The sequence below is a fragment of the Halorubrum sp. JWXQ-INN 858 genome, from assembly GCF_009806985.1.
GTDB lineage: Archaea > Halobacteriota > Halobacteria > Halobacteriales > Haloferacaceae > Halorubrum.
This window is the reverse complement of the sequence record NZ_WUAX01000011.1, coordinates 1-109981: the sequence shown is the minus strand read 5'-3', so window position 1 is coordinate 109981 and position 109981 is coordinate 1. Positions and strand designations below refer to the sequence as shown.

General features: G+C 69.1%; 111 protein-coding genes, 2 tRNA genes and 2 pseudogenes. 54 read left to right on the top strand and 61 right to left on the bottom strand.

Annotated elements, in window-relative coordinates; all coding sequences use genetic code 11:
* Nucleotides 1-351: 351 nt before the first annotated feature.
* The 3 genes from GRS48_RS09355 to GRS48_RS09345 all read right to left on the bottom strand — a co-directional run bounded on the left by GRS48_RS09355 (nucleotide 352) and on the right by GRS48_RS09345 (nucleotide 3768).
* Nucleotides 352-2820, bottom strand: a complete 2469-nt coding sequence (locus GRS48_RS09355; protein ID WP_159485814.1) for an N-6 DNA methylase — start codon at nucleotides 2818-2820, stop codon at nucleotides 352-354.
* Nucleotides 2817-3089 (bottom strand): hypothetical protein, encoded by a 273-nt coding sequence (locus GRS48_RS09350; RefSeq protein ID WP_159485812.1) that lies wholly within the window; start codon nucleotides 3087-3089, stop codon nucleotides 2817-2819. The genes GRS48_RS09355 and GRS48_RS09350 overlap by 4 nt, the downstream gene beginning before the upstream one ends.
* A 136-nt stretch (nucleotides 3090-3225) precedes the next feature.
* Nucleotides 3226-3768 (bottom strand): carboxymuconolactone decarboxylase family protein, encoded by a 543-nt coding sequence (locus GRS48_RS09345; RefSeq protein WP_159485810.1) that lies wholly within the window; start codon nucleotides 3766-3768, stop codon nucleotides 3226-3228.
* 144 nt (nucleotides 3769-3912) lie between these two features.
* On the opposite strand from GRS48_RS09345, the gene GRS48_RS09340 reads away from it, so the two are divergent.
* Both GRS48_RS09340 and GRS48_RS09335 read left to right on the top strand, forming a co-directional pair.
* Nucleotides 3913-4842: a 1,4-dihydroxy-2-naphthoate polyprenyltransferase gene (locus GRS48_RS09340; RefSeq protein ID WP_159485808.1), complete on the top strand. Its 930-nt coding sequence runs from the start codon at nucleotides 3913-3915 to the stop codon at nucleotides 4840-4842.
* On the top strand, nucleotides 4842-5993 hold the full coding sequence (locus GRS48_RS09335; RefSeq protein ID WP_159485806.1) for a mandelate racemase/muconate lactonizing enzyme family protein: 1152 nt from the start codon (nucleotides 4842-4844) through the stop codon (nucleotides 5991-5993). The genes GRS48_RS09340 and GRS48_RS09335 overlap by 1 nt, the downstream gene beginning before the upstream one ends.
* Nucleotides 5994-6140: 147 nt before the next feature.
* On the opposite strand, the gene GRS48_RS09330 is transcribed toward GRS48_RS09335, so the two are convergent.
* Complete coding sequence (locus tag GRS48_RS09330; protein ID WP_159485804.1) at nucleotides 6141-6533, bottom strand: halocyanin domain-containing protein; 393 nt, start codon at nucleotides 6531-6533, stop codon at nucleotides 6141-6143.
* Between the two features lie 179 nt (nucleotides 6534-6712).
* On the opposite strand from GRS48_RS09330, the gene trkA reads away from it, so the two are divergent.
* From trkA to GRS48_RS09285, 9 genes are all read left to right on the top strand, one after another.
* A complete protein-coding gene (trkA, locus tag GRS48_RS09325; RefSeq protein ID WP_159485802.1) occupies nucleotides 6713-8050 on the top strand; it encodes a Trk system potassium transporter TrkA in 1338 nt (445 codons plus the stop codon).
* Nucleotide 8051: 1 nt separating this feature from the next.
* On the top strand, nucleotides 8052-9560 hold the full coding sequence (locus GRS48_RS09320; protein WP_159485800.1) for a TrkH family potassium uptake protein: 1509 nt from the start codon (nucleotides 8052-8054) through the stop codon (nucleotides 9558-9560).
* A 120-nt stretch (nucleotides 9561-9680) separates the two neighbouring features.
* Nucleotides 9681-10463, top strand: a complete 783-nt coding sequence (locus GRS48_RS09315) for a CBS domain-containing protein (protein WP_159485798.1) — start codon at nucleotides 9681-9683, stop codon at nucleotides 10461-10463.
* 157 nt (nucleotides 10464-10620) lie between these two features.
* The gene (locus GRS48_RS09310; protein ID WP_159485796.1) at nucleotides 10621-11529 is read left to right on the top strand and encodes an NOP5/NOP56 family protein; all 909 of its coding nucleotides are present in this window, start codon (nucleotides 10621-10623) and stop codon (nucleotides 11527-11529) included.
* Nucleotides 11522-12160 (top strand): fibrillarin-like rRNA/tRNA 2'-O-methyltransferase, encoded by a 639-nt coding sequence (locus GRS48_RS09305; RefSeq protein ID WP_159485794.1) that lies wholly within the window; start codon nucleotides 11522-11524, stop codon nucleotides 12158-12160. Before GRS48_RS09310 ends, GRS48_RS09305 begins: the two co-directional genes overlap by 8 nt.
* Before the next feature lie 170 nt (nucleotides 12161-12330).
* The gene (locus tag GRS48_RS09300; protein WP_159485792.1) at nucleotides 12331-13410 is read left to right on the top strand and encodes a glutamate--cysteine ligase; all 1080 of its coding nucleotides are present in this window, start codon (nucleotides 12331-12333) and stop codon (nucleotides 13408-13410) included.
* Between the two features lie 84 nt (nucleotides 13411-13494).
* The gene (locus tag GRS48_RS09295) at nucleotides 13495-14112 is read left to right on the top strand and encodes a winged helix-turn-helix transcriptional regulator (RefSeq protein ID WP_159485790.1); all 618 of its coding nucleotides are present in this window, start codon (nucleotides 13495-13497) and stop codon (nucleotides 14110-14112) included.
* Between the two features lie 63 nt (nucleotides 14113-14175).
* Nucleotides 14176-14670, top strand: coding sequence for a phosphopantetheine adenylyltransferase (locus GRS48_RS09290; RefSeq protein WP_159485788.1), 495 nt, complete (start codon nucleotides 14176-14178; stop codon nucleotides 14668-14670).
* Nucleotides 14667-15128 (top strand): hypothetical protein, encoded by a 462-nt coding sequence (locus GRS48_RS09285; RefSeq protein ID WP_159485786.1) that lies wholly within the window; start codon nucleotides 14667-14669, stop codon nucleotides 15126-15128. The genes GRS48_RS09290 and GRS48_RS09285 overlap by 4 nt, the downstream gene beginning before the upstream one ends.
* A gap of 32 nt (nucleotides 15129-15160) precedes the next feature.
* Here GRS48_RS09285 and mce read toward each other — a convergent pair whose 3' ends face one another.
* Nucleotides 15161-15547, bottom strand: a complete 387-nt coding sequence (gene mce / locus GRS48_RS09280; RefSeq protein WP_159485784.1) for a methylmalonyl-CoA epimerase — start codon at nucleotides 15545-15547, stop codon at nucleotides 15161-15163.
* A gap of 143 nt (nucleotides 15548-15690) precedes the next feature.
* On the opposite strand from mce, the gene GRS48_RS09275 reads away from it, so the two are divergent.
* Entirely contained in the window at nucleotides 15691-16005 is a 315-nt protein-coding gene (locus tag GRS48_RS09275; RefSeq protein ID WP_159485782.1) for a YbjQ family protein, read from the top strand.
* Between the two features lie 99 nt (nucleotides 16006-16104).
* Here the strand turns inward: GRS48_RS09275 and GRS48_RS09270 are convergent, their stop codons facing one another.
* The 8 genes from GRS48_RS09270 to ribH form a co-directional block, all read right to left on the bottom strand.
* Nucleotides 16105-16554, bottom strand: a complete 450-nt coding sequence (locus tag GRS48_RS09270; protein ID WP_159485780.1) for an SHOCT domain-containing protein — start codon at nucleotides 16552-16554, stop codon at nucleotides 16105-16107.
* A gap of 45 nt (nucleotides 16555-16599) precedes the next feature.
* Nucleotides 16600-17106, bottom strand: coding sequence for a DUF5797 family protein (locus GRS48_RS09265; RefSeq protein WP_159485778.1), 507 nt, complete (start codon nucleotides 17104-17106; stop codon nucleotides 16600-16602).
* 91 nt (nucleotides 17107-17197) lie between these two features.
* Complete coding sequence (locus tag GRS48_RS09260) at nucleotides 17198-17692, bottom strand: hypothetical protein (RefSeq protein ID WP_321168377.1); 495 nt, start codon at nucleotides 17690-17692, stop codon at nucleotides 17198-17200.
* A gap of 277 nt (nucleotides 17693-17969) precedes the next feature.
* Complete coding sequence (gene gatA / locus GRS48_RS09255) at nucleotides 17970-19268, bottom strand: Asp-tRNA(Asn)/Glu-tRNA(Gln) amidotransferase subunit GatA (protein WP_159485776.1); 1299 nt, start codon at nucleotides 19266-19268, stop codon at nucleotides 17970-17972.
* Nucleotides 19269-19619, bottom strand: coding sequence for an Asp-tRNA(Asn)/Glu-tRNA(Gln) amidotransferase subunit GatC (gatC, locus tag GRS48_RS09250; RefSeq protein WP_159485775.1), 351 nt, complete (start codon nucleotides 19617-19619; stop codon nucleotides 19269-19271).
* A gap of 88 nt (nucleotides 19620-19707) precedes the next feature.
* Complete coding sequence (locus GRS48_RS09245) at nucleotides 19708-20220, bottom strand: universal stress protein (RefSeq protein WP_159485774.1); 513 nt, start codon at nucleotides 20218-20220, stop codon at nucleotides 19708-19710.
* 119 nt (nucleotides 20221-20339) lie between these two features.
* Nucleotides 20340-21494: a pyridoxal phosphate-dependent aminotransferase gene (locus tag GRS48_RS09240; protein ID WP_159485773.1), complete on the bottom strand. Its 1155-nt coding sequence runs from the start codon at nucleotides 21492-21494 to the stop codon at nucleotides 20340-20342.
* Complete coding sequence (ribH, locus tag GRS48_RS09235) at nucleotides 21491-21895, bottom strand: 6,7-dimethyl-8-ribityllumazine synthase (RefSeq protein ID WP_159485772.1); 405 nt, start codon at nucleotides 21893-21895, stop codon at nucleotides 21491-21493. Before ribH ends, GRS48_RS09240 begins: the two co-directional genes overlap by 4 nt.
* 233 nt (nucleotides 21896-22128) lie before the next feature.
* On the opposite strand from ribH, the gene msrA reads away from it, so the two are divergent.
* On the top strand, nucleotides 22129-22665 hold the full coding sequence (gene msrA / locus GRS48_RS09230) for a peptide-methionine (S)-S-oxide reductase MsrA (protein ID WP_159485771.1): 537 nt from the start codon (nucleotides 22129-22131) through the stop codon (nucleotides 22663-22665).
* A 648-nt stretch (nucleotides 22666-23313) separates the two neighbouring features.
* Here the strand turns inward: msrA and GRS48_RS09225 are convergent.
* The 5 genes from GRS48_RS09225 to GRS48_RS09205 form a co-directional block, all read right to left on the bottom strand.
* Complete coding sequence (locus GRS48_RS09225; RefSeq protein WP_159485770.1) at nucleotides 23314-24120, bottom strand: carbon-nitrogen family hydrolase; 807 nt, start codon at nucleotides 24118-24120, stop codon at nucleotides 23314-23316.
* Nucleotides 24117-24545 carry a CoxG family protein gene (locus GRS48_RS09220; RefSeq protein WP_159485769.1) on the bottom strand — a complete coding sequence of 143 codons (429 nt, stop codon included), beginning with the start codon at nucleotides 24543-24545 and terminating at the stop codon, nucleotides 24117-24119. The genes GRS48_RS09225 and GRS48_RS09220 overlap by 4 nt, the downstream gene beginning before the upstream one ends.
* 53 nt (nucleotides 24546-24598) lie before the next feature.
* Nucleotides 24599-24823: a FaeA/PapI family transcriptional regulator gene (locus GRS48_RS09215; protein WP_159485768.1), complete on the bottom strand. Its 225-nt coding sequence runs from the start codon at nucleotides 24821-24823 to the stop codon at nucleotides 24599-24601.
* Nucleotides 24824-24863: 40 nt separating this feature from the next.
* Nucleotides 24864-25046, bottom strand: a complete 183-nt coding sequence (locus tag GRS48_RS09210) for a hypothetical protein (protein WP_159485767.1) — start codon at nucleotides 25044-25046, stop codon at nucleotides 24864-24866.
* Nucleotides 25047-25166: 120 nt separating this feature from the next.
* Nucleotides 25167-26198, bottom strand: coding sequence for a phosphate uptake regulator PhoU (locus GRS48_RS09205; RefSeq protein WP_159485766.1), 1032 nt, complete (start codon nucleotides 26196-26198; stop codon nucleotides 25167-25169).
* A gap of 271 nt (nucleotides 26199-26469) precedes the next feature.
* Between GRS48_RS09205 and GRS48_RS09200 the strand changes: the two genes are divergently transcribed.
* The 4 genes from GRS48_RS09200 (at nucleotide 26470) to GRS48_RS09185 (ending at nucleotide 30157) form a co-directional block, all read left to right on the top strand.
* Complete coding sequence (locus GRS48_RS09200; protein WP_159485765.1) at nucleotides 26470-27243, top strand: NAD(P)-binding domain-containing protein; 774 nt, start codon at nucleotides 26470-26472, stop codon at nucleotides 27241-27243.
* Nucleotides 27240-27605 carry a hypothetical protein gene (locus GRS48_RS09195; RefSeq protein WP_159485764.1) on the top strand — a complete coding sequence of 122 codons (366 nt, stop codon included), beginning with the start codon at nucleotides 27240-27242 and terminating at the stop codon, nucleotides 27603-27605. Before GRS48_RS09200 ends, GRS48_RS09195 begins: the two co-directional genes overlap by 4 nt.
* Nucleotides 27595-29055, top strand: coding sequence for a small ribosomal subunit Rsm22 family protein (locus GRS48_RS09190; protein WP_159485763.1), 1461 nt, complete (start codon nucleotides 27595-27597; stop codon nucleotides 29053-29055). Before GRS48_RS09195 ends, GRS48_RS09190 begins: the two co-directional genes overlap by 11 nt.
* 160 nt (nucleotides 29056-29215) lie before the next feature.
* Nucleotides 29216-30157, top strand: a complete 942-nt coding sequence (locus GRS48_RS09185) for a DMT family transporter (RefSeq protein WP_159485762.1) — start codon at nucleotides 29216-29218, stop codon at nucleotides 30155-30157.
* A gap of 60 nt (nucleotides 30158-30217) precedes the next feature.
* Here GRS48_RS09185 and GRS48_RS09180 read toward each other — a convergent pair whose 3' ends face one another.
* Entirely contained in the window at nucleotides 30218-31144 is a 927-nt protein-coding gene (locus tag GRS48_RS09180; RefSeq protein ID WP_159485761.1) for a DUF4349 domain-containing protein, read from the bottom strand.
* A 106-nt stretch (nucleotides 31145-31250) separates the two neighbouring features.
* Between GRS48_RS09180 and GRS48_RS09175 the strand changes: the two genes are divergently transcribed.
* Nucleotides 31251-31982, top strand: coding sequence for a YqjF family protein (locus GRS48_RS09175; protein ID WP_159485759.1), 732 nt, complete (start codon nucleotides 31251-31253; stop codon nucleotides 31980-31982).
* Nucleotides 31983-32069: 87 nt separating this feature from the next.
* Here GRS48_RS09175 and GRS48_RS09170 read toward each other — a convergent pair whose 3' ends face one another.
* Both GRS48_RS09170 and GRS48_RS09165 read right to left on the bottom strand, forming a co-directional pair.
* Complete coding sequence (locus GRS48_RS09170; RefSeq protein ID WP_159485757.1) at nucleotides 32070-33362, bottom strand: Glu/Leu/Phe/Val dehydrogenase; 1293 nt, start codon at nucleotides 33360-33362, stop codon at nucleotides 32070-32072.
* 104 nt (nucleotides 33363-33466) lie between these two features.
* Nucleotides 33467-35446 carry a DEAD/DEAH box helicase gene (locus GRS48_RS09165; protein WP_159485755.1) on the bottom strand — a complete coding sequence of 660 codons (1980 nt, stop codon included), beginning with the start codon at nucleotides 35444-35446 and terminating at the stop codon, nucleotides 33467-33469.
* A gap of 77 nt (nucleotides 35447-35523) precedes the next feature.
* Between GRS48_RS09165 and aglM the strand changes: the two genes are divergently transcribed.
* Complete coding sequence (aglM, locus tag GRS48_RS09160) at nucleotides 35524-36828, top strand: UDP-glucose 6-dehydrogenase AglM (protein ID WP_235028042.1); 1305 nt, start codon at nucleotides 35524-35526, stop codon at nucleotides 36826-36828.
* A 103-nt stretch (nucleotides 36829-36931) separates the two neighbouring features.
* Here the strand turns inward: aglM and GRS48_RS09155 are convergent, their stop codons facing one another.
* Together GRS48_RS09155 and GRS48_RS09150 are read right to left on the bottom strand one after the other, a co-directional pair.
* A complete protein-coding gene (locus GRS48_RS09155; protein ID WP_159485751.1) occupies nucleotides 36932-38389 on the bottom strand; it encodes an oligosaccharide flippase family protein in 1458 nt (485 codons plus the stop codon).
* 531 nt (nucleotides 38390-38920) lie between these two features.
* Nucleotides 38921-39109, bottom strand: coding sequence for a hypothetical protein (locus tag GRS48_RS09150; RefSeq protein ID WP_159485749.1), 189 nt, complete (start codon nucleotides 39107-39109; stop codon nucleotides 38921-38923).
* Between the two features lie 209 nt (nucleotides 39110-39318).
* On the opposite strand from GRS48_RS09150, the gene GRS48_RS09145 reads away from it, so the two are divergent.
* Complete coding sequence (locus tag GRS48_RS09145; RefSeq protein ID WP_159485747.1) at nucleotides 39319-40455, top strand: glycosyltransferase; 1137 nt, start codon at nucleotides 39319-39321, stop codon at nucleotides 40453-40455.
* Nucleotides 40452-41510 (top strand): glycosyltransferase family 4 protein, encoded by a 1059-nt coding sequence (locus tag GRS48_RS09140; protein WP_159485745.1) that lies wholly within the window; start codon nucleotides 40452-40454, stop codon nucleotides 41508-41510. Before GRS48_RS09145 ends, GRS48_RS09140 begins: the two co-directional genes overlap by 4 nt.
* On the opposite strand, the gene GRS48_RS09135 is transcribed toward GRS48_RS09140, so the two are convergent.
* On the bottom strand, nucleotides 41484-42545 hold the full coding sequence (locus GRS48_RS09135; protein WP_159485743.1) for a phosphotransferase: 1062 nt from the start codon (nucleotides 42543-42545) through the stop codon (nucleotides 41484-41486). The genes GRS48_RS09140 and GRS48_RS09135 overlap by 27 nt on opposite strands.
* A gap of 64 nt (nucleotides 42546-42609) precedes the next feature.
* On the opposite strand from GRS48_RS09135, the gene GRS48_RS09130 reads away from it, so the two are divergent.
* Genes GRS48_RS09130 through GRS48_RS09120 form a run of 3 tightly spaced genes read left to right on the top strand, consistent with a single transcriptional unit; the run spans nucleotide 42610 to nucleotide 47582 of the window.
* Nucleotides 42610-43431 (top strand): class I SAM-dependent methyltransferase, encoded by an 822-nt coding sequence (locus tag GRS48_RS09130; RefSeq protein ID WP_159485741.1) that lies wholly within the window; start codon nucleotides 42610-42612, stop codon nucleotides 43429-43431.
* A gap of 43 nt (nucleotides 43432-43474) precedes the next feature.
* Nucleotides 43475-46633 (top strand): oligosaccharyl transferase, archaeosortase A system-associated, encoded by a 3159-nt coding sequence (locus GRS48_RS09125; protein ID WP_159485739.1) that lies wholly within the window; start codon nucleotides 43475-43477, stop codon nucleotides 46631-46633.
* 4 nt (nucleotides 46634-46637) lie between these two features.
* The gene (locus GRS48_RS09120; protein ID WP_159485737.1) at nucleotides 46638-47582 is read left to right on the top strand and encodes a DUF368 domain-containing protein; all 945 of its coding nucleotides are present in this window, start codon (nucleotides 46638-46640) and stop codon (nucleotides 47580-47582) included.
* A gap of 95 nt (nucleotides 47583-47677) precedes the next feature.
* Here GRS48_RS09120 and GRS48_RS09115 read toward each other — a convergent pair whose 3' ends face one another.
* The gene (locus tag GRS48_RS09115) at nucleotides 47678-47833 is read right to left on the bottom strand and encodes a rubrerythrin-like domain-containing protein (protein WP_200840243.1); all 156 of its coding nucleotides are present in this window, start codon (nucleotides 47831-47833) and stop codon (nucleotides 47678-47680) included.
* 275 nt (nucleotides 47834-48108) lie between these two features.
* Between GRS48_RS09115 and GRS48_RS15070 the strand changes: the two genes are divergently transcribed.
* Nucleotides 48109-48276, top strand: coding sequence for an HEWD family protein (locus GRS48_RS15070; RefSeq protein WP_200840242.1), 168 nt, complete (start codon nucleotides 48109-48111; stop codon nucleotides 48274-48276).
* 519 nt (nucleotides 48277-48795) lie between these two features.
* On the opposite strand, the gene GRS48_RS09110 is transcribed toward GRS48_RS15070, so the two are convergent.
* The 3 genes from GRS48_RS09110 to GRS48_RS09100 form a co-directional block, all read right to left on the bottom strand.
* A tRNA-Trp gene (locus GRS48_RS09110) sits at nucleotides 48796-48970 on the bottom strand.
* Between the two features lie 123 nt (nucleotides 48971-49093).
* Complete coding sequence (locus GRS48_RS09105; protein WP_159485735.1) at nucleotides 49094-49318, bottom strand: DUF5795 family protein; 225 nt, start codon at nucleotides 49316-49318, stop codon at nucleotides 49094-49096.
* Between the two features lie 93 nt (nucleotides 49319-49411).
* Nucleotides 49412-50494 carry a DUF5794 domain-containing protein gene (locus GRS48_RS09100; protein ID WP_159485733.1) on the bottom strand — a complete coding sequence of 361 codons (1083 nt, stop codon included), beginning with the start codon at nucleotides 50492-50494 and terminating at the stop codon, nucleotides 49412-49414.
* A 583-nt stretch (nucleotides 50495-51077) separates the two neighbouring features.
* Here GRS48_RS09100 and GRS48_RS09095 point away from each other — a divergent pair.
* Both GRS48_RS09095 and GRS48_RS09090 read left to right on the top strand, forming a co-directional pair.
* Complete coding sequence (locus tag GRS48_RS09095) at nucleotides 51078-51323, top strand: YhbY family RNA-binding protein (protein WP_159485731.1); 246 nt, start codon at nucleotides 51078-51080, stop codon at nucleotides 51321-51323.
* Between the two features lie 56 nt (nucleotides 51324-51379).
* Nucleotides 51380-52273 (top strand): mechanosensitive ion channel family protein, encoded by an 894-nt coding sequence (locus GRS48_RS09090; protein WP_159486415.1) that lies wholly within the window; start codon nucleotides 51380-51382, stop codon nucleotides 52271-52273.
* Between the two features lie 82 nt (nucleotides 52274-52355).
* Here the strand turns inward: GRS48_RS09090 and GRS48_RS09085 are convergent, their stop codons facing one another.
* The 3 genes and pseudogenes from GRS48_RS09085 to GRS48_RS09075 form a co-directional block, all read right to left on the bottom strand.
* Nucleotides 52356-54032, bottom strand: a complete 1677-nt coding sequence (locus GRS48_RS09085) for a methylmalonyl-CoA mutase (RefSeq protein ID WP_159485728.1) — start codon at nucleotides 54030-54032, stop codon at nucleotides 52356-52358.
* Nucleotides 54033-54180: 148 nt separating this feature from the next.
* Nucleotides 54181-54663: a hypothetical protein gene (locus GRS48_RS09080; protein ID WP_159485726.1), complete on the bottom strand. Its 483-nt coding sequence runs from the start codon at nucleotides 54661-54663 to the stop codon at nucleotides 54181-54183.
* A gap of 180 nt (nucleotides 54664-54843) precedes the next feature.
* Nucleotides 54844-55635: pseudogene (locus GRS48_RS09075) on the bottom strand (creatininase family protein); the annotation flags it as partial.
* A gap of 122 nt (nucleotides 55636-55757) precedes the next feature.
* Here GRS48_RS09075 and GRS48_RS09070 point away from each other — a divergent pair.
* The 3 genes from GRS48_RS09070 (at nucleotide 55758) to GRS48_RS09060 (ending at nucleotide 57935) form a co-directional block, all read left to right on the top strand.
* Nucleotides 55758-56150: a nascent polypeptide-associated complex protein gene (locus GRS48_RS09070; RefSeq protein ID WP_159485722.1), complete on the top strand. Its 393-nt coding sequence runs from the start codon at nucleotides 55758-55760 to the stop codon at nucleotides 56148-56150.
* On the top strand, nucleotides 56147-56887 hold the full coding sequence (locus GRS48_RS09065; RefSeq protein ID WP_321168376.1) for a tRNA (adenine-N1)-methyltransferase: 741 nt from the start codon (nucleotides 56147-56149) through the stop codon (nucleotides 56885-56887). The genes GRS48_RS09070 and GRS48_RS09065 overlap by 4 nt, the downstream gene beginning before the upstream one ends.
* A 97-nt stretch (nucleotides 56888-56984) precedes the next feature.
* Nucleotides 56985-57935, top strand: coding sequence for a DUF5821 family protein (locus GRS48_RS09060; RefSeq protein WP_159485720.1), 951 nt, complete (start codon nucleotides 56985-56987; stop codon nucleotides 57933-57935).
* A gap of 67 nt (nucleotides 57936-58002) precedes the next feature.
* Here GRS48_RS09060 and GRS48_RS09055 read toward each other — a convergent pair whose 3' ends face one another.
* Together GRS48_RS09055 and GRS48_RS09050 are read right to left on the bottom strand one after the other, a co-directional pair.
* On the bottom strand, nucleotides 58003-58272 hold the full coding sequence (locus GRS48_RS09055) for a hypothetical protein (RefSeq protein WP_159485718.1): 270 nt from the start codon (nucleotides 58270-58272) through the stop codon (nucleotides 58003-58005).
* A 183-nt stretch (nucleotides 58273-58455) separates the two neighbouring features.
* The gene (locus GRS48_RS09050) at nucleotides 58456-59943 is read right to left on the bottom strand and encodes an amidohydrolase family protein (RefSeq protein ID WP_159485716.1); all 1488 of its coding nucleotides are present in this window, start codon (nucleotides 59941-59943) and stop codon (nucleotides 58456-58458) included.
* A 183-nt stretch (nucleotides 59944-60126) separates the two neighbouring features.
* Between GRS48_RS09050 and GRS48_RS09045 the strand changes: the two genes are divergently transcribed.
* From GRS48_RS09045 to GRS48_RS09035, 3 genes are all read left to right on the top strand, one after another.
* A complete protein-coding gene (locus GRS48_RS09045) occupies nucleotides 60127-61248 on the top strand; it encodes a pyridoxal phosphate-dependent aminotransferase (RefSeq protein ID WP_159485714.1) in 1122 nt (373 codons plus the stop codon).
* 65 nt (nucleotides 61249-61313) lie between these two features.
* A complete protein-coding gene (locus GRS48_RS09040; protein WP_159485712.1) occupies nucleotides 61314-61739 on the top strand; it encodes a hypothetical protein in 426 nt (141 codons plus the stop codon).
* A gap of 175 nt (nucleotides 61740-61914) precedes the next feature.
* Entirely contained in the window at nucleotides 61915-63117 is a 1203-nt protein-coding gene (locus GRS48_RS09035; protein WP_159485710.1) for a methionine adenosyltransferase, read from the top strand.
* Nucleotides 63118-63298: 181 nt separating this feature from the next.
* Here GRS48_RS09035 and GRS48_RS15425 read toward each other — a convergent pair whose 3' ends face one another.
* Together GRS48_RS15425 and GRS48_RS09030 are read right to left on the bottom strand one after the other, a co-directional pair.
* Entirely contained in the window at nucleotides 63299-63484 is a 186-nt protein-coding gene (locus GRS48_RS15425; protein ID WP_394351197.1) for a homing endonuclease associated repeat-containing protein, read from the bottom strand.
* A 383-nt stretch (nucleotides 63485-63867) separates the two neighbouring features.
* Nucleotides 63868-64971: a C45 family peptidase gene (locus tag GRS48_RS09030; protein ID WP_159485708.1), complete on the bottom strand. Its 1104-nt coding sequence runs from the start codon at nucleotides 64969-64971 to the stop codon at nucleotides 63868-63870.
* Nucleotides 64972-65077: 106 nt separating this feature from the next.
* Here GRS48_RS09030 and GRS48_RS09025 point away from each other — a divergent pair, with 106 nt between their 5' ends.
* Both GRS48_RS09025 and GRS48_RS09020 read left to right on the top strand, forming a co-directional pair.
* Nucleotides 65078-65914 carry a polysaccharide deacetylase gene (locus GRS48_RS09025; RefSeq protein WP_159485706.1) on the top strand — a complete coding sequence of 279 codons (837 nt, stop codon included), beginning with the start codon at nucleotides 65078-65080 and terminating at the stop codon, nucleotides 65912-65914.
* Between the two features lie 512 nt (nucleotides 65915-66426).
* Complete coding sequence (locus GRS48_RS09020; protein WP_159485704.1) at nucleotides 66427-66879, top strand: DUF5804 family protein; 453 nt, start codon at nucleotides 66427-66429, stop codon at nucleotides 66877-66879.
* 52 nt (nucleotides 66880-66931) lie between these two features.
* Here the strand turns inward: GRS48_RS09020 and GRS48_RS09015 are convergent, their stop codons facing one another.
* The gene (locus tag GRS48_RS09015) at nucleotides 66932-67846 is read right to left on the bottom strand and encodes a PLP-dependent cysteine synthase family protein (protein WP_159485702.1); all 915 of its coding nucleotides are present in this window, start codon (nucleotides 67844-67846) and stop codon (nucleotides 66932-66934) included.
* A gap of 139 nt (nucleotides 67847-67985) precedes the next feature.
* Between GRS48_RS09015 and GRS48_RS09010 the strand changes: the two genes are divergently transcribed.
* On the top strand, nucleotides 67986-68372 hold the full coding sequence (locus tag GRS48_RS09010) for a thioredoxin (RefSeq protein ID WP_159485700.1): 387 nt from the start codon (nucleotides 67986-67988) through the stop codon (nucleotides 68370-68372).
* 128 nt (nucleotides 68373-68500) lie between these two features.
* On the opposite strand, the gene GRS48_RS09005 is transcribed toward GRS48_RS09010, so the two are convergent.
* On the bottom strand, nucleotides 68501-69754 hold the full coding sequence (locus GRS48_RS09005) for a Glu/Leu/Phe/Val dehydrogenase (RefSeq protein WP_159485698.1): 1254 nt from the start codon (nucleotides 69752-69754) through the stop codon (nucleotides 68501-68503).
* A gap of 96 nt (nucleotides 69755-69850) precedes the next feature.
* Nucleotides 69851-70699, bottom strand: a complete 849-nt coding sequence (locus GRS48_RS09000) for a CoA ester lyase (RefSeq protein ID WP_159485696.1) — start codon at nucleotides 70697-70699, stop codon at nucleotides 69851-69853.
* A gap of 143 nt (nucleotides 70700-70842) precedes the next feature.
* On the opposite strand from GRS48_RS09000, the gene GRS48_RS08995 reads away from it, so the two are divergent.
* Nucleotides 70843-71310, top strand: coding sequence for a MaoC family dehydratase (locus GRS48_RS08995; RefSeq protein WP_321168375.1), 468 nt, complete (start codon nucleotides 70843-70845; stop codon nucleotides 71308-71310).
* 10 nt (nucleotides 71311-71320) lie between these two features.
* Here GRS48_RS08995 and GRS48_RS08990 read toward each other — a convergent pair whose 3' ends face one another.
* Nucleotides 71321-72097, bottom strand: coding sequence for a metallophosphoesterase (locus tag GRS48_RS08990; RefSeq protein WP_159485694.1), 777 nt, complete (start codon nucleotides 72095-72097; stop codon nucleotides 71321-71323).
* Nucleotides 72098-72182: 85 nt separating this feature from the next.
* On the opposite strand from GRS48_RS08990, the gene GRS48_RS08985 reads away from it, so the two are divergent.
* Both GRS48_RS08985 and GRS48_RS08980 read left to right on the top strand, forming a co-directional pair.
* Nucleotides 72183-72902 (top strand): hypothetical protein, encoded by a 720-nt coding sequence (locus tag GRS48_RS08985; RefSeq protein WP_159485692.1) that lies wholly within the window; start codon nucleotides 72183-72185, stop codon nucleotides 72900-72902.
* Nucleotides 72902-73585 (top strand): metal-dependent hydrolase, encoded by a 684-nt coding sequence (locus GRS48_RS08980; protein ID WP_159485690.1) that lies wholly within the window; start codon nucleotides 72902-72904, stop codon nucleotides 73583-73585. The genes GRS48_RS08985 and GRS48_RS08980 overlap by 1 nt, the downstream gene beginning before the upstream one ends.
* Nucleotides 73586-73593: 8 nt before the next feature.
* Here the strand turns inward: GRS48_RS08980 and GRS48_RS08975 are convergent, their stop codons facing one another.
* The 5 genes and pseudogenes from GRS48_RS08975 to GRS48_RS08955 form a co-directional block, all read right to left on the bottom strand.
* A complete protein-coding gene (locus GRS48_RS08975) occupies nucleotides 73594-75603 on the bottom strand; it encodes a prolyl oligopeptidase family serine peptidase (protein WP_159485688.1) in 2010 nt (669 codons plus the stop codon).
* Between the two features lie 107 nt (nucleotides 75604-75710).
* Nucleotides 75711-76040, bottom strand: a complete 330-nt coding sequence (locus tag GRS48_RS08970) for a hypothetical protein (protein WP_159485686.1) — start codon at nucleotides 76038-76040, stop codon at nucleotides 75711-75713.
* A gap of 108 nt (nucleotides 76041-76148) precedes the next feature.
* On the bottom strand, nucleotides 76149-76565 hold the full coding sequence (locus GRS48_RS08965) for a hypothetical protein (RefSeq protein ID WP_321168374.1): 417 nt from the start codon (nucleotides 76563-76565) through the stop codon (nucleotides 76149-76151).
* Between the two features lie 112 nt (nucleotides 76566-76677).
* Nucleotides 76678-77376, bottom strand: coding sequence for a hypothetical protein (locus tag GRS48_RS08960; protein ID WP_200840241.1), 699 nt, complete (start codon nucleotides 77374-77376; stop codon nucleotides 76678-76680).
* Between the two features lie 122 nt (nucleotides 77377-77498).
* A pseudogene (locus GRS48_RS08955) lies at nucleotides 77499-77789 on the bottom strand (DUF5779 family protein); the annotation flags it as partial.
* A gap of 82 nt (nucleotides 77790-77871) precedes the next feature.
* Here GRS48_RS08955 and GRS48_RS08950 point away from each other — a divergent pair.
* Entirely contained in the window at nucleotides 77872-78522 is a 651-nt protein-coding gene (locus GRS48_RS08950) for a thioredoxin domain-containing protein (protein ID WP_159485680.1), read from the top strand.
* An 82-nt stretch (nucleotides 78523-78604) separates the two neighbouring features.
* Nucleotides 78605-79939, top strand: coding sequence for an MFS transporter (locus GRS48_RS08945; RefSeq protein ID WP_159485678.1), 1335 nt, complete (start codon nucleotides 78605-78607; stop codon nucleotides 79937-79939).
* A gap of 135 nt (nucleotides 79940-80074) precedes the next feature.
* Here the strand turns inward: GRS48_RS08945 and GRS48_RS08940 are convergent, their stop codons facing one another.
* Genes GRS48_RS08940 through GRS48_RS08930 form a run of 3 tightly spaced genes read right to left on the bottom strand, consistent with a single transcriptional unit; the run spans nucleotide 80075 to nucleotide 84259 of the window.
* Nucleotides 80075-81127 carry an ABC transporter permease gene (locus GRS48_RS08940; RefSeq protein ID WP_159485676.1) on the bottom strand — a complete coding sequence of 351 codons (1053 nt, stop codon included), beginning with the start codon at nucleotides 81125-81127 and terminating at the stop codon, nucleotides 80075-80077.
* Nucleotides 81120-83204 carry a PrsW family intramembrane metalloprotease gene (locus tag GRS48_RS08935; protein ID WP_321168373.1) on the bottom strand — a complete coding sequence of 695 codons (2085 nt, stop codon included), beginning with the start codon at nucleotides 83202-83204 and terminating at the stop codon, nucleotides 81120-81122. The genes GRS48_RS08940 and GRS48_RS08935 overlap by 8 nt, the downstream gene beginning before the upstream one ends.
* Nucleotides 83201-84259 (bottom strand): ABC transporter ATP-binding protein, encoded by a 1059-nt coding sequence (locus tag GRS48_RS08930; RefSeq protein ID WP_159485674.1) that lies wholly within the window; start codon nucleotides 84257-84259, stop codon nucleotides 83201-83203. The genes GRS48_RS08935 and GRS48_RS08930 overlap by 4 nt, the downstream gene beginning before the upstream one ends.
* A gap of 500 nt (nucleotides 84260-84759) precedes the next feature.
* Here GRS48_RS08930 and GRS48_RS08925 point away from each other — a divergent pair, with 500 nt between their 5' ends.
* Complete coding sequence (locus GRS48_RS08925; protein ID WP_321168372.1) at nucleotides 84760-85173, top strand: SRPBCC family protein; 414 nt, start codon at nucleotides 84760-84762, stop codon at nucleotides 85171-85173.
* Between the two features lie 50 nt (nucleotides 85174-85223).
* Here the strand turns inward: GRS48_RS08925 and GRS48_RS08920 are convergent, their stop codons facing one another.
* Nucleotides 85224-85706 carry a VOC family protein gene (locus GRS48_RS08920; protein WP_159485670.1) on the bottom strand — a complete coding sequence of 161 codons (483 nt, stop codon included), beginning with the start codon at nucleotides 85704-85706 and terminating at the stop codon, nucleotides 85224-85226.
* A 74-nt stretch (nucleotides 85707-85780) separates the two neighbouring features.
* The gene (locus GRS48_RS08915) at nucleotides 85781-86230 is read right to left on the bottom strand and encodes a DoxX family membrane protein (protein ID WP_159485668.1); all 450 of its coding nucleotides are present in this window, start codon (nucleotides 86228-86230) and stop codon (nucleotides 85781-85783) included.
* A 69-nt stretch (nucleotides 86231-86299) separates the two neighbouring features.
* Between GRS48_RS08915 and GRS48_RS08910 the strand changes: the two genes are divergently transcribed.
* Nucleotides 86300-86704, top strand: coding sequence for a helix-turn-helix domain-containing protein (locus tag GRS48_RS08910; RefSeq protein WP_159485666.1), 405 nt, complete (start codon nucleotides 86300-86302; stop codon nucleotides 86702-86704).
* A gap of 22 nt (nucleotides 86705-86726) precedes the next feature.
* Here GRS48_RS08910 and GRS48_RS08905 read toward each other — a convergent pair whose 3' ends face one another.
* The 3 genes from GRS48_RS08905 to GRS48_RS08895 form a co-directional block, all read right to left on the bottom strand.
* Nucleotides 86727-87977, bottom strand: a complete 1251-nt coding sequence (locus tag GRS48_RS08905) for an NlpC/P60 family protein (protein ID WP_159485664.1) — start codon at nucleotides 87975-87977, stop codon at nucleotides 86727-86729.
* A 65-nt stretch (nucleotides 87978-88042) separates the two neighbouring features.
* On the bottom strand, nucleotides 88043-88888 hold the full coding sequence (locus GRS48_RS08900) for a M55 family metallopeptidase (RefSeq protein WP_159485662.1): 846 nt from the start codon (nucleotides 88886-88888) through the stop codon (nucleotides 88043-88045).
* A gap of 896 nt (nucleotides 88889-89784) precedes the next feature.
* Complete coding sequence (locus tag GRS48_RS08895) at nucleotides 89785-91038, bottom strand: AGE family epimerase/isomerase (RefSeq protein WP_159485660.1); 1254 nt, start codon at nucleotides 91036-91038, stop codon at nucleotides 89785-89787.
* Nucleotides 91039-91400: 362 nt separating this feature from the next.
* Here GRS48_RS08895 and GRS48_RS08890 point away from each other — a divergent pair, with 362 nt between their 5' ends.
* Nucleotides 91401-93332, top strand: coding sequence for an archaea-specific SMC-related protein (locus tag GRS48_RS08890; protein ID WP_159485658.1), 1932 nt, complete (start codon nucleotides 91401-91403; stop codon nucleotides 93330-93332).
* Between the two features lie 266 nt (nucleotides 93333-93598).
* On the opposite strand, the gene GRS48_RS08885 is transcribed toward GRS48_RS08890, so the two are convergent.
* Nucleotides 93599-94702, bottom strand: coding sequence for an AI-2E family transporter (locus tag GRS48_RS08885; RefSeq protein WP_159485656.1), 1104 nt, complete (start codon nucleotides 94700-94702; stop codon nucleotides 93599-93601).
* A 111-nt stretch (nucleotides 94703-94813) separates the two neighbouring features.
* Complete coding sequence (gene aglJ, locus GRS48_RS08880; RefSeq protein WP_159485654.1) at nucleotides 94814-95737, bottom strand: S-layer glycoprotein N-glycosyltransferase AglJ; 924 nt, start codon at nucleotides 95735-95737, stop codon at nucleotides 94814-94816.
* A 154-nt stretch (nucleotides 95738-95891) separates the two neighbouring features.
* Here aglJ and GRS48_RS08875 point away from each other — a divergent pair, with 154 nt between their 5' ends.
* Both GRS48_RS08875 and GRS48_RS08870 read left to right on the top strand, forming a co-directional pair.
* On the top strand, nucleotides 95892-96272 hold the full coding sequence (locus GRS48_RS08875) for a hypothetical protein (protein ID WP_159485652.1): 381 nt from the start codon (nucleotides 95892-95894) through the stop codon (nucleotides 96270-96272).
* A gap of 194 nt (nucleotides 96273-96466) precedes the next feature.
* Complete coding sequence (locus tag GRS48_RS08870; protein WP_159485650.1) at nucleotides 96467-96763, top strand: PadR family transcriptional regulator; 297 nt, start codon at nucleotides 96467-96469, stop codon at nucleotides 96761-96763.
* Between the two features lie 9 nt (nucleotides 96764-96772).
* On the opposite strand, the gene GRS48_RS08865 is transcribed toward GRS48_RS08870, so the two are convergent.
* On the bottom strand, nucleotides 96773-97090 hold the full coding sequence (locus tag GRS48_RS08865) for a hypothetical protein (RefSeq protein ID WP_321168371.1): 318 nt from the start codon (nucleotides 97088-97090) through the stop codon (nucleotides 96773-96775).
* Nucleotides 97091-97233: 143 nt separating this feature from the next.
* On the opposite strand from GRS48_RS08865, the gene GRS48_RS08860 reads away from it, so the two are divergent.
* The 6 genes from GRS48_RS08860 to GRS48_RS08835 all read left to right on the top strand — a co-directional run bounded on the left by GRS48_RS08860 (nucleotide 97234) and on the right by GRS48_RS08835 (nucleotide 102209).
* Nucleotides 97234-97992, top strand: a complete 759-nt coding sequence (locus GRS48_RS08860) for an SDR family oxidoreductase (RefSeq protein ID WP_159485649.1) — start codon at nucleotides 97234-97236, stop codon at nucleotides 97990-97992.
* A 187-nt stretch (nucleotides 97993-98179) separates the two neighbouring features.
* Complete coding sequence (locus tag GRS48_RS08855) at nucleotides 98180-99088, top strand: substrate-binding domain-containing protein (RefSeq protein ID WP_159485647.1); 909 nt, start codon at nucleotides 98180-98182, stop codon at nucleotides 99086-99088.
* Between the two features lie 9 nt (nucleotides 99089-99097).
* Nucleotides 99098-99826 carry an ABC transporter permease gene (locus GRS48_RS08850; protein ID WP_159485645.1) on the top strand — a complete coding sequence of 243 codons (729 nt, stop codon included), beginning with the start codon at nucleotides 99098-99100 and terminating at the stop codon, nucleotides 99824-99826.
* Nucleotides 99826-100629 (top strand): amino acid ABC transporter ATP-binding protein, encoded by an 804-nt coding sequence (locus tag GRS48_RS08845; protein WP_159485643.1) that lies wholly within the window; start codon nucleotides 99826-99828, stop codon nucleotides 100627-100629. The genes GRS48_RS08850 and GRS48_RS08845 overlap by 1 nt, the downstream gene beginning before the upstream one ends.
* Before the next feature lie 136 nt (nucleotides 100630-100765).
* On the top strand, nucleotides 100766-101470 hold the full coding sequence (locus tag GRS48_RS08840) for a TOBE domain-containing protein (protein ID WP_159485641.1): 705 nt from the start codon (nucleotides 100766-100768) through the stop codon (nucleotides 101468-101470).
* Between the two features lie 202 nt (nucleotides 101471-101672).
* Entirely contained in the window at nucleotides 101673-102209 is a 537-nt protein-coding gene (locus GRS48_RS08835) for an SPW repeat protein (protein ID WP_200840240.1), read from the top strand.
* A gap of 36 nt (nucleotides 102210-102245) precedes the next feature.
* Here GRS48_RS08835 and GRS48_RS08830 read toward each other — a convergent pair whose 3' ends face one another.
* From GRS48_RS08830 to GRS48_RS08805, 6 genes are all read right to left on the bottom strand, one after another.
* Nucleotides 102246-102497 (bottom strand): hypothetical protein, encoded by a 252-nt coding sequence (locus GRS48_RS08830; protein WP_159485639.1) that lies wholly within the window; start codon nucleotides 102495-102497, stop codon nucleotides 102246-102248.
* A gap of 441 nt (nucleotides 102498-102938) precedes the next feature.
* A tRNA-Gly gene (locus tag GRS48_RS08825) sits at nucleotides 102939-103009 on the bottom strand.
* Nucleotides 103010-103157: 148 nt separating this feature from the next.
* Entirely contained in the window at nucleotides 103158-103826 is a 669-nt protein-coding gene (locus tag GRS48_RS08820) for a class I SAM-dependent methyltransferase (protein ID WP_159485637.1), read from the bottom strand.
* An 82-nt stretch (nucleotides 103827-103908) separates the two neighbouring features.
* On the bottom strand, nucleotides 103909-106047 hold the full coding sequence (locus GRS48_RS08815; protein ID WP_159486405.1) for a type II secretion system F family protein: 2139 nt from the start codon (nucleotides 106045-106047) through the stop codon (nucleotides 103909-103911).
* Between the two features lie 14 nt (nucleotides 106048-106061).
* On the bottom strand, nucleotides 106062-107705 hold the full coding sequence (locus GRS48_RS08810) for a type II/IV secretion system ATPase subunit (RefSeq protein ID WP_159485635.1): 1644 nt from the start codon (nucleotides 107703-107705) through the stop codon (nucleotides 106062-106064).
* 152 nt (nucleotides 107706-107857) lie between these two features.
* A complete protein-coding gene (locus GRS48_RS08805; protein WP_159485633.1) occupies nucleotides 107858-108370 on the bottom strand; it encodes a hypothetical protein in 513 nt (170 codons plus the stop codon).
* Between the two features lie 292 nt (nucleotides 108371-108662).
* On the opposite strand from GRS48_RS08805, the gene GRS48_RS08800 reads away from it, so the two are divergent.
* Nucleotides 108663-109130, top strand: coding sequence for a DUF5793 family protein (locus tag GRS48_RS08800; protein WP_159485631.1), 468 nt, complete (start codon nucleotides 108663-108665; stop codon nucleotides 109128-109130).
* 55 nt (nucleotides 109131-109185) lie between these two features.
* Nucleotides 109186-109635 (top strand): DUF5799 family protein, encoded by a 450-nt coding sequence (locus tag GRS48_RS08795; RefSeq protein ID WP_159485629.1) that lies wholly within the window; start codon nucleotides 109186-109188, stop codon nucleotides 109633-109635.
* Nucleotides 109636-109981: the final 346 nt, after the last annotated feature.

Below are 109981 nucleotides of genomic sequence, written 5' to 3'. Positions count from 1 at the left end.
CGCCGGGGTGTCCGACGAAGCCTCCGTGATGTCTGTCATCGACTGCCACCAATACGTTCGTGAACTTAAAGGTGTCGTCAATCGCGACGATCCCCGCGACCGCGACGGCGACGATCGCCGGCCGGAACGGAAAATCGCCACCACTCAACGCCACTTAAGTCCCTTATATTGATTATATATTCGAGCCGTTCCGACGCCGATCACGGTTTCGACCCCGCTTGATATACCGGTTGGACGTTCGTTCCCCGATCGCCTCGGCTCGCGCGCGGTTCTTTCGGATCGTCAATTTCGGGGTGGTGGCGACCCGACCGCTTGCCGCCGACCGCTTGCCGCCGACCGGGGAGGCTCGTGTCAGTCGTCGGTTGGAGAGTCGTCGATCGAGGGGTCGTCGGTTGGAGAGTCGTCGATCGAGGGGTCGTCGGTTGGAGAGTCGTCGATCGAGGAACTATCAGTCGGGAGACAGCCGGCCGCGAGCAGCCCCTCGACGAGCCGATCGATGGCCGCCTGGATCGGCTCCAGCTCCGCGATCGTCGTCCGGTTGTACTCGCGCTTGCTCACGTCGACGTGCTCGGGGACGATCCGGTGGGCCCGCATCGACAGCTCGGCGAGCCGCCGCGCCTCGTCGGTGTCGGGGTACCGCGGGAGCGCGAGCTCCGAGACGACCGCCTTCGAGAGCCCGGACTTGCCGCCGCCGGTGACGCCCTCGATCGCCCGCCGATAGCTCGCGGAGTTGAGCAGCGCACAGAGGAAGTGCGCCTCCTCGCGGTCGTCGGTCGGAACGAACATGCAGTGGTCGCCGGGGACGACCGGCTTCTCGCCGAGCGCCTCGTCCGTGACGGTCGAGACGACGACGAAGTGGGGCTTGAACGCGAGCCGACACCAGACCACCTTGTACGGCGACCACGTGTACTCCCCGAGCCCGAACACGTTGTAGAAGGGGCCGTGGTCGAGCCACGACGACGACCGCGCCGCCAGTTCCTCGCGGCGCTCCCGGAGGTAGTCGTACGTCGCCGGACACGACGCCGCGAGCGCCGCCTCGTTGTCCGCGTGTGCCTCGTCCATCGGCACGAGCCGCCGGTCGTGACCGAACAGCCCGTACTTCACGACGTGTCGAGACTTGAGGTAGGGGAACACCCGATCCGCTTCGATCGCGTCGAGCGTCGCCTCGTCGACGTCGAACACGGCCGCCGCGTCGTCCTTCACGCCGTGTCTGATCGGCACGGCACACTCCCCGAGGGCCCGCCGGTCGGCGTCCGCGCGGATCCACGAGCCCGCCGGGTCGTCCCCGTCGATCGGGCGGTACGCCGTCCCCTCACGGGTTAACGTCCGGGACATCGCCCGGGCGCTGGCGAACGAGGGGCCCTGATCCGAGCCCCCCCGCGACCACGACGTCGCGTCCACCGGAAACGTCGTGTCCCGGTCGGCCCGCAGCGTGTAGACGGACGCGTCCGGGGTCACGTCCCCGCCGAACGGGTCGAGGCGGGTCAGGTCCTGAACCCGTTCGACGGCCACGGGCCGATCGCCCACGTCGCCCGCGCGGAAGAGCCGCCCGGAGGGCCCCTTCGTCAGTCCGCGTTTGAGGACGACGCTCGCGGAGCCCCCCGCGGCGAGGTAGCGATCGATACAGACCCAGACGAACGGGACGGAGACGTCGTCGTTGGCGTGGCCGAGCAGCGACGCCGCGCCCTCGTGTGCGAGCAGTCCGAGCCGGTCGACGTGCGCGTCGCGCCACGCTTCCCGGGTCGACTCGGGGAGGTTCGCCCACGTGATCCACGGCGGGTTGCCGACGAGGTGGTCCGCGGTCGGGTCCAGCCGCCCGTCCCCGAACCGGATCCCGGACCCCGCCTCCGCGTCGATCCCGCCCGCGAGCCCGACCGAATCGGTGAGGAAGACCGGGAGTTCGACGGCCTCGACGCCGTCCGCCGCGAGGAGGTCGGCGATCGAGAGCGCGTAGCGGAGCTTCGCGCTCCGCACCGCGACCGGATTGATGTCGAACCCGACCACGGTGTCGGTGAGGGTGGCGACGAGCGCCGCGGGGTCGCCGGATCCCGGAGGGGACGGCGGCTCCTCGATCGCGGCCCGCTTCGCGCGGAGGCTCGCGTCGAGGAACACCCCCGACCCGCAGCCGGGGTCCAACACCCGGTCCGAGGCGTGGTCGGCGACCGGGAGGGCGTCGACGGCGACGCTCGCGAGCCCCCGCGGCGTGTAGTACTGCCCGAGCGCCAGCCGGACGGACCGGTCCACCGTGCGCTCGTACAGCGCCCGGAGGAACCCTCCGTCGACCGCGGTACGGAGCGATCCGACCGGTTCGAGCGCGTCCGTCGATCCGAACGCTTCGCGCGAACCGAGCGCCCCGCCCGACGCGACGTGCTCGTGAAGCGGATCGAACTCGAGGGGGAACACGTCCGTGTTGGCCGTCGCCTCCCGGTTGCGTATCCGTACCCGGAGGGCGGTCTCGACCCGGTCGAGGAGGCGGGCGACGGCGAAGTCGTACGCGAGGGCGTGGACGAACGCCTCGTCGGGGGCGGCGTCGATCCGGCTGAACACGTCGCCGTGCGCCTCGCGGACGAACGCGGCCCAGTCGTCGGCCGCGGCGCGGAGTTTCGGGTCCGGACCCGCCCCCGTGTTCTCGACCCCGCGTCTCGCCGCGCCGTGCTCCCCGGCCCCGTCACCGCCCCTTCTTTCGTCACTCCCGTCGGCGAGCATCGCGGTCACTCGCTCGGCGTACGGGCGCACGAGGCCCTCGTGGATGCGGTCTGCGAGGGTCGCGGCCAGGCGCACCGCGTCGTCCGCGGTCGCGTCGGTTCGGGCGTCCGTCACATCCCCATGTCGGCGGCGGCGTCCGGGACGGGGAGGTCGCCGACGGCGACCCCGAGCACCTCAGCGGCGTGGTCGAGGGCCATGTCGAAGCCGTAGTAGCGCTCCAGCTCGTCGCCGTCGGGGCCGGCCCTGACCTTCAACATCGCGTAGCCGTCGACGTTCTGGGCGACGGTCGCGACGCGCCCGCCCGCCGAGAAGGTGAGGACTCGCTCAGCGTCGGTCTCCTCGTAGTCGGCGACGACGCCGTCCGCCTCCGTCGTGTCGGTCATACCCACGGTACGGCACCGCCCGTGTCGTATCTGTCGGTTCACCCCGGGAATTCATCCGGGGGTTCATCGCGGGTCGCGACCGCGAGCCCCGGATCGGCTCGGATCGACCCGGAGCGGCCCGGGTCGGCCCGGAACGCTACCGCGGGTCCCAGCCGTGGAACGACGCGCCCGACTCTAACTCGAGGTCGAACGCGCGGATGAGGGCCCCGAGGGCGGCGTACCCGCCCGCGGTGGCGGCGATGCCGACGATCTCCTCGTCGTCGTACAGCTCGGCGATCGCCGCGTGGGTGACGGCGTCGACCGCCTCGTCGACGACGGCGGTCGCGTACTCGACGAGGGTCCGCTCGTCGGCGTCGAGCCGGGCGAGGTCGCGGTCGCCGACCGCGGCGATACGGTCGTCGTCGATGCCGACGTCGCGCGCGATGTTGACGTGCTGGTGCCACTCGTAGCGGCTGTCGATCGCGCGCGCCGTCGCGAGGATGACGAACTCGCGCTCGCGGTCGGTGAGGCCGCTCTCGTTCCACAGCGACCGCAGGTACGCCCGCATCCCCGCGAGCACGGCGGGGTTGTTGCCGATCGACCGGTAGACGTGAAGGGGTTCCCCCTGGAGGGCGGAGTCGAGGAGGTGTTCGTGTTCGTCCGGGACGTCCGCCGCGTCGACGTAGGGTACGCGAGCCATGCGTGGGCGTGGACCCCCGGCGGGTTAGCTCCGCGTGACTCGGTAGGGTTCGCCGGGACCGGTGGTCGTGACGAACCGAGCGTGGCGACGGGCCCGCCGTCCGCGATGGCAACCTTAAGGGGCGTCACCCGCCAAGCGGTGACAATGGCTATCGAGGTGTCCCGGCGGCGGGCGTGGCTGATGGCGGCGCGCCCGCAGACGCTGCCGGCGGCGGCGGCCCCCGTGATCGTCGGCGTCGGACTCGCGGTCGAGGCGGGCGTCTTCGCCCCGCTGCCCGCGCTCGCGGCGTTCGTCGGCGCGGCGCTCATCCAGGTCGGGACGAACTTCGCGAACGACTACTACGACGCGGTCCAGGGGGCCGACACCGACGACCGCGAGGGGTTCACCCGGGTCGTCGCCAGCGGGCTCATCGAGCCGGCCGAGGTGAAACGCGCGATGTGGCTCACGTTCGCGGCCGCGATCCTCGTCGGCACGTACCTCGTCGCCGTCGGCGGGGTCCCCATCCTCGTGATCGGGCTCGCCTCCGTCGCCGCGGGGATCGCCTACACGGGCGGGCCGTACCCGCTCGGCTACCACGGGCTCGGCGACGTCTTCGTCTTCGTCTTCTTCGGCGTGATCGCCGTCGTGGGGACGTACTACGTACAGGCGGCCGCGCTCGTCGGCGGGACGTTCCCGCTGTGGGTCCCCCCGGGAACGGTGACGCTCGCCGCGGTCGTCGCGAGCCTGCCGGTCGCGGCGCTGTCGACGAACATCCTCGTCGTCAACAACGTGCGCGACCGCGAGGAGGACGCCGAGACCGGCAAGCGGACCCTCGCGGTCCGGTTCGGCTACCGGTTCTCCCGCGCCCAGTTCTTCGCGCTGCTCGCGCTCGCGTACGCGACCCCGGTCTGGTTCCTCGCGGCGGGGTACGGCGTCGCCGTCCTCCTCCCGCTCCTCACGCTCCCGCTCGCGGTCGGGGTGGCTCGGACCGTCGGCTCGGAGACCGCCGGTGACGCGCTCAACCCCGCGCTCGAAGCGACCGGGAAACTGCTCGCGGCCTACGCGGTCGCGTTCGCCGTCGGCCTCGCGCTCTGATGCGGCTGCGACGCTTCTCGCTCCCGCTCGTGACCCCCTTGCGGACGGCCCGCGCGGAGCTGCGACGGCGTGAGGGGGTCGCGATCGCGCTGGGCGGGACGGACTGGACGCCACCGGACGCCGCGGGAGCGGAGCCGCCGCCGGCAGCGACGGACGACGCGGCGTCGCCCGCCACCGTCGGCGTCGGCGAGGCGACGCCGCTGCCGGGCTGGACCGAGTCGTTTCCGGCGTGTGTGGCGGCGCTCCGGGACGCCCGGGACGCCCGGGACGCCCGCCACGCTCGGGGCGATCGGGGGGCTCGTGACGCCCGCGATGCCCTCGCCGCGCTCGACCCGTCGGAGACGCCCGCGGCCCGACACGGCCTCGCGCTCGCGATCGCGGACGCCCGCTCGCGTGCCGTCGGGGAGCCGTTGGCGGCGACGCTCGCGGACGAGGTCGGCCTCCCTGCGCCGTCGGCGAGCGTCCCCGTCAACGCCACGATCGGCGACGGCTCGCCCGAGGAGACCGCTCGGGCCGCCGCGCGCGCCGTCGACGAGGGGTATCGGTGTCTCAAGTTGAAGGTGGGCGCACGCGGGGTCGACGCCGACGTCGACCGGCTCCGGGCGGTCCGTCGTCGGATCGGGTCCGACGTGACGCTGCGTGCGGACGCCAACGGCGGCTGGGACCGGTCGACCGCTCGGCGGGCGCTCCGCGGGCTGGAGGCGCTCGACGTCGCCGTCGTCGAGCAGCCGCTCCCGGCGGCCGACCTCGCGGGGCTCGCGGCGCTGTGCGGAACGGCGGCGGTCGACGTCGCGGTCGACGAGTCCCTCGTCGAACACGGGCTTCGGGCGGTCCTCGACGCGGGCGCGGCCGACGTGGCCGTCTTGAAACCGATGGCGCTCGGCGGTCCGGACCTGGCGGCCGAGGCGGCCCGGCGCGCCCGCGCGGCGGGCGTCGAACCGATCGTGACGACGACGATCGACGCCGCGATCGCCCGGACCGCCGCCGTCCACGTCGCCGCGACGATCCCCGACGTCGGGGCGTGCGGGCTCGCCACCGGCCAGCTGCTCGCGGACGACCTGGCGACCGACCCCTGCCCGATCGACGACGGGCGGATCGCCGTCCCCGCGGGCCCGGGGCTCGCCGGCAATGCGTTCGACGACGTCGTTTGAGGACGGTGTTTGAGGGCGGCTGCTCACTTTAAAAAGCGTTCGGACGGTTCGAGCCTCGCTTAAAAGGGCTCCCGGACGGTCCTCCCGCGGTTTATAAACCCGTTCGTCGCGGCGTCGCGCGTCTTCGGGAGTGGGCCTCGGTCCGGGCTACTCGACCACGTCGACCGTGCCGGTCATCCCGCTGGTCTGGTGGGGCGTGCAGACGTACTCGTACAGGCCCGGCTCGTCGAACGTGTGCTCGAAGGTGTACCCCGCCTCGTCGACGAGGTCGGACTCGAACGCGCCGTCGACCTCGACGACGTCGTGGCCGCCGCCGTTGCCGGTCCACTCCCAGACGACGGTCGTTCCGGGCTCGACGACCACGTCCGCGGGCGCGAACTCCAGCCCGTTGCCCGCCCCGACGACGACGTCGACCGCGTCCTCCCCCGTGAGGTCCTCGGGGTCGCCGTCGGCTCCGTCGTCGTCGGCACACCCGGCCAGCGCGACGACGGCGAGGGTCCCCGTTGACGAAACGAACTCCCGACGCGTTGGTTCGGCCATACCCCCGATAGGGGACCACCCTTTTAAAGAGCCGCGGACGGTCCCGACCGGCGGGAAGGCGCGGTCCCGCGATCGGTGCCCGGAAACGGGCGATCGGCCGGTCGACAGCGTCGCTCCTCACGTTCGCGTCGCCCCTTCGCTCCGTAACCCACTTTAGGGTCCCCCGAGTCGGGGGCATCATGCACGTGGTCATCATCGGGGCCGGAGAGGTCGGAACGGCCATCGCCGCCAACCTGGCCCGCGACCACGAGGTCGTCGTCGTCGACCGCGACCCCGACCGCGCCGAGCGGCTGAAGTACGAACTCGACGTGTTGACGATCGCGGGCGACGGGACCTCGCTGTCGACGCTCGAAACCGCGAGGGTCGCGAGCACGGACATGGTCATCGCCTGCACCGACGACGACCGGACGAACCTCGTCGCGTGCGGGACGGCCAAGGTCCTCGGCGACGCGTTCACGATCGCGCGGAGCAAAAGCACCGAGTACCTCCGGACGTGGGAGCGCGACGACTCGGCGTTCGGCGTCGACTTCCTCGTCTGTACGGACCTCCTGACCGCCGAGAACATCGTCCGCGTCATCGGGCTCCCGGCCGCGATCGACGTCGACCCCTTCGCGGGCGGGCTCGTCCAGATGGCCGAGTTCGACGTCCCGGAGGGGAGCCCCGTCGCCGGACAGACCGTCGCGGAGGCCGACCGCTTCGAGTCGCTGACGTTCGTGGGGCTGTTCCGGGACAGCGAGATGATCCTCCCGCGCGGCGACACCGTCATCGAGCCCAACGACCGCGCGGTCGTCATCGGAAGCCCTGAGAGCGTCCAGGCGTTCGCGACCGACATCGCGCCCGATTCGACGCCGGACGACGCCGACGAGATCGTGATCGTCGGCGGGAGCGAGATCGGCCACCAGTCCGCCAGGCTGTTGGAGGGGCTGGACCTGCGGCCGCGACTCATCGAACGGGACCCGGACCGCGCGCGATGGCTGGCGGAGCACCTCCCGAACACGCTCGTGATGGAGCACGACGCGACCGACACGGAGTTCCTCGCGCGCGAGCACGTCGACGAGGCGGACATCGTCGTCGCCACGCTCGAGTCCGACGAGAAGAACCTCCTCGTCTCCGTGCTCGCCAAGCGGCTCGGCGTCGACCGGGTCATCGCCGTCGTCGACAGCGGCGACTACGTCACCGTCTTCGAGGAGCTCGGGATCGACGTCGCGATCAACCCGCGAACCGTGACCGCCGAGGAGATCACGCGGTTCACCTACGAGAGCGTCGCGGAGAACATCGCCGTGTTGGAGAACGACCAGGCGGAGGTGCTCGAGCTCGAACTCACCGACAACTGCGCGCTGGTGGGGCGGCCGATCAGCGAGCTGGTACAGGACATCGACGCCAAGTTCGTTATCGGCGCGATCACCCGGAACCGGTCGCTCGTTACCCCGCGGGGTGACACCGTGTTGCGCCCGGGCGACCACATCATCGTCTTCGTCGAATCCTCGTTCGTGAGCGAACTGGCGGCGATGGCCTGAGATGTTCGAGACCCCCCGCCTCCGCGTCGGATGGCGCGCGAGCACCGAGCTCATGGGGACGGTCCTCACGTACCTCGCGATCCCGCTCGCGTTCCCCCTCCTGATCGCGGTGTACTACGGCGAGTCCGTGGTTCCGTTCGTCGTCGCGATCGCCGTGACCCTCGCGTTGGGAGCCTGGTTCGGACGCCTCGGCGATCCCGAGGCGGATCTCGGCCCCCGCGAGGCGTTTCTCGCCGTCTCGGCGATCTGGTTGCTCGTCGCCGTCGTCGGCGCGATCCCGTTCGTCGTCGCGGGCGTCGGGACGATCGCCCACCCGGTGAACGCGCTGTTCGAGTCGATGAGCGGCCTCACGACGACCGGCGCGACCGTGCTCGAGGACTTCTCGATCCACTCGCAGTCGGTCATGATGTGGCGGCAACTGATCCAGTGGCTCGGCGGGCTCGGGATCCTCGTCCTCGTGACGGCGGTGCTCTCCGAGCTCGGGGTCGGTGGCGCACAGCTGATGGAGTCGGAGACGCAGACCCGCGACGTCAACAAACTCACGCCGCGGATAACCCAGACCGCACGACTCATCTGGGGGCTGTACGTCGGGATCACGCTCCTCGCCGTCACGGTCTACTACGCCCTCGGGCTCACGCTGGATCCCCGAATGGACATGTACAACGCGGTCGCTCACGCGTTCACGTCGGTGGCGACCGCGGGGTTCTCGCCGGAGCCGCTGAGCGTCGGGGCGTTCCACCCCGTCATCCAGTGGGCCGTCGTGCCGTTCATGGTCATCGGATCGACGAGCTTCGTCCTGCTGTACTTCTTTTTTAACGGCGATCCGATGCGCCTGCTCCGGAACGAGGAGTTCCACTTCTACCTCGGGGCGTTGGGATTCTTCTCCGGGGTCGTCGCGCTCGCGCTGTACTTCGACCCCACGACCCGGTTCGGCGTCGAGGGGACGGTCAGACACGCCACTTTCAACGTGGTCTCCATCGTGACCACGACCGGGTACGCGAGCGTCGATTTCGACCTGTGGGCCCCCGCGGCGAAACACATGCTGTTCCTCTGTATGTTCATCGGCGGGATGGTCGGGTCGACGACGTGTTCGATCAAGTCGCTCCGGTGGCTCGTCGTCCTGAAGGCGTTTCGCCGTGACCTCTTCACGAGCGTGCACCCGGACGCGATCCGCCCGGTCCGGGTGTCCGGCTCGCCCGTCGACGAGGACGTGATCCGCGACATCTACGCGTACGTGCTGTTGAGCGTCGTCATCTTCTTCCTGCTCACCGTCTTCGTCGTCGTCGACGCCGAACGGGCCGGGCTGCGCGTGAGCGAGTTCGAGGCGATGGGTGCGGCCGCCTCGACGTTCCTGAACATCGGCCCGGCGTTCGGCGACGCGGGGCCCTACGGGACGTACGCGACCTTCCCGATGAGCACGCGGGGGGTCATGATCGTCCTCATGTGGATCGGCCGGATCGAGATCATTCCCGTGCTCGTGCTGTTCACCAAGGCGTTCTGGACGTCGTGAACGGGGATCGGACCGTCGTCCGAGGGCCGGTCGGCCGCCCCGGTCGTCGCAGTCGTCGCGATCGTCGCGGCCGCTCCGGTTGTCGCGGCCCTTTTTAAACCGGCCACGCATACGGGCGGTATGAGCGGGAAACCGACCGTCAGCGAGTACATGACCCGTGACGTCGAGACCGTCTCGCCGGACGACACGGTTTCTGCGGTCTCGAAGCGGATGGTCGAGAGCGCCGGCCACAACGGGTTTCCCGTCACCGACGGGCGAAAGGTCGAGGGGTTCGTCTCCGCGCGCGATCTCCTGTTGGTGGACCCGGAGGCCCCGATCTTCACCGTGATGTCCGCGGACCTCATCGTCGCGCATCCGGAGATGAAGGTGACTGACGCCGCCCGCGTGATCCTCCGATCGGGGATCCAGAAGCTCCCGGTCGTCGACGACGCGGGCAACCTCGTCGGGATCATCTCGAACACCGACGTCGTCCGCTCACAGATCGAGCGGGCGACCCCCGGAAAGGTCGGGAAACTGATGCGGACGCTCGAACAGATCCACGACGTCAGGCTCGACGAGGAGCGACGCACGGTCCGGCTCGACGACCTCACCCCGACGCAGGCGCGGGTGTACGCCGACGAGCTCGAGGGCCGCCAGTACGAGCTGGAGCGCGGGCTCGCCGAGCCGCTCGTCGTCATCGACAACGACGGTCGGCTCTTCCTCGCCGACGGCCACCACCGGGTGATGGCCGCCCACGAGATGGGGCTCAAGGAGATGGAGGCGTACGTCATCGTCCTCGACCGCCCCGTCGAGCTCGGGATGGCGAAGACGGCCGAGAAGGAGGGGCTCCGTGCGATCACGGACATCGAGGTCGTCGATTACGCCCGCCACCCGCTGGTGGAGACGACGAAACGGTTCCAGTAGCCACCCCGGCAGCAGCTACCCTAGCAGCAGCCATCCCGCTAGCAGCCACCCCGGCAGTAACTACCCTGCCATCCCGCCAGCAGCTACCCCAGCAGTAACCACCCCGCCACCCCGCCAGTCGGGAACGTCTTTAGGCGGCGGGAGAGAACCCCCAGTAATGACCGACGACACCCACGGCGAGGGGGCCGGCTGGTTCGCGGCCCTCGACCCGGACGACCCGGATGATCCGGGCGACCAAGGCGGCCCTGACGCCGCGGCGACGGCGATCACGGCGGGCAGCGCCGAGACGCCGCGGGACTGGCCGACGCTCGCCGTCGAGGCCGGCTTCGCGGCGTCGACGGACGACTACTACGACCGCCTCCACGACGCGACGACCGCGGCGACGCGCCGGACGGTTCGCGAGCGCGAGCGCGCCGACGACCAGCAGCTCATCCACGCGATCCGCGCCGTGGACGACTGCGAGCGCGTCGCCAACGAGCTGGCCGAGCGCGCGACGGAGTGGGCCGGCGGGCTCTTCGAGGAGGCCCCTGCCGGGGTCGCGGGGGCCCGCGAGGTCGCCGCGCGCGACCCGAGCACCGACGCGGAACGGCGAGCCGTCTCGCTGGCGACCCGCGCGGTCGACCTCGCCGACGAACGCGACGCGCTCGCGGCGTACATCGAGCGCGTCGCTCCGGCGGTCGCGCCGAACCTCGCGGCGATGGCCGGGGCAGAGCTCGCGGCCCGACTGATCGCGCTCGCGGGCGGGCTGGAGCCGCTCGCGAAGAAGCCCTCCGGAACGGTGCAGGTGCTCGGCGCGGAGGACGCGCTGTTCGCACACCTCGCCGGGCGGGCCCCCTCGCCGAAACACGGGATCATCTACACGCACGACTTCGTGCGGAACACGCGCCCGGAGGACCGCGGGTCGGCGTCGCGCGCGCTCGCGGGCAAGCTGACGCTCGCGGCCCGGGTCGACCACTACTCCGGCGAGCGCCGCGAGGCGATCCACGAGGACCTCCGCGAGCGGATCGCGACGATCCGCGCCCGGGCGGACGACGCCGCGTCGGACGGGGGGTCCGCCGATGAGTGAGGACCTGCCGGCCGGCGTCGAGCGCCGCGAGTTCGACGGGCGCTCCCGACTCGCGACCCGAGGCGAGCCCGTCTACGGTGAGCCGACGGACGGCGCGTGGCGTGCGTGGGACCCGACGCGGTCGAAGCTCGGCGGCATGATCGAACTCGGGATGGACACCGGGCTCGTCGGCGGCGAGACGGTCCTCTACCTCGGTGCGGCGGCGGGGACGACCGTAGGACACGTCGCGGACTTCGCGGGCCCGACGTACGCCGTGGAGTTCGCCCCGCGACCCGCGCGCGACTTACTCGACGTCGCGGCGTCGCGTGACCGGCTGTTCCCCCTCTTAAAGGACGCCCGGAAGCCGGCGACGTACGCGCACGTCGTCGAGGCCGACGTCGACGTCGTCGTCCAGGACGTCGCCACGCGTGGTCAGGCCGACGTCGCCGTCAGGAACGCGCGGTTCCTCGCGGACGACGGCCGCCTGCTGTTGGCCGTGAAGGCGCGCAGCGAGGACGTCACCGCCGATCCGGCGGAGACGTTCGATGGCGTCCTCGACCGGCTCGGCGACGCCTACGACGTCCTCGAGACCTGTCGGCTCGACCGGTTCCACGAGGACCACCTCGGCGTGGTCGCGACGCCCACGCGATGACGCGGAGGTGCTGAGGCGCGGAGAATCGCGGCGATGAAGGGTTGAGGCGCGGAGAAGCGGAGAGCCGGTGGACGGGGCGGAGCCGTTCCTCCCGCGACACGATTGTCGGAATACCGACACTCACGGCCGCGTTCACACCTTATAAGAGTAACCGGGGTGAATGGGGGGTAATGGAACTCGGGTCACGGGACGCGTTCGAACGGATGGGAACGCTCGGCGTCGAGGAGGAGTTCTTCATCGTCGACGCCGAGGGCCGTCCGACCTCCGGGACCGACGACCTCGTGTACGGAAGCGAGCCCCCGTCGGCGGTTCCCGAGGGGTTCGACCACGAGCTGTTCAAGTGTACGATCGAGGCGCAGACGCCGCGTATCGATGACCCGGACGGGGCCGCAGACGCGCTGGCGACCGTCCGCGAGGCGCTCGTCTCGCACGCCGCCGAACACGGCTACCGGATCGCCGCCGCGGGGCTCCATCCGGAGGCCCGATGGCGGGAGCTCGACCACGCACAGAAGCCTCGCTACCGGTCCCAGCTCGACCGGATCCAGTACCCACAACACCGGAACACGACCGCCGGGCTCCACGTCCACGTCGGCGTCGACGACGCCGACAAGGCGGTGTGGATCGCCAACGAGCTCCGCTGGTACGGTCCGGTGTTGCTCGCGCTGTCGGCGAACTCCCCGTTCTGGAACGGCTTCGACACCGGGCTGGCCTCGGCGCGCGCGAAGGTGTTCGAGAACCTCCCGAACACGGGCGTCCCCTCCGCGTTCGAGGACTTCGAGGCGTTCCAACGGTACGAGCGCCGGATGGTCGAACACGGCTCGATCGAGGACCGGGGCGAGCTCTGGTTCGACGTCCGTCCGCACACGGTCCACGGCACCGTCGAGGTGCGTGCGCCCGACGCGCAGGCCGACCCCGAGGCGACGCTCGCGTTCGTGGAGTACGTCCACGCGCTCGTCGTCGACCTCGCGGAGCGCTACGACGACGGCGAGTCGACGCCGACGCTCCGTCGCGAGCTGCTCGACGAGAACAAGTGGCGGGCGATCCGTCACGGCCACGACGCCGGCTTCGTGGCGCGCGACGGCGAGGGGACGATCGCCCTTCCCGAGCTGGTCGACGCGGAGTGCGACCGGCTGGGCGTCTCCGGGATCCGCGACGTCCTCGACGGCGAGAGCGGCAGCGACCGACAGCGCCGGATCCGCGAGGAGGACGGGATCGACGCGCTGTGTGCGGACCTGGTCCTCTCCGGCTGACCGGAACGTCTCCCCTCGACGCGGCTTTCGTCGGAACGAAAGCGACGAGAAACGCTTTTCCGCGAGCGGAGCCGACGCTCGAGTATGACTACGGACGACGCCGACGAGGAGAGCTCCCCCACGGAGCGAACCCGAGAGGAGCTTCGCAAGACCAAAGAGCGGCTCGGCGAGGGCGCCGACAAGGCCGTCAAGGGGTTCGACGACAACGTCGTCGACCTCCTGTCGTGGCTGCTCGACACGGAGACCCGCGCGCGGATCTACGTCTACCTCCGCGAACACCCGGAGAGCACCAGCGACGAGGTCGCCGACGGGACGGGGCTGTACCCGAGCACCGTCCGGGAGGCGCTCGCCGAGCTCCACGACGAGGAGAAGGTCCACCGAGGCAAACGGGAGTCCAGCGGGGCGGGGAACAACCCCTACGAGTACGAAGCGATCGCGCCGAGCGAGCTCGTCCAGGGGGTCGTCGGCGACGTCCAACGCGAGCTCAACACCGTTTTCAACCTCGACCGACGCCTCGGCGGGGAGTCCCCCGACGGCGACACGGAGCCGGTGCGGATCTCAGTCGAGGGGGCTGACGACGTCGCCGACGGGGACGACACCGTCGCCGAGGGTGTCGAGAGCGATGATCACGCCGAAGGCGACGACCACGCCGGGGTTGAAGAGGGCGACGAGGGCGACGAGGACGGCCACCGGTCGGCGTAGCTCAGGGGACGTCCCCGCTCGCGGTTCGGGACGTTTTAAGGTCCGGCCACGCGACTGGCAGGTATGAACGTCGCGCTGGGTGGCACGTTCGACCCGATCCACGACGGCCACCGGAGGCTGTTCGAACGCGCCTTCGAGCTCGGCGACGTAACCGTCGGGCTCACGTCCGACGATCTCGCGCCGAGGACCCGCCACGTCGAACGATACGTTCGCCCGTACGACCGGCGGAAGCGCGACCTCGAGGCCGAGCTGGCCCCCGTCGCCGAGGCGCACGGGCGCGAGTTCGAGGTACGGGAGCTGACCGAGCCGACCGGAATCGCCGTCGAGCCGCAGTTCGACGCGCTCATCGTCTCTCCGGAGACGCGCGACGGCGGCGAGCGCATCAACGAGCTTCGCGCCGAGCGGGGCCGCGACCCGCTTCGGATCGTCGTCGTCGAGCACGTCCCCGCGGCCGACGGCGAGCGGATCTCCTCGACGCGGATCGTGAAAGGTGAGATCGACGAACACGGAGCCCTCACGCCCGACCGGGACGGGCGGGGGACGACGCGCCCGGAATGACGACGATCCGGACCGTCCTCGTCGGCGCACACGGCTTCGAGCGGGCGGCGGTCTGGAGCGCCGTCGGCTTCGCGCTGTCGTACCTCGCGTTCGACGCCGCGGCGCTCGCGGGCTGGCCCACCGCCGAATGGGTCGCCGCCGGCTGTGCGCTCATCGCCGGGATCGGCGCGGTCGGCTTCGCGCGGGGCGGCGGTGGGGCGCTCCCGTCGACGCTGCTCGTTTACGGGCCGCTCGCCGGAGTGATCCTCCGAACGGTCGAGCCGGTGCTCCTCCCCGTCCCGGCCGCGGAGCCGTTCGTCGCCGCGCTGGCGGCCGCGTTCGCCATCGGGCCGGCCGGCTATCTCGTGGGGCGACTGATCGCGCCCGCCGAGCCGGACGCGTCCGAATCGACGACCCCGGAGGACGACGCGACCGAAACGACCGCCGCCGACGCGTCCGGGTCGGAAGCGACCGACTAGGGACGGCAGTTCGAGGAGGAAGACCTCGCCTGCTACCGCTCCACGAACTCGACGAGCACGCCGCCCGTCGACCGGGGGTGCAGGAAGGCGACGTCGTGGCCCCACGCACCGGGCCGGGGCGTTTCGTCGACGAGGTCGACGCCGAGGTCGCGGGCGCGGTCGAGCGCCCCTTCGAGGTCGTCGGTCGCGAACGCGACGTGGTGTATCCCCGGCCCGTGGTTGTCGAGGTACCGCGCGATCGTCCCGTCGTCGGCCGGCTCGAGGAGTTCGAGATAGCCGCCGTCGTCGAGTTCGAGGAAGACGACTCGGAGGTCGCCGAACCGCTCCTCGTGGGCGACCGGCGCGTCGAGCAGGTCGTCGAACAGGTCGGCCAGCGCGGCGGCGTCGCGCGCGGCGACGCCGACGTGATCGAAGCGCATAGTCGACAGTCCGGCGGGCGTCGGTATAAGGGCTCGTCGGACGGGACGGGACGGGATGGGACGGGACGGGACGGGACGGGACGGGACGGGACGCGGGAGCGCACCGTCATCGCCTTTAAGTCGGTTCGCTCGGAGTGGCGGGCATGGAGCTCTCCAACACCGACACGATAGCCGGCCGGGAGGTCGTCGAGACGCTCGGCGTCGTCCGTGGCAACACCGTCCGCGCCCGCAACGTCGGCCGGGACATCACGCAGGGCCTCCGCAACCTCGCCGGCGGTGAGTTAAAAGGGTACACCGAGCTGATGACCGACGCCCGCGATCAGGCGCAGGAACGGATGGTCGAGGAGGCGGTGGCGCTCGACGCCGACGCCGTGGTCAACGTCCGCTTCACCACCTCCTCGATCGCCGACAGCGGCGCGGAGATCCTCGCGTACGGAACCGCCGTGCGGCTCCGCTGACCGCGGACCCGTCGGGGGATTCGTCGGGGGAGTTCAGCGAACGCCGACAGCCCCGGCTTCGTGACGACCGGCGGACGCTCCCGGCCCCTGTGGACGCAGTCACGCGGCGTCGCGCTCCCGCTCCTCGTCGATGTCGTCGACTTCGTCGACCTCGCCGACTTCGCCGTCCGCTCGCGCCCGTTCGCGTCGGGTCCAGTCGGCCGCGTCCGCGACGGTCTCCGTCTCCAGCAGCCGGTCGAGCTTCCGTTCGAACTCCTCGTCGGTGAGCTCCCCGTCCGCGTATCGGGTTCGGAGGCGGTCGAGCGCGTCGGCGGCGTTCCCGTCCGCGGCGTTCCGGTCGGGCTCGGTCGCTCGTTCCTCCGTTTCATCCTCGTCCTCGTCGAACACCATCGCGACGACCGGGACGATCACGATGTAGCCGAACAGCAGCGCGGCGAGCCACCAGCCGTACCCGAGCATCAGCGCCGCGAGCCAGACCCCCGTGACGGTCGTCGCGGCGATCCCGGTCGCGTTCCGTTTCGCTCGGTCGAGGGGAGTTACCTCGGACATACGAACCCCTTCGCGCCCCCGGACCGGAAAGCTATCGCCGACCGGCTACTCGTTGACTTCGACGTCGACGTCGTCGCGGGCGACGGCCAGCTTGAACGTCGGAACGGTCCGGTAGACGACCTCCACGACGTTCTTCCGGCGGAGGCTCTGGAGGGCCCGCCGGACGTCGCCCGCCTCGGGGTCGACGTCGTACGCCTCCCGGAGCTTGTTCAGGACGCTGACGACCGACTCCGAGCGCTCGTCGGGTCCGGCGACGACCGCGAACACGCGCGCCTCGAGCTCGGGGACGCGGATCACGCTCGGAACCCCGCCCTTCGCGACCTCGTCGGGCTCGATCCCGGGTTCGACGTCGACGAGATCGTTCGCCTCCGCGGTCGTCCGTATCAGGCTGTCGTCGTCGCGGTAGTAGTACTCCTTCAGGTGATTCTCGAGGTATTGGTGGACCTCGCTGCCGCTCTCGACGCCCCACGCCTCGACGAGCTCGCTGTTCTTCGTCGGTTGGAGTCGCACGACGTCGGCGAGCCGTTCCAGTTCTGCTTCGGTCAGCCCCATACGTGGCCGTCCCGGCGGCGGCGTATTGACGTTCCGGATCGCGGGTCCGAGCGGGCCGCCCGATCGACCTGTTCGGGTCGTTCCTGCGATGTTAGCGCCCGTCGGGGCTCCCGGGGGCTCGACCGACGACGCGGTCTGCGATCGCCGTCGACAGGGGACCGACGGCCGCCGCGACGCGAGCCGTCACGAACACGAGCGGGACGAGCGCCGCGATCAGGAAGACGGCGTCGTACGCCCAGACGAAGTCACCGAGGAACGGGGCCGAGACGCCTTCGAGACCCCGGTTGGCGATGATAACCGCGGTGAACAGGGTGAGCCAGTACACCACCGCGGCCGCGTGCTCTACGAGCGGTTTCGGGTTCGCTTCGACTCCCGCCCCCGTACCGCTTTCGACGACGACCTTCTCGAAACGCGTTCGTGTCAGTGCTGCGAACCGCGGCGCGGCGTACGCGAGAAGGACCACGACCGCCACGGTGACGACTGCCGTCGCGAGGGCCACAAACGTGACGGGCGTGTACGGAACCAGCCGATCGACGCCCGGAAGTAGCCTGAAAAACGAGAGCAGCGCCACCGAAGCCAGCGCCACGATAACGACGCGAGCGGCAGAGCGAACGGTCCCGTGATCGAGCGCCTTTGATCGTGATCTGACGGGTCGGTCCTCACCCGAACTGACGGATCGGTCTTCGGTCATGCGTGGTGACGCCCACGGGTCGGCGTCCCTTATGAACCCCCGACGTCGAAACCGGTTGTGCGCCGATCAACTCGGATTTACGGTCGGGGTCCAGACGACCCCGCACTTCGGCTTCACCCCGCACTTCGGCTTTACCCCGCATTTCAGCTTTACCCCGCGCCCGGCGACGACCTCACTCCTCGACCGCGCTCGCGGCTCGGATGACGGTCGCCTCGTCGAACTTCGGGCCGACGAACTGGAGCCCGACGGGGAGCCCGTCCGCCTCGCCCGCGGGCACCGAGATCGCGGGGAGGTTCGCGAGGTTCGCCGGCGTCGTGTTCGCGTCCGCGAGGTACATCCGCAGCGGGTCGTCGAGGCTCTCGCCGAGCTCGAACGGGAGCACCGGCATGGTCGGCGAGGCGATCGCGTCGACGTCCTCGAACGCCGCGTCGAACTCCTGACGCACCCACGCCCGGGCGTCCTGTGCCTTCTTGTAGTACTTGTCGTGGTAGCCGGCCGACAGCGCGTACGTTCCGAGCAGGATCCGGCGCTTGACCTCCGCGCCGAACGCCTCGCGGGTCTCCGCGAACGACTCGTTCCAGTTCCCGTCGCTCTCGGCGCGGTGGCCGTAGCGGACGCCGTCGAACCGCGCGAGGTTCGAGGACGCCTCCGACGTCGCGATGACGTAGTAGGCCTGTACCGCGTGTTCGACCGCGGGCAGCGAGATCTCCGTCGTCTCCGCGCCCTGCGCTTCGAGGTCCGCGATGGCGGCCTCGACGGTGTCGACGACGCGCTCGTCGGCCCCCTCGAACAGCTCCGTCGGGACGCCGACGGTGAGCCCGTCGACGTCGCCGTCGGCGGCCGCGGCGTAGCTCGCCGCGGGGTCCGCGTCCGCGACCGTCTCGAGATCTCGGGTGGTGCCGTCGTGCGGGTCCGAACCGGCGATGACGTCGAGGACGGCCGCCGCCTCCTCGACGGTGCCGGCGATCGGACCGATCTGTTCGAGGGAGTTCGCGTAGGCGACGAGCCCGTATCGCGACACGAGCCCGTAGGTGGGTTTGATGCCGACGACGCCACAGAACGCGGCGGGACACCGCACCGAACCGCCCGTGTCAGAGCCGAGGGCGACGTCGGCGTCGCCGGCGGCGACCGCCGCCGCCGACCCGCCGGAGGAGCCGCCCGGGACGCGGTCGGGGTCGACCGGGTTCCGCGTCGGCCCGAACGCCGACGTCTCCGTCGTCGTTCCCATCCCGAACTCGTCCATGTTCGTTTTGCCGACGATCGTCGCGCCGGCGTCGGTCAGCCGCTCGACGACGGTCGCGGAGTACGGCGGCACGTAGTCGGCGAGCATCTCGGAGCCGCAGGTCGTCTCGATCCCCTTCGTCGAGATGTTGTCCTTGACCGCGACGGTCGCCCCCGCGAGCGGTCCCTCGGCGTCGGCGTCGCCCTCGATCGTCGCCTCCGTGATGAAGGCGTTGTGGTCGGCCGCCATCTACGACACCTTCGGGCCCTTGAAGAACCCGTCCTCGGTCTCCGCGGCGTTCGCCAGCGCGTCCTCCTGTGAGAGCCCCTCGCGGACCTCGTCGGCGCGCATCACGTTGACGAGCTCCTCCTCGCGCTCCGTCTCCGGCACGTCGTCGAGGGCCTCGAAGTACTCCAGGATCTCCGCGAACTGGTCGGCGAACGCGTCGACCTCGTCGTCGTCGAGACGCACCCGGGCCAGGTCGGCGACGTGACGGACTTCGTCGGCGTCGACCGCGGCCGCGTCGGCGTCGGCGGACGCATCGGGGTCGTCCGCCGCGTCCGTTCCCGCGGCATCGGTCGACTCGGACGTATCGCTCATACGTCGAGGTGTCCCGGACCGGGAGTAAGGGTTTCGGAACGCCGTATCGGTGCGTCGCCGAAAGCGGGCCGCGGATCGCCGCCGGGAGTCACCCGTCCGCGTCGGCACGCACCGTCATCACGGGCGGATCGGCCAGCCGCACGACCTTCTCCGTGACGCTCCCGAGCAGGTATCGATCGACCCCGGTCCGCCCGTGTGTCCCCATCACGATCAGGTCGACGTCGTTCGCATCGGCGTAGTCCACGATGACCGAGTGCGGGTTCCCCGATTCGACGGCGGTGACGGTCTCGACGTCGCCGAACGCGGCGGCGGCCTCCTCGACCAGCTCCGCTCCGCGCCCCGCCTGCGCGTCGTCCTCCTCGTCGAAGTCGCGCCGCTCCCCGACCGTCCCGGAGCCGTCGCCCTCGTCGGTCTTCCCGCTCAGCCCGGAGCCGTCGTCGGAGAGGAACGCGCCGCTCACCCCGATGCCCGTGTGTCGCGTGTCGACGACGTGTAACACGTGAACCGTCGCGCCGAACGTCGACGCGAGTAATCGGGCGTGTTCGGCCGCCGCGTCCGAGCCGGTGCTTCCGTCCGTCGGGTACAGGATATTGTCGTACATGCCACCACCAATATACAGCTTCGGTGACAGGACTGATAAACGCGTCGCCGGTTCTCGGCCCCGAACAGCCGGTTCTGAGCCGATCCGCATGTCGCTACGTCTCGAAGCGATCCGCCGACCTACAGGAGGTCGTTCGAGACGAGCCGGTCGACGGCCTCCCGGAGGCGTTCCTCGCTCGCGGCGTACGAGATCCGCGCGAACCCGGGCGCGTTGAAGGCGCTCCCCGGCACGCAGGCGACGGCGGCCCGTTCGATCGCCGCCGTACACCACGCCTGGTCGTCGTCGTCGACGGGGATCATCATGTAGAACGCGCCGTCGCCGACGTCGACGTCGACGCCGTGTTCGTCGAACAGGTCGACGAGGAGGTCACGCCGCTCCGCGAACGCCGACCGCATCTCCTCGACCGCGTCGTCGGTGTTCTCCAGCGCCTCAACGCCGGCCTGCTGGACGAAGTTGGTCGCACAGGAGACGGAGTGAGAGTGGAACTTCCCGGCCTCGGCGACGAAGCCGTCGGTTGCGTGGAGGTAGCCGAGCCGCCAGCCCGTCATCGCGTACGCCTTCGAGAACCCGTTGACGGTGATCGTGCGGTCCGTCATCCCGTCGAGGCTCGCGAGCGAGGTCTGCTCGACGCCGTAGGTGATCCGCTCGTAGATCTCGTCGGAGATGACGGCGACGTCGTGTTCGACCGCGAGGTCGCGGACGCCCTCGAGGGCCGTTTCGGAGAACACCGCGCCCGTCGGGTTCGACGGGGAGTTGACGACCAACAGCGCCGTCTCGTCTGAGACGGCCTCGGCGAGGTCGTCGAGCGCGGGCTCGAGCTGGAAGCCGTGGGGCGCGAGGTCGACGCGCGAGAGCTCGCCGCCCGCGAGCTTCACCATCGCCTCGTAGGAGACCCACGCGGGGTCGAGCAGGACGACCTCGTCCCCGTCGTCGATCAGCGTCTGGAACGTCTCGAAGAGCGCCTGCTTGCCGCCGGGGGTGACGATCACCTCGTCGGCGTCGGCGTCGATGCCGTCGCCGCGGAGCTTGGCCGCGATCGCCTCCTTCAGCGCCGGGATCCCGTTCGAGGAGGTGTACCCGGTGTGGCCGGCGTCGATGGCGTCCTTGCCGGCCTCGACGACGTTCTCGGGGGTGCCGAAGTCGGGCTCGCCGACCGAGAGGTTGACGACGTCGACGCCCTCGGCCTCCTTCTCGGCTGCCAGGTTCGATATCGCCAGCGTCGCGCTGGGCTCTACACGTCCGATCCGGTCTGAAAAGTCGTATGTGTCGGTCATTCGAGTTCCTCGACGAGGTCGATCGCGGCGTGTGCGGCGTCCGCTCCCTTGTCCACCCGCTCGCGGGCCTCCGCGCCGGACATCCCCGGGCCGCTCACGCCGAACGTGACGGGGGTGTCGCGGTCGAGGCTGACGTCGGTCAGCTTCGTGGCGGTGGCGTCGGCGATCACGCGGTCGTGGTCGGTGTCGCCCGTGACGATCGCGCCGACGACGGCGACGGCGTCGATGCCGTCGCGCCGCGCGAGCCGGTCCGCCGCGAGCGGGCTGTCGTACGCCCCGGGAACCGCGAGCTCGTCGGCGACCACCGCGTCGCGTTCGGCGGCGGCCTCGCGGGCCGCCTCAGCCATCGGCCCGGTGACGGACTCGTTGAACCGCGCGACGACCAGTCCCAACGTAACCATACGGATCGCTCACACGGGCGACGGCAAATGTCTACCGTTCGCGGACGGTGTCGGGGGCGGGCCGTACCCCACCGGGACGGACCACACCGACCGGAACAGTGCGGACCTCCCGCCCGAGACGAGGGCGGAGGAAGCCACGCCCCGCTCCCAGACGGAAACGGCGACCCCCGCCCCGCCGTGACGGGGTTACCGTCGACGACGTGCCTTTACCGGTTCGACGCGTATGGCGGGGTATGACGAACACCGAAACCGCGACGCTCGGCGGCGGCTGCTTCTGGTGTGTCGAAGCGGCGTTCGAGGCGCTCCCGGGCGTCGTCGACGTCACTTCCGGCTACGCCGGCGGCCACACGACGGAGCCGACGTATCAGGAGGTCTGCAGCGGCGAGACGGGACACGCTGAGGTCGTTCGGGTCGAGTACGACTCCGACGAGCTCGCCTTCGCCGACGTGTTGAAGGTCTTCTTCACCGTTCACGACCCGACCCAGCTGAACCGGCAGGGTCCCGACGTCGGGAGCCAGTACCGGTCGATCGTGCTCGCGCACGACGACGACCAGCGGGAGCTGGCCGAGGCGTACATCGAGGAGCTGGCCGCCGAAGGGGTGTACGACGAGGAGATCGTCACCGAGGTCGAGCCGTTGGGGACGTTCTACCGTGCCGAGGAACACCACCAGGACTACTACGAGAAGAACCCCGGGGACGCGTACTGTACGTTCCACGCGGATCCGAAGATCGAGAAGGTACGGAAGCTGTTCGTCGAGGCGGGCGAGTGAGATCCGCCCCGTCGTGAACGGCGGATTCTCTCCTTCGTTCGGATAGCGGGTGCTCACCGGGTTCGACAGCGGTTACTGACGGATTCGATAGCGAACTCACCGGATCCTGCGGCGTTCGATGACCGATCCTGTGGCGTTCGATGACCGGGTTCGGGGACGGTGTGGGAGTGAGTGCCCGAACCCGACCGTCCGCGGACGGTGGAAGACGAGACGCCGGCCCGCCGCCCGCGATCAGGGCGACGCGCCGGGTTCGTCCGCGGTGTCCTCGACGACGGTGAACCCTTTTAAGAAGCCATCGCCCCCGCTATCGGTGTTGATAACCGGTGCTGAGACGGGAAGCGGCCATGTAGAGCGAGCGACGAAGCGGGACGGGAGGCGGGTGGACGGGCGATCAGGGCCGACAGCGGACCCCGATGGCTGTCGGCGCGATCGCCCGAGCGGTCGGGACGGGTGCGGGCTTGATTGCCGAATCCCAACGAGAAAAGCGTCGGATTCCGGCGATGTCGGCTAGGGTCCTCATCCGTATAAAGGTTCGAGGTTCGTGGCCGCCGGGATCCGCCATCGCGGCGGTCGACCGCTCGGTGGCTGCCTCGCTGACCCATCTGAGTTTCACACCGCATCCGCCGCCGACGAGGGTTTCGACGCTCGTTATCGTCGATCCCGAAGCGCCGGGAACTCCGCGCGGACGTCGGCGACGCGGTCGGGGTCGACGTCGGCGGCGACCGTCGTCGGCCCCTCGTCCGAGGAGGCGAGCGTCGTCCCCCACGGGTCGTAGACGGTCGTACGGCCACAGAGCGTGCCCGAATCGAACTGACCGCTCCCGTTGACCGTCGCCACGTAAGCGAGGTTCTCGATGGCGCGCGCACGACCGAGCGTCCGCCAGTGTTCGACGCGCGGGTACGGCCACGCGCTCGGGACCAACACGCACTCGACGCCGTCCGCCACCATCCCGCGGTACAGCTCCGGGAACCGCAGGTCGTAGCAGGTCGTGACGCCGACGCGAACCCCCGCGATTTCGACGACCGGCACGCGCTCGCCCGGGACCATTCGGTCGGTCTCCTCCGAGCCGTACCCGAACAGGTGGTGTTTGCGGTAGACGAGCCGCCGCGTCCCGTCGGCGTCGAAGAGGACGGCCGTGTTCGCGAGCCCCTCCGTCGCCGGCACCTCGACCCCCGTCGCGGCCGACGCTCCGAGATCCTCGACGATCGTCCCCGCGAGCACGGCGACGCCGGCCTCCTCGGCGACGTCCGCGAACCGTGCCAGGCGGTCGCCGTCGAGCCCCTCCGCGGCCCGCGCGTACGTGTCGAACGCGAAGTAGCCGACGTCGAACAGCTCGGGGAGCACGACGAGGTCCGCGCCGTCGGCGGCCGCCTCTCGAACGCGGTCGACCGCGCGGTCGACGTTGTCGGCGACCGCACCCGCCGCGACGTCGAGCTGGACGCAGGCGAGCCTCATCGATCAGCCCTCACGGTGCGCCGGAGGGCGTCCTCCAAGTTGTCCAACTCGGCGTCGAAGTTCCGCTTGAAGAAGGTCTCGACGCCCGGAAGCCGGCCGTCGACGACGAACTCGTTCGCGAGCCGACAGCCGGCTTCCGTCTCGGTGATCGTGTGTTCGCCGGTGACGCGGAACGCGCTCGATTTTCCGACAAACTTCACGCGGCGTGGCGGGTCGCGCTCGACCTCCTCGGTCTCGACGAGGATCGTCGAGCGCACCATCGGGATCGGGAGCCCGACGTGCCACGTCGCACGCCCGCCGCCGTGCACCTCGAAGCTCTCGACCACGCTGATCGCTGCGGCACGCTTCTCCGCGTCCGAGATGAACGCCCACACGTCCTCGGCGGGCGCGTTGAACTCGAACGTCCGGGAGACTCGGACGGTCATGCCCCGAGGTTGGGGCGGGGGAGAATAAAAGGGCCGGAGTCGGCGACCCGCCGCTACCCTTGCGAGACGCGCCAGGTCGTCGACCGCGCGCGGCCCCACTTCTCGATCTCGACGTCGTCGGATTTCTCGGCGAGCCGCGGGAGCCGAGAGCCGACCTGCTTGGCAGTGAGACCGATGGCGTCGGCGATCGTCTTCGAGCGGACGTACCGCTCGCCGCGCGAGACGCTGTCCGTGAGGTACGCGAGGATCCGCTGTTCCTCCTCGGTGTACTCGGTCATCCCTTCGAAGTAGGCGTCGATCGGGTTTAACCGTTTCTCGTCAGTCGAACAGTTGGACGGCGACGACCGCCAGCAGGGCGAACACGATCGCGGCCCCGAAGCCCCACGCGCGGCCCAGCTGCGTCGGCGCGCCGTACATGACGACCGCGCCCACGAGCGTGACCGCCACGAACGCGAGCATCACGCCTAACCCCTTGTCCGATTCGATGGATCCCTCGCTCATACGCGGAGGTTCGCGGGCGGGCACTTAGTTCATACGAACGTGGCGAGCCGACGGGGTTCTTCCCTCCACCGCATCCCGATCGCACTCCCACCGAACCCTCGCCGCACCCCTATCGCATCCTCACCGGATCTCGACGTGATCCGACTCCTCGTTGAGCGCGAGGTTCGCGGCGATCTCGGCGTTCCGCATCGCGTACTCCGCGGTGTGTTGGAGACTCACGAGCACCTCGCGGGTCATGAGGAGGGTCTCGTTGTCGAGGTCGTCGGGGAGCTCCGAGAGGATCTCCCGCTCGCGGTCCTCAAGCTTGCCGAACCGCGCGCGACAGTCGACGGTGAGGTCGTAGTCGCGCTCGACGACGGACCGGACCGCGAGCGCGGTCAGCTCGTCGACCTGGTCGGTGAACTCGCGGATCTGACGCATCGTGGCGCTGTCGACGTCGAGCGTGTGACCCTCCGCGTCCATCACGATGTCGGCGATGTCCTCGGCGTTGTCGGCGGTGAGCTCGAGGTTCTTCGCGACCGAGCGGTAGCCGATCAGCGGGAACCCCTCCTCCAGGCCGACCGCACGGGCGAGGTTGGGGTTCTGATACGCCGTGAAGATCAGCCGGAGCAGGAGCACGAAGATCTTGTTCGCCTGCCGTTCGCGGTTGAGCGCGCGCTGTGCGAGGTCCGGGTTGCCGTGCGCCAGCGCCTTCACCGCCTCGCCGCGCATCGTCGATCCCGTGTTCTCCAGCCGTTCGAGCAGGTTGTCGAGCGTGAAGTCCTCGGGGTCGACGGAACATCGGATCGCGATGTCCTCCGGGGTCTCCTCGATGACGCCGAGCCCCATCAGCTGCGTCTCCGCTTTATAAACCGCGTTGATGTGGTCGCTGCCGAGCGCGCCGTCGCTCGCGACGTGAATGACGCGTCGGCCGAGCACGTACTGGGCGACGATCGCCCGTTCGAGCGCGCCGGCGTCGAGGTTGTCCGCGCTGATGATCGCCTCGGACTCCTCCGTGTTCACCGACTCGGGGAGGACCGTCAGCGTCCCCTTCCCGCCCATCCGCAGCGACACCTCGTCGCCCTTGTTCACCCCGTGTTCTTTCGCCCACTCCGCCGGCAGCGTCATCGCCAGCGTCGACGGGCCGAGCCGCTGGACCTTCCGCGTTTCCATGACACTGACTATCCTGGGATCGACCTTAACCTTATCCCTATGTCCATTATACAGAACGACGAATATACAAGGTGTTCCACCGGGACACCCGTGACCGCCCCCGGACGATTCGGCACGTGGAGGACGATTCGACACGTGGAGAACGACCCGCCAGCGCCGCGCGCGAGGAGGGAGCCGTTCGGACGACCCACCGGAAATGGCCCTTCCGTCGGCGTTTATAAGCACGCATCGAACGCTTTTAAACGCTCGACGCCGTCCGTTTCGACAACCGATGGATCTACTGGTCGTGGGCGCGGGAGAGATGGGCCGCTGGGTCGCCGACACGATGACGGCGGCGGCCGCCCCCGTTGACGCGGCCGTGACGTTCACCGATCGCGACCCGGCGGTTGCGGCGGACGCGGCCCGCTCCCGGGACGCGGAGGTGGTGTCGGCGGACACCGAGGCGACGTTCGACGCGGTGTGTCTCGCCGTGCCGATGTCCGCCGTCCCCGACGCCGCCGCGGGGTACGCGGGGCGGGCCGAACACGCCCTCTTCGACGTCTCCGGCGAGATGACGGCGGCGGTCGACGCGCTCCGCGAGCACGGGCCCGACCTCGAGCGAGCGAGCTACCACCCGCTCTTCGCGCCGCCGCGAGTACCGGGTAACGTCGCCGCCGTCATCGACAACGACGGCCCGCACGTCGCGGCGATCGCCGACGCGATCGAGGCCGGCGGGAACGACGTCTTCGAGACGACCGCGGACGAACACGACCGGGCGATGGAGACGGTGCAGGCTGGCGCGCACGCGGCCGTGCTGGCGTGGCGGCTCGCCGGCGACGACGTCCGCGAGGAGTTTCACACCCCCGTCTCGCGCGCCCTCGACGGCGTCGCCGACACGGTGACCGAGGGGTCGCCGGCGGTGTACGCCGAGATCCAGCGCGCCTTCGACGGCGCGGCGGGCGTCGCGGACGCCGCCGGCGAGATCGCCGCGGCGGACGCCGAGCGGTTCGCCGAGCTGTACGAGGCGGCCCGCGGCGACGGAAGCACCCGCGAACGCCACGAGTGAGGGTACGCCCCCGCCTGCCGCTCCCGACGCTCTCGGCGCTCCCGACGCTCCCGACGCTCTCGGCGCTCCCGACGCTCCCGACGCTCCCGACGCTCCCGCCACCCCACCACCTCACCATCCACCGCCCCGCCGATCCCGTCACCCCATCGACTACCGACCGCGCTCGCCGACTGTCGACCGCGCTCGCCGACTACCGATCGACTACAGACCGCATCCACCGACTATCGACCGACTACCGACCGACACCGAAATCGACGATGACCACGACAGCACCACGCCCCACGACCGCGTCGCGGGACCACGACGACTCGTCCGTCCCGCCGAACAGCCCGCCGGACCCGATCCACTCCGATGATCGATAGGGACGCGGTCCGCGACAACGCGAACTACCTCCGGAACGTCAGGCCGGTCGACCCCGAGGAGATCTCCGAGTACATCGAGGGCGTCCCGCATCCGGGCATCGTCCGCGAGACGCTCCGCGAGGAGGCGTTCGACCTCCGGCTCCGCGAGCTCGACGACGGCACCTTCGTCCCGGTCGCGGACGCGCCCGTCGAGCCGCCGGGGTGGGGGCCGGAGGCGTTCCCCGACGCGTACGCGTTCGCCGTCGAGGACCTCCTCGTCGGCGAGTTCGGCGCGAACTGGCACCGCGGCGACTCCGGCGACCGGCTGCGCGAGGCGATCCGTCGGCTGAAGACCGACTACTTCTTCGAGAACGACGTCGCCTACGACCGGATCGCCGCGCTCGGCTACGCGATCTACCACCTCCCGGACTACTACGCGGCCATCGGCTACGTCCTCGACGAGCTCGTCGAGAACCGGCTGCTCGACCGGACGCTCCGCGTCCTCGACGTGGGGGCGGGGACGGGCGGGCCGGCGCTCGGCCTCCACGACTACCTCCCCGACGACGCCGTCGTCGACTACCACGCGGTCGAGCCGAGCGCCGCGGCCGACGTGCTCGAGTCCCTCCTCGACGTGACGGGACGGAACTTCCGGCCGACGATCCACCGGGAGACGGCGGAGTCGTTCCTCGGGATCGACGGGGACGGGTCAGCCGACTCCTCCGACACCTCCGACACCTCCGACGCCGACTTCGACCTCGTCGTGTTCGGGAACGTGCTCTCCGAGCTCGACGACCCGGCGGCGGTGGTCGAGGCGGCGCTCGGCGCGCTCGCCACCGACGGCAGCGTCGTCGCGCTCGCGCCGGCGGACCTCAACACGGCGACGGGCCTCCGCGAGGTCGAGCGCGCGGTGACCGGGCCGGGGACGGGGGTCGACGTGTACGCCCCCACCCTCCGACTGTGGGCCGACGCGGTGCCCACGGACCGCGGCTGGTCGTTCGACGTCGCCCCCGACCTGGCAGTCCCGCCGTTCCAGCGCCGGCTCGACGAGGCGGCGACCCGCGCGGGCGACGACGAGCCCGGGGAGTTCATCAACGTCGACGTCCAGTTCGCCTACTCGATCCTCCGCATCGACGGCACTCGTCGGGTGGACGTGCGCGCACACGACGGGCGCTGTGCCCGGATGGCCGACTCCGAGGACCACGTCACCGACCGCATCAACCTCATGGGCGTGAAGCTCAGCCACGACCTCAGCGGCGGCGACAACGCCGTCTACAAGGTCGGCGACGGCTCACAACGGCTCGAACACTACGCGGTCTGTACGCGCGAGACGGGGCTCAACCGGTCGCTCCGGGAGGCCGACTACGGCGCGGTGGTGTTCATCGAGAACGGGCTCGTGCTGTGGAACGACGACGAGGGCGCGTACAACGTCGTCGTCGACGCCGAGACCGTCGTCGACCTCGTCGCCCCCTGATCCCGGCACCGGGGCCTCCTTGTCCCCTGAAACCGTCGTCGGCTCCTTCGTCCCCTGCCGCACCGATCTCTTCGTCCCCCGGCCGCATCGACCGACCGGCTCGCGCCGGTACGCCTCCCGATCGAACCCCTCTTGAGGCGAACGGTCGTCGGCTCGATCGATGGACATCGCGCCCGCCCCGGTCGCCGATCCCGTTCTCCCCGCGCTCGCGGCGGGCTCGGGGCTCCCGACGGACCCCGGGATCGGTTTCGCGCTCACGGCGGCGGTCGTCTGGGGCGTCTACATCTACCTGCTCAAGCGGCTGTTCGAGGGGTATCCGCCGGCCGCGCTCACCGTCCTGATAAACGTCTTCGCGATCGCGTGGTACCTCCCGGTGACGGTCGCCGGCGGCGACCTCTCGCCCGCGTTCGTCGACGCGTTCGGGCTCGCCGAGGCGGCCGTCGTCGCGGTGACGGTCCTCGCGACCGCGGCGGCGTTCGTCCTCTTCCTCACGGCGATCGCCGACGGCGACGTCTCCTACGTCACCCCGATCAACAAGGTGGTCCCGATGTTCGTGTTGCCGATGGAGATCCTCCTGCTCGGGCAGGTGCTCACGCCGCTGCAGGTGGCAGGGGTCGTCGTCGCGACGCTCGCGGTGTACGTCGCGAACTACGACCCCGGCGGCTTCTTCGAGCCGTTCGTGAAGGCCGCCCGCTCGCGGCCGGCACAGCTCGCGCTGGTGAGCGCGATGTGTTACGCCGTGAGCGACGTGGGGAAACGGGTCGCGCTCCAGGAGCTCGCGATCCCCGGGACGCTCTGGGTGCCCCTGCTGCTCGCGGGCGTCGCCGCGGTCCTACTCCCGAGCGCGGTTCGCAACCCCCCGACGGGGATCCGTGCCGACCTCCCCAAGTTCGCGGCGGCGGGCGCGCTCGTCGCGCTCGGCGAACACGTGACGACGCTCGCGTTCGCGCTCCTCCCGGCGAGCATCGCCTCGCCGATCATCAACACGCAGGCGATCGTGGCGGTCGTCCTCGGCGGGATCCTCCTCGGCGAGCGACACTTCCGACTCCGGCTCCTCGCCGCCGTCCTCGCCGTGGTCGGCGTGACGCTGATCGCGATCTGAGCCCGGCGGCGGGTTCAACGTCGCGAGCGCGTCCTCGGTGGGCTCGTCGGCCGCCCCCGCCTACTCGTCGGTCCCGAACGGCAGTCGCCCGCCGAACCGGCGTGCTGCGAACCCGATCGCGACCAGCGGGAGGCCGAACACGACGGCGTACGGCGCGGCGTACGCCGCGCCGACGACGCTCGCCCGGAGCACCGTGCCGACGCCGCTCACCGACTCGAGGAACGCGGCGGCGACCCCGGTGTCGTACCACGCCTCGGGCTCCTCGGGCTCGGGCGGCTCCTCGCTCAGCCGGACGCGGATCGTCGACAGCGCGACCCGGTCTCGCAGGGTCGTCTGTCTGGCCTCCAGTCGCTCTATCTCCTCCTGTGTGGCCGTCAGCTCCGACTGCACCGCCAGCACGTCCTCCGTCCGCTCCGCGTCCTCGTAGAGCTCGCGGAGCCGGTCGCGCTCCGCGCGCCGGTTCTCGAGTCGCGCGTCGAGGTCCGCCAGCTGCTCGGAGACGTCCTTACTCTCGGTCGCCGACCGCTCGACCGCCCCGACAGCCTCCACGTCGGCCATGACCGCGTCGAAGTCGTCGCTCGGGACCCGGAGGGTCAGCTCCCCGACGGTGAACGAGTCGTCGCCCCGGTCGCGGGTCTCCCGGTCGGCGTCGCTGACGAACCCGCCGTGGGCGTCGGCGACCCGTCGAACCTCGGCATCGGCGTCCGAGAACGTCTCGACGGTGAGCCGAACCTCTCCGGTCCGTATCAGCTGCCGGTCCCTGTCCGCGGCGTCGACCGCGAAGCCGTCGCCGGTCGCTGCTGTCGTCCCATCGTCTGCGCTCCCGCCCCCGGCCGTGTCGTCACGGTCGACCGCCTCTTCCGGGGCGTCGCCGGCGTCGATCGCCGTCCCGTCGCCGGCGTCGCCGGCGTCGTCACCTCCGGTACAGCCGGCCAGCACGAGCATGGCGGCCACGACCGCGACGAGAACCGCGCGCTTCGCGTTCATGTCTCGGGGCGACGGCGCCCGAGGTGGTAAAACGTCTCAAGGGACAAACCGATGTTTGTTCCTTCGAAGCCGGTGGAAGTATGCACGCTCGGGCCCGCGATCCGACATGCTCGGTCATCGCTGGCTGGAGATGACGTGGCGCGACGGCCTGTTCGTCCACTGGCCCGTCGACCCGGACGTCGTCGCCGACCGGCTCCCGGACCGGCTGTCCGTCGCGACGTACGGGGGCGACGCGTACCTCGGGGTCGTCCCGTTCGTGATGTCGGACATCCGACCGCGGGGGGTCCCCGTCGGCCTCTCGTTCCCGGAGCTCAACTTGCGGACGTACGTTGACGGCCCAGCGGGTCCCGGCGTGTACTTCTTCAGCCTCGACGCCACGGACCCGATCGGCGTCGGCGTCGCCCGTCGCCTCTTCGCGCTGCCGTACTATCGGGCCCGGATCGACGTCTACCGAAACCAAGAGGGCGACGCCTGCCGAAACGACGATGACGGCGGCGACGCCCACGCCGAACCCCTCCGGTTCGTCGCGGAGCGGACCCATCGCGGCGCGCCGGCGGCCGCCTTCGACGCGACGTACGCGCCGGTTGGTGAAGCGGCCCCGGCGGAGCCCGGCTCCGTGGAAGCGTTCTTCGTCGAGAACTACCGGTTCTACGCGTACGGTCGTCGCCTCTACCGAGGCGAGATCGAACACGAGCCGTGGTCGTTACGGGACGCGAGGCTCACGGTTCGAACGAACACGCTGTTCGAGGCGAACGGCTTCGACCGTCCCGGCGGCGACCCGATCGTCCACTACGCTGACCCGATCGACGTGAGCGCGGACCGGATCCGACGGATCTGAACCGATCTCCGTCCGTTCGGTGACGGTCTCTCGTCCGAGGACCGAACGCCCGACCGCGGTGCGGTGTCGATGCTTCGGTTGGCCCGCTTAGGGGAACAGCCCGCGGTACTCGTGCGCGCTCGCGGTGCGTTCGAGCGCGAGCGTGTACGCCGCGGTCCGGAGGTCGGGGACGTCGCCGTCATCGTAGCGGGCGATCGTCTCGTCGAACGCCGTGCCGATGCGGCGTTCGAGCTCCGCGTTGACCGTCTCCAGCGGCCACGAGAACTCCTGGGAGTTCTGGACCCACTCCAGGTACGAGACGATGACGCCGCCCGCGTTCGCGAGGATGTCGGGCACGACCGGCACGTCGCGCTCGGTGAGGACCTCGTCGGCGGCGACGGTGGTCGGGCCGTTCGCGGCCTCCACGATCGCCGACGCGCGGAGGTCGTCGACGTTGCCGGCGGTGATGACGCCCTCGACCGCCGCGGGAATGAGGACGTCGACGTCGAGCGACAACAGCTCCGCGTTGGAGATCATGTCCGCTTCGTCCCACCGGTTGCGCTCCGCGCTCGCTCCGCGGAGGTCGCCCTCGGTGTACTCCTCGATGAGGCCGCCGGCGTCGACGTGGGCCGCGAGGGTCCCGACGTCGAGCCCTTCGGGGTCGTAGGCGGCCCCGGTCACGTCGGAGGTGGCGACGATCCGCGCGCCCGCCTCGTCGAGCAGCTGGGCGGCGTTCGACCCGACGTTACCGAACCCTTGGACCGCGACGGTCGCCTGCGAGAGGTCACGTTCGAGGTAGTCGAAGAGCCGCTCGGTGATGATGGAGACGCCGCGACCCGTCGCCTCGACGCGGCCGGGCGTGCCGCCGATCTCCAGCGGCTTCCCGGTAACGACCTTCGGGACGGTGTACCCCTCGTACATCGAGTACGTGTCCATCATCCACGCCATCGTCTGCGGGTTCGTGTTCATGTCGGGCGCGGGGACGTCGGTCTCGGGACCGATCATCCGGCGGATACCCTCCGTGTACCGCCGCGTGAGCCGTTCGAGGTCCCGGTCCGTGAGATCCTTCGGCTCGCAGATCACGCCGCCCTTCGCGCCGCCGTACGGCAGGTTCACGAGGGCGGTCTTCCACGTCATCCATCCGGCGAGCGCCTCGACCTCGCGCTGAGTGACGCTCGGGTGATAGCGCACGCCGCCCTTGAACGGACCGCGCGCGCTGTCGTACTGACAGCGGTACCCCTCGAACACCTCGACGCCGCCGGCCTCGAGCTCGACCGGGAGCGTCACCTTCAGGGTTCGTTCGGGGTGTTTCAGTCGCTCGAAGACGCCGTGGTCGACCTCGGCGAACTCCTCGGCGCGGTCCATCTGTGCCAGCATGTTCTCGAACGGGTCGTCGGTCATGGTCGGCTCGTCTCGGGCCTGTGTGATATCGGTTTCGGCAATACTCGCCATTGCTAGTGAACGTCTGGCATTCGATTCATGCGCGACAGGACCGTCCGAAAACCTCAGAGTCGGGAGCGAGTACGGCCGATCGCCGGCAGCGTGAGGTCGAGCACCGCCGCGAGCGCGTCGGCCGCGCTCAACAGCCACTCGGCCCGCTCGATCCGCGCGTCGAGGTCGCCGGGACCGATCCGGTAGTCGTCGACCAGCTCCTCGACGGTCGCCCCGGCGATCCACTCGTCGAGGATCCGCGCGGTCTTCACCGACTCCAGCCAGCCCTCGAAGTCGTCGGCGTCGCCCATCCCCGTCGTCAGCTCCGCGGCGTGGGTCCGGGCGAATCGATAGATCTCCGCGCGTTCGCGGTTCCCCAGGTACGTGTCGTCCATGTCCGGCGTGTTACACACGATCCCGAGGACGGTCAGGGGCGTCACCGTCTCCATCCCCGCGGCGGTCCGGAGGCCGGCGACGAGCCGCTCGCCGGTTTCGGGGCGCACGTACTGTCTGGACGTCGTGCCGCCGACCGGCGTCGCGAGGAGCCGGTAGTCGTCGACGCTCCCGCCCGTCTCGCGCTCGACCATCCCCATCGCGACGAGGTCGTCGACGGCGGCCGCCACGGCGTCGGCGAGCCCGCCGGCGCCCGTCTCGCGCGCGTAGAACGTCCCCTCGAACAGGTCGAGGATCTCGGCCTCCGTGGCGGCGAACCCGGTCGCGACGGCCGACAGGACGTGGGTTCGCAACGCCCCCGGGTCCGCCAGCTGGGAGTCGACCGCCTCGGGCTCGCCGTGCACGTACCGATCGACGAGCTCCTCGCGCGTGGACGCGTCGCCGACGAGCACCGCCTCGCCGTGCGGGTCCAACCCGGGGCGGCCGGCGCGACCGCACATCTGGTGCACCTCGAGGACCGGAAGCCACTCCGTCCCGGATCCGGTGTAGCGTCGCTGGTCGCGAACGACGACCCGCCGCGCCGGCACGTTGACGCCGGCCGCAAGCGTCGGCGTCGCACAGATGCAGGCGATAGCGCGGGCACGGAACGCCTCCTCCACGACGGCCCGGTGGCCCGCGCGGAGCCCGGCGTGGTGGAACGCGACGCCCGCGCGGAGACCGTCGGCGAGCGCCTGTCCGGTCACCGTCCCGTCGATCCCGGCGACCGTCTCGGCCGCGGCCCCGGCGTCGTCGGCGATCCCCAGCCGCTCCGCCAAGCCCTCCGTTGCGAGCCGGTCGGCGAGCGCCGCCGCCTCCCGCCGGGACCGGACGAACGCGAGACACTGCCCGCCCGCGTCGACGGCGTCACCCACGAGCCCGGCGGTCGCCTCCGTCGCCTCGTCGAGGTCCGGGTCGACCGCGGCAGCGTCGGGGTCGGTGTCGCTCTCGGCACCGACACCGCTCACGGGGATCACGTCCCCGTCGTCGAACCGAACGCTCCCGGACGCGTATACGCCCGTCCGGAGGTCGACCGGCCGCCAGTCGGACTCGACGAGCGTCGCGTCCAGCCAGTCGGCGATCGCGGTCGGGTTGTCGACGGTCGCCGACAGCGCGACGACCTGCACGTCGGGACACCGGCGACGGAGCGTCGCGAGCGTCACTTCGAGGGTCGGTCCCCGGCGTTTCGCGCCGAGCAGGTGCACCTCGTCGACGACGACGCAGGCCAGGTCGTCGACCCACGCCGCCCCGTTGCGGATCGCCGAGTCCACCTTCTCGCTCGTCGCGACGACGACGTCGTTGCCCGCGAGCTCCTCGCCGGTGGCGTCGACGTCCCCCGTCGAGACGCCGACCTCGACCCCCGGCAGCGACGCGAACGTCTCGTACTTCTCGCGGGCGAGCGCGCGGAGCGGGCAGACGTACAGCCCGGGCCCGTCCGCGGTGAGCAGCGCGAGCTCGGCGACGAACGTCTTGCCCGAGGCGGTCGGCATCGCCGCGACCACGTTCGAGCCGTCACAGACGCCCGCCGCGACCGCCTCCGCCTGCGGCGGATACAGCTCGCGGATCCCCTGTGCGGCGAAGTGGTCGACGAACCGATCGGAAAGAGGGAGGTCTTCGACGCGCATTCGACCGTCCGTTCGGCGTGATCGGCCTTAAAAAGTGACGCGGAACGCTCTTGATGCCGGCGGCCCGTTCTCCCCGCATGCGAGTAACCGTCGTCGGAAGCGGCTACGTCGGCACGACGCTCGCGGCGTGTCTCGCGGACGCGGGCCACGACGTGACCGCCGTCGACATCGACCCCGACGTGGTGGCGGCACTGAACGAGGGACGCGCGGCGATCCACGAACCGGGGCTCGACGCGCTCCTCGAGCGACACGTCGGCGGCCGGCTCCGCGCGACGACGTCGTACGACGGGCTCCCGGACACGGACGTCACGTTCCTCGCGATCGGGACGCCCTCGAACGCCGACGGCAGCATCGACCTCGACGGGCTCCTCGCGGCCGCGGAGACGACCGGCGAGGCGCTCTCAGAGCTCGGACCCGACGACCGACACCTCGTCGTCGTCAAGAGCACGATCACGCCGCCGGGCGTCGCCGACGTCCGCGACGCGGTCGCCGCGGGCGCGGGGTCGGCGGCCGACCGCGTCGACTTCGCGACGAACCCCGAGTTCCTCCGTGAGGGGTCCGCTGTCGACGACTTCCGGAACCCGGACAAGGTCGTCTTCGGGACCGACTCCGACTGGGCGACCGAACGACTGGAGGCGCTGTACGCCCCGCTGATCGGGGCCGGCGACGGGGACGACCCCGTCCCGATCGTCCGGACCGACCCCGAGACGGCGATGATGATCAAGTACGCGAACAACGCGTTCCTCGCCGCGAAGATCTCCCTGGCGAACGACCTCGGCAACGCCTGCAAGGCGTTCGGGCTCGACGCCTACGAGGTGATGGACGCCGTCGGCCTCGACGATCGGATCGGCGAGCGGTTCCTCCGCTCGGGGGTCGGCTGGGGCGGTAGCTGCTTCCCGAAGGACGTCGACGCGCTCCGCGCGGCCGCCCGTAGCGCCGGCTACGAGCCGCCGCTGTTGGACGCCACGGTCGCGGTGAACGACCGCCAACCCGAGCGCCTGCTGGCGCTCCTCGACGATCACGTCGACGTCGCCGGCGAGCGGGTGGCCGTCCTCGGGCTCGCGTTCAAGCCCGGCACCGACGACACGCGCAACTCCCGCGCGATCCCCGTTATCGAGGGGCTGCTCGAGCGCGGCGCGACCGTCGTCGGCTACGACCCCGTCGCGACCGCGACCATGCGCGACCGCTTCCCCGACGTCGAGTACGCCGACAGCGCCGCGGCCGCGCTGACGGGTGCCGTCGGCGCGCTCGTCGTCACCGACTGGGACGAGTTCGCCGCCCTCGACGACGCGTTCGACGCCATGGCCGACCCCGTCGTCGTCGACGGCCGCCGGATCGTCGACCGGCGCGAGGGGATCACGTACGAGGGGCTGACGTGGTGAGATCAGGCGGGACGTCGGTCGTTTTCGGGCATAATGACGTCGAAAACGCACCACACCACCGTCCGATCCGTATCCGAACATCACCGACGCCGCAGGTGGCCGATCAGCGGTTCGGGAGATCGAACGGGGCGTTCCGCCGGACCGTCCCCCGAAACGTCGACGAGATCGCGACCAACACGAGGAAGTAGATCGCCGCCCCTGCCGCGACGAGCAGGAGGACGAACGCCTCGTTCACCGCGGCGACCGGTGTCCCCTCGCCGGCCGTCCGTGCGACGTGGATGACCACGCCCATCACGAGGGCGGCGAACGCCTGCCGGGCGATCTCGTCGGTCGGGGCTTCGAACCGGAGGAGGCGACCGAGCGCGACGTACGAGACCGTCAGGCCGAGGGCCGCCGACGCGGCGGTCGCGATCGCCGCCCCGACGAGCCCGTAGCGCCAGATCAGCGCGACGTTCAAGCTCGCGTTGAGCGCGATGAACGCCGCGTTGATCCGGAACGCGATGTCGGGCCGATCGACCGCGTTGAGCGCGTTCAACAGCTGTTTCTGGTACCCGTACAGGAGCACGGCGAGCAACAACAGGCCGAACACCGTCGTCCCCTCGACGAACTCCGGGCCATAAACGGCAAGCAACCGATCGCCGAGAATGACCCCGCCGGCGAGTCCGGGAATGACGAGCAACCCGGCGAACGTAAGTGAATCCTCGATCAACCCGGTCACCGCTTCCAGACCCCGTCGTTCGGCGAGGTGGCTGATCTCCGGGAACAGCGTCGACTGGATCGCCGTCGCGAACAGGTTGAGGAACTTCGCGATGCTCCACGCGGCGAAGTAGATCCCGATGAGCGCCTCACCGACGAAGACGCCCAGCACGAGGATGTCGACGTCGTTGAACGATCGGGACTTGAGACTGCCGAGCCATGAATACCGTGCGTACTCGTAGAGGCTTTGGAAATGCCGTTTCGCAGGACGTGTGAGGGGGATAGAGACGTACGCCGATCCGATGACGCCGATCAGGACCCCGCCGATGGCGTAGCCGAGCAACATGCCGCCGAGCCCGAACCCGGCGAAGACGAGCCCGATCTGGATCACGCTTCGGGATCCGAACTTGATCGGATCGAGCAGCGCCGCGACGTGGACCTTGCGCTCGCCCTCCAGCGTCTTGATCACGACCGTATAAAAGAGCTTGATGAACAGCAGGACCAGGATCACCCAGACCACCGACGCCGCGACGTACCGGTCGAAGGCGCCGATGTACGCCGTCACGAGATCTCCTCCGAGGACGACGAGGGCCGAGGCGACGAACCCGAAGACGAGTACCGACAGGAGTCCGGCCGAGAGGAACGCACCCGGCTCGTCGTCCTCGCTGATCCGCTTGGTCATCGCCGACCCGACGCCCATCGTCCCGCCGAGCTTGAGCCACGTGACGATCGTCAAGACGAGGCCGTAGACACCGAACGCCTCCGCGCCCAGCGTGCGTGCGAAGTACAACGAGGCGAGAAACGCGAGGATCGACCCGAGGAACTTCGAGGAGAACACGACGATAGAAGTTTGACCGATCCGCATCGTACCTCGATTTATATATACTCCGGCATATACCTATTCAAACCGTTGTGCTCCCCGCGCAAAGAGGAGCTACCACGGGAAATCGAAATGGTTCGCTCGCTCCAGAGCTCGGTCGATGTCCGCACCATCAAATTCGGCGGGCTGTACGCCTTTGTCAGTTTACGATCTGTCCTTCCGGATTACTGTACGGACCCGTGGGAGACGATCTGGGTGGATCCGGATCGGATCGAATGGTCACATAAATCGCGACCTGTCCATGGAACCGTCGGATCTGAGATTGGTTTTGATCCGTATCTCGATGTCGGGCGGATCGCCGGCGGTAGCTGGGATCGGGACGTCACAACGAGATTCCAACGGATGCCGAAGTACCGGGGCGTCTCGAAGCATTTCAACGAGGGTGTCCCATGGGAGGAGACGACACTCTTCGACCAATTGACTGATCTGATCGACGAACGAGGATCGTTCGACGGATGCCGAACGCCGGAGGACCTTCGACGTCGATACCGACGTATTGACCGGTTGTACGAGCGCTTACGATCTGGATATCGATCCCGTAAAGAACTGTGTGACCGATTCGATTTTTATTGTATGATCGACGCACCGAAGGTCCATATCGGTCGTGACGGTCGGCTTATCCACGCTGGGGGGAGTGGCTATCATCGGATCGCGCTCGCCAGCGTTCTCGGGCAGAACGTCGAGGTCCATGTGGTCGTACGTCATAAGCAATGGGTTGAGATGCGATCCCGGTTACAAGCGTCCACCACGCGTTCCGAAGTACCCAAGCGATTGCGTTCATACGTCGATCATCCGGATGTTAATACCAAGTGGTAGGTATGCGGCAACGAGGGCAGATTTCGGAGTATCGACCGATCACTATCAGTCGCGACGTTTGCAGGACGCTTAATTGAGCGGATCGTGTTCGTATACCCATGCTGGTGTTCGTGCTGATCGCGGTCGTGACGTTCGTCGTAGCCGCCGTGCCGTACGCGGTCTGTTTGCTCTGTCTTTCAGTGCTGCGCTTGAACCCTCCCGATCCACCGGAGAGTAGCTTCGAGCCCACTGTCAGTGTCGTGCTCCCAAGCCACAACGAGGCGTCGATCATTCGTAGACGGCTGGAGAACATCCGTGATCTCGAGTACCCTCTCGAGAAGTTGGAGGTGGTCGTCGTCGACTCGAGTACCGACGGAACCGCTGACGTCGTGCGATCGTTCTTCGAAGACGTCGACGACCTCTCGCTGGTACTCGTTCGGGAACCTTCCCGACGTGGTGTCGCCGCGGCCGTGAACGAGGCGGTTTCGGCGGCCAGCGGAGAGTTGATACTTCGAACGGACTGTGACTCGCGGTTCGCACCGGACGTGGTTCGCCGGGGAGTACGTCATCTCTCCGACCTGGATGTCGGCGGCGTCACCGGGCGGCAGGCCGAGTTCCTCGCCGGAAGCGAGGTTGAGCGGGATTACCGTGGACTTCTCACCGACTTGCAACTGCTCGAGAACCGTGTGGACTCGGTGTTCATCGTTCACGGTCCGTGCTTCATGTTCCGGCGTGATGCCTTCAAGCCCCTTCCACACGACACGCTCGCCGACGACACCGAGATCGCGGTTCGGCTCCGGCGCACCGGTAGGCGCGTCGCTTTCGATCCGGAAATGCGGTTCGCGGAGGCAGGAACATCAGGGTTCCTTTCCCGACGGAATAGGAAGGACCGCCGTGCGATGGGATTGCTCGACCTCCTCGTTCGGCACCGGGACGCAATCGGCCGATATGGGCTCTACGGTCGGATCGTCCTCCCGCTGAACGCATGGATGATGTGGATCTCGCCGTGGGCGATGGCGCTCGGAACCATCTCGACCGTCCTGTTCGCCCTCTCATTTGGCCCGATCGGCCTGTCCGTTCCTGTTTTCATTGTGATCGGCTTTGCTCTCGGTCAATCCGAACGGTTAGGTCCGCTTCAACCGCTGTATCCGGTCGTAGATTCGATGGTGTCGCTGCTCGTCGCATCGTACAAGCTCCGTCATGAACAGGATGGTGTGTGGGACATCGATCGGTCTTCCCGTGAGGCGTTCGAATGAACATCCTGCAAGTCTCTCCACGATATCCGCCAGCCACTGGGGGGATCGAGCGGCATGTCAAGGAAATAAGCGAGCGACTGGTCGATGCCGGGCATTCGGTCACCGTCGTTACGATGGGCGATACGTGGCGAACCGTCCGAGAACGGGAGAATGGCGTTTCGATCGTTCGTGTCCCCGGCGTCGCGCCAAACAACGACTATCACGTGGCACCAACCGTTGCGCTCGCCATACGTCGCCATCGCCCGGACCTCGTTCACGCCCATGGATACCACTCGTTCCCCCTCCTCTTCGCGGCTGCCGGGGCGATTCGCCATGTCCCGTTTGTGGCGACTCCACATTATTTGGGTCCGGTCTCCGGCCTTCGAGGCATACTTCACGGAGTCTACCGTCCGGTCGGCCGATTCCCGCTTCAATACGCCGACGAGTGTATCGCGGTAAGTGAGTGGGAGCAACGAGCGCTACGGGACAGCTTCGGGGTCGATGCTCGCGTCGTACCGAACGGGATCGACGTCGATCGATACGCCTGTGCGAATCCTCACCCCTCTTCGGAACCCTACATCCTTTCGGCGAGCCGGCTAGTCCAGTCGAAAGGAGTCCAGTACGTCATCGAAGCTCTTGACGAGCTCCCGGAACTGCAGCTGAAGATCACTGGAACGGGGCAATATGAGCGCGAGCTTCGACGGGTGGCCCGGAAAGCGGGGGTTACCTCCCGGGTCGACTTCCTTGGATACGTGTCCGAGGATCGATTGGCGAGCCTCTATGCGGGCGCGATGGTGCATGTAACCCTGTCCGATTTCGAGTGCTACGGACTGACAGTAGGTGAATCGCTCGCTGCCGGAACCCCGGTGGTGGTTCATGACGTGACCGCACTCTCCGAGTGGACGGACCTCTCTGGCTGTCTCGGCGTCCGAGAACGTGACCCGGAGACAGTGGCTGGCGCGATCCACGAGGCCACTGATCTTCGACCCGATCCGACAGAATTGACGACGTGGGACGAGGTAGTCGGGCGGTTGTTGAAGGACGTGTATTCACCTCTCCTTGACGAGGTTCTCTAAGAGATCGTAACAGGTGTTCCACATCGGGGTCCCCCTCTTCATCTCCTCGAGTAGACAGAGGCATCCGAGCGGGATCAGCGCGGAATACCACTCGTGCCCGTCGTAAACGGTCGGTCCGATTCGTTCCGCGTACGAGGTCGCGTACTCGTGTCCGTTACCAGTCTCCGAGACCATCTCCTTCAGGAACGTCATGTCGTTGCGAGCGTAGTACTGTACCAGAAGCGGCCTAATGAGGTCGACCAAGGCGAGGTCTCGACGACGGTTCTCCCAGTCGAGGAAGAACGGTCCGTCGTCGGTGACGAGCACATTTGCTGAATGCAGATCACCATGAACGTCGCACGTGCGCAGCACGGTCGGAAGCGGCTCCTGGTCCACCCATAAGCGAGCCTGTTCCAGGACGGGATCGATCGACGTCTCCAGCTCTGAAAGACGGCGATCGACGACTATGTCCGTCGGCTGGGGTGGGCCGGTCGTTGCCTCGTATAGTGTCAACAGCATCTCGTAGATCCGTACGTACCGTTCGGGTACGTCCTCCGGGTGTCCGGCGGATCGGCCCTCGATGTATCGTTCCGTGAAGTACGGGATCGAGCGGTCGCTTTCGAGGAGGGTGGGAACCGGGAGTGCAGGCGGTAAGTCTCGGCGGGCATCGATCTCGGCACGTACCTCACGCTCCGATCCTCTCGGTAACGTGTGGACGACTGAAGTCGTCCGTTCGACGAGACGCATCCGACTACTCAAGAGAATCTGATCGGGTTGTCGGCTCTCACCAACGGGGAGTCGTGTTCGGCCAACTCGAGGGACGAGCCGAAGGAGGGGTGGAAACCGTGCCGCGGCGTGCAACATCTTCTTCCCGGCTCGCTGGGGGAACGACGCACACCCGATCCGGTCGGCAACCCCAGAGATATCCGTTGAGGTTGGTTTGAAAAAGTATGCGTGTCCCCCGCCGGGATCCAGGGAGACGTACTCAACCTCGCGTATCGGCTCACCGAGGGCGTCGCGATAGAGTGCGATCAGGTACTCGTCTCGCAAAGCCATCACGCACGTCCCGTAACCACACGGTCACATACGTCGTTCGATCTCGAGCGCCGAGGGGGTAGGCATGGTATCGACCGACGAGAAACGGAACGATGGACTGATTCCAGCGGGGTGTGATTTTCACACGATGACCGACACCCGGATCGATCGGATCGAGCGCCGGTTGCGGTGCCGACTCGAGCATACCGAAATAAATGAGAACTCGAGTCTGCAATCTCTCGACGAGCTGCTTCCGATCCTCGTTCAGTTGTACGATCGACGGGGCGGGATCGATGACATGGTCGACTTAGGTTGCGGGAGCGGCGGATTCACACGCGCGCTGGGTGACCTGCTCGAGTGCGACCACATCTACGGTATCGAGACGGACCTCGAGCGTCGACGTTCGGCGAAGGAGCGGGGGGTAGACGTGTACGATATTGATCTCGAGTGTGCTGCCGTTCCGTTCGACGACGGCGAGATAGATCTCGTCATTTCGTTTGGCCTTCTTGAACATCTCACGTGGTATGATAACACGATAAGAGAAACCGCAAGGGTACTCCGGGACGGTGGCCACACTGTCTTTTCGGCTCCGAACCTCGCCGGATGGACGAACAGGCTCTCGCTTCTGCTCGGGAAGCAACCGAGAAACGTCGAATTCTCCACTCAACGAGCTTTCGGCATCCTTCCGTACTACCCGTCAAATAAGCCGCTCAACCATGTCCACGCGCCAACTGTCGGTGCCTTTCGAGATCTACTTAACCACCACGCGATCGATACTCACGCGTGGGTCGGGCTTCACCCGTATCAACGAAATCGTTCGGTAGCGGTCATCGATCGACTCGTATCACGACGGCCCTCGCTCTGTCGACGGTTCGCCGTGCTCGGTCGATATACTACACCAGGCTGAGCTTTCACAACGCTTATGCGTGTTTTGGCTATCGTTCAAATTAATGAGCGAACGCAACGAATCCTCCGACGATGGAGGATCCTCCGTCCTCGACCTCTTCGAGGCCTATTATCATGTTCCTGCGCTGATGGGACTCGTCGCCTTCATGTTCTGGACGCGGATCCGTTCGTACGGTAACTTCGTCGTCGACGGGGACATCTACTTCCGGGGGAACGATCCGTGGTATCACTATCGTGAGACTACGTATCTCCTCGAAAACTACCCGAACACGTTACCTTACGACGTCTGGACCGGATTTCCCTTCGGGAACCACGTGGGGCAGTTCGGAACCCTCTGGGACCATCTCACCGCTCTCGCTATCTTCGCGGCGACCCCGATCACGGGTGGCGGCGAGGAGGGCGCGATGCAGGTTATGTTGCTCATGGCCCCGATCGTCGGGAGTCTTGTCGCGATCCCGACGTACCTGATCGCACGGCGGTTCGTCGACCGGTTCCCGGCGGTGGTCGCGGTGCTCACCCTCGCGCTGTTCTCGGGGACGTTCTTCGGGTACAGCCTCGTGGGATTCAACGACCACCACGCCGGGGAAGTCCTGTTCCAGTCGCTGGCAGTCCTGGGCTTCCTCGTCGCGTTCGCGGTCGCGGAGCGCGAAAAGCCCGTCTGGGAGCTCGTCGTCGATCGTGACTGGGCCGCGCTGCGGACTCCGGTCGGGTACGCCGCGCTCGCGGGCCTCGCGCTCGCCGTCTACATGTGGACGTGGCAGCCCGGCGTGATGATGGTCGGGTTCACCGGGATCTTCCTCGCGATCAAGATAACGAGCGACGTGTTTCACGGACGAAGTCCGGAACCGATCGCTTTCGTCGGTGCGGTGTCGATGGGTGTCGCCGCCCTCCTGATGGTCCTGCCGCTGGAGGAGTTCGCGTTCCGGCCGACCGCCTACTCGCTCGTGCAGGTCGTGCTCCCGCTCGGCGTCGCCATCGGCTGCGTCTTCCTCGCCTTCCTCGCACGGGAGTGGGAATCACGCGACCTCGAAGCGGAGACCTATCCGGCGACGGTCGGCGGGCTGATCCTCGTCTCCGCCGGCGTCGTCTGGCTGGCGCTTCCCTCCCTCTGGTCTACGGTGATTGATAACCTCCTCCGTACCGTCGCGTTCAGCTCCGGCGCGGGCACCCGGACGATCGGCGAGGCGCAACCCCCGCTCATGCAGGCGGACGGCTTCGCGGACTTCGTCATCTCGCAGTACGGGCTGGCGTTCTTCCTCGCGCTCGCGGCGGTCCTCTGGATCCTCGCGCGCCCGCTGGTCCGGAGCGACGACACCAACCACACGCTTTACGTCGTCGCCGCGCTCGCGGTCATCGCCTCCGTCTTCGCCGTCCCCGGCCTCTACGACGCCGTCGGCGGGCTCGTCGGGCTCGACTGGCAGGTCGTCGGCCTGCTGGTCGCGACCGCGTTCCTCGTCGGCGCGACGTTCCTCGCACGGTACGATACCGAGGAGCTCTACTTCGTCGTGTGGGCGGCGTTCATCGGCAGCGCTGCATTCACGCAGCTCCGATTCAACTACTACCTCGCGGTGATCGTCGCGGTCGGCGCGGCGTACTTCCTCCAGCTCGCGCTCGACCGGCTCGACCTGAACCGGTCGCTCGCGGGGCTCCGCGACATCGAGGGATGGCAGGTGATGACGGGTGCGGCCGTCTTCATCGTCCTGCTCGCGCCGCTCGTCTTCATGGCGACGCCGGTGTGGGCGGCCGGGGCCGCGAACGGTCCCGGCGACGTCGTCCAGTGGGACGACAGCCTCCAGTGGATGAACGACGAGACGCCCGTGCCGGGCGAGCTCGAGGGGCACGACAACGCGATGGAGTACTACGGCACCTACGAGCGCCCGGCCGACGACGACTTCGACTACCCCGAGGGCGCGTACGGCGTGCAGTCGTGGTGGGACTACGGCCACTGGATAACGACGCGCGCGGAGCGGATCCCGAACGCCAACCCGTTCCAACAGGGCGCCACGGACGCGGCGAACTACCTGCTCGCGCCCGACGAGGAGCGCGCAGCCGAGGTGCTCGCCCGACAGAGCGACGAGGGCGGGGACACCCGGTACGTGATGATCGACAGCCAGATGGTGTCGCCGAACTCGAAGTTCGGCGCGCCAGTCACCTTCTACGACGACGCCGACGTCGAACAGGAGGACTTCAACCGCCTGATCTACGGGCCGACCGAGGAAGGCGGCCTCCAGGGTGTCACGCAGGTGCAGACCCAGCGCTACTACGAGAGCCAGATGGTACGGCTGTACGAGGGGTACGGGAGCGCGATGGAGCCCGAGCCCGTCGTCGTGAACTGGGACGCCGAGCGCGTGACGAACCCCGAGACCGGCGAGGAGCTCGAGATCGCGACGCTGCCCGCCGACGAGGGCGAGTTCGTCCAGCGGTTCGACGACATGGAGTCCGCGGAGGCGTACGTCGACGAGCAGGGCGGCACCGCCCAGATCGGCGGCGTCGGCGGGCTCCCCGAGGAACGCGTCGAGGCGCTCGAACAGTACCGCCTCGTACACGCCGGTTCCCAGGGACAGGCTCCCGGAGCCGGACAGCTTCAGGCCCTGCAGTCGCTCGGCGTCGATCTGGAGTCCGTGCTGGGAACGAGCCTCCTCGAAGGGTTCGCCGACGACTTCGTGAAGACGTTCGAGCGCGTCCCCGGGACGACCGTCGAGGGGAGCGGCGCGGAGCCGGGTCAGGAGGTCCGTGCGGTCGTCGAGCTGGAGAAGCCGTCCGGCGAGACGTTCGCGTACACGCAGTACGCCGAGGCGGACGCCGACGGCGAGTTCGAGTTCCACCTCCCGTACTCGACGTCGGACTACGACGACTTCGGCCCCGAGGAGGGGTACACGAACACGAGCGTGCGGGCCACGGGCGCGTACGAGGTCGCGACCGAGCCGACGGTCGACGACGAGCAGTTCGTCACCGAGGGGTACGGCGAGGTCGACGTCACCGAGGGACAGGTGATCGGCGAGGACGAGTCGACGCCGACCGTCGAGTTGGAAGAGCGGCTTCTCGACTGTCCGTCCGGAAACCCCGACTGCCCGCTCGACGACGAGGAGGCGAACGGTGACGGGGCGAACGACGACGACGGGGCGAACGACGGTGAGGAAACGACCGACGAGACCGGCTCGCTCGTCGCCCCCGACGGGGTCGTGACGGAGCCGATCGCGTAACGCGATGGTGGACGTTCGGGCGTGGGTGGCGGTGTATTTCAAGGGGTTAGCGATGGGGAGTGCCGACGCGGTCCCGGGCGTCTCCGGCGGGACCATCGCGCTGATCGTCGGGATATACGAGCGACTGATCGCCGCGCTGACCGCGATCGACCCCGACCGAATCCGGCGCGTGCTCGGCGGCGTTCGCCCCGCGAACCTCCCCGACGCCCGGGCCGCCTTCCTGGAGGCCGACGGACCGTTCCTCCTCGTGTTGGGCATGGGGATCGCGACCGCGGTCGTCGCCGTCTTGAGCGCGGTCAACGTCCTGTTGACGGTCGCGCCCGTCGCCACCTTCGGTTTCTTCTTCGGGCTGATCGCCGCGTCGGCGGTCGTGTTGTTCGGCGCGGTCGACCTGGGGACGCCCGGTCGGAAGGCCGCCGCGGTGGCCGGCTTCCTCGCGGCGTTTCTCACGTCCGGGTACGCCTCGACGGCGCTCGGCAACGAGCTGCCGGTGGTGTTCCTCGCGGGCGCGGTCGCGGTGAGCGCGATGATCCTCCCCGGGATCTCGGGGTCGCTCCTGCTCATCATCCTCGGGCAGTACGACCACATGTCGGGCGCGCTCCGGACGTTCATCGACGGGCTGGCCGCGTCGGCGACGGGGTCGGGAACGGGGCCGGCCGTCGAGGCCGCGCCGCCGGTCGTGGTCTTCATGGCGGGGGCGGTCGTCGGGCTGTTCACGGTCGCACACGTGGTGCGGCGCGCGCTCGACGCCTACCGGATGGCGACGCTGGCGTTCCTCGTGAGCCTCATCGTCGGCGCGCTGCGGGCCCCGGTGGTCGAGGTGTCGCTCCGGCTCGCCGAGCGCGGGGAGACGTGGGGAGCGGCGTGGCCGACGTTCGCGGTCGCGGCCGTCGGCGGCGCGGCCGCCGTCATCGCGCTGAACCGCTACACGGCGGCGATCGAGTACTGACCGTCATCGACGGTCGCTGAGGGGTGCCGACGGTGGCCGTCTCCGGCTGTCGTCGCCGACCGCCGACCGCGGACCGGCCGCTACGCGGGTCAGTGCTATTCGCGCGGGACGGCGATGTTGTGGACCTGGCCCTCACACATCGGACAGGTCCCGAGCCGCTCCGCGGACGACTCGCGGTAGGAACACTCCAGACACTCGTAGTACCCGACCGACGGGCTGTACGGGTCGATCGACGTCAGATTCTTCGTCATGCGCCACCATAGCACACCGTCGGGGATAAGCCGTTTCCTTAGTGTGTGTATTGTATATAAGGATCTTACTAGCGGATGTGTGTGATTTCGTCGGTGAATAGTGATCGGACATCGATCTTCAAGGCGCGTCGGTTACGGGGACGCGCTCTCCGTCGCGTCGGCGCCGTGTCGGCGCTCCGCTCCGCGATCGACCGGCGGGTCAGCGGCGAATGGCCGGCGGGCAGTCGGCGGGTCGACGGCGTCACCCTTTTTAACTCGCTCGCTCTCCTGAGGGTATGAGCGTCACTATCACCCCACCGACGGAGCGAACCTGCGAGGACTGCGGCCGAACGGAACGGTGGGTCGCCGACGCCGAGGGGTGGCAGATCGTCGACGAGCCGGGCAACGTGTTCTGTATCCACGAGTGGGACGTCAACGGGACGTTCGTGCCGTTCAAGCAGTAGCGTGTCTCTCGGAGGTTTTTAAGCGATCGTCGACGGCTGAACGCTCTCGGCTGGCTTACGTAGCGACGTCCCGGATCGTTTCAGCGCACCGACCTGTGGCGGTTCCGTCGGAGTTCGACCTCGACGATCGGACTCACGCGTCGACACCTCCGCAGTCAGCGTCGATGCTGCTTCTCGGACGGGAGTTTCAAGCCCCTGTGTTGTCTCAGCGTGCACGGGTTGCGTGCTCTCTCACGGAACCCCACACGGGCCGGCTGTTGGCGCAGCGCGGCCCGCGTCCTTTTCAGGCCCGACGCGTCGTCGATGACGGCCGAGTGGGTCCGTGACTGACACGCGTGGTGTGAGTGGATCGACGAGCATCGGTGAGCGTCGGGCTGTCGACTTATTATGAAAACCGGATGCCTGCGATGAGCCGACGGACCTAACGTGTTGAAATCGAGAGTAGGGACGGATTTCATTTATAAGCAAATTTGACGCACGTACCGCCGTCTATGGGTTATGAATCGTGCGACGATAGAATGGGGCCGGAGGGATTTGAACCCCCGATCGACTGATATCTCCGGTGCGCCTCGGAACTCCAGAGGGTCGTCAACACGAACGATGATCAGTCGTCCGCTCGGTATATCAGTCTGGAGCGTCGTCCCGGGCGCGGGCCTCTGGAGTCAGTCGCCATGCCTGGCTTGGCCACAGCCCCGCGTTCCTGCGCTCGTTCGTTGTCGGAACACGACTAAAGGGGTTTCGATCCGCGACGATCGACTGACGCGGCGGGCGTCGGCGGGTCGTGGACGAGGCGTCGACGGTTCGCGACCTGTGACGGTCACTCGCGGTCGTCGTCGCTCCAGTCGCATTCCTGGCACTTGTAGCCGGTGACGAACTCCGTCACGCTCGGCATGTAGCCGACGGCGATGACGTCGCCGCCGCAGTCCGGACACGAACGGTCCGCGTCGACGATGTCTTCGGCCTCGAGGATCGACGACCCTTCGACCAGCTCCGCGAGTTTCTCGGGCGTCACCATCCGCCCCTGCACGACGCGATTTGACATACGTGCCGTACGCGACGCCGACACCTAAAGGCCGGCGACACGCGACCGGCACGGACGCGGGGACTGGACGGTGTCCTGCCGCACCGTGTCGTGTTACAGCCAGGGGGCCCGCGAGTCGTCCTCCGAGAACGGGTCGGAGCCGTCGTCGCCCCCGGATCCGGGAACGATCCCCCCGTCATCCGAGTCATCCGAGTCGTCCGAGTCGTCCGAATCGTCCGAATCGTCCGAATCGACCGCGTCGGTATCACCGCCGGCATCGGCGACACTGCTCCCGCCGCCTGCATCGTTCGCGCCATCCCCGTCGCGTACGTCCTGGGGGATCTCAGGATCGTCGCCGGCGGCCGCGTCGGCTCCCGAAACGTTCTCTCCGCCGTCACCGGCTACGGGGTCGACGCGATCCGCGTCGGCGGCGCTGTCACCGCCGACCGCGCCGATCCCCTCGGCGTTCGGGTCGTACGCGAACAGCGCGGTGACGCCGAGGACGGCCAGCGCGATCGGGGCGTCCGTCTGCATGACGCCGACGGGGCGCAACAGGATCGGGAGCGCGAGCACGCCGAGTGCGACCGCCGACCCGAACCGGAACCGGTCGATGTCCACGCGCCCTTTGAGCTGTGGCGACAGCAGCGCGACGGAGAGCGCGAACGCGACGCCGATGGTCGCGGCGGCGGTGCCCGGGAGGACGTACTCCGTCGAGGTTTCGATGGCGATGTTCGAGGGGTCGAAGCTCGCGATCAGCCCGAGCCCGATGATGACCGCGGGACTGGGCAGGTACTCGCCGATCTCCGAACTCGCCGTCTTGGCGGCGATCGCGAGGATGACGAGCCCGGCGAACCGCTCGAAGATCTCGAGGTTCAAGAAGCCCTCCAGCGTCGGCGCGAGCGCCGCCTCGACGGCCGCCACCGGGATGATGACCGCGCCGATGAGCAGCACCGAGATCGCCATCTCCTTGCGGGTGCCCTCCATCTCTGCGAGGATCACCGCCATCATCGCCGACCCGCCGAAGATCAGGATCCCCGTCTCGACGATCCCCGCCGGCGACGCCAGCACGCCGGCGACGACGAGCGCGGGGAAGATCCCGTCGATCAGCGGCAGCGCCATGACGGTCGCGAGGAGCTTCGTCGCGCCGCCGACCTGTCGCTCGAGCCGTAACGCGATCGGGTGTTGTGAGACGCTCATTCAGGGTCGATGGCCCTGACCGACGGGTACACGGCGGGAAGCGGGCGACCCACGATAGCCGCGGTGGCGGCGTGCGGAGTCGGATCCGGATCGGGTCCGACGAGTCCGTGTGACGGGGGTGCGCGTATTGCCGGGTGTAAAGGGCGTGCCGAACTCGAGGGTCGGCTGACCGGCAATGCGCACGTCGCTGGGACTGTCGGAGTCCATACACACCGTTCGGTCCCGATCGCTGTTAAAGTTTGTGTGAGGGTTGTCCGCACGACACAGTAGTATCGCACCTCGGTTTATATGTGGTGTCGTGGATACGACGGCGATATCAACAATTGGTCGAATATTCATCGCCATTACACCGTCGAACGATGTTCTACACGAACGATCAGTCTCGTTGCGGCGGCCGCTTCGTGTCGCCCGATCGGACCGGTCGATGTCGGGATCTCGTCCGGTCGTCTGGTCGTCCGGTCGTCCGGTCGTCCAGCCGTCCGGTCACCCCGCCCGGTACGGGGTCCTCGTCGGCTCGATCAGTGCAGAGGAACCGCCGGGACCGATCATCAAGGTTCAATGCGGGCGAGCGAGTGAACCGTGTATGAGCGACCAACAGCTCCGAAAGGAGGCGCACGACCTCGACGTCACCGTCTGGGTCGGCAAGGCGGGTATCGACGCGGTCGTCGACGAGCTTGACGACCAGCTGGACGACCGGAAGCTCGTCAAGGTCAAGTTCCTGCGGGCGGCCCGTGGCGGGACCTCGACCGACGACCTCGCCGCGGAGCTGGCCGAGGCGGTCGGCGCTGACCTCGTCGAGACGCGCGGGAACACGGCCGTCCTCCACTGATGGCGGCGGGGCCGCTTCAGGCGGTGATCGCCCCGACCCGGGAGACGACCGCCCCGATGCAGGAAGCGACCGTTCCGGCGCAGGTCGCGCCGATCCGTGACTTCCTGGAGCCGTTCTTGGGGCCTGCCTCCGGGATCGTCGTCTCCGCGGCGATCTTCGTCGTCGTGCTCTTCGCGGTGTACGTGCTGAACAAGTCGGTCCTCAACCCGCTGGTCGAGCGACTGCTGGACCGACAGGGGCTCGAACCGCACGCGCGACGGCCGTTGAACAAGATCGCGACGTTCGTCGTTCTGTTCGCCGGCGTCACCGTCGCGTTCGGGGCGGCCGGCTACGACGACTTCCTGCAGTCGCTGGCGACGATCGCCGCGGCGGCGACGCTCGCGGTCGGGTTCGCCTTACAGGACGTGATCCGGAACTTCGTCGCCGGGATCTTCATCTACACGGACAAGCCGTTCAAGATCGGCGACTGGATCGAGTGGGACGACAACTCCGGCGTCGTCGAGGACATCTCGTTCCGCGTGACGCGCGTGCGGACGTTCGACAACGAGCTGCTCACCGTGCCGAACCACGCGCTCACCAGCGGGGTCGTGAAGAACCCGGTCGCGAAGAAGACGCTGCGGCTCAAGTTCGTCTTCGGGATCGATTACGAGGACGACATCGACCGGGCCACGGAGATCATCGTCGAGGAGGCCGACGCACACGAGGGGATCCTCGACGACCCGGCCCCCTCCGTCCGACTGAACGAGCTCGCCGACTCGTACATCGGCCTCCAGTCGCGCATCTGGATCGACAACCCCTCGCGCTCGGACTTCGTGAAGATCCGCGCCGACTACGTCCAGTCGGTCAAAGAGCGGTTCGACGAGGCGGACATCACGATCCCGTTCCCGCAGCGGACCGTCTCGGGCCGCGACGCCTGGGAGGAGCCGACCGCGTTCGGCGGACAGCCCTAATCAGGACGCGGTCGGACGATCCGCTACGCGATCGAAACGAGGCCGGCGCAGTGCGTTTTTCCGCCGCAGCGCTCCCGCGACCTCACCGGTTCGGCGTGTACTCGCCGAACTCCGCGCGGAACGTGTCGGACACCTCCTGTACCGTCGCGTACGCCTTGACGGCGTCGACGACGTGCGGGACCACGTTCTCGTCCCCGCGTGCGGCCTCCCTGACGGCCGCGAGCGCGTCGGCGACCGCTTCCTCGTCGCGGTCGGAGCGCACGGCCGCCAGCCGCTCCCGTTGAGCCTGCTCCTGATCGGGGTCGACCTCCTCGAGACCCATCTCCGGCTCCTCGTCGACCTCGTACTCGTTGACGCCGACGATGACCCGCTCGCCGGCCTCGATCTCGCGCTGTCGCTCGAAGGCGACGTCCTGGATCTGCCGTTGAACCCACTGGTTCTCGACGGCCGCTAACGCCCCGCCACGGCGGTCGATCTCCTCGAGGATATCGAACGCCTCCGCCTCGATCCCGTCGGTGAGGCTCTCGACGTAGTACGACCCCGCGAGGGGATCGATCGTGTCCGCGGCCCCCGACTCGTGTGCGAGGATCTGCTGGGTCCGGAGCGCGGTCCGGACGGACCGTTCCGTGGGGAGCGCGAGCGCCTCGTCTTTCCCGTTGGTGTGGAGGCTCTGCGTGCCGCCGAGCACGGCCGCGAGCGCTTGGTACGCCACCCTGACGACGTTGTTCTCGATCTGTTGGGCCGTCAGGGTGGAGCCGCCCGTCTGCGTGTGGAACTTGAGCTGTTTCGACTTCGGGTCCGCGGGCGAGAACCGGTCCTCCATGATCCGCGCCCACATCCGCCGGGCGGCGCGGAACTTCGCGGCCTCCTCGAGGACGTTGTTGTGGGCGTTGAAGAAAAACGAGAGCTGCGGCGCGAACGCGTCGACGTCGAGACCGGCCTCGACGGCCGCCTCCACGTACTCGATCCCGTTCGCGAGGGTGAACGCGACCTCCTGGGCCGCCGTCGAGCCGGCCTCCCGGATGTGATACCCCGAGATGGAGATGGTGTTGAAGTTGGGCACCTCCGCCGCACAGAACTCGAAGACGTCGGTGATGAGCCGCATCGAGGGCTCGGGCGGATAGATGTAGAGGTTCCGCGCGACGTACTCCTTCATGATGTCGTTCTGGACGGTTCCGCGGAGCTCCTCTCGGGGGACGCCCTGCTTGTCACCCATCGCGACGTACATGGCGAGCAGGACCACGGCGGGCGCGTTGATCGTCATCGACGTCGACACCGAGTCGAGCGGGATCCCTTCGAACACCGTCTCGAAGTCGTCGAGCGTGTCGATGGCGACGCCCGATCGGCCGACTTCCCCCTCGGCCATCGCCGCGTCGGAGTCGTACCCCATCTGCGTCGGGAGGTCGAACGCCATCGAGAGCCCGGAGGAGCCCTGGTCGATCAGATACGAGAACCGCTCGTTGGTCTCCGCGGCGGTGCCCATCCCGGCGTACTGTCGCATCGTCCAGAGCCGCCCCCGGTGCATCGTCGAGTAGACGCCGCGGGTGTACGGCTCCGCGCCCGGGAAGCCGACGTCGTCGCGGTAGTCGTGGTCGGCGACGTCCGCCGGCGTGTACAGCGCGTCGACCGACTGGCCGCCGGTGTCGGTCGTGAAGGCGTCGCGCCGCTCCCCGAACCGGTCGACGGTCGCGTCGTAGGGGCCCTCCTCCCACGCCGCTTTCGCCTCGCGGATCGCGTCGAGTTCCTCGGGGTCGAACATTACTGATCCGGTCGGTCGACCGAAACTTAAGTGTGGAGGTCGCGAGGTGAGGGAGTCGCGTGACGGCGGTGGGGTCGAGCGCACTCGGTCGACGTCACGTGACGGCGGTGTCACGAACGCGGCGAGAAGTCGGGGCGGGGACCGTGGCTCATCCCTCCGCGTCGAACAGCCGCTCCGCGTCCGTGACCTGCCGCCGGTAGAGCCCGCGTTTCTTCAGCCGCGGCACGGGATGTGTGTGTAAGGTTCTCTCGCCGAGGTCGTACACGAGCGGGAACACACACGACCGGCGGTCGGCGACGGTGTGGTCGTCGATCGCTGTCGCGATCGACTCCGGGTCGGGATCCGGGTGGGCGAACGTCACGTAGCCGAACAGCGTCGTCGACGCCTCCCGGCTCGTCCCGAACCGATCGATCAGGGCCTCGCGGAACCGTTCGACGTCCGCCCGGACGTCGTCGGGACCGTACCCGGTCGCGTCGACCACGGTCGCAAGCGACCGGAGGTCCCCGATCGTTCGGTCGTCGGCGCTCGTCTCCCAGGCCCGATCGAACCGGTCGTGGTCGGGGGCGACCGGGTCGAAGCCGTGTTCCCGCGCCGCCGCCGCGACCGCGTCGCGGTACTGTTCGATCTCCATGTCCATCACTCGCACGATCGATACATAAGGATACTGGCGGCCGCCGCCCTGCGGGCCGGCGCAGCCGGCGGCTCAGCGTTCGCTGCCCGGTTGCGTACCGTCCGACTGCGTACTGCCCGATTGCGTACCGTCCGGGTGCACGCTGCTCGGTTGCGCGCCGCTCGCCCGCGTACCCCCCGATCGCGCGCTTCCCGGCTGCGGGTCGACGTGCGCGGCGGGCATCAGGTCCTCGAGCGCCTGCGCGTCGAGCCACTCCAGCAGGGCGACGAGCTGGTCGGCAGCGGCCTCGAACAGCCGCTCGGCCTTCTCGGGGGTCACGTCCGTCGGGTCGCCGAAGCCGCCGTTGCCGGAGTTGTCGATCGCGTCGTAGTTCGTTCGGGCCCCGTGGACGACCGAGCCCGAGTCCGCGAGGTCGACGAGCCCGCCGTCGCGGGCGGTCTCGAGTTCCCCCTCGCGGACCAGCTCGGGGGCGATGTGGGTGATCATCGCCGTCTCCTTGGGACCGGCGTGCGGCCCGTTGTGCGCGAACAGCTCGTCGACGAGGCCGGGGATCGACTCGTCCCACATCCACTCGATCGCGTACACCTCGCCCGCCCGGTGGAGCCGACGCCCGACCTCACGGAGGTGCGGGACGTTGCCGCCGTGGGCGTTCACGTAGACGACGCGGTCGATCCCGTGGTACGCGAGGTTGCGCGTGAAGCTCTCGACGTAGTCGCGGAACGCCGGCGGATCGACCCACATCGTCCCGTGGAACTGCCGGTGGTGCGGGCTCACTCCGACGTCGACCGTCGGCGTCCGGAGGAACCCGGTCCGGTCGGCGGCGGCGGTCGCGAGCGCCTCGGCGATGAGGTGGTCGGTGGCGAGCGGGAGGTGCGGGCCGTGCTGTTCGGTCGAGCCGAGGGGGACGACGGCGACGGACTCCTCGGCGACGTATGCGCCGAGCTCCGGCCACGTCCGGTCTGCGAGCTCCATGCGAGCCCCTTCACGCCCCGAGGTATCAAACCCGGCATCGCGGCGAGCGAGGACGACGGCGGCGTCGAGGTGTCCGTCGGCGTTCGCCACCCTTTTTGTCTCCTCCGGTCCAACCTACGGCCATGTTCGGAGGCGGCGGGATGAACCCGCGCAAGATGAAGCAGATGATGAAGCAGATGGGTATCGACGTCGACGAGCTCGACGCCGAGCGAGTCGTCATCGAGACGGCCGACGGCGACCTCGTGTTCGAGGGGCCGCAGGTCACCCGAATGGACGCACAGGGCCAGCAGACGTACCAGATCGTCGGCGACCCCGAGGAGGTCGACGACGCCGGCGTCGGCGGTGCCGGAGCCGACGCCGACGCTGACGACGCCTCGGACGATGTCGCGGGCGCGATCCCCGAGTCCGACGTGGCGATCGTCGCGGAGCGCGCGGGAGTCCCCGAGGACGCCGCCCGCGAGGCCCTTGAGGCGACCGACGGCGACCTCGCCGCCGCGATCGCGACCCTGGAGTGACCGACGCCGCGTACCTCCTGGTCCACGGCGACCGGGAGTACCTGCTCTCGCCGGGCGAGGAGTTCGGAACCGATCTCGGCGTCATCGAGGTGCCCGCGGACGTCGAGGCCGGCGACACCGTCGAGACCCATCTCGGGACCGTCTTCGAGGTCCGCGAGCTCCGCGGCCCGGACCTGTTCGACCACCTCGAGCGGACGGGCGCGCCGATGATGCCGCGCGACGTCGGGCTCGTGATGGGCCACACCGGCGTCTCCGCCGGCGACCGCGTCCTCGACGCGGGCACCGGCTCCGGGATCCTCTCGGTGTACCTCGGCCGTGCGGGCGCTGCCGTGACCACCTACGAGATCGACGCCGACTTCGCCGACGTCGCCCGCCGAAACACCGAAACGGCGGGCGTCGCGGAGCGCGTCGACGTCCGGACCGGCGACGTGGTCGACGAGCTCGACGACCTCGCCGCCGGCGAGCCGTTCGACGTTCTCACCCTCGACACCGGCGACGCCCCCGACGCCGTCGCGCGCGCGCCGGACCTGCTCGTCTCCGGCGGGTTCCTCGCGGCGTACTCCCCGTTCGTCGAGGGGACTCGGGAGATCGTGACGGCCGCCCGCGACGCCGGGCTCGTCGGGATCGAGGCGATCGAGACGATCCAGCGGGAGATGGACTTCTCCGACCGAGGGTCGCGCCCGTCGACCGCCGGCGTCGGTCACACCGGCTACCTCGTTTTCGCGCGGGCTCCCTGACCGGCGGAACGTTCGTCCGTCGTCCTGACCGGCGGAACGTTCGTCCGTCGTCCTGATCGGCGGAACGTTCATCCGTCGGCGTCGACCAACACGTGCCATGGACGTCAGCGACGACCTCGAAGCCGGCCTCGTCGGTCGGCGGAACGTCGTCGCCGTCGGGATCGGACGCGAGCTCCTCCCGGCGCTGCTCGCCGCCAGGCGGCGAACCGACGGCGGCACGTGGCGGCTGCTCTGTTCGTCCGCGGTCGTCGACGCGCTCGGTCGCGCGTTCGTGCTCGGGACCGACCTCGCGACGTGGGCCGCCGACGGTGGCGGGATCGATCTCCGGACGAGCGACGGCCCGGCGACCGACCGGACGCTGATCGCGACCCCCGATCGGGGAATCGCGCTCACGGGGCCCGAGGGGAACCGGACGCTCCTCGTCGAGCGCGCGGTAGGGGGTGGGTCGGAGGACGGGGAGGACGACGGAACAGGAGACGGGGTCGAGAACGGCGTCGAACGTCTGCGGCGAACGGCTCGCGCGTGGTTCGACGGGGGCACCCCCGCCACCGTCGGCATGCCCTCGCGGGAGCGGCTCGCTTCGTCGGCGCGGTCCGCGCTGGACGAGCGGTTCGCCGCCGAGCTGACCGCCGTGCTCGACGCGCTCGGCCCGGGGGACCTCGACCGGTCGCAACCCGTCACCGACCGGACGCTGCTCGTCGCGCTGGCGGCCCGCCACGACCACCTGTTCAACGACGTCGGGACGTGGGCCGCCTCCGTCGGGGTGTCGCCCCGGCAGACGCTCACCGCCGATCGGCGAGCCCTCGAACGGGGCGGCCTGATCGAGACGGTCAAGGTCCCGATGGGCATCGGCCACCCGCACTACCGGCTCCGCGCGGTCGACGAGGGGCTGTTGCGCGTGCCGCCGGCGCGGCTGGTCGACCTGCTCCGCGACCGGCTGGGGGACGTGGGCGCCGGCGGCGCGGGGGCGGGCGGCAGTACGGAGGCTGGCGGCGGCGCTCCGTCCCGTCCCGTGAACGACCGACCGGTGTGGGATCGGAAGCCCTGACCCCGTCGGTCGTCGGAGCCTCGGACGCGTCGCGTACCGTCGTCCCGTCGGTGCCGCCGCCGGCGACTCAGTCGGACCGGTCGGACAGGGCATCGGCCAGCGCGGCGGCCTCCGCCCCGGAAAGCGTCACGTCTGCGTGTCCGGTCCCGAGATCGCCGGCGGTCACGTCGACGCTCAGGACGATCCCGTCGTCCCCGCGGGTCACCGTCACCTCCGCGTAGTCCGGCTGGTCGCTCGGCGGTCCGATCTCGACCTCCCGCTCCCCGCGCGTCGCGCCGACGACCGCCCGGTTCGGCGCCGACACCCCGATCGACTCGCCCTCAGTGTCGTCCGTCATGCCCGTTCGTCGGTCCGGACGGAACTTATAACGACTCCCCGGCGCGGCGCCGAGAACGGCCAGTGGGGGCGCTCGGTCGAAGGGGCTGGAGAGGGCGCCCGGCCGGAGAGGTCGGTGGGAGCGCCCGGTCGAAGGGGCTGGTGGGGGTGCCTGGTCGAACGGGACAGGGGTGCGGCCGGCGGGCTACAGCCGCCCCGCGTCGACGTCGTCGACGAGCGTCGAGCCCGCGGCCCGCCAGTCGGCCGCCGCGTCGGCGAAGATCCGCTCGGCCCGCTCGTTCGCCTCGGCGACGACCGCGTCGGCGTCGAGTCCCACTATCCCGCCGGCGGAGACGAGCTGGACGCCGTCGACGAAGGCGGCCTCGAGCTCGTTCCCGACGGCCCCGTACACCAGGTTCGGGATCGCGGTGTGGAACGGGTCGTTCACCGTCGGTGCGACCCCCACCGACCCGAGGTCGTAGACGGCGACGTCCGCCCGCTTCCCGGGCGACAGCGACCCGACGCGGTCGTCGATGCCGAGCGCCCGGGCCCCGCCGATCGTCGCGATCTCCAGCGCGCCGGCCGCGTCGAGTGCGGTCGGGTCGCCGCGGTCGGCCTTCGCGAGCAGGGCCGCCGTCCGGAGCTCCCGGAGCGCGTGGTGCCCGCCCGGGCCGGGCGCTTGGTCGGTGCCGATCCCGACGTCGCCGCCGTGCTCGCGGTACTCGACGATCGGGGGCACGATCCCGTCGATCGCCGTGATCGACGAGGGGCAGCCGACCATTCGGACGCCCGCGTCGGCGAGGCGCGCGCGTTCGTCGACCGTCGCGCCGTGTAGGTGGGCCGCGAGCAGGTGGTCGCCGAGGAGCCCCGCGGCGTCGAGGACGCCGACGGTCGTCTCGCCGTCGCCGTACCGGGCCTCGATCCCGCGACGCTCCCGGTCGCCCTGTGCGACGTGCATGTGGACCGTCCGGTCGGCCGCGCGGGCCCGGTCGACGACCTCGCGGAGCCGGTCCATCGACACCATGTCCAGCGCTTGGGGCCCGTACGCCGGCTCGACGAGGGGATCGTCGGCGTACCGCTCGAAGAGCGCCTCCGCGCGACCCAGCGCGGCGGCCCCGCGCTCCCGATCGAACGGAACGGGCTCGTCGGGGTCCCGGACGCCGGAGTCGTCGGAGTCGTCGGAGTCGTCGGAGTCTCGGACGTCGGACGTGTCGGGAAGCTCGTTTATCGTCTCGGTCGCGACGACCCGGAGCCCGAGCGGGCGGTACACCTCGTCGACGAGGGCGGCGACGTCGGTCGCGTACTCGCCGATCGTCGTCGTGCCGGAGGCGATCGCTTCGAGCGCCGTGAGCCGCGCGCCGACCACGCCGTCGGCCGGCGTCACGTGGTCGACGATCGGGCCGAGCGCGCGGTCCATCCACTCGATCTCCGGGACGTCCTGGGCCGCTCCCCGGACGATCGAGTGCCGGCCGTGGACGTGGACGTTCACGAACCCGGGACAGGTGAGGCGACCGTCGCCGTCGATCGTGCGCTCGGCGTCTGCGGGATCGACCGCATCGGCGGGTCCGACGTAGACGATCTCGCCGTCCGTCCAGCCGACCGCGCCGCGCTCGACGATCCCGAGGTCGCCGCTCCCGCCCGGCGTGTCGGGATCCATCGTGACCAGGAGGGTGTCGGTGACGAGGGTGTCCATGGCGAGGCCTCTCGACCGAACGGCAAGGAACTACCGGTGGTACCGATCGCCGTCTCCGTCGCAGTCGTCGGGCGGGCGTCGTCGCCGTCGCGGTCGTCGGGCGGACGTCGTCGCCGTCGCGCTGCCCGTCGCGCCCGCCCCGACGTAACAAGAACTAACTCGCGGGGGCACGCGCCCACTCGCATGAGGAAGTTCTCCGAGCGAGTCGAGCGGATCGCCGTCAGCGGGATCCGCGAAGTGTTCGAGGCGGCCGGCGACGACGCGATCAACCTCGGGCTGGGCCAGCCCGACTTCCCGACGCCGGAACACGCCCGCGAGGCCGCGGTCGACGCGATCCGGAGCGGGAAGACCGACGCGTACACCGCGAACAAGGGGATCGCCCCGCTGCGGGAGGCGATCGCCGAGAAACACCGCCGCGATCAGGGGATCGACCTCGACCCCGGAAACGTCGTCGCCACCGCGGGGGCCAGCGAGGCGCTCCACATCGCCATCGAGGCGCACGTGAGCGCGGGCGACGAGGTGATCATTCCGGATCCCGGGTTCGTCTCCTACGACGCGCTGACCAAGCTGGCCGACGCCGAGCCCGTCCCCGTCCCGCTCCGCGAGGACCTCACGATCGACCCGGCCGCGATCGAGGACGCGATCACCGAGGACACTGCGGCGTTCATCGTCAACTCCCCCGGCAACCCGACCGGCGCGGTCTCCCCCGAGGAGGACGTCCGCGAGTTCGCGCGGATCGCCGACGAACACGGCGTGCTCTGTCTCTCCGACGAGGTGTACGAGTACACCGTCTTCGAGGGCGAGCACCGCTCGCCGATCGAGTTCGCGGAGACGGACAACGTCGTCGTCGTCAACTCCGCCTCGAAGCTGTTCTCGATGACCGGCTGGCGGCTCGGCTGGGTGTACGGCGCCGCCGACCGTGTCGACCGGATGGTGCGCGTCCACCAGTACGCACAGGCGTGTGCGTCCGCCCCCGCCCAGTACGCCGCGACGGCGGCGCTCACCGGCGATCGCGGGTTCATCGACGAGATGACCGACTCCTACGAGCGGCGTCGCGACCTCCTCCTGGAGGGGCTCGCCGACGCCGGCATCGACTGTCCGACCCCTCGCGGCGCGTTCTACGCGATGCCGAAGGTCCCGGACGGGTTCGTCGAGGCGTGTCTCGACCGCGGGGTCGTCGTCGTGCCGGGCGACGCGTTCGGCGAGCACGGCGCGGGCTACGCCCGGATCTCCTACGCGACGAGCGAGGAGGACCTCCGCGAGGCGATCGCGGCCATGGCCGACGCCCACCGGGCGGTCAGCTGACGCGGAACCCGCAAGCGAGGCGGACGAGGGAAACACCTAACCGGCTTTCGACCCGACACCGCACGATGACCGACGTCGACGACGCCGGGTCACTCCGAACGGCCGCCGCCCTCTGGTCGGCGCTGTACCTCGGGGTCTCGGCCGGCTTCTACCTCCTCTTTCGCGCCGTCGACGCGCTGCCGGCGACGACGGGGCTCCCGACGCTCTCGCTCGGGCTCGGGGCCGTCGTGACGGGGGTCGCCCTGATAGCGGTGGTCGCCGACCGGCTCCTCTTCGACCGCGACCCGCAGGACCTGCTCACCCGGCAGTCGCTGTGGGTGCTCGTGTTGGTCGTCGCCACCGCCGGCGCGACCGCCTTCTTCCTCGTCGAGACGACGCTGATGCCGGGGACGGCGGTCGTCCTCGGCGTCTCGGTCGCCGTTCCGGCGACGATGGTCCTGTTCGCGGTCGTTAACGTGGCCCGACACCGGTCGCTCGAACACGGGGAGTGATCGTTTCCCGCCGCGGCGACGCTGGACAACAGCCACCGTTGCGGTGACGCTGGGCAACAGCCACCGCCGCGGTGATGAGGTCCGGCAAGTATCTCCAAATCATTACTTAGGAGCATGAATCTGTCGCGGGAGGTTTCCGCAAGTTATACTGCGACCGGGGAGGTACGGGAGGGTAATGAGTCGGAACATTCAGGTCAGCCGCCTCGACCGCCAGGCGGTCGAGGACCAGGAGGTCGAGATCGTCGAGCGGAAGGGCGTCGGGCATCCGGACTCGATCAGCGACGGCATCGCGGAGTCCGTCTCCCGGGCACTCTCCCAGCTGTATCTCGACCGCGTCGGGAAGGTCCTCCACTACAACACCGACGAGACGCAGATCGTCGCCGGCCGCGCCGCGCCCTCGTTCGGCGGCGGCGAGGTCGTCGAGCCGATCTACGTCCTCATCGTCGGCCGCGCCACGAAGGAGTACGACGGCGAACAGCTCCCCGTCGACTCCACGGCGCTCGCGGCGGCCCGTGACTACCTCGACGAGGCGGTCCCCGAGCTGCAGTACGGCACCGACGTCGTCGTCGACGCCCGCCTCGGCGAGGGGTCCGGCGACCTCCAGGACGTCTTCGGCGAGGAGACCCAGGAGGTCCCGATGGCGAACGACACCTCCTTCGGCGTCGGCCACGCCCCGCTCACCGAAACCGAGACGATCGTCTATGAGGCCGAGCGCGCGCTCAACACGACCTACTACGACGACCACCCCGAGCTCGGGCCGGACGTGAAGATCATGGGCAAACGCGAGGGCGACCGGATCGACATCACCGTCGCGGCCGCGATGGTCGACGCCTACATCGACGACCTCGACGGGTACGACGCCGCCGTCGGCGACGTCCGCGAGTTCGTCTCCGGGCTCGCGACCGAGTACACGGACCGCGAGGTGAACGTCGACGTCAACACCGCCGACGACTACGAGGAGGGCTCGATCTACCTCACCGTCACCGGCACGTCCGCGGAACAGGGCGACGACGGCTCCGTCGGCCGCGGCAACCGCGCCAACGGGCTCATCACGCCGAACCGCCCCATGTCGATGGAGGCGACCTCCGGGAAGAACCCCGTCAACCACATCGGGAAGATCTACAACCTGCTGTCGACGTCGATCGCCGAGTCCGTCACCGCGGAGGTCGACGGCATCCGCGACCTGCAGGTCCGGCTGCTCTCGCAGATCGGTCGCCCGATCGACGAGCCACACGTCGCCGACGCACAGATCGTCACGGAAGACGACGTCGACCTCGCCGACATCGAGCCCCGGATCGTCGAGATCATCGACGCCGAGCTCGCCGACGTCACCGGGATCACCCGCAAGGTGATCGAGGGCGACGTCTCGACCTTTTAAGCAGTCGTCCGGCGCTCCGCCGGCCTTTTTAAGCAACCTGTTGAAACCCCGCTCTTCGGACGGGTTCTCATACGCAACAGCCGTTCGCCGAAGCGTGTGTATTGACTGCCGAAGATTCTGCCAGTTTGGATCTGTGTTTCGGTAGCCGTGTAAGATACAACACGCGTATACGTTATGTGAATCAAATCCTACTCTCTGTTGGTGGTCTGCCGAGTTCATCACGTAAACGAGCGAGCTCCTTGATCAACTTCTCTTCCGATACACCCCTTTCTTTATTCGGCTCATATCCAGCATACTCTAAGGCAGCATTCCAGCTGCCGAATTTCTTTGAAATAGTAGCTCTATTGAAGTTCTCAGAATCGGGCACCAAAGAGATGTTCGCTAGAGGTGGTGCCAGAGCCTCCTACCTACAAATCGCATGTCGCCGAAGGCGATCTATGAAGTACACGACCTTCGACAAGATGAGAATGAAGGTCAATTGTTTCGTTGTGCTAGTATAACACAGTGGTGCAGAACAGTTCTCAGCGTATGATTTGCGGGTCTTGATTTCGTTTCCAAGCTACAAGGCGGAGTTCACAGCCTCTTCTCGTCTGTATTGGCGTGGAATTGACCAGCAGTGAAAAACGAAGATCGGATAGTGAGATATATGATAGATTTTGCACCACCGTCTTGACGTATCTTGGAGACTTCGATTAAGAACCAGCAGAGCGGAAGTCAACGGCAGATTCCACGGACGAACTCGAAACTATCTCATGTCACCTCAAACGTCTGGTACTCGCGTTCGCAGGGCGGCCCGTTGGTCCCCATGAGCCGCCGCTCGGTGAGATCCATGACGTAGCTTCCGTTAGTTCGAAGCCGGTCCAGTTCCGGATCGGTCTCATTTGGGTGCCGGCAGATGCTATTCGGGTGGCCGAAGTGATCGCGGAGTGCGTCCGTGAGGACGTCGATTCCGATCTCACCGCGGTGTTTCGAGAGGAGCCGCTTCATTCGAGGTGCCCGACAGAGTGTGTCCGGAATGAGCTTCTCGAATTCGCTGTTCATCGAACTCCGATCCTCAACGTGGTTTGCATGAACGAGGAGGTGGTCTTCCGGATGTAGGTAGTTCACTGTCTCGGGGGCAAGCTCGAGGTTGAGCATCTCCCCTTCCGCGTGGGCGACGATGACGTTCCCGGAGCAGGCGCGATCTTTCGTGATCAGGGGTGCGATAGCGTCATCCATCCGTTCGGCGTCGAGGATTTCCCTAAACCGGACGTGGTACGGTTTCCGGAACGGATTCTCGCCGTCCTTCGCGGTGACGAGGCCGTTAAGCGTCATCCCGATGCCATGCTCGTTGACTCCAATCTTCCCGCCGACGATCCCCGCCTCCGTCATCGCGGCCATATCGGGCTTGTCGTCCCTACGGATCTCCATCACGAACGTCTCTAGACCCGGCATCCAGTCCCAGTTCTGTCCAAGATACGTATGCTCGTCGGCGGTGATTTCCGGCTGGATTGCAAACGCCGTGCAGGCGTCCGCGCTTCCACCCGCTTCATCGGCTGCCTTTTTGAACGCACTGTACATCACCTCGTACCGCGCGTTTAACACGGTGACGTCCTCAATGGAAAGCCCACTTCCCTCCGCAATTCCTTTCATTTCTGCGGCGTACTCCTCGTTCTCCTCTTCGATCAGCGGGACGAACTTCTCGGCCTGCTCGTAGACCGTGTCCTCGTCGGTCCCTTTGTGCTTGAAGACGCTGAGGTAGATCTCGAGATTGGTTTCGATCTCGTCAGCGAACGTCTCGCCGTGTGTTATGCCCCGCTCGTGTGGTGTCCCCGTCAGTTCGAGTCCCCGGAGCTCGGTCGTCTGCTGGCTCATCTGTGGCCCAAGACACGGCCTGAATGACATTAACTGGGGCCACAATTCTCAATTGTTGCGAATTTTAATTATGTTTATTGAATCATCTGTCGTCTGCTCGGACGCCATGTCAGACACAAAAGCGACAGTGGCGCTCGGCTTCGACTTCGATGCGGTGTCAATCTGGCTGCACAGCTTCGAGTTCCTCGAGAGTCCGACAAAGCATTCGCGGGGCGTGTTCGGCGTTGACGTTGGGACACCCAGGATGCTCGATCTGCTCGATCGGCTCGAGGTTCCGGCGACCTGGTTCATTCCAGGACACACTATCGACAGCTTCCCTGAGATGTGCGGGGAGGTGTACGATCGCGGGTATCCGATCCAGCACCACGGCTGGAAACACACGAACCCCGCGAACTTCGAGACGCGCGAGGACGAGAAGGCGGATGTCGAGCGCGCGCTCGATTCGATCCAGGAGCTCACCGGGGAGACGCCAAGCGGTTACCGGTCGCCCTACTGGGACTACTCGAAGCACACCCTCGGAATTATCCAGGAACTCGGATTCGAGTGGGACTCCAGTCTGATGGGCCACGACTTCGAGCCGTACTACGTCCGCGAGAACTGGAGCGCAGATCCGGAGAAGGCGTACGACCCGGGAACCGAAACCGATGTCCTCGAGATTCCAGTCTCGTGGCACCGGGACGACTGGCCTCCGTTCCAGTTTATCTTGGGAGCCGACTCGCAGGGCGGTGCCCCCGACGAGGTGCAGGTCTTCGAGATGTGGCAGGCCCAGTTCGACTGGATGTACGACAACGTCGACGGTGGCGTCTACACGCTCACGATGCACCCGCAGGTGATCGGTCAGGCACCGCGTCCGCTGTATCTCGAACAGCTCATCCGCCACATGCAATCGAAACCAGGCGTCGAGTTCAAGACGTTCGACGAGATCGCAACTGAGCACAAATAGACGATATCACGACAGTTCACGAGTACACAGTGTCACGATGGATCGCAAGTAATTGGATCCCAGGCGCTGAAGAGTCAGACATACGCCCACAAACCTCGCATTCATACATCTCGGACTCAGGATCAGACTCGTTCCCAAAGTCGATCAGAGTCGATTGATCGGTCATCTGGTGGGTTTCAGTTAACTTCGATAATGCGGGGCACCCTCATTATACTCACGAGGCGCTGAACTCAGCCTCTAAGTCTTGCACGCGAATCCTATCGAGATACAGACAATTAGAAAGCCACGTCAGTACCTGAGCTCCCTGTACTGACCGCACACGGATCGAATTAGCTGCCACCGATGGCTCCAACGAAGCCCGCTATAAGCGTTCTCGACGCTCCCCGCAGGTCTTCCGCGGTCCCGATCCTTTTAACGCCCGCCCACCCGTCGCAAAGCCCCTTTTAAGCCACGAGAGGCGACCGCTCAAGTCGATCACAACCGCTTTGCACGACGGCTGGGACCGTACGGACATGACGCGGGTGTGTCTCGTCGGCGATCCCGAGGTGAACCTGACGTACGAGCTGCTCTCGCGGGAGACCGCGCGCGACGCGCTGGCGACCTACGAGATCGGCGAGCCGTTCGCGAACAGCGTCGCCGTCGACACCGTGAGCCTCGGTGCGGCGGTCGCGCTGTTGAACGACCTCAACTGGTACCTCGTCCGGTTCGTCGCGGAGCCGCTCGTGTTGGAGCCGTCGGTGTCGACCGACGAGTGGCTCTCACGTGGGCTCGCCCGGGAGGTCCGCGACGGCGACGTCCCGCCCGAGGAGACCGACCAACGACTGAAGGTGTTCGGCCTGGTCGACGGCGCGCTCGTCGAACCGATGTTCGTCCGCCGGACGCAGGGGTCGGTGCCGGAGTACGACCTCCGCGACGTCGAGGACACCGTGGTCGTCCGGGTGAGCGAGGAGGAGTTCGGCGGGTAGTCCGTCGGCGGACCGCGAGGAGGAGCGGATCGCGACGGCGTATCCGACCGCCTCAGTCGAACAGCCCGGTCGAGAGGTAGCGCTCGCCGCTGTCCCAGAAGACGGTGACGACGAGCGGCTCGGCCCCGGCGTACGCGCCCGACTCCCGGAGCTCCGCGGCCACGTCCTTCGCGGCGAGGTTCGACGCGCCCGACGACTGGCCGACGAGGATCCCCTCCTCGCGGGCCAGCCGCCGGCACTCGGCCTCCGCGTCGTCGAGGTCGGCGACGTGGACGTCGTCGAGCAGGTCGATGTCGAGGTTCGGCGAGACGAACCCCGGCCCCATCCCCTGAAAACCGTCGTCACCGGGTTCCTCGCCTGAGAGGACGGCGTTGTCGGCGGGCTCGACCGCGTCGATCCGGACGTCCGGGAACGCCTCCCGGAGGCGACGGCCCACGCCGGTGAGCGTCCCGCCGGTCCCGACGCCCGCCACGACGGCGTCGACGGTCCGGTCCCCGACCTGTTCGAGGACCTCCGCCCCCGTCGTCTCGTAGTGGGCGCGCGGGTTCGCGGGGTTCTCGAACTGCCGGAGCTGCACCGCTCCGGCCTCGCGCTCCAGCTCGTCCGCGCGGTCCTTCGCCGCCGAGATGTCGCCGTCGACGAGCTCGATGTCGGCCCCGTACGCCGCCATGATCCGCCGTCGCTCCGGCGACTTCGACGAGGGCATCACGAGCGTCACGTCGTACCCCTTCACCGCCCCGACCATCGCGAGCCCGATCCCGGTGTTGCCGGAGGTCGGCTCGACGATGGCGTCGCCCGGCTCCAGCTCGCCCCGCCGCTCCGCCGCCGCGACCATGTACCGTGCCGGCCGGTCCTTCGCCGACCCGCCCGGGTTCCGTGACTCGACCTTCGCGGCGACCGTCGTTCCGGTCGGTGAGTCGACCCGGACCAGCGGCGAGCCCAGCCCGTCGAGGATGTCGTCGTCCATTACGGAGGACGAGGGGACGCCGATGCAAAGGCCCGACGGACTCCGGCAACCGTCGCGCGGGACGCACCCGTCGTGTGGACCGGGCTCCGACGTTGCCACCGACGGTCCGTTTAACACCGACGGCGACATACGAGGAGCCATGACGCTCGACACGCTCACGCCCGACCCGGACCTCGACGCCGACGACTTCGACGAGGAGACGCTCGCCGCCCTCGGCGCGGACGGCTACGTCTTCAAGGTGTGGGGCGGGGACTGGTGTATCGACTGCAAACAGCAGCTCCCGGCGTTCGCCGCCGCGCTCGCCGCCGCGGGCGTCCCCGACGATCGGATCGAACACTACCCCGTGACGAAGGCCCCGGAAGGGAAGGAAGGCCCCGGCGTCGAGGCGTACGGGATCGACCTGATCCCGACCGTCGTGGTCGAGACGCCCGCCGGCGAGGAGCTGGCGCGGTTCGTCGAGGACGCCGACGAGCCGATCGCGGCGTTCCTCGCGCGGGAACTCGCCGACGTCGAAGCGACCGTTTGAAAAGCCGGAACGGTTCGACCGTCCCGTGACGGCGTTCGACCCGTCTCACGCCCCCTCTACCTTTTTCAAGCCCTTCTCTACCCTTCTCAATTCCCCTCTATACCCTCCTCAATCCCTTTTAAGTCCGCTCAGGGCCAGTTCCCGGCCTGCTCGTACGCGTCGACGACCCGCTCGATGGCGACCACGTAGGCCGCGGTCCGGAGGTTCGGGGTGTCGTACGACTCGTGTGCGTCGACGATGCCGTCGAACGCCTCCGTGATCACGCGCTCGAGCTCCTCGTTGACGCGGGTCTCCGTCCAGTGGAACCGCTGTCGGTTCTGCACCCACTCGAAGTACGAGACGGTGACGCCGCCCGCGTTCGCGAAGATGTCGGGGACGACCCGGACGCCGCGATCCGTGAGGACCGCGTCCGCGTCGGGCGTGAGCGGCCCGTTCGCGGCCTCGACGATCACGTCGGCGCGGACGTCCGGGGCGAGGTCGGCGTCGATCGCGTTCTCCAACGCGGCGGGCACGAGGAGGTCGACGTCGAGCGTCAACAGTTCCTCGTTGGTGAGCGGCTCCGTACTCCCGTAGCCGGAGACGGTCCCCGTCGTCTGCTTGTGGGCCTTCGCGTCGCGCGCGTCGATCCCGTCCGGGTCGTGCACGCCGCCGGAGGAGTCGGAGACGGCGACGACGCGCCCGCCGAGGTCCTCGATCAGCGCGGCCGCGACGGAGCCCGCGTTGCCGTACCCCTGGACGGCGACCGTTTTGCCCTCGATCGAGTCGTCGAGCCAGTCGAACGTCTCGCGGGCCGCGAGCGCGGTCGACCGGCCGGTCGCCTCGACGCGACCCTCGCTGCCGCCGGAGTCGAGCGCCTTGCCCGTGATCACGCCCGGCGCGGTCGTGTTCTCGAGCGTCTCGTAGGTGTCTTTGATCCAGTTCATCTCGCGCTGCCCGGTGTTCACGTCGGGCGCGGGGATGTCGATGTCCTCGCCGATCATGGGGCGGAGCTCCTTCGCGAACGACCGCGTGAGCCGTTCCAGCTCCGACTCGGAGTAGTCCGTGGGGTCGATGACGATACCCCCCTTCCCGCCGCCGTACGGGACGTCGACGACCGCGCACTTGTACACCATCCAGCCCGACAGCGCCTTGACCTCGTCCCGGGTGACGCCCGGGTGGTAGCGGATCCCGCCCTTGTACGGACCACGGTCGCCGTTGAACTGCGACCGGTACGCCCGAACGGTCTCCAAGGAGCCGTCGTCACGCTCGAACGTGAGGTTCGTCTCCAACACCCGTTCGGGGTTCTTCAGGCGCTCGATGACGCCGGCGTCGGCGTCGAGGTACGCCGCCGCGTCGTCGACCTGCTCCTGTAAACTCTCGAACGGATTGGCCTCTCCCGACATATGAGAACTGGCCGCACGAACCCGGTTAACTGTGTCGGAAGGGTGTCGATCCGTGCCCGGGTCGGCCGATCCGCTCACCGCTGGCCGACGAGCGACTCACCGCTGGCCGGCCGCCCGCGCCCGTTCGAGCACCCGTTCGGCCTGCGCGATGAGCGGGGCGTCGATCATCTCGCCGTCGACTTGGAACACCCCGCGGCCGTCGGCGGCCGCCGCGTCCCGGGCGTCGAGCACGGACTCGGCCCACTCGATCCGCTCGGGTGCCGGCGTGTACGCGTCGTTGATGACCGGGACCTGCGCCGGGTGGATCGCCATCTTCCCGTCGTAGCCGAGCTCGACCGCGAACGCCGCCTCCTCGCGGAGCCCGCCCTCGTCGGAGAAGTCCGTGTACACGGTGTCGATGGCGTCGACGCCGGCCGCGCTCGCGGCGATCACGACGTGCTCGCGCGCGTACAGCACCTCCGTCCCCCCCGCGGTCCGCGTCGCTCCGATGTCGGCCGCGAGGTCCTCCGCGCCGAACAACACCGCGTCGGCCGGCTCCGCCCCTGCCACCTCGCGGGCGGACAACACCCCCTCGGCCGTCTCGATCAGCGCGAGGACCGCGACGTCGAAGTCGCGCTCGGCACACATCGCGGCGACCGTCTCGACCCGTTTTCCGGTCTCGACCTTCGGGAGCATCACGGCGTCGAGGCGGACCGGGCCGTCGGTCACGAGCGCGTCGAGGTCGGCCGCCGTCTCCCCGGCGGTGAGCCGGACGGACACCTCGGCGTCGGGGTCGAAGTCGGGGTCCGCCAGGACGTCGGCGACGGCCGCGCGGGCCTCGGCCTTCCGGTCGGGCGCGACCGCGTCCTCCAGGTCAAAACAGAGGACGTCCGCGTCGGACCCGGCCGCCTTCCACAGCAGCTCCGGGCGATCGCCGGGCGTGAACAGCAGGCTTCGTCGCGTCATACCCGCCACTATTCGGCGCGAGTTTATAAACGGCGGGCGGGATCGTCGCTCGCGCCCGGTCACCGCTTCCCGCGCTCGATCGCCGCTTTCCGCGCCCCGCCCGCCGCCGACAGGTTTTTGCGCCGACTGCGGGAGTCACAGACGTGACAGGCCTGTACTACGAGGAGTTCACGGTCGGCGAGACGATCGAGCACGCCCGCAGACGGACCGTTAGCGAGGCCGACAACCAGCGCTTCTGTGACATGACGATGAACCAGCAGCCGCTCCACCTCGACGCGGCGTTCGCGTCGGACACGCCGTTCGGCGAGCGGCTGGTCAACGGGCTCTACACGCTGTCGTTGGCGGTCGGCGTCTCCATCCCGGAGACGACCGACGGGACCATCGTCGCCAACCTCTCGTACGACTCGGTCGAACACCCGAACCCGGTGTTCCACGGCGACACGATCCGCGCCCGGTCGACGGTGACCGACAAACGCGAGACCAGCGACGGCGAGCGCGGGATCGTCACGATGCACGTCGAGGCGTTCAAGCTCGTCGACGACGGCGACGACGTGCTCGTCTGCGAGTTCGACCGGACCGCCCTCTCGCTCAAAAGGCCCGACGCCGAGTGAACCGCCCCCCTCACGCACCCTCGTACAGCCGCGCGGCGGTCCGTTCGGGGAGCCCCGCGTCCGCGACCGCCCGGGCGACGCGGTCGACGTCGTAAGCGACGCGCCGGAGGTCGACGGCGGCGTCCGCCGCCCTCGTCGACCGTTCGGGTCCGTCCCGATCATCACCCGCGACGCCCTCGCGATCATCACCCACGGTGAGCACCGCGTACGCGGCGTCCGGGTCGCCGTCGCGGGGCTGTCCGACGCTGCCGGGGTTGATCACGAGTCGACCGTCGCGGGTCCGCCGGGCGGCCTGTACGTGGGTGTGTCCGAGGACCGCGCCGTCGAGGCCGCCACGATCGCCGACGCCGTCGACCGCCTCGAGGTGACGGTCGAGCGCCGCGAACTCCTCGGGGTAGACGTACGCGTCCTCCCGCTCGGGCGAGGGGTGTGAGTGGACGAGCAGGAACCGCCCGTCGGCGATCCTCGCGGTCCGCGGGAGCCCCCGGAGCCATGCGAGGTCCCGCTCCGACAGGGTCGCCAGCGCGTGTTCGAGCCCGGCCTCGGCCATCCGGTTCCCCCGGTACCGTTCGGGCCTCTCGACGGTCCCGTCGTGGTTCCCCCGGACGGTCACCGACGCGACCTCGCGCACGCGCTCGACGCAGGCGGCCGGCCACGGGTTGTAGCCGACGACGTCGCCCGCACAGACGACCGCGTCGACCGGCGGCATGTCCTCGAGCACCGCCTCCAGCGCCGGGAGGTTCGCGTGCACGTCCGCGATCAGCCCGAGCGTCGTCGCGTCGGTCATGTGCGAGCGTTCGGGCGCGACGCCCGAAGAGGTTGTCCCCGGGACCGACGGAGAACTTATCCGTGCCCGCGGGCAGGGGGTCGGTATGGCTCCGACGCTCGTCAACGCCGCCTTTGGGGCGTTGCTGGCGGCCGCGCTGCTCGGTGCCGCGTTCGACCGCCGGTCGGTCGCGGTCGTCGTCCTCGCCGCGACGCTGCCGGACCTCGATGCGGTCGCGAGCCTCCTCGTGGCGGGCGCGACGAACGCGCTCCTCCACAACCTGTGGGTCCCGCTCGCCGTCGGGGCGGTCCTCTACTGGGACACGACGATCCGCGCCGACTCCCGGCTCCGTGACCGCTACGGCTGGTACGGGGTCCGCGTCGCCTGGGTGTCGCTGGCGGCGTTCGTTGTCGCGGGGATCGCACCCGAGCTGTTCGGGCTGGCCGGCGCGAACCTGCTGTACCCCGTCCACGACGCCTACTACCTCGTGCGCGGGCGGCTCCTCTTCTCGACGCAGGAGGGTGTCGTCCAGACGTTCGTCGCGGTCGGTGCCGAGGGCCCCGGGATCCTCCCGCTCCGGAGCCCCGGCACGACCGAGACGTACGTCGTCCCCACCTGGGTCAATCCCGACGGTCGGCCGGGGACGTCGCTCGACGCCGAGCGCGAGCTGTTCCTCGTCCGGAGCGGCTGGCAGGCGGTCGTCGTCGCCGCGGCCGCCTGCCTGCTCGCGGTCCGTTTCCTCGGGGACCGGTGGGCCGGGACGGGGCGGGCGGATCGAGCAGGGGGGTCCTCCGGGCGTGACACCGATCGCGGAGGGGTCGAGTAATGCCGTCGACGGTCGTCCACGCCGGGTTCGCGCTGCTGCTCGCGGCCGGCCTCCTGAAGGGCGCGTACGACCGGCCGGCGCTCGCGGTCGTGCTGCTCGTCGTCGTCCTCCCCGAGATCGACTCCTTCCTCGGGCCGGTGATGCCGGGCGCACACCGGACGGTGGGCCACACGTTCGTGCTCCCGGCGGCCGCCGGGCTCCTGTTGTACTACGACACGCGGGTCCGGGACGTCTCGGTCGTCCGCGAGCGGTTCGCCGACCGCGGCGTCCGGGTCGCGTGGGTCGCGCTGTTCGTCCACTGTTTCGCGCACGTCTTCCTCGACTGGGCGCACCTGGACGGCGTCAACGCCCTCTGGCCGCTTCACGACCGGTTCTTCCGGTTGGAGGGGGAGCTCCTGCTGTCGACCGCCGACGGCGTCGTCCAGACGTTCGTCGATATCGACGTCGACCCCGAGACGGGTGATCGACGGGTCGACGCCGGCGGCTCCGGCACCACCGAGACGGTCCACGTGAACAACCCCGTCGAGCCCGGGTCGCCGGCGGAGCTCGCCGAGCAGGAGACGATCGACCGGCGCTTCCCGATCGCGAACCGCGGGTGGCGGCTGTACCTCGTCCTCGTCGGCGGGTTCACCGTGATCGCCCGGCGGCTCCAAAGCGACCCGCCGGCGGACGTCGAGGAGTGACTCCTCGTTCAGTCCAGCTCCGTCCCGAGCGCCGTCTCGACCCGCTCCAACACCCGCCGCCAGACGCGCCGCTCGGAGAAGACGTGGTTCTCGTCGGGGTAGTACTCGTACTCGAAGTCGACGTCGGAGCCCACGAGGGCGTCGACGACGAGGTCCTGCTGGCCGACGTCGACGTACCGGTCGCCGGTGCCGTGGAAGCTGTACAGCGGCGACTCGATCGCGTCGAACGTCGCCGACGGGCTGACCGCTTCCCACGCCTCCGGGGCCTCCCAGCGGGTCCCCCCGAGCGTCGACGGGAGGCTCGACTCCGGCGGCGAGTACTTGGTCTCGGTCGCCCACACCTCGTAGGCGGGGCGGTCGGCGACGCCCGCGAGGCTGATCCCGAGGTCGTACGCGTCCGGCTCCGTCCCGAGCACGCGCAGGGTCGCGAACCCGCCGTAGGAGAGCCCCCAGACGGCGACCGCGTCGGGGTCGACGTACGGAAGGTCCTTCAGCCGGTCGGCGGCCGCGACGACATCGACGTCCACCTCCGCGCCGGGATCGTCGGCGATCGCCTGCCGGAACCGCTTGCCGTACCCGATCCCGCCGCGGTAGTTGACGAGCAGCCCGACGTACCCCTTCCGGGCGAGGTACTGGTGGACGGTGTACGCGAGCCCGTACGCCCGCCCCGGATGCCACCCGTCGCGCATCTGCCGCATGGGGCCGCCGTGGACCCACACGACCGCGGGGAGGTCCGTCGCGTCGTCCGGGACCGCGTCGGTCTCCCGCGGGTCGATCAGGAACGCGGGGACCTCGTAGTCGTCGACCGGGAGGACGATCCGCCGGGGTTCGACGGGGTCGACGTCCCAGTCGGCGACGGCCGACCGCGTCACGACCGTTCCCGGCTCGGCGGGGTCGGCGTCGAGGTCGCGGACCCGAAGTTCGGGCGATAGCTGCCGGTCCGCGTGGACGTACGCCAGCCGCTCGCCGTCCGGGGAGACCGTCGGGTGGACGTTCGTTCCGGGCGTCTCCACCAGCGGCGTCACCTTCGTTCCGTCCCGTCTTTTCCCCCCGGTCGTGACGTCGGGACCGGCGTCGACCCGGTAGATCCCGCGCTCCTCGGGGCCGAGGCGGGTCGAGGCGAACACGAGCGCGTCGTCGCCGAGCCACTCCGGCGTCGAGTCGGCGAGGCCCTTGTCCTCGTAGGGGCCCGCCGTCAGCCGCGTGCGGTCCCCGTGGCCGTCGAGCACGTAGAGGTGATCCCAGCCGTCGAGCGGGAGGGGGACCGCGAGCCGCTCACCGTCGGGTGCGACGGTCAGCGCGCCGCGCGAGACGATCCCGTGGTCGGGATCGGTCTCCCGAAAGAGGACCTCGCGCTCGCCGCCCGCGGGGTCGACCACGAGGAACTCGCGGACGGTCCGCCGCTCCGCGACGCGCTCGTAACAGAGCCGTCCGTCGCCGAGCCACGTCGGCGTGTGACAGGACCCGCCCTCCCCGGGCGACGTCCGGTAGACCAGTTCGCGGCGCGCCACGTCGACGACCGCCACGCCCTTCCGGTCGCCGTCGACGAAGCGATACGCGAGCAGCGAGTCGTCGTCGGACCACGCCAGCGTCCGCGCCTCGGCGAGGTACGGCCCACGGTCGGGGCCGTCGAGCGCGGTCGCCGTCCCCGACTCCACGTCGAGGACCCACGGCAACCCGTCCCGGTAGCAGGCGATCCGGTCCCCGTCGTTCGACCACGCGTGCCCCTCCTCGTCGGCGATCGCGAGGGTCCGTACGGACTCGGTTTCGGGGTCGACGAGCAGGGTGTGATCGCCGGCGCGGACGAGACAGTCGTGGCCGTCGGGCCGCCACGCGAACGCGTCGACCCCCGACTCCCGTCGGAGCCGCCACCGCACCGTCCCGTCGCGGTCCGCGAAGACGAGCGCGTTTCCGTCGTCCTCGTAGAGCGTCGCCGCGAGGAAGTCGCCGTCGGCGGACCACGCCGGGGGGCCGGGATACGCTACGTCGAGCACGTCCGTGAGGGTGAGTGCTGCCATGGGGGACGCTCCCGGCGGCCGGGGAAAACCCTTGTGTCGCCCCCACATGCGTGCCGGAACCGTCCCCGATGGTCTTTATAAAGAACCGGGACCCACCGAACGACCGCTTAAAAGGGGAGCGCGTCGCGCAGGCGGTCGAGGAAGCTCCCGCTCTCGCGGCGCGCCTCGTCGAACGCCGGGTACACCGCGTCGAGGAACGCGGTCTCGTTGTCGAACTCGGACTGCGGGACGCGCTCCAACACCGCGTCGAGTTCGAGGGTCCGTCCCTTCGAGTCGTACGGGACCGTGTGGTCGTCGAGCGCCCGGAGGATCTCCTCGCCCGTCGCGGGGAACGACACGTCCGCCTCGTCGAGCCGGGCGTCGAGCGCCGCGATCCCGAACTCGATCGCCTCCGGCTCCGAGGAACCGCCGCCGCCACCGGGTGGCCGTGCTGCCATCGACGCCCCGTACACCCCCGTCGCCCTTTAACCCCCTGTTCGCGGGGCGGGCGCGGGGCGGGTGCGGGGCCGCTTCGTCGGCGCTCCCTCCCGGGACCGCTCCGGAAGCTACTCGGGGATCGACTCCTCGGGCGGGACGGCGTCGAGGACGACCAGCTCGATCCCGTCGCCGGCCCGGTCGAACGCCGCGACGTGGTCGTCGTCGTACGGCGGAACCGCCACCAGCACGACGGCCGCGAGGTCGTCCGCCTTCGTGACCCCGAGCCGGCCGTCGGGGTGGGAGAGGAACCGCGCGCGCCCGCGGCCCGCGGGGGTGCCGAGGTCGACGCCGAACACCGCGTTCACCGACCCGCCGACGTCGGCGAGCGTGAAGTGGGTGAGCACGGGCGTTTTCGGGTCGAGCCCGAGGTCGGCGTCGAACTCGGCCGCCGGCGTCGCCGACAGCTGGAGGTTCGCCGCGCTCGGATCCGTCTCGGCGGCGTGCTCGAGCAGCACCGTCAGCAGGTCGCGCGTGACGTGTATCACGGCCGCCGATACGCGACGCATGCTTAAAAGGGCCGGCCGGCGAGGCGTCGCTCACGATCCCGCCCGAAACTCCTCGATGGCGCTCCTGTCTACCCCCTCGACGCCGACTCCGCTAGAACCCGATCATCGAGCGGACGGTCTTCGCGTAGAGCCCGGGGGCCTTCCGGCGGGAGCCGTCGAGCGCGTCCTCGACGGCGGCGGCCGCGTCGTCGAAGACGCCGACGCCGTGGCCGACGAGGACGCGCTCGGGACCCAGCCCCGAGAGCGCGGCCCGCGGCGGCGTGAGCCGGAGCATCGGGTGGACGCCGAGCCGCTCGCGGTCCCCGCGGAAGTAGGCGGCCGAGCCGAGCGACTCGGGGACGACGAGCGTCTCCCCGTCGAAGAGGCCGACCTCCTGCCACGGCGGAACCGTCGAGTTCCGGATCCGGATCGTTTTAAACCCCGTGTCCGCGAGCCGGCGGCCGAACCGCTCGACGGGCGCGTCGAACGCGTCCGCGACGCCAGTCATCCACTCCGGGACGTGGACCGCGACGTCGTGGCGGGTCGCAACTGCCGCGCAGTCGCGTTTGTGCCGGTCGAGCGCACAGACCACGCCGGCGACGTCGCCGAGCTCCGCGAGCAGGTCGTCGACTCCGGGCGCGTCGACGGGGTCGATCACCCAGACGTCGTCGGTGTCGGCCTCCTCGTTGTGGACGGCCAGCGCGTGGCTCGCGCGCTCCATCGCCTCCCCGGGGTAGGCGATCCAGCCGACGCCGCCGTCGAATCGGTCGATCTCGTATACGTCCGGCTCGCCGGCCTCCTTCAGTTCCATGTCCCCCGTTCGGGCGGGACGCTTTTCAACCCTCCCCGCCGGTCGGTCGCGGTTGCGGGCCGACCGCTCGCGAGTCCGACCGCTCGCGGGTCCGCCGGCCGGGAACGGCGGAGCAGTCAGCGATTCAGCCGGTCGGTGTCGATTCGCGTCCCCGGCGGCGTGACGACGAGGAAGCCGCGGAAGTGCATCAGCTCGCCGCCCATGTCCTTCACCTCGCGGGCGAAGCCCGCCGCGAGGTCGTTGAGGTCGCCGTCGATGGACAACACGAGCGTGTTGCCGTAGTCGACGTTGCGGACCCACTCTTCGGGGTCGGTCGTGCCGTCGAGGACGCCGAGAACGACGTCGCCGCCCGCGGAGAACGCCTCCTCCATCTGCTCTTCGGCGTCCCGCAGGTCGAGGTCCCACTCGCTCATACCGGAGCGTCACCACACGCCGTCAAAAACGTTCGGTCCGCGGTCTCGGTGTGGTTAAGTGCGCCCCGAACCGATCGGCGCCATGGAACACACGCGGCGAGCGGTGCTCGCGGGGGTCGGTGCCGTCGGCGTCGTCGGCGCGGCCGGCTGTCTCGGAGACGACGCGCCGGACACGCCCGATTACGACTGCGACCGGGACGAGCCGGAGCCGCCGGACACCGACTTCCGGCCCGTCCTCGGCGACCCGGACTCCGACGTGCTCGTCCAGACGTTCGAGGACTTCACCTGTGGCGGCTGTGCGACGTTCAAAGCCGAGGAGTTCCCGACGATCCGGGAGGCCCACGTCGACACCGGCGAGGTCCGATACGAGCACTGGGACTTCCCGATCCCCGTCGACGAGGACTGGGCGGTGCCCGTCGCGAGCGCGGCCCGCGGCGTCGGTGCCCGCGAGGGCGACGAGGCGTTCTTCGAGTTCGCGTCGGCGGTGTACGAGTTCCACGGGAGCTACAGCCACGACGCGATCGGGGCGGCAGCGGAGGCGGCCGGCGCGGACCCGTGTGCCGCGATCGCGGACGCCGAGTTCGTCCCCTACGAGGGCCCGATCCTCGCGGACCGCGAGGAGGGCGTCGCACGCGGGCTGGAGAGCACGCCGACGGTGTACGTGAACGGCGACCCCGTCGACGGGGCGTCCGCCGACGCCGTCGCCGCGGCGATCGCGGACGCGCAGTCGTAGCCGCGCGTCGACCCCGAAACGACGTGTCGTCGGTCGCACCGGAGCGCGTCCCTTTTCACCGCCCGTGTCCGTTGTCTCGACGATGACACGAGACGACCGGGGGGACCGTCGCCGGCTCGGGGCGGTGGTCCTCGCGGTGTTGGTCTCACAGGTCCTCCTGTACCCCGGGGTGCCGGGGCTCACGGTCGCGCTCGGCGCGCCGGCCGGCATCGACGCCGGGATGTGGTTCCTCGTCGCCGAGTTCGCCGCCTTCGTCGCCTTCGCCGTCGTCTGGGGGGCCGCGAGCGACGCGCTCGGGCGACGGGTGCCCCTCGTCGTCGCCGGCGCGGTCGGCGGCGCGTGTTCGTACCTCGCGCTCGCGGCGCTGCCGGCGGTCGGCGCGGGGTTCGACGCCGCCCTCGTCGTCCGCGCGGTCGGCGGGGCGTTCACGATCGGCGCGTTCTCGCTCGGGATCACGACCCTGATGGATCTTGGCGGCGGCCACGGGCGCAACATGGGGGCCGCCGGCCTCGCGATCGGGCTCGGCGCGGCGGTCGGCTCCGTGGTCGGGGGCGTGCTCGCGGACCTCGACCCGCTGTACCCCGTTTACGCCGGTGCGGTCGTCCTGTTCGCGGCCGGGGCGCTCGCGGCGACCATCGACGACCGCCGCACGGGACCGCGCGGGGGTTCCGGGCGCGAGTCGGCCGGCTCCGACTCCGAAGTCGTCTCCGGGTCCAGCACCGAGACCGCCCCCGGCTCCGAAGTCGCCTCCGGGGCCGGAGCCGGCCGGTCCACGGTCGGGTTCCGCGACGTGCTCGCCCGGGTCCGAGCGACCCCGTCGCTGCTCGTTCCCTTCGCGTTCGGGTTCGTCGACCGGCTCACCGCCGGGTTCTTCTCGCTCGTCGGGGTGTTCTACTTCCAGGACCCGGCCACGTTCGGGCTCTCGGCGACGGGCGCGGGCGCGACGCTCGCGCTGTTCTTCCTCCCGTTCGCGCTGCTACAGGCCCCGTTCGGCGCGCTCTCGGACCGGATCGGCCGCTTCGTCCCCGTCGTCGTCGGGTCGCTCGCGTACGGGATCGTCATCGCCGCCGTCGGCTTCGCCCCGATCTATCCCCTCGCGGCGGCGTTGATGGTGCTCGTCGGGGTGTGCGGGGCGCTCCTGGCCCCGGCGACGATGGCGCTCGTCACCGACCTCGTCGACCCGGACGCCCGCGGCGCGGCGATGGGACTGTTCAACGTGTTCGGCTCGCTCGGCTTCCTCACCGGCTTCCTCGTCGGCGGGAGCGCGACCGGCGCGTTCGGCTACCGTCCGGCGTTCCTCGTCGTCGGCGGCTTGGAGTTCCTGATCGCCCTCCTGTTGTTCCCGGTCGTTCGAGCACTCACCGCTCGAACCGGGACGGCCGGCACCCCGGCGTCGACGGGGTCTGATCGTATCTGACCGGCCGACCGGATCTGACTGGCTAACCGGATCTGACAGGTCGACCGGATCTGACTGGCTAACCGGATCTGACAGGTCGACCGGACCTGATGGGCCTGCTCGATCCTGCCCGGGTTTGATCGGGCTGGCGCACCGTCAGATCTCGCTTCCGAGCCCGCCAGCGGAGACGAACCGACGGACGCCGAGGTACGTGGCGGCCGCGAGCGCGACGTAGACGCCGACCGTGAGGAACGTCGCGGCGTCGGCGCTGTCGATCGCCAGCCGCGCGACCGTGTTCGTCGGGCCGCCGGCCATCGCGGTCGCCCCGCCGAACAGCGCGAGCACGGCGATCGAGTACAGCAGCTGTGCCGCCCGTCGGTCCGGCGAGACGAGCGCGATGGCGACCGCGAGCCCGACGACGAGCGTCGTGAACGCCGTCATCAGCAGGAGGATCGGCCCGACGTTGGCGACGGGGGTCCCGTTCGCTCCCAACAGGAGCAGCCACGCCAGCGCCTGTCCGGGGGCGATGACGACCGCCGCGATCGCCTTCCCGTCGACGATCTCCGCGAGGGTCACGGGCGCGACGCGGAGCAGTTCGAGGGTGCCGCGGTCGATCTCCTCGGTGATCGAGTCGACGGCGATCGACCCGGAGACGAACACCGGGAGGAACACCAAAAGCGGGATCAGGACGGTGTACGTGAAGGTGAAGTACGGGCTGGACCCGGTCCGGTCGGGCAGCGGGAGGGGCGTCTCGGAGAGGAACGCGGCCCGGTCGGCCCGCTCGTTCGACTCGTAGCTCCGCAACACCTCCCGCAGCTGGACGACGATCACGGTCGTCTCGACGCTCGAGTCGGGCGCGGTGACGACCACCGACACCCCGCCGCCGTCGTCGGGATTCGCGACCACCACCGCGTCGGCGGCGCGGTTCTCGAACGTCGCCCGGGCGGCCGGCACGTCGTTGTACGGCGTCACCGACGCGCCGGGAACGTCGGCGGCGGCGCGTTCGAGGTCGTCGATCGACTCGCCCGCCCCGGCGATCTCGATCTCCGCGCCGTCGAGCCCGGCCGGGTCGTACATCGAGACGAGCCCGACCACGAGGAACGACGAGAACGCGGCGATGAACAGCTGGATCCCGACCGCCAACAAGATCGTCTTCTCGGCTCTGAGCCCCGCCAGCTCGCGTTTCGCGACCGTCAATCGGCTACCCATGAAGGCTCACCACCCCGACGTTGTACGCCGCGTGGATCGCCGTCGCCGCCGCGAGCGTCAGCGCGTAGTACGTCCGACCCCGGCTCGCGCCGACCGCGGCGACGACGGTGGCGAAGCCGTGGAGGGCCAGCGGCGCGAGGAACAGCCCGATCGCGAGCGCGGGCGGGAGCGAGTCGAGACCGGCGACGGCCCCGAACGCGGCGCGGCCGACGTACAGCTCCGTGAGCCCGATCGCGTGGACGACCGCGGTCGCCTTCTCGGCGAGGAAGAAGCCGATCCCCGACGCGAGCCCGACGCCGATCGCGACGTGGTCGGTCCGGGCGAACACCCCGCGCTCGAAGCCCGCGTACAGGTGGAGGCTCTTGGCGACCTCCTCGACGAACGCGATCGTGACGAGCAGCGTCGGGATCGAGACGGTGACCGGCAGCGCGAAGAGCACGGCGACCAGAAGCAGCTCGGCGACGAAGACGAACGGGATCGTACACGCCGTGACGACGGCGACCGTCGCGAACCCTCGGAGCCACGAGCGCCGGTTCGGGGTCCGGGCGGACGCGTCGGTCGATCCTTTCGCGTCGCTCGAGCCGGACGCGTCGGTCGATCCCCTCGCGTCGCTCGAGCCGGACGCCTCAGCAGGCCCGAGCGTCGACCGTCCCGGCGGCGGGAGCGGTCGGAGCCGGACGGCGAGCGCGTCGAGGAGCTTCCGCGGCACCGGCTTCTGCGTGAACAGGTCCTCCTCGCGGTACACCCCGGCCCCGAGCGCGAACAACAGCCCGGCGGCCAGCAGGACGGGGCCGGTCGAGAACAGGAACGCGCCGAGCGAGACGCCCTCGCCCTGCAGGTCCAAGACGACGAGCGTCAGCGGCGAGATGAGCGCCACCGGGGTCACGTCCGTGAACACGGCGGGGACGAACGCGTACGTCGTCAACAGGACGCTCACCGCGACCGTGACGAACGTGAGCTCCTTGAACGACCGCGCGAACATCGCGCCCACGAACGTCGCGCCGAGGAACGCCGCCGCGATCGGCAACACCGCGAGCACGGAGACGACCCCGCCGCCGACGGCCAGCGCGACCACCGTGGTCACCGCGGCGGCGGCCGCGACGTACGGGAGCGTCTTCCCGGCGACGACGTCGACGGGCGCGAGCGGCGCGACCAACAGCAGCTCGCCGCGGCGGTTGATCCGCTCGTTGAGCATCGAGGACCCGTACGCCTGGATGAGGAAGTTCATCGGGACGAGGAAGGCGAACGCCAACACGAGCGAGGCGAACGGGAACGGCGGCGTGATCGATCCCGGCGATCCGACGGATCCGGCCCCGAAGACGCCGCCGCCGACCGACGGGACCGCGAGGTCATCGTCCGCGTCGCCGCCGGCGTCGTCATCCGCGTCGTCGTCCCTCGCCTCGCCGCCCGTCACGCTCCCAGCTTCCCCTCCTTCGTCGGTTCCGTCCGCCTCGTCCCCACCCTCATCGGCTCCGTCGCCGTCCGCGACCCCGAGCGTCCCCTCGTCCGTCTGCCCGCCCGTGCGCCCGACGTACTGGAGCGTGACGGTCACCGGGAACGCGGCGGTTCGGTTCCCCTCCGCGGCCATCCGTCGCTCGTTGTGCGACTCGACCGCCTCGCGGAACGTCGCGGCCGCCGCCTCGCCCTTCGGAGAGTCGGCCGCCCGGACGACGACCCGGTCGGCGTCGCCGTGGACGACCAACAGGTCGACGTGCTCGCCGAGCGTCGGTCCGGCCGCGTCCCCGGTCCCGTCGCTCCCGCTCGCGCTCCCGTCGGTCGCTACCCCGTTCCCGCCGCCCGCGCCCGCGGCCGTCGCCCGATCGGTCACGACGGGGGTCAAGGCGGGCTCGTCCGCGACCGCCTCGGCGTACGGCGACTCGGCGTCGACGCCGACGCGGTAGACGTCCCGGTCGACGTCGAGGCCCGCGACGCCCGCCGCGAGCCCCGCGCCGACGACGGTGCCGGCGACGAGCAGGAGCACGAGCGCCGCGGCCGCGGTCCCGCGGTCGATCCCGTCCGTCACGCCGGACGCCTCCCACCGAGCGATCCGGAGGACCCGCCGGAGCCGTCCGATCACTCCGTTCCCTCCGCCGCGCTCGGTCCCTCGTCGGTGTCCGTCGTCGGCGACTCCGTCTCGCCGCGCCGCCGTCGGCCCGGCATCGGTTGCCCGACGATGTCGAGGAAGACGTCCTCGAGGCTCGGGTCGTCCGTCCGGATGTCGACGACCCTCCCGCCGTTCGCGGCGGCGCGTTCACGGACCCGTTCGACCGCGTCCATCGTCGCGACGACGGTCCGGAAGCGGTCGCCCGCGGCCTCTGCGTTCGTTCCCGTGTCGTCGGTTCCCGCGTTCGTTCCCGTGTCGTGGGTTCTCGTGTTCGTTCCCGTGTCGTCGGTTCTCGCGTCCGTTCGCTCATCGGCGGCCTCCGGGAGGTCGACCGGGACGTCGGTGTCGACGTGATAGGTCGTCTCGCCGTGGCGCTCACGGATCGCGTCGACGCTGCCGCGGGCGACGATCCGTCCCTCGTTCATGATGATAACCCGATCGCAGACGGACTCGACGTGGTACAGGTTGTGCGCGGAGAAGACGACGGTCTTCCCCTCGGCGCTGAGCTCGCGAGTGAACTCCAGGACGACGTTCGTCGTCAGCGGGTCGAGCCCGGAGGCCGGCTCGTCGTAGATCAACACGTCCGGGTCGTTGACGAGCGACCGCGCGATGGCGACCTTCCGTTTCATCCCCTTCGAGAGGTCGCCGAGACGACGCTCCCGATGGTCGAGGGCCAACCGATCGAGCGCCGCCGTGATGCGCTCGTCGGCGACCTCGCCCGGCACGTCGTACAGGTCGGCGAAGAAGCGGAGGTACGACAGCGGCGTCATCCCCTCGTACAGCGGCGACTCCTCCGGGAGGAAGCCGAGCCGGCGGCGCATCTCGGGGTCCCCGCAGTCGAAACCGGCGACGCGGGCCTCGCCGGCGGTCGGCTCGATGAGCCCGGCGAGCGTTTTCAGCGTCGTCGTCTTGCCGGCCCCGTTCGGGCCGACGATCCCGAACACCTCGCCGTCGTCGACCGAAAAGCTGCTGTCGACGACCGCCGCGAAGTCGCCGTACGTCTTCGCCAACCCTCGCGCCTCGATCATACGCGAGCGTGACCTCGCCGCGGGTTAAAGCTCCGGCCGCGGCTATCAGCGTCGAGAACGACTCAAAAAACGTGAAAGCGGCTCCGTAGCGGTTCGGAAACGGGCTCAGCACGTGGAAAACGAGATCCGCGCCGGCAGATCGGGTCCTATTCTCCGCCCTATTCTTCGTCCTCTTCGATCGGTCGTCGTCCTCGCTCCCACACCGCCTTCGCGGAGGTGTCGTGCGGTGCGGTGTGGGAGACGTCTTTCATCGTGTCGCCGTCGTCGTTCGTCATCTTGCACGCCGCTACCGTCCACCCGCGTATGAAGGCTTCGGCAGGGGTGATAACGACACTTAATATCATATAAGGTCAGGGCGGCGGCCGGTTTTTTTGCGTCCGGCCCGTACCGGGGTCGTGACCACCTCCGACCGCGAACCGACGACGTCCGAGGGCCGACCCGCCTCCGAGGGCCGACCCACCCCCCAGGGCCGACCCACCTCAGAGGGCCGACCCACGTGTGTGCGGCGCGGGCTTCGCTTCGAGGTCGGCCGCGACGCCGCCGTTTCCCCGGAAGTCGCCGCGGCGGCGCTCCGAGACACTCGGACGTGGCCGTCGTGGAGCCCGACGATCGACGGGGTCGAGAGCGACGACCGCCGGGTGCGTGAGGGAACGCGGGGACGCGTCGAAGTCGGCGGCGTGTGGCTCCCGTTCCGCGTCACCGGCTTCAACGGCCGGCGCTGGGACTGGACGGTCGCCGGGTTGCCGGCGACCGGCCATCGCGTGGACGCGTACGCCGACGATCCCGACCGATGCCGCGTGGTTATCGAGGTGCCGGTCGTCGCCGCGGCGTACGTTCCGACCTGTGAGCGCGCGCTCGACCGGTTCGTCCGGCTGGTCGAGGGCGATAACGACCCGGTTGCGGACGGCGGGTGATCACTCGGGGGCGACACCGAACCGCTGGAGGACCGGGTATCGACCCAGACCTATCGTTCGTATCCGCGCTCGAACGGGTCGATCTCCTCGCTGCCGGGGTCGTCCTCGTCGTACGTGAAGCCGGGCCCCTGGGTCGCCAGCTCGAAGACGAGCCCGTCGGGGTCCGCGAAATAAACGCTCTTGAAGTACGTCCGGTCTTTTACCGGCGACACGTCGACCCCGTGTGACTTCAGGTGGTCGCGCCACTCGTGAAGCGTCGCCTCGTCCGGGACGCCGAACGCGAAGTGGTGGCTCGCGCCCGCCCCGGGCGTCCCTCGCGACTCCGGATACTCGAAGTAGGTGACGTTCGTTCCCGGCTCGCCCGCGGGCGTCGACGAGAAGTAGTAGTGCGGGGTCCCCGGGTCGTCGTAGTTCTGGGTCCGTTTCACGGTGTGCCAGCCGAGGACGTCCTCGTAGAAGGCGACGGTCTCGTCCATGTCCGTACAGACGTTCGTCACGTGGTGCAGCCCGGTGGTCGGCGGCGCGTCGGTCATGGGGATGCCGAACCGTTCGGCGTGCGGTGAGTTAGCAGTACTGGTGTCGACGGTGGCGACGTTCCGTCGACGACTTAAAACAACCCGACGCCGACCGAGTAGGGCCACGCAACCCCACCGACGGCCAGCAGGGCGAGGGCGGCCCCCGCGCCGTAGACGTTCTTCAGGAAGCCGTTCATCTCCGACTGCTTCTCCTCGGGGTCGTCGACCGTCCAGAAGTCGTGCATCAGGACCGCGGAGGCGAGGAGGAAGACGGCGAGCCCGCCCGCCGCGACGACGGGGAACGCGCCGACGACGATTCCGACGCCCCCAAGGAGGAGCAAGACGCCGGAGGCGACCACGGCAAAGCGCGGGGCCGGGAGCCCTTTGAACTCGGCGTAGCCGGCCATCGCGTCCGTGTTCAGGAAGTGGTTGAGCCCGAGGAATGCGAGAACGCCGCCGAACAGCAGGCGGCCGAGGAAGAACAGCTCGCCGGCGAGCGGCGTGTCGAGCTGGAGCGGTAGCGTCGTGAGTTCAGCTATCATCGTGTAACCACGTGTATGGACGCAACCTATATATCGGTTCCCGGACAATAGGGTAAGCAGGTAACATCGATGTCATCGCCAGACCTTACCGGGGCGGAGGCGGAACCGGACGGCGCGACCGACGGGTCGGTCGCGGGGACCGAGACGGCCTGTCCGGTCGTCGACTCGCTCGAACAGATCGGCTCGCAGTGGCGGCTCGTCGTCCTCCACGAGCTGCAAAACGGCGAGCGTCGGTTCAACGAGCTCAAGCGCGACACCGACGCCAACGCCCGAACGCTCTCGCGCGTCCTCGACGACCTCCAGGAGACCGAGTTCGTCGACCGCCGGCTGGAGGAGGACTCGCCGGTCGCGACGTACTACAGCCTCACCGCGAAGGGCGAGTCGCTCGCCCCCGTCTTCGAGGAGATCGGGTCGTGGGCCAACGAGTGGCTCGCCGAGTGCGACGCGTCCGCCGACGGGCGCGAGCACCGCTGAGCCAGCTTCGCATCCGACGATCCTACCGTCCGAGCGGTCGCTTCAGCGAGCTGATCGCGTCGTCGAGGTCGGCGTGGTACCGCTCGTCGGCCGGGTCGAGGCTGTTCGTCGTCACCGCGCCGGTATCCCCGTGCGCGTGGACGTAGGTGCTCCCGTCGGTAGCGACCGCGACGTGGCCGGGGAAAAACAGGAGGTCGCCCGCCCGAAGCGCGTCCCGGTCCACGTCGACGCCGACCCGTTCCTGTTGGTCAGTGTCACGCGGTAAGTCGACCCCCAGACAGGCGTAGCTCACCAGCGTGAGTCCCGAACAGTCGATCCCCGACCCGGTCATCCCGCCCCACTCGTAGGGCGTCCCGAGGAACTCGCGGGCGATTTCGGCGACCGCCCGGCCGGCGGCGGCGGGGTCCGACTGCGCGTCCACGAGCGCCGTAACCGAGCTGTCGGGCAGCTCTGCGGCCGCGCCCGTCGCGAAGCGCACGAGAACGCCCCCCTCGGAAGGGTGCTCGTCGCCGACTCGTCGTTCGTCGTCCGGGTCCCGTTCGTCCTCTGAGCCCCGGTCGTCGTCCGGGCCCCGGTCGTCGTTCCCGGCTCGGCGGCCGATTCGACACGGCGTCCCCCGTGGGATCCGGTCCGGCAACGTGGCGTCGACACCGCACTCCGTCGGGCCCTCTCGCTCGCTCCGAACCCCCTCACACCGCTCCCCTTCCCCGATCCACCGGGGATCCGCCACTCGGTTCGTGACCACGGCGGCGGCCCGTCCGTCGGTCCGATCGGCGACCGTCGACGCCGGCGGGACGAGCGCGTCCCCGCGCACCCAGCCGACGTAGCCGTCGGCGGTGCGAACGCGCCGCCAGCCGCGTCGGCGGTCCATCGCCGTGACCGTCGTCCCGTACGTCGCCTGCGTGACCTGCTCGCCGTCCGGGTCCGGCGTCGATCGGACGGGCGCGGCAACGGTCGCCGCGGTTCGGGGCTCAGCGACCGCCGAGACGGTCCGGAGGCGGGACCGTATCCCGTCGCCGACCTCGCTTTCGACCTCGATGCCGACGCCGGCACACGCCCGCGAGACGGACCGTTCGAGGTCGCGGCGGGTCGCGTCGTCCGGCACCACTCCGGACAGCACGACGCGACCGTCCTCGACCGTGGCCACGGGGTCGAACACGGCTACCCGGTCATCGGGCGCGCGGACCGCTCGCGTCCGCTCGATCGCCGTCCGAACCCGCCCGAGGAGGAGCTCCCGCTTACGTCGCCGGTCGTCCGGTTCGCGTTCCGTCATGCCGGACCCTCTTCGGCGGGCGATAAAAACCGCTCGGCGGTCGGAGAGCGGGGGCGTTCCCCGCCTCAGCCGTAGAACTCGTCGCGCCCCGCCGCGCCGGCGCGCAACATCCCGACGGTCGCCTCGAAGGCGGCCGGATACGTGTCGGCCTCGACCGCGGTGGTGCGGGGCCCGGCCCGGTCGACGCCGGGCATCGACGCCGCGCGGGCGGCCTGGTTCGTCGCCGACCAGTCGGCCTCGATCGTCGTCGGCTCGGTCGGGGAGAGCGGCGACAGCCCGCCGGCTTCCGCGAGCTCGACCGCGCGCTGTGCCTCCGACCGGATCCGGTCGCGAGCGACCGCCGGCGAGTGACAGTCGGCGGTGAACCGGTCGATCCCGTCTTTCACCACGGCGGTCCGCACCGCGGAGCCGACCTCGTCGTTCGCCTCGGCCGCGGTGGCGTCGTCGCCCGTCACCAGCCCGACGGGGACGCCGAGCGCACCGGCGAGCCTGGCGTTCCATCCCAGCTCGCCGGCCTCCGCCCCGTCGACGCGCAAGCGGAGCAGCTCGTGGCCGATGAACGTGTGGTTGAGCACCGCGCCGGGCGTGCCCGCCATCGCGTGGTAGCCGACGAACAGCGCGACGCCGTGGTCGGGGTCGATCCCCTGCATCATCGACCGCGGCTTGGTCCGCCCGCGGATCAGCCGCGCGTCCTCGTGGAGCGCGCCCCGCGGGAGGTTCGCCATCGACGAGTGGGAGTCGTTGACGAGGACGTCGGTCGCGCCGCTCGCGATCGCGCCCTCGACGGCCGCGTTGACGTCGCCGACGAGCAGGTCGCGGCCGGCCGCGTAGTCCGCCTCGCCTTTCACCACGTCCGCCGGCGCGGCGACGCCCGTGACGCCCTCCATGTCCGCCGAAACGAAGACTCGCATACGCAACCCGCACGCGCCGTCGACAAAAGCGTACCCCCGACGACGGCGCGAAGCGTGTCCCAGTCATGGACGCGAGACCCAGCGTTGTTATATGTCTGTGTTCTTTATATTTATAGTAGCTATCGCATTCATTATATGTAAATGGCTACTCGAGCTCCTATCCGCTGCGATCGGGACGGCAGCCGCGATCAGACCGCCAGGCCGAATCAGGCCACCAGCCGAGCAGGTCCGTCGTCACGGACGCGCCGAGCCGACCCGTTGAGATCCCGTTTTTAAGGGACGTGTCGGTTCGAAACAGTCGATGGCTAGAGAGTGCGTACTAACCGAAGCGGGTTACTAACCATATCGGTCGGCACCGACTGCGATATATGGCGATTCGAACGACGATCGGGTGGTCGCTCATCACGTCCGGCATCGTAACGCTTCTACTCGCGTACCTACCGTTTCCATCCGTGTATTGGGGCATCGGCCTTCTCATCGTCGGTATCCTCGTCTTCGTTATTCGACGGGACTAACAGTGCTCAGTAGACTGTCCGTACTGACCGCAGCTGAGTCGAGGTATCTCACCTCCTGCGGGTTTCAACGGTGCCCTCGGACCCTTTAAAACCGCTTTGCGGGCGATGTTCGGCGTCTCGTAACCCCGTTCACCGAGGTGTTCGACGATCGCGAACCGATCTCTTCTTCGTTGCCACTCGTCGATACGACCACGTTAAGCACCATTTTGAATGCTTGTATTGAATGTTGATACTATCGTCACTCGAAGAGGCCCGTGAAGTAGTCGATCGCGAAGCATCACCCCGTATCGATGTCGCCGGCCATCGCACCCTCGCGGTCCCGTTCGTCGGCGCCTTAAAAACGGGCGGCCGCGCAGTGCGATCCGAGCCGTTTGGCGACGTTCACCGGTCCCCGCCTCCGATCCTTCGGCCGGAGGTGTCGTCGTCGTCGCTTGCCGCCAGCCGCGCGGACCGCCAACTCTCGTAGAACGCCCCCGCGGGATGGTAATCGGGCTCGACGCCGGGCGGTTCGGGCGGAACGGGATCGCCGCCGTCGGCGTCCGCGAGCCGCGTTTCGTACCAGAGACCGGCCGGTCCTCGATAGTCCGCGACGCAGTCGAGCAGCCGGTCGTGCCACGCCCGGAGCCGGGTCGCCGCGTCCCCGTGATCCCTCGCGCCGGCCCGCTCCGCGAGCGCCGCGGCCGAGCCGATCCCCTCCGCGAGGGCCCAGCCGTACCGGTCGGGGACGATCGGCGTGCCGTCCGCCTCGACGGTGTACGCGAACCCCCCGCCGACCCAGCCGCGATCGACCGCGTCGTCGAACAGTTCGAGCCCGCGATCGTACCACCCGCCTCCCGCCGACGGCTCGGCGTCGTACCGGTCCAACAGCGCGAGGAGCTTCGCCCACTCGAGGTGGTGGCCGGGCTGATACCCGGGGGGACGGAACTGGTGACGCGGCTCGTCGGCGTTGTATCCGAAGTCGTGCTCCCAGTCGGCGGTGTAGTGTTCCCACAGGAGGCCGTCGGTCTCGGCGGCCAGATCGATCGTGATCCGCGCGGCGATCCGGCGTGCGCGCTCCAGATACGACGGGTCGGCGGTCGCCTCGTAGGCCGCGAGGTACGCCTCACACGCGTGCATGTTCGCGTTCTGCCCCCGATACGCCTCCAGCTCCGCCCATTCCGGTCCACAGTCGCTCCGGAGACAGCCGGTCCCGTCGTGGAACCGCTCGACGAGCAGGTCCGCTGTCGCCTCCAGCCCCGCGGCCGCCCCGTCGATACCGGCGTCGGTCGCCCGCGCGTACGCGAGCAACACGAAGGCGTGACCGTACGCCGTTCGGGTCGCGTCCCGCGGGTCGCCGTCGGCGTCGACGACGAGGTGGTAGCCGTCGCCGGCCGTCGTTCCGTGCGCGTCGCGGAGGAACCGAAGCCCGTGTTCGGCCGCGCCGAGACACCAGCCCGGACCGTCGGCGGCGACGCCCGTCGCGAAGTTCGACACCGAGCGACAAGTCGCGACGAGGTGTCGGCGATCGTCGGTGTACGGTTCACCGGTCACCGGGTGCAGCAGGCGGAACCCGGCATCGTCGAGGGCGTCGGGGTACTGGAGCCTGAGGGTCGCGAGCAACCGCCCCCTGTGTGATCGGGGGTCCCGTCGAGTCATTGGTCGTCGTTCGGACCGGCGGAGCAAAAACGACGTGGTCCGCTCACACGCGGAAGACCGGACGGTTCTCGGCCGTTGGACTGCATATCGGGGTGTACGAGCACTCCGTTACGAAAAATCGATTCACATACACACATCACGTACACACACATCACGTACACACACATACACACGCACGCACTTCTCCGACACCGAAGGTCCCGACGAGCGGCGTCGACGAGCGGCGTCGACGGACGGCGCGATCGCGGCCGTAAAGAATTACAAAAATAACGTTGTAACGGCGTCGCCGTCCCCGGATATGACCGCCCGTGCGCCGTCCGTGAATGGACATCATTTAATTACTCCGGCGACAATGGACTCGCATGTCAGCCGATCAGCTATCGAAGCCGACCGTCCGGGTCCGGGCCCGGAACGTCGGCGGGATCGACGACGCGGAGGTCACGCTGCCACCCGGCGTCTCCGTTCTCACCGGGCGTAACGCCACGAACCGAACGTCGTTCCTTCAAGCGGTCATGGCCGGGCTGGGGAGCGACCGCGCGTCGTTAAAGGGCAGCGCCGACGAGGGGTCGGTCACCCTCGAGATCGGCGAGGAGACGTACACGCGCACCCTTCGACGGACGGGATCGACGGTCTCGTTCGGCGGCGACCCCTACCTCGACGACCCGGAGCTCGCGGACCTGTTCGCGTTCCTCCTCGAGAACAACGAGGCGCGGCGCGCGGTGGCCCGGGGGGACGACCTCCGCGAGGTCATCATGCGTCCGATCGACACGGACCGGATCGACGCCGAGATCGAGTCGTGCAAGCGCGAGCGCGAATCGCTCGAGGCGGAGATCGAGCGCCTCGACGACATCGAGCGCGACCTGCCGGAGCTGGAGGCGAAGCGCACGGAGAAGCGTTCGGAACTCGAGGAGGCGCGCGAGGACCTCGCGACGATCGAAGCGGAGATCGAGGAGCTCGACGCGGGCGTCGAGGAGAGCCGGGACCGGAAGGAAGAGCTCGAGGCGGCGTTTCAGCGGGTTCGTGACGCTCGATCCGAGCTCGAGGACGTGGAGTTCGACCTGGAGACCGAGCGGACGACCCTTCGGGAGCTCCGCGAGGAGCGCGAGGAGCTGAGCGAAACGCTCTCGGAAGCGTCGGAGCCCGAGAACGACCCGGACTGGCTGGCGGGCCGGATCGAGGAACTGCGCCGGCGCAAGCGGTCGCTCGACGAGCGAACGAGCGAGCTCGGCAGCGTCATCGGGTTCAACGAGGAGATGTTGGAGGGGGAAGGGATCGCCATCGACTCGGCGGGCGCGGACGACCCGACGGACGCGCTCGCCGCCGAGCAGGAGACGACCTGTTGGACCTGTGGCTCCGACGTCGACGAGTCGCGCATCGAGGAGACCGTCGACCGGCTCCGCGACCTCAGGGCGGACCTGCTGGACGAGCGCAAGGAGGTCCGGTCGAGCATCGACGAGCTGACCGACGAGCAGGCGGCCGTTCGCCAGCGTCGGAGCGAGCGGGAGCGCGCGGAGCGCCGCCGTTCGGAGGTCGACGCCGAGATCGAGACGACCGAGAGCCGCATCGACGACCTCGAGTCGGCGGCGACCGAACAGGAGGAGCGGATCGCCGAGCTGGAGGCGGAGGCGGAGACGATCGACGTCGAGGGCCACGACGCGGTGTTGGACCTCCACCGTCGCGCGAACGGGACCGAACTGCGGGTCGAGAAGCTCGAATCGGAGCTCGAGGAGATCGACGAGGAGATCGACGAGCGCGAGGCCGCCGTCGAGGACCGAACGGAGCTGGAGGCCCAGCGCGAGGAGCTCGCCGACCGTCTCACGGAGCTCCGGACGCGCGTCGACCGGATCGAGGAGGGCGCGGTCGAGGCGTTCAACGAGCACATGGCGACGGTGCTCGACATCCTCGGCTACGACAACCTCGACCGCATCTGGATCGAGCGGCGGACCGTCGAGGTGCGGGAGGGGCGTCGGAAGGTGTCCCGAACGCGGTTCGACCTGCACATCATCCGGACCGACGAGGACGGGAGCGCGTACGAGGACACGGTCGACCACCTCTCCGAGAGCGAGCGGGAGGTGACGGGACTCGTCTTCGCGCTCGCCGGCTACCTGGTCCACGACGTCCACGAGGTCGTCCCCTTCGTGGTGCTCGACTCGCTGGAGGCGATCGACGCCGACCGGATCGCCCGAGTCGTCGACTACTTCCGCGACCACGCGGACTACCTCGTCGCCGCCCTGCTCCCGGAGGACGCCGCCGGGCTCTCCGAGGAGTACAGCTACATCGAAGACCTCGGATAGAGACGGAAAACAGTACTGTTTTCTTTTCTGTTAATACGGTATTGCTAACCGAACGGTCGCGGTCGTACGACGAACCTACTGTCGCTCAAAAGGCCGTAAAACAGGATCGGGGGCGTTCAGGGCCGATCCGCATGGTGGCGTCGGTTCGGGATCGAAAAAGTATGCTATATGATAGTATGTCTTTTTGTGAATATTATCGTAACGTGATGGCGATGGTGGGCTCCGACGTGGCGGCCAGCCGTCGAGCCGCGTGCCCGTGCACCCGATCAGAACTCGTCGAGCCGGCGCTGACCCGCGGGGACCGGATCGGGGCCGTCGGGCTCGACGCCGAGGAGCCGGGGGAGCGCGGTGTACGCGAAGGTGAGCGCGAGGACGAGGATTATCGGCGCGAGGAAGAGCCCGTGGAGCCCGAACACCACCGGGCCGAAGACGTACGCGAGCATCAACAGCCCGACGTGCGTGGCCTTGCCACTGAAGTACGGCCGGAGCACGAGGTCGGGGATCGTGTCCACGACGACGACCGCGACGACGAGGAACCCCGTGACGTACACGAGCAGGCCGAGCTCGTTGTCGAGAAGGGCAGGCGTCGCCGCCGCAGCACCCAACGGGAAGTAGACGATCTTCATCCCGATGACCGGGATCAGGCTCGCGATCCCGGTGAGTGCGCCCGCGAGCGCCGGATACGGGACCTGGGCCCCCGCGGGTGCGACGAGGTTGTAGCCGGCGTACGTCGCGACCGCGATGAGCGAGATCGCGATGACGTTGAGCAGGTTCCCGTACAACACCGCCTCGAGCTCGGCGTCCGCGGCCTCGAGGTACTCGCGGACGATCGCGTCGTCGTCGAACGACAGCAGCCAGTCGTGGACCTTCGAGCCGTCCAACAGCAGGTAGTAGGTGACGATGACAGCGATCAGGACGTTCAACAGGAACCCGGTCACGGTGTTCGTCAACAGCGCCGCGTGCTCGGTGAAGATCTCGATGAGGGGGTCGAAGTCCCCCGAGCGGTACGTCTGCACCATCCCGTTGAACGTGGGGTCGGAGAGGTTCGCCAGGCCCTCGACCCACGCCTCCTCGCCCCCGATCGTCTCTGCGACGGGGTACCGTTCGATGAACCGGCGGGCCTCGAGGATCAGCAGCACCAGCGTGTAGCTCAACAGGAGGATCAGCGGCAGGCCGATGACCGAGATGGCCGTCGCCGCGCGGACCCGGTCGGGCAGTCGGAGCCTGGAGAGCCCGTGGTAGAACCGACGGGTCGAGTAGTAGAGGAACACCGCGACGGTGAGGGCGGCGACGAACCGGTAGACGATGTAGCCGGCGATCGTCGCGATCGCCAGCCCGAAAAGGGTGAGCACGAAACGCTTCTCGTCCATGCCTGGCCGTGTTCGTCACCCGACATAAACTATGGGGACGAACGGATACGAGGATCGGAGCCTCCACGCTCCGACGCCGGCCGTGGACTCAATCCGACGCCGGTCACGGACTCAGTCGCCGTCGGAGACGCGTTCGCGGTGGGCCAGCTGTTCGCGGTGAAGCGTGAGGATCATGTCGGCGAGCACGCCGAAGATGAGCAGCTGGATCCCCAGGATCGTCGCGCCGACCGCGCCGACCGCGATGATCTCGTGGCCGACGCCGCGGACGATCCACCGGTACAGCACGTAGGCGGCCATGACGACGCCGGCGGTCGTCGAGAGCGCGCCGATGCTGCCGAAGTAGAACAGGGGGTTGTTCGTCTTCGCCTTCCGGTACAGCTCCAGGAAGATGACGCCGCCGTCGCGGACCGGGTGGAGGTTCGTCGCCGACCCGTTCGGCCGCGGCCGATAGGTGATCGGAACGACCCGTACCGGGATCCGGTTTTTCACGCACTCGACGGCCATCTCGGTCTCGATGCCGAACCCGTCGGCGGTGAGGTTCATCCGGAGGAACGACGCCCGGGTGAACGCCCGATATCCCGAGAGGATGTCCCGGTACTGTTCGCCGTGGATCGCCCGGAACGTGAGGTTGATGAGTCGGTTCCCGACCCGGTTTAACCGCGTCATCGCGCCGGAGCGCATGTCGGCGAATCGGTCGCCGATCACGTGATCGGCGTCGCCGTCGCGGAGCGGGGCGAGCATCGCGTCCGCGTCGGCGACGTCGTACGTCGCGTCCGCGTCGGCCAACAGCACGTAGGGTGCGTCGACGTGGTCGCGGACGGCCTCCCGAACCGCTTGGCCCTTCCCGCGACCGGACTGGCGGACGACGCGTGCGCCCGCCTCTCGGGCGATCTCTCGGGTGTCGTCGTCGGAGCCGCCGTCCGTCACGAGGACGTTCGAGAACCCGGCGTCGCGGAACCCCGAGACGACCTCCGCGACGGTCGCCGCCTCGTCCATCGCCGGCAGGAGGACACAGACGTCGTCGGAGTCGGTCATTAGCCGTTCCATGTCGCGGCCGTCGCTAAACTCTGTCCCTCTTGGCCGCGGGCGCGGACGGCGACGTGGGTGGCTACGACGAGAAAGCGGATATGGACCCGGACGGGGCGATCCACCAACAGCGTCATGTATGTCAATAGCGAACATGGACACTATGTCGGAACCCGTCGAAACTCACCGCGACGAACTGCTCTCGGCGGCGCGCACCGCCGTCGGCGACGAGATCCGGAGCATCACCTACTTCACCGAGGACGACGTCGAACAGCTCTACCTCCGGGACGATCTGGACCAGACCGCCGATCTGGTCGGGTTCGCGGAGAACGAGCGCAAGGGGTTCCACGCGCAGGCGCTGTACGCGAACACACAGCTCGGCGACTACCGGTTTACCGTCCGCGTGTTCGATAACGGCTACCTCACGCGGGTGATCACGAACGACCACGGCGTCTGGGTGACCGCGGACTCGATGGACATCGACCGGTTCGAGGAGCTCGCCAGCGCGCTCGCGACCATCCTTCGGTCGTTCGATCCGACGTGATCGACGCGACCGACGGCTGACCTCCGAGAGCGAACCGTTCGCCGTCGTGCGGTTGCGGTGGCACCCGATGTCAACTCGGTGAGACCCGTGCTTCGATCCGACTCGCGGGAGACGCCGGCGACCGCCGTGCGACGGGATCTGTCGGTGTTCGGGGAAAAATTCTTGTCTATCTGACGTGTAACGGGATACGTCACATGCACGATCTCACGGGGTTTCAGCGGGACTTGCTGTACGTGATCGCGGGGTCCGACGAGCCGCACGGGCTCGCGATCAAAGCGGAGCTGGAGGAGTACTACGAGTCGGAGATCCACCACGGGCGGCTGTACCCGAACCTCGACACGCTGGTCGAGAAGGGACTCGTCGAGAAGGGGCAGGCCGACCGACGGACGAACTACTACACGATCACGCGCCGCGGTCGCCGGGAGATCGAGGCACGGGCCGAGTGGCAGGCACAGTACGTCGGCTCCGGCGGGAGTGACGGCGGCACGTGACGACAGCGATCACGCCCAGAGCCCGGCGACGAGGAGGGCGTTCCGGCAGGCGGCGAGCAGCGAGAACACGCCGACGATCCCGAACATCGCAGTTGCGACGAGCCGGCGGGTCGCGCCGGCGACCGCGATCGGCACCCCGATAACGAACATTCCGACGGCCTTCGTGAGGAGCATGCCCGGGACGAGCCCGAATCGGGAGACCAGCGCCTGTCCGATCGGGGACCCCTCGACGAACTCCCCCGAGGAGATCGCGACGTACGTCGACGCCATGTCCGCCGTGATCCCGGCGGCGAACAGCAGCACCGCGGCGGCGAGTCGTGAGATCACGGCCGGTCCGACGACGGCATCCGTATAAAAACCCCGGGTCGACATCGACCGAACAGGAGGAGCGGATCTCGACGTCACCGGGTCGGGAGAAACCACGCCAACAGTTATGTCGTCGCATACACAGTTACGATCGTGATGTTTCAATGAACGGGATCGATGGCGGAGTGGCGATCGTGACGGGCGGCGCGGGCGGGATCGGGCGCGCGGCGGCGCTCCGGTTCGCGGAAGAGGGCGCGTCGGTGGTCGTCTCCGACGTCGACGAGGACGGCATCGCGGAGACCGTCGACCTGATCGAGGCCGACGGCGGCGAGGCGTCGGCGGTCGTGACGGACGTGACGGACGCGGACGCCGTCGCGGCGCTCGTCGACGAGACGGTCGAGACGTACGGCACGCCGGACTTCGCGCTGAACAACGCGGGGATCGAGGGGCGCACCGCACGCCTCGCCGACCAGACGCTGGACGACTGGGACCGCACCATCGCGGTGAACCAGACCGGCGTCTGGAACTGCCTCCAAGCGGAGCTCTCGGCGATGGTCGACGGCGGCGGTGACGGCGGTGCGATCGTCAACACGTCGTCGATCGCGGGGTTGAGCGCCGCCGGCGGCTCGCCGTACGTCGCCAGCAAACACGGCGTCGTGGGGCTGACGCGCATCGCCGCGGCGGAGTACGGCCGCGAGGGGATCCGCGTCAACGCGGTCTGTCCGGGGATCATCGACACCGAAATGATCGCCCGCGCCGAGGTCGAGATGGGCGACCAGCTCGCGGCCATGACCGAGGCGAAGCCGCTGGGCCGGATGGGTGACCCCGAGGAGGTCGCCGCCGCCGTCGTCTGGCTCTGCTCGGACGACGCGTCGTTCGTGACCGGTCACCCGCTCGTCGTCGACGGCGGTTTCCTGGCGTGAACGGCGGGAGTCGATACCGGAGACGACCCTCCTGCCCGCGGTTTCATCGGAAACGGGAGCAGTGAGGACGGAGTCCGCCGACGTCCGTTGACGGTGTTGGGATCGATCCCCGAAATAGAAACCAGTAGTGGTTACAAGCGAGAACGAACGACTAAGTAGGTCGCCGATAGTGGTTGTATCAATACTGATGCAACGCCGCGACCTCCTCGCTGCGGCGGCCGGTGGCGTCGCCGCGATCGCCGGCTGTTCCGACGACGACGGGGGGAACGCCGACGCGTCGATCCGCGGCGAGACGCTGACGCTCACGACGACGACGAGCACGTACGATACCGGGTTACTCGACGAGGTGAACGCCGCGTTCGAGGACCGCTACGGTGTCGCGGTCGACGCCGTTGCACAGGGAACCGGTGCGGCGCTCGAAACCGGGCGGGCGGGCGATGCGGACGTCGTAATGGTTCACGCCCGATCGTTGGAGGACGAGTTCATGCGCGACGGCTACGGCGTCAACCGCCGCGACGTCATGTTCAACGACTTCGTCGTCGTCGGTCCCGAGGACGACCCCGCCGGAATCGACGGGACCGAGGAGGTGACGGACGCGTTCCGGGCGATCGCCGAAACCGGCTCCGTCTTCGTCTCGCGTGGCGACAGCTCCGGCACGCACGCGAAGGAACGCGCTATCTGGGACGCTGCCGGCATCGAGCCCGGCGGCGAGTGGTACCGCGAGACCGGTAGCGGGATGGGCGAGGTACTGAACCAGGCGAACCAGACGCCCGGCTACACGCTCGCCGACCGGGGAACCTACCTCTCTCAACGGTCCGAACTCGACGTCTCGATCCGGGTCGAAGGGCCGATCGAGGGCGGTCCGGCACTCCTCGCGAACCCGTACGGCATCGTCGCCGTCAACCCCGGCGTCCACGAGACCGTCAACTACGACCTCGCCATGTCTTATATCGGGTTCCTCACCTCCCAACGGGGGCAAACGGTCATCGAGGAGTACACGGTCGAAGGCGAGCAGCTGTTCTTCCCGGAAACGGACTCGGAAGACCCGAACTTCGAACAGTACGTTCCCGAGGGCTGGACGCCGGACGAACGGTAACGAGAACACATGATCGAGACCCTCTCCGCCGTCGATCTCGTCGCCAGGGGGTTCGCCCCGCTCGTCGTCGACTTCCCGTTCGAGCGGCACTACGTCGAGAGCATCGTCCTCGTCTCGCTGTACGTGAGCCTCACGGCGGTCGCCATCAGCACGCTCGTGGGGCTCCCCGTCGCGATGCTGATCGGGTTCTCGGAGTTTCGGGGCAAGGGCGTCGTCGTCGCGCTCATCAACACGGGCATGGGGTTCCCGAGCGTCGTCGTCGGCCTCCTCGTCCTGTTCGCCGTCTCGAACCAGGGGCCGCTCGGCGCGTTCGATCTCGTGTTCACCACGGAGGCGATGATCCTGTCGCAGTTCGTCCTCGCGACGCCGGTCATCACGGGCGTGAGCCTCGCCGCCGTGACCGGCATCGACGACGGCGTCCGTGACGCCGCCCGCGCGCTGGGCGGGACGCGGATCGACGTCGCGCTCGTCACGATCAAGGAGGCGCGATACGGGGTCATGACCGGCGTGCTGGCCGGTCTGGGGCGCGCGGTGAGCGAGGTGGGATCCGTCCTCATCGTCGGCGGTAACATCGCGAGCGCGGACGGCACCTCCGTGACGCGAACGCTGACGACCGCGATCCAGCTCGAGGCCCGACAGGGGCGGTTCGAGACGGCGCTGGTTCTCGGCGCGATCCTCGTCGCGCTCGTGTTGGTCATCAACGGCATCGTACTCCGGTTCGGGGGCGGTCGCACGTGATGCAGCGACCCGATGGCGTGCGACCGCGACAGTCCACCGATGGACTCGCCGTCTCCGACGTGACGCACGGTTTCGGGGACGCCGACGTCCTCGACTCGGTGACGCTCTCCGTGCGACGGGGAGAGACGATGGCCGTGATCGGCCCGTCGGGAACCGGGAAGACGACGCTGTTGCGCCTCCTCGCGATGTTCCACGAGCCCGACGAGGGGCACGTCGCGGTCGACGACGCCGACGTGTGGGGGCTCTCCGAGCGCGAGCGGCTCCGCGTCCGACGGCGGGTCGGGATGGTCTTCCAGGAGCCGGCCCTCTTCGACGCGAGCGTTCTGCGGAACGTGAGCTACGGGCTGCACATCCGGCGTGGCTGGCGGGAGCGGCTGCGGAGCTGGGCCGCGAGGGTCCGTGGCGGGGACCGCCGACGCGCCGTCACCGAGGCGTTGGCGGTCGTCGGACTCGCCGACGCCGGAACGCAACACGTCGACGCGTTGTCGGGCGGGGAGGCCCAGCGCGTCTCGTTCGCCCGCGCGTTGGCGTACGACCCCGACTTCCTGCTGCTCGACGAGCCGACCTCCGACCTCGATCCCCGGAACACGGCGGCGATCGAGGCGGCGATCGACACGGCCCGATCGCGGGGGCTCGGCGTCGCCGTCGCCACCCACGACATGAACCAGGCGGAACGGATCGCGGACCGCGTCGCGGTGATGCTGGACGGGCGGGTCATCGAGTGTGGCCCCGCGGATCGCGTCTTCAACGACCCCGGGGACGAACGTGCACGGGAGTTCATCGACGGCGAACTGGTCTACTGACCACCCACCGGAAGCCCGCCTCTCGACAGTCGACTCAAAATCCGTCTCCCGACGGCCGACTCGAAACCCGTCCCCTGCCGATCGTGGGTCCGATGGAGGCGAGGGAGTTAACCGCCGCCACGGAGACGAACACCCAATGGACGGAGCGAGGGGACGGAGCAAGGCCGTACTCGCGTGTGCCGGCGTCGAGTTCGACGCCCGGGACGCGACGTTGCTCAGGCGGATCGACGCGACCGGATCGGTCGCGAAGGCGTCCTCGGACCTCGGTCGGTCGCGAGCGCGTGACCTGTCCCGGATCGAGGAGCTCGAGACCGCGTTCGGGGACCTGGTGGAACGGCGTCGGGGCGGCCCGGGCGGCGGCGGGAGCCGACTGACGGCGAACGCGAAGCGCCTGCTGAACCGATACGACCGGCTCCGCGTGGCGCTCGCCGCCACGGCACGCGTTCCGGAGACGGTGCTCGACGGGGCGGTCGAGGCCGTGACGGGCGAACTCGCCGACGTCGACACCGCGGTGGGCAGCCTGCGGGGGCTTCACGACGGCGTCGAAAGGGGCGAGCGCGTCCAGGTCCGGATCGGGGCCGACACGCTCACCGTCCTCGATCCGGACGCCGATCCCGCCCCGAATTCGACGAGCGCGCGGAACCGACTCTCGGGGGAGGTTTCCGACGTCGACCGCGGCGAGACCGTCCGCACGGTGACGATCGACGTCGACGGGACCGCGTTCCGTGCGCTCGTCACCGAGGAGAGCATCACCCGGCTCGGGATCGAACGAGGGGCACCGGTCGTCGTCACGTGGAAGGCGACGGCCACTCGGCTCGCCGGGGGACCGACGGAGGACTGACCTATTCCCGGCGAGGGATCGAATACCTGCCGAGTGTGCCGATCTGCCTCGTTGATCACGGCGGAGGTTCACTGGTAATCCAACACCACCTCGTCGGCGCGGCCGCCTAACTTTACGCGCAGGGAGCCACCGGTCCGTGTGGAGAACGATGAATAGTAACAACAGAGCGGACCCCGATGACAGCTCAAGCAACGACCCGGGTATGGACACGGAGCGTCGCGGTGAACGCGGTGATTCGGAAGCGGCCCGTCGCGGTGAGCGCGGCGATTCGGAAGCGGCCCGTCGCGGTGAACGCGGTGACTCGGAAGCGGCCCGTCGCGATGAACCCGACGACCACGGAGCGAATCCGAGCGAACGTGGCAAATGGCTCTCGGCGCTGATCGCACTGCTGGGACTCTGGATGATCGCACAGGCCATCGGATTAGACCTCACCCAAGCGCAGTTCTGGAACGACGTCCTCGTCGGGTCGCTCCTGATCGGCGTCGGGGGGTACAACTACTCGCGGCAGGCGAACGAACGGTTCGCGAACACCGCGGTCGCCCTGATCGCCGTCGCGGCCGGTCTTTGGTTGATCGCGGCCCCGTTCGTGCTGGGCACCGACACCGGGATCGCCGAGACGACCAACGAGACGTGGTTCTACAACCACATCGCCGTCGGTTTGCTTACGGTGGGTCTCGGCGCGTACAGTGCATATCAGGCCGGGGATCGCCAGCAGGACACTCGTCGGGCGAAAACCTGAACGGTCCCGCTCCCTCGCACTGTTTTGCAGTACTCGCTAGTAGTACGGTCCAGAGAGGCGTTGTCGCCGGTAGATAGCGAGTTGATACTGGGCCAGCAGTACCGAGCAAGCGATCGCCAGCACCAGGAAACTGCCGATGAATAACAGCGACCCCCCGTGAAGAACGCCGTTCAGCAACTGCAGGAGCGCGAACAGCGGAAGGCTGAAGGTTAAAAGGCCGGTCCGAACCGGGGACTCCCGGGCCATTCGGACGAAGGTGTCCAACTCGCTCGCGGTGTTATCGTCCATTGTTCTGCTTGTTAGCGCCAGTACAGGGGTGCTTATAACCGCTTCGAACGGCGGTAAGCCGGAGTTTCCACGGCATCCTCACAGGAGGTCCAACCTGGAACCAGTGACGTGAATAGCGAGCCGTGTATCGGTGGCGTTACTCCGTCCGAGTGGGGGCCTTCAGCACGGCTCCGTGAATATCAACGACGCCCGTAGGGAACACGATGTGGTTCAGGTGCAGATTACGCCTCCGTATTCAGAAAACGCGTCGACCGGGAGTCCCGCGAGCGATGCGAGTGGGACTCCGGCCGGCACGTCTTCCCGTACGACTCGCTCGTCGCCGTCGCTTCCCGTTCGTAGTTGCGGAGAAATGCGCCGGCCGGGATCGTGAACCACGGTCGCTCGCTACGCTCGCTCTCTGATTCAAATCCCTCGGCGATTTCTCTTACTTCGTTCGAGAAATGCGCCGGCCGGGATTTGAACCCGGGCCATGAGCTTGGAAGGCTCAGGTCCTACCACTAGACCACCGGCGCGCACTTCGACCGAGACGCCGCCGGGATAAGGAACTTACCCTTTCGTTCGGCGGCGATCGTTCGGCGACGTCACCGCGTCTCGTCTCGGATCGGCGACGAGTCCCGACATCGCCACCCACCCGACACCGCCTGTCGTCGTGCCCGGCCCCTACGCGTCGTCCGCGCGAACGACGCCGTAACAGTTCCCGCTGGAAACGGTGAGATCGACCGCGACGAGTTCGCTCGCGGCGACGTCCGCGGCGAACTCGTCGGGCGCGTAGATGTGGTAATACCGGGGGACGGTCTCGCCGCCGGGGAGCGTCCAGTCCACCTCGGTGTCGAACCCCTCCGTCCGGTCGAAGCGGTCGTGTGCCGTGCTCCAGGCGCTGACGAGCGCGACGCCGCCGGGCCGGAGGACGCGCGCCAGCTCGTTCAGGCTCCGGACGCGCGCCGCCCGCGGCGAGAGGTGATGGATCGTGGCGACGTACACCGCGAGATCGACCGCGTCGTCCGCGACCGGCAGCGCCGCGGCGTCGCCCTGTACGAACTCCGCGACGTCGGCGAAGCCGCGTTCGGCCGCCCGCCGCGTCGCCTCGTCGAGGAGGCCGCGGCTCACATCGACGCCGACGACCGCGGCCGCACGCTCCGCAAGGAGCTCCGTGTGCCGACCGTTGCCACACCCGAGGTCGAGGGCGCGGTCGATCGACGGATCGGCCGACGGATCGACCGACGTCTCGGTCGTGTGGTCGGCGAGGAACGACTCGACTTCGGGCCACGCGTACTCCCGGGTCTTCGAGAAGTGCGGGGCGATGCGGTCGTACGCCGACTGCGGGTCCATACGCGGGCATCGTCGCCGGCGAGTAAAGGGCCGCTGAAAGCGACGACGGTCGGCGGCCGGCGAGGGTCCACGGACCAGCGGCTCAGAGGCTGCCCATCAGAGCGAACGCCACGGCGGTCAACGCGAGGAGAATGACCGCGTGTTTCGCGCCGTCGCGGACGGAGCCCTCGCCGAGCTGGCCGGCGACGAGCCCGGAGCAGATCGCCTGCACCGCGGCGGCGTGGAAGAACACCTGTTCGTAGACGAACACGTCGATGTCGCCGATCCCGTCCGTGATCCCGCCGCCCCCGCCGGGCACGCCACCGCCGGCGCCGCCGGTCGCCGCCGACTCGATGGCGGGGATGAACGCGATCGACAGCGCGGCGATGATCCCCAGGAAGACGAGAAAGGAGATGTAGATCACGATGAGGTACGTCAACATGACCTGTCGGCGCTCACGGCGGAGCCGCTCGGTCGCGCGCGTCTCGTCGGCGGCGATCTTGAGCACCGGCGCGATGTCGCCGCTGGCGTGGAGCGCGTTCGTCACCAGCGCCACCGCGCGAGAGAGGACCGGCGATCTGACCCGGCGGTCCATCCGGTGGAGCGCCGTCGTCACGTCCGCCCCCCACTCGACGTCCCGCCGGGTCAGAACCAGTTCGGCCGTGAGGGCGTCCAGGTCGGACTCCGAGACGCGACGGACGCTCTCGACGACGGACGCGCCAGCCTCGTTGACGCTCGCGAGCCGGTCGAGAAAGTCCGGCACCGACGCCTCTATCCGTCGCGTCCGGCGCTTCCGGATCTCATAGACGACCGCGTACGACGCGAGGACGCCCGCCACCGCCGTGACGATCGCGGCGTCGACCTGTCCGACCATCCGCGTCGGCGGCCCGACGGTGATCGGGAACGCGACGAGCGCGACCCCGACGAGCGCGACCGGAACGCTGACGAACAGGACGGTCGCCGGCCGCTCGAGCACGTGTTCGACCGGCGAGGACGCCCACGCCAACACGCCGCGGAGCCGCTCGTGGGCGGCGAGCCGTTCGCGGCTCCTCGCCCATCGATCCTCGCCGGCCACCCCGCCGGACGGCGACACCCCTCCGTCGGGAAGCGACGTCCCATCGCCGGACAGCGACGTCCCATCACCCGACGGCGACGCCCCCTCGTCGGGAGCCCCTCGCTCCCGCGGCGGGAGCGGCTCCGTTCCGCCGACGCCGTGTGTGACGCTGTCGACGTAGACGACGAACCCGAACGTCGCGAGCGGGAGCGCCGCGTAGACGATGACGCGAACGAGCGGGAGGGTGTCCTCGAGCACGAGTCCGATGACCACGAGGAGGGTGATGAAGAACAGCGGCCCGGCGACGAGCGCCGTCACGTACGTCTCCGCGAACGTGGAGAGCAGCTCGAGGTACTGTTCCTGTCTCGCCTCCGCCTCCTCCTGATACCGCTCGTACTGGTCCTCGAGGAACCCCGAGAGCGACTGTCCGGAGCTGAGGACGGACGCGAGGTTCTCGGAGAACTCTGCGAGGTCCTCGCTGGGCGTCCGTTTTGCGGTCCCCCGGAGCGCCGTCAGCGCGTCGGTCCCGAACGCGTTCATGTCGCGGACGGCGACCGCGAGCTCCGTCGCCGCCTCCCCGTAGACGGCCTCGTGTTCGGCCAGCGTGTCCATCACGTTCGGGAACGCCATCCCCGAGCGGGAGAGCGCGTAGACGAACGCGACCGTCCGCGGGAGCGTCGTGTCGATCCGCGAGGCGCGTGCGACCGCACGCTGGGCGAGCAGTTCCCACCGGACGTAGTAGGTCCCGACCGCGAGCCCGGCCCCGACGGTCGCCGAAGAGGCGACGAGCAGGACGAACAGCTCCCCGAGCCCGACCTCGGTCAGTCGCGCGAGCGCCGCGAGGAACACGAGCGGGCCCGGGAGTGCCGCCGCGATCGGGCCCTCGCCGACCGAGAGCAGGCCGAGCAGCGCGGCCGCCGCGTAGACGCCGACGACGCTTCCGGCGACCCCGAGCGCCGCGGCGTACAGCAGGGTCCGCGAGGCGTACCGCCGATGCGTGTCGCCGGTGTGTGCCGCGCGCAGCAGCTCCCGTTCCCGGTCGCCGCGGGCCCGCTCGGAGGTGACGTACTCGCCGAACAGCGCCAGCGCGAGCCGGGTGACGACCAGGTCGGCCCGCCGGTCGACGAGGGGTGCGAGCAGCGCGACGCAGAGCCCGACCGCGGCCACCAGTGGAAGCAGTGTGAGCAGCGCGAGCAGCGTGTTCATTCGGGATCGGGCTCCTCGTTGCCCTCCGTCGTCGCCTCCGCCTCCAGCCGCCCCATCGTCCGATCGGGGTCGGCGTAGTACGCGTTGACCAGCGCGGTAAAGCGCCGGTAGCCGTTGACGCCGAGCCGGGACAACAGCTCGAGGAACCGCTCACGACGCCGTATCTCCCGGAGCAGCGCCGAGCGGTCCCACCCGCGCTCCTCGCGGATCTCCTCGAGGAGGTCCGAGTCGTTCCGCTGGAACTCGTCGGTTCCGGCGGCCCACGTGAACGCCGACGAGTAGTCGAGGTCGCCGGTCCGCTGGTCGATCCCGCCGATCTCGCCGATCACCTTCGCCCGCCGGACGCGCTCGTCTCCCGACCGGGTGAGCGTCTGGATCACGAGCATGTCGAGCGACTGCACCATCGCGCGCGGGACGTTGATCGGCTCGTTCTCCAGCCGGTTTATCACCGTCTCGATCGAGTCGGCGTGCATCGTCGAGAACGTCGTGTGGCCGGTGTTCATCGCCTGGAACAGGGTGACCGCCTCGGCGCCGCGCACCTCGCCCACGATGATGTACTCCGGACGGTGTCGCAACGCGGACCGAAGCAGGTCGTACATGTCGATGTCGGCCCCCTCGTGGAGCTGTTCGCGGGTCACCGAGGACAGCCAGTTGTCGTGGTACAGCGAGAGCTCGCGGGTGTCCTCGATCGTGAGCACCTTCGCGCGCGGCGGGACGAACATCGACACGGCGTTCATCGACGTCGTCTTCCCCGAGGCGGTGCCGCCCGCGAAGATGAGACTCTTGTTGTGTTCGATACAGAGCCAGAAGTACGCCATCTGCTCGATCGAGAACGTGCCGTAGTCGACGAGGTCGACCGGCGTGAACGGCTCGTCGGCGTACTGGCGGATCGTGAACGCCGACCCGCGCGGCGTGACGTCCTCGCCGAGCGCGAGCTCCGCGCGCGAGCCGTCCGGCAGCGTCGTCCCCATGATGGGCTCGCCCGCGGAGATGTGTCGTCCCGACTGCTGGGCGAGTCGGATGACGTAGTTGTCGAGCGCCTCCTTCCCGAACGAGACGTTCGTCTCGATGTCGGTGTACGCGTCGTGGTAGACGAAGATGGGGAGGTCGTACCCGTCACAGGAGACGTCCTCGATGTGGCCGTCGTGCAACAGCGGGTCGAGCCGGTCGAACCCGCGGAAGTCGCGGAACAGGTAGTACAGCAGGCTGTAAAACGTCCCCATGTCGGCGTCGACGCCGTACTGTTCGAGGAGGGCCTCGAGCTCCGTCCGGAGCGTCGCCTCGTCGGTCTTCCCCGTCCCCTCCCGGTACAACAGCGGGTCGCGGATGTCGTCGCGGACCCGGTCGAGCAGCTCCCGTTCGAACCCGTCGAGCGAGGGCTCGACCGTGTAGTACAGGTGCTCGCTCGCCTCGTCGTCGTAGGTGATCACGACGTAGGCGTACGGCGCGTTCACCCAGTAGCGGTCCACTTCCTCCTCGTCGTCCGGGACGGTGAAGGACGCCAGCGGGCCGTCCGTCCCCGGACGGAACGGGCGAACCTCGATGTCAGACCCCTGCAGCACCTCCCAGGTCCGCGTGAGCCGTCGCCGAAGCGCCCCGATTCCCCCGCCGACGTTCCCCGGTTCTGCGTCCCCAGCCATCGGTGTATACGCAGGCTATGAGCGTCCCCGACTTAAAGCCGCTTCCGTCGTCACGGCCATCCGCCGTCGTGTCCACCCGCTGTCGCGTTCACCCGCCACCGTGTCCACTCGCTGTCGCGTTCACCCGCCGCCGTGGCCACTCGCTGTCGCGTTCATCCGTCGACGCGGTCGACGGTCAGGAGGACGCCGCCGAGCACGAGGACCATCACGGTCCCGATCGGGAGGGGGATCCCCGGGATCCCCCGAGTGACGACGAGGTAGTTCGCGGCGACGAAGGCGACGCCTGCGGCGGCGAGGAGCCCGCCCATCAGGCGGACCGGGTCGATCGGTCCGTTCTCGACTCGATCCTCCCGGAGGTAGTAGCCGACCGAGAGCAGCACCGCCGCGCCGACGAGCGCCGCGCCGACCGCCCACGCGAGGTACGCGGCGAAGACGAGCTCGCCCGCCTGTTGGGCCATCGCCTCGCGGATCGAGAGGAGCTCGACGCTCCGGCCGTCGATCTCCAGGTCGGTGAAGTAGACGAACTCAGCGAACACGAAGCGGACGTACAGGAGCCCGCCGACGCCCTCCGCCGTGGCGTACGTGAGGTTCCACGGGACGAGCGCGGCGAGCCACGCCGAGACGACGGCCAGCTCGCCGGCGTATTCGGAGCGAACCCAGACCATACGCGACACGGACGGCGCCGGCCTGTAAAAACCCCACCGCACCGCCGCCGTCCGAGGGGGAGACCAACCGTCCGTCGAGCGGGGACGACCCACCGTCACCTCGGCCCCGTCGGACGTCACGCGTCCCGACAACACGTGTCTCACGTCTTGCGTCCCGACAACACGCGTCTCGCATCTCGCGTCCCGACAACACGCGTCTCGATAGTGCGCACGCGACGACGCCCGTCGCCCCGACGAGCGTGGAGACGGGCGTTACGTTGATACGGGACGGTCCCGAACCGTTTCATACGAAATGCGGCGAGACTACTTCGACCTCAGCGTCGAGGGCGTCGCCGGCGACGCCGACGAGCCGAGCATGCCCTTGGTACGTATCGACTTCCACGGTCCGGGGGGGCTGCTGCGGGAGCGGCTCTCCAACGCCGAGGGGGACCTCCTCGACGCCGCGGAGACCGACGTCGCGTTTCGGCTCCGCGAGCCGCTATCGCCGGCCGCCGACCCCGAGGGCGTCGTCGGCGTCACGAACCGTATCACCGGCGACTTCGTCCTCGAACTGAACGAGACGGCCGCCGACGTGCTCGCCTTCATCCGGGCCGCACGGGAGTACGGGAACGCCGCGGGCGGCGACGCCCGCTACCGCGTCGAGATCGACGTCGACGGCGAGCGGCTCGTCAGCTACGAGAAGGCGACGTTCCTCGTGTACGACCACGAGGGGCACCTCCTCCGGGGCGAGAGCCTGATACCGTCCGGCGTCGAGCTGTGACCCCGCGGCGGCCCGCAGGGACGGTGCTTTTCACGTCGACCGACGAAGGGCGGGTATGAGCGATTGGACCGACTCGATCGTCGGCGACCGGATGACCGTCGACCGCGAGTTCAACGAGCGCGTGGTCGCCTCCGAGTTCACCAGCCAGGAGTGGGGGCTGATCATGACGGCGACGGAGTTCGAGATCGAGGACGCGGACGACCCGGAGCAGGCACGCATCGTCGCGGACACCTCGAAGCTCCCCGCGATCATGCCCGAGCTGGAGAACGTCCGCTCGCAGGTGGCGGCGATGGGCGGCGCGCCGGCGGGCGACGATCGCGGCGGGTCCGGCGGCGGGATCGTCGCCGCGATCAAGGGCGCGCTCGGGCTCGGCGGGGACGGCGGTCCCGACGACGAGGACCTCGCGGCCGCCGAACGACTGGTCGGCGAGTACGCCGACGCGCTCCAGGCACACCTCGAGGACACGGGTAAGTGGGAGCGGGTCCGGGTCGCGTATCAGGAGTAGTCGGCGGCGGGATCGGAGACCTGGACGGGCCGTTTCCCCGGCGGATCAGTCGATCCCGTCGCCGACGTGAAACGGCGTCAGTCCGTTCCTTCGTGGCCGTCGATGAGCTCGTTCACCAGCTCGTCGTACTCCTCGTCGTCGACCCGCAGCGCGTCGAGCCGCGCGACCGTCGCCTCGTCCAGATGGACCTGTGGCATGAGCGCCGGTTCACGCCGCCGAAATAAAAACGCCGCGACGATCGGCCGTCTCATGGATCACTTACGGAGGTGGCAAGGAGAAAGCCCCGTGCTTTAGCGCGGGGATGAATCCGACAACGCCCTGCGCCAACTACGCCAACGATCTGACC

Excerpts from the sequence above, each read along its gene's own strand:
- GRS48_RS09350 (WP_159485812.1), bottom strand. The coding sequence starts at position 3,089 with ATGACCGACACGACGGAGGCGGACGGCGTCGTCGCCGACTACGAGGAG.
- GRS48_RS09345 (WP_159485810.1), bottom strand. The coding sequence starts at position 3,768 with ATGGCTCGCGTACCCTACGTCGACGCGGCGGACGTCCCGGACGAACAC.
- GRS48_RS09340 (WP_159485808.1), top strand. The coding sequence starts at position 3,913 with ATGGCTATCGAGGTGTCCCGGCGGCGGGCGTGGCTGATGGCGGCGCGC.
- GRS48_RS09335 (WP_159485806.1), top strand. The coding sequence starts at position 4,842 with ATGCGGCTGCGACGCTTCTCGCTCCCGCTCGTGACCCCCTTGCGGACG.
- GRS48_RS09330 (WP_159485804.1), bottom strand. The coding sequence starts at position 6,533 with ATGGCCGAACCAACGCGTCGGGAGTTCGTTTCGTCAACGGGGACCCTC.
- trkA (WP_159485802.1), top strand. The coding sequence starts at position 6,713 with ATGCACGTGGTCATCATCGGGGCCGGAGAGGTCGGAACGGCCATCGCC.
- GRS48_RS09320 (WP_159485800.1), top strand. The coding sequence starts at position 8,052 with ATGTTCGAGACCCCCCGCCTCCGCGTCGGATGGCGCGCGAGCACCGAG.
- GRS48_RS09315 (WP_159485798.1), top strand. The coding sequence starts at position 9,681 with ATGAGCGGGAAACCGACCGTCAGCGAGTACATGACCCGTGACGTCGAG.
- GRS48_RS09310 (WP_159485796.1), top strand. The coding sequence starts at position 10,621 with ATGACCGACGACACCCACGGCGAGGGGGCCGGCTGGTTCGCGGCCCTC.
- GRS48_RS09305 (WP_159485794.1), top strand. The coding sequence starts at position 11,522 with ATGAGTGAGGACCTGCCGGCCGGCGTCGAGCGCCGCGAGTTCGACGGG.
- GRS48_RS09300 (WP_159485792.1), top strand. The coding sequence starts at position 12,331 with ATGGAACTCGGGTCACGGGACGCGTTCGAACGGATGGGAACGCTCGGC.
- GRS48_RS09295 (WP_159485790.1), top strand. The coding sequence starts at position 13,495 with ATGACTACGGACGACGCCGACGAGGAGAGCTCCCCCACGGAGCGAACC.
- GRS48_RS09290 (WP_159485788.1), top strand. The coding sequence starts at position 14,176 with ATGAACGTCGCGCTGGGTGGCACGTTCGACCCGATCCACGACGGCCAC.
- GRS48_RS09285 (WP_159485786.1), top strand. The coding sequence starts at position 14,667 with ATGACGACGATCCGGACCGTCCTCGTCGGCGCACACGGCTTCGAGCGG.
- mce (WP_159485784.1), bottom strand. The coding sequence starts at position 15,547 with ATGCGCTTCGATCACGTCGGCGTCGCCGCGCGCGACGCCGCCGCGCTG.
- GRS48_RS09275 (WP_159485782.1), top strand. The coding sequence starts at position 15,691 with ATGGAGCTCTCCAACACCGACACGATAGCCGGCCGGGAGGTCGTCGAG.
- GRS48_RS09270 (WP_159485780.1), bottom strand. The coding sequence starts at position 16,554 with ATGTCCGAGGTAACTCCCCTCGACCGAGCGAAACGGAACGCGACCGGG.
- GRS48_RS09265 (WP_159485778.1), bottom strand. The coding sequence starts at position 17,106 with ATGGGGCTGACCGAAGCAGAACTGGAACGGCTCGCCGACGTCGTGCGA.
- gatA (WP_159485776.1), bottom strand. The coding sequence starts at position 19,268 with ATGGCGGCCGACCACAACGCCTTCATCACGGAGGCGACGATCGAGGGC.
- gatC (WP_159485775.1), bottom strand. The coding sequence starts at position 19,619 with ATGAGCGATACGTCCGAGTCGACCGATGCCGCGGGAACGGACGCGGCG.
- GRS48_RS09245 (WP_159485774.1), bottom strand. The coding sequence starts at position 20,220 with ATGTACGACAATATCCTGTACCCGACGGACGGAAGCACCGGCTCGGAC.
- GRS48_RS09240 (WP_159485773.1), bottom strand. The coding sequence starts at position 21,494 with ATGACCGACACATACGACTTTTCAGACCGGATCGGACGTGTAGAGCCC.
- ribH (WP_159485772.1), bottom strand. The coding sequence starts at position 21,895 with ATGGTTACGTTGGGACTGGTCGTCGCGCGGTTCAACGAGTCCGTCACC.
- msrA (WP_159485771.1), top strand. The coding sequence starts at position 22,129 with ATGACGAACACCGAAACCGCGACGCTCGGCGGCGGCTGCTTCTGGTGT.
- GRS48_RS09225 (WP_159485770.1), bottom strand. The coding sequence starts at position 24,120 with ATGAGGCTCGCCTGCGTCCAGCTCGACGTCGCGGCGGGTGCGGTCGCC.
- GRS48_RS09220 (WP_159485769.1), bottom strand. The coding sequence starts at position 24,545 with ATGACCGTCCGAGTCTCCCGGACGTTCGAGTTCAACGCGCCCGCCGAG.
- GRS48_RS09215 (WP_159485768.1), bottom strand. The coding sequence starts at position 24,823 with ATGACCGAGTACACCGAGGAGGAACAGCGGATCCTCGCGTACCTCACG.
- GRS48_RS09210 (WP_159485767.1), bottom strand. The coding sequence starts at position 25,046 with ATGAGCGAGGGATCCATCGAATCGGACAAGGGGTTAGGCGTGATGCTC.
- GRS48_RS09205 (WP_159485766.1), bottom strand. The coding sequence starts at position 26,198 with ATGGAAACGCGGAAGGTCCAGCGGCTCGGCCCGTCGACGCTGGCGATG.
- GRS48_RS09200 (WP_159485765.1), top strand. The coding sequence starts at position 26,470 with ATGGATCTACTGGTCGTGGGCGCGGGAGAGATGGGCCGCTGGGTCGCC.
- GRS48_RS09190 (WP_159485763.1), top strand. The coding sequence starts at position 27,595 with ATGATCGATAGGGACGCGGTCCGCGACAACGCGAACTACCTCCGGAAC.
- GRS48_RS09185 (WP_159485762.1), top strand. The coding sequence starts at position 29,216 with ATGGACATCGCGCCCGCCCCGGTCGCCGATCCCGTTCTCCCCGCGCTC.
- GRS48_RS09180 (WP_159485761.1), bottom strand. The coding sequence starts at position 31,144 with ATGAACGCGAAGCGCGCGGTTCTCGTCGCGGTCGTGGCCGCCATGCTC.
- GRS48_RS09175 (WP_159485759.1), top strand. The coding sequence starts at position 31,251 with ATGCTCGGTCATCGCTGGCTGGAGATGACGTGGCGCGACGGCCTGTTC.
- GRS48_RS09170 (WP_159485757.1), bottom strand. The coding sequence starts at position 33,362 with ATGACCGACGACCCGTTCGAGAACATGCTGGCACAGATGGACCGCGCC.
- GRS48_RS09165 (WP_159485755.1), bottom strand. The coding sequence starts at position 35,446 with ATGCGCGTCGAAGACCTCCCTCTTTCCGATCGGTTCGTCGACCACTTC.
- aglM (WP_235028042.1), top strand. The coding sequence starts at position 35,524 with ATGCGAGTAACCGTCGTCGGAAGCGGCTACGTCGGCACGACGCTCGCG.
- GRS48_RS09155 (WP_159485751.1), bottom strand. The coding sequence starts at position 38,389 with ATGCGGATCGGTCAAACTTCTATCGTCGTGTTCTCCTCGAAGTTCCTC.
- GRS48_RS09150 (WP_159485749.1), bottom strand. The coding sequence starts at position 39,109 with ATGACGTACGACCACATGGACCTCGACGTTCTGCCCGAGAACGCTGGC.
- GRS48_RS09145 (WP_159485747.1), top strand. The coding sequence starts at position 39,319 with ATGCTGGTGTTCGTGCTGATCGCGGTCGTGACGTTCGTCGTAGCCGCC.
- GRS48_RS09140 (WP_159485745.1), top strand. The coding sequence starts at position 40,452 with ATGAACATCCTGCAAGTCTCTCCACGATATCCGCCAGCCACTGGGGGG.
- GRS48_RS09135 (WP_159485743.1), bottom strand. The coding sequence starts at position 42,545 with ATGGCTTTGCGAGACGAGTACCTGATCGCACTCTATCGCGACGCCCTC.
- GRS48_RS09130 (WP_159485741.1), top strand. The coding sequence starts at position 42,610 with ATGGTATCGACCGACGAGAAACGGAACGATGGACTGATTCCAGCGGGG.
- GRS48_RS09125 (WP_159485739.1), top strand. The coding sequence starts at position 43,475 with ATGAGCGAACGCAACGAATCCTCCGACGATGGAGGATCCTCCGTCCTC.
- GRS48_RS09120 (WP_159485737.1), top strand. The coding sequence starts at position 46,638 with ATGGTGGACGTTCGGGCGTGGGTGGCGGTGTATTTCAAGGGGTTAGCG.
- GRS48_RS09115 (WP_200840243.1), bottom strand. The coding sequence starts at position 47,833 with ATGACGAAGAATCTGACGTCGATCGACCCGTACAGCCCGTCGGTCGGG.
- GRS48_RS15070 (WP_200840242.1), top strand. The coding sequence starts at position 48,109 with ATGAGCGTCACTATCACCCCACCGACGGAGCGAACCTGCGAGGACTGC.
- GRS48_RS09105 (WP_159485735.1), bottom strand. The coding sequence starts at position 49,318 with ATGTCAAATCGCGTCGTGCAGGGGCGGATGGTGACGCCCGAGAAACTC.
- GRS48_RS09100 (WP_159485733.1), bottom strand. The coding sequence starts at position 50,494 with ATGAGCGTCTCACAACACCCGATCGCGTTACGGCTCGAGCGACAGGTC.
- GRS48_RS09095 (WP_159485731.1), top strand. The coding sequence starts at position 51,078 with ATGAGCGACCAACAGCTCCGAAAGGAGGCGCACGACCTCGACGTCACC.
- GRS48_RS09090 (WP_159486415.1), top strand. The coding sequence starts at position 51,380 with ATGCAGGAAGCGACCGTTCCGGCGCAGGTCGCGCCGATCCGTGACTTC.
- GRS48_RS09085 (WP_159485728.1), bottom strand. The coding sequence starts at position 54,032 with ATGTTCGACCCCGAGGAACTCGACGCGATCCGCGAGGCGAAAGCGGCG.
- GRS48_RS09080 (WP_159485726.1), bottom strand. The coding sequence starts at position 54,663 with ATGGAGATCGAACAGTACCGCGACGCGGTCGCGGCGGCGGCGCGGGAA.
- GRS48_RS09070 (WP_159485722.1), top strand. The coding sequence starts at position 55,758 with ATGTTCGGAGGCGGCGGGATGAACCCGCGCAAGATGAAGCAGATGATG.
- GRS48_RS09060 (WP_159485720.1), top strand. The coding sequence starts at position 56,985 with ATGGACGTCAGCGACGACCTCGAAGCCGGCCTCGTCGGTCGGCGGAAC.
- GRS48_RS09055 (WP_159485718.1), bottom strand. The coding sequence starts at position 58,272 with ATGACGGACGACACTGAGGGCGAGTCGATCGGGGTGTCGGCGCCGAAC.
- GRS48_RS09050 (WP_159485716.1), bottom strand. The coding sequence starts at position 59,943 with ATGGACACCCTCGTCACCGACACCCTCCTGGTCACGATGGATCCCGAC.
- GRS48_RS09045 (WP_159485714.1), top strand. The coding sequence starts at position 60,127 with ATGAGGAAGTTCTCCGAGCGAGTCGAGCGGATCGCCGTCAGCGGGATC.
- GRS48_RS09040 (WP_159485712.1), top strand. The coding sequence starts at position 61,314 with ATGACCGACGTCGACGACGCCGGGTCACTCCGAACGGCCGCCGCCCTC.
- GRS48_RS09035 (WP_159485710.1), top strand. The coding sequence starts at position 61,915 with ATGAGTCGGAACATTCAGGTCAGCCGCCTCGACCGCCAGGCGGTCGAG.
- GRS48_RS09030 (WP_159485708.1), bottom strand. The coding sequence starts at position 64,971 with ATGAGCCAGCAGACGACCGAGCTCCGGGGACTCGAACTGACGGGGACA.
- GRS48_RS09025 (WP_159485706.1), top strand. The coding sequence starts at position 65,078 with ATGTCAGACACAAAAGCGACAGTGGCGCTCGGCTTCGACTTCGATGCG.
- GRS48_RS09020 (WP_159485704.1), top strand. The coding sequence starts at position 66,427 with ATGACGCGGGTGTGTCTCGTCGGCGATCCCGAGGTGAACCTGACGTAC.
- GRS48_RS09015 (WP_159485702.1), bottom strand. The coding sequence starts at position 67,846 with ATGGACGACGACATCCTCGACGGGCTGGGCTCGCCGCTGGTCCGGGTC.
- GRS48_RS09010 (WP_159485700.1), top strand. The coding sequence starts at position 67,986 with ATGACGCTCGACACGCTCACGCCCGACCCGGACCTCGACGCCGACGAC.
- GRS48_RS09005 (WP_159485698.1), bottom strand. The coding sequence starts at position 69,754 with ATGTCGGGAGAGGCCAATCCGTTCGAGAGTTTACAGGAGCAGGTCGAC.
- GRS48_RS09000 (WP_159485696.1), bottom strand. The coding sequence starts at position 70,699 with ATGACGCGACGAAGCCTGCTGTTCACGCCCGGCGATCGCCCGGAGCTG.
- GRS48_RS08990 (WP_159485694.1), bottom strand. The coding sequence starts at position 72,097 with ATGACCGACGCGACGACGCTCGGGCTGATCGCGGACGTGCACGCGAAC.
- GRS48_RS08985 (WP_159485692.1), top strand. The coding sequence starts at position 72,183 with ATGGCTCCGACGCTCGTCAACGCCGCCTTTGGGGCGTTGCTGGCGGCC.
- GRS48_RS08980 (WP_159485690.1), top strand. The coding sequence starts at position 72,902 with ATGCCGTCGACGGTCGTCCACGCCGGGTTCGCGCTGCTGCTCGCGGCC.
- GRS48_RS08975 (WP_159485688.1), bottom strand. The coding sequence starts at position 75,603 with ATGGCAGCACTCACCCTCACGGACGTGCTCGACGTAGCGTATCCCGGC.
- GRS48_RS08970 (WP_159485686.1), bottom strand. The coding sequence starts at position 76,040 with ATGGCAGCACGGCCACCCGGTGGCGGCGGCGGTTCCTCGGAGCCGGAG.
- GRS48_RS08960 (WP_200840241.1), bottom strand. The coding sequence starts at position 77,376 with ATGGAACTGAAGGAGGCCGGCGAGCCGGACGTATACGAGATCGACCGA.
- GRS48_RS08950 (WP_159485680.1), top strand. The coding sequence starts at position 77,872 with ATGGAACACACGCGGCGAGCGGTGCTCGCGGGGGTCGGTGCCGTCGGC.
- GRS48_RS08945 (WP_159485678.1), top strand. The coding sequence starts at position 78,605 with ATGACACGAGACGACCGGGGGGACCGTCGCCGGCTCGGGGCGGTGGTC.
- GRS48_RS08940 (WP_159485676.1), bottom strand. The coding sequence starts at position 81,127 with ATGGGTAGCCGATTGACGGTCGCGAAACGCGAGCTGGCGGGGCTCAGA.
- GRS48_RS08930 (WP_159485674.1), bottom strand. The coding sequence starts at position 84,259 with ATGATCGAGGCGCGAGGGTTGGCGAAGACGTACGGCGACTTCGCGGCG.
- GRS48_RS08920 (WP_159485670.1), bottom strand. The coding sequence starts at position 85,706 with ATGACCGACGCGCCGCCGACCACCGGGCTGCACCACGTGACGAACGTC.
- GRS48_RS08915 (WP_159485668.1), bottom strand. The coding sequence starts at position 86,230 with ATGATAGCTGAACTCACGACGCTACCGCTCCAGCTCGACACGCCGCTC.
- GRS48_RS08910 (WP_159485666.1), top strand. The coding sequence starts at position 86,300 with ATGTCATCGCCAGACCTTACCGGGGCGGAGGCGGAACCGGACGGCGCG.
- GRS48_RS08905 (WP_159485664.1), bottom strand. The coding sequence starts at position 87,977 with ATGACGGAACGCGAACCGGACGACCGGCGACGTAAGCGGGAGCTCCTC.
- GRS48_RS08900 (WP_159485662.1), bottom strand. The coding sequence starts at position 88,888 with ATGCGAGTCTTCGTTTCGGCGGACATGGAGGGCGTCACGGGCGTCGCC.
- GRS48_RS08895 (WP_159485660.1), bottom strand. The coding sequence starts at position 91,038 with ATGACTCGACGGGACCCCCGATCACACAGGGGGCGGTTGCTCGCGACC.
- GRS48_RS08890 (WP_159485658.1), top strand. The coding sequence starts at position 91,401 with ATGTCAGCCGATCAGCTATCGAAGCCGACCGTCCGGGTCCGGGCCCGG.
- GRS48_RS08885 (WP_159485656.1), bottom strand. The coding sequence starts at position 94,702 with ATGGACGAGAAGCGTTTCGTGCTCACCCTTTTCGGGCTGGCGATCGCG.
- aglJ (WP_159485654.1), bottom strand. The coding sequence starts at position 95,737 with ATGACCGACTCCGACGACGTCTGTGTCCTCCTGCCGGCGATGGACGAG.
- GRS48_RS08875 (WP_159485652.1), top strand. The coding sequence starts at position 95,892 with ATGTCGGAACCCGTCGAAACTCACCGCGACGAACTGCTCTCGGCGGCG.
- GRS48_RS08870 (WP_159485650.1), top strand. The coding sequence starts at position 96,467 with ATGCACGATCTCACGGGGTTTCAGCGGGACTTGCTGTACGTGATCGCG.
- GRS48_RS08860 (WP_159485649.1), top strand. The coding sequence starts at position 97,234 with ATGAACGGGATCGATGGCGGAGTGGCGATCGTGACGGGCGGCGCGGGC.
- GRS48_RS08855 (WP_159485647.1), top strand. The coding sequence starts at position 98,180 with ATGCAACGCCGCGACCTCCTCGCTGCGGCGGCCGGTGGCGTCGCCGCG.
- GRS48_RS08850 (WP_159485645.1), top strand. The coding sequence starts at position 99,098 with ATGATCGAGACCCTCTCCGCCGTCGATCTCGTCGCCAGGGGGTTCGCC.
- GRS48_RS08845 (WP_159485643.1), top strand. The coding sequence starts at position 99,826 with ATGCAGCGACCCGATGGCGTGCGACCGCGACAGTCCACCGATGGACTC.
- GRS48_RS08840 (WP_159485641.1), top strand. The coding sequence starts at position 100,766 with ATGGACGGAGCGAGGGGACGGAGCAAGGCCGTACTCGCGTGTGCCGGC.
- GRS48_RS08835 (WP_200840240.1), top strand. The coding sequence starts at position 101,673 with ATGGACACGGAGCGTCGCGGTGAACGCGGTGATTCGGAAGCGGCCCGT.
- GRS48_RS08830 (WP_159485639.1), bottom strand. The coding sequence starts at position 102,497 with ATGGACGATAACACCGCGAGCGAGTTGGACACCTTCGTCCGAATGGCC.
- GRS48_RS08820 (WP_159485637.1), bottom strand. The coding sequence starts at position 103,826 with ATGGACCCGCAGTCGGCGTACGACCGCATCGCCCCGCACTTCTCGAAG.
- GRS48_RS08810 (WP_159485635.1), bottom strand. The coding sequence starts at position 107,705 with ATGGCTGGGGACGCAGAACCGGGGAACGTCGGCGGGGGAATCGGGGCG.
- GRS48_RS08805 (WP_159485633.1), bottom strand. The coding sequence starts at position 108,370 with ATGGTCTGGGTTCGCTCCGAATACGCCGGCGAGCTGGCCGTCGTCTCG.
- GRS48_RS08800 (WP_159485631.1), top strand. The coding sequence starts at position 108,663 with ATGCGGCGAGACTACTTCGACCTCAGCGTCGAGGGCGTCGCCGGCGAC.
- GRS48_RS08795 (WP_159485629.1), top strand. The coding sequence starts at position 109,186 with ATGAGCGATTGGACCGACTCGATCGTCGGCGACCGGATGACCGTCGAC.